The organism is Sphingomonas sp. IBVSS2 (assembly GCF_002127225.1).
Lineage (GTDB): Bacteria > Pseudomonadota > Alphaproteobacteria > Sphingomonadales > Sphingomonadaceae > Sphingomonas.
This window is the reverse complement of the sequence record NZ_NFUR01000003.1, coordinates 280,695-391,843: the sequence shown is the minus strand read 5'-3', so window position 1 is coordinate 391,843 and position 111,149 is coordinate 280,695. Positions and strand designations below refer to the sequence as shown.

Here is a 111,149-nt window from a genome sequence, read left to right as displayed (position 1 = left end):
TTGCGTGCCGCTGTACTCGGCGCCAACGACGGGATCGTGTCGACGGCCAGCCTGATCGTCGGCGTTGCCGCTTCAGGCGCCGAAAAGTCGGGGATATTGGTGGCTGGCGCAGCAGCGCTGGTCGCAGGCGCGATGTCCATGGCCGCCGGGGAATATGTGTCGGTGAGTTCGCAGGCCGATACGGAGAAAGCCGATCTCGCCCGAGAAGGCGGCGAGTTGGCCGGTCAACCAGACCTTGAGCGCAATGAACTGGCCGAGATTTACGTGGCGCGCGGGCTCGACAAGGACTTGGCGCTTCGCGTCGCTGATCAGCTTATGGCCAGCGACGCGCTGGGCGCCCATGCGCGCGATGAACTTGGCATTTCCGAAGTCGTGACCGCCCGTCCACTCCAGGCGGCGCTCACCTCCGCGGCGACCTTCAGTACAGGCGCGCTCATGCCGCTGGCACTGGTCGCTGTCGCGCCGCGCGCCAGTCTCGTGCCGATCGAGATCGCCGCGACATTGCTGTTCCTCATACTGCTCGGTACGCTCGGCGCATGGGCCGGTGGCGCGCAGCCGGTGCGCTCGGTCTTGCGGGTGACATTCTGGGGGGCGCTCGCCATGGCGGCAACAGCAGGGATCGGGCGGCTGTTCGGGACGGTCGTATAGCCCCTCGTTCTCGTCAGGATTCGGTCAGACAATCTGCCTAGCCCTTCCTTCGGGAAGGAAGAATTGTATGACAAATCTCGCTCAGGCGGACACGTTGAAGGTCTGGGACGCGCCGCTGCGATTGTTCCATTGGCTGCTCGTTCTGGCCATTCTGGTGGCTTTTCTATCGTCCGAAGACGACAGCCCGATCGCCAGTTGGCATATGGTGGCAGGATGGTGCGCCGCTGTGCTGCTGGCGTTTCGCTTGGTCTGGGGCCTGGTCGGCGGCGAACATGCCCGCTTTGCGCGTTTCATCAAACCGACGGCGATCGGCTCGCATGTGCGCGAGCTGTTCGCCGGCCGTCCGGAACGCTCCGTCGGACACAATCCGCTCGGAGCGATCGCCGTCCTCGCCCTGCTTGGCCTGACCGGAATCGTCCTTTGGAGCGGTGTTAGCGTCGCGGCGCACAAGCTCGACAAGGATTTCCACGAAACGCTTGCCTATGGCTTGCTGGCGCTCGTCGCCCTCCATGTCGGCGCCGTTGTCCTGATGTCGTTTCTCACTCGTGAAAATCTGGTTCGCGCGATGGTCACCGGCCGCAAGAGAGCCGGTCTTCATCCTGATACTCGTGACGCGCGGGCGCCCGGAGCACTTGCGCTGCTGGTCGGCAGCGCCACCATCATCCTGGCGGTGATCCTGATCCTTCGGAGCGAGCCGACCGCGTTCACACCGCATATGCGCGATGGCGCCCATGAACATCACGAGGACAAGGATTGAAGACTTCTGACGGCCCCCTGCTAGAACGGATCATGGCCAGCGATCATCATCTCCCTCGAAGGTTCCAGTGATTCATGCGTCTTCTCGTCATCGAAGATAATGCGCGAATGGCAGCGCTGGTCGCAGACGGCCTCCAGCGCCGGAACTTCGTGTGTGATGTCGCCCATAGCCTTGCAGCGGCCGAGGATGCGATGGGCGGCGCAACCTATGACGCGATCGTGCTCGACCTTGGGCTACCCGATGGCGACGGAACCGACTGGCTTACGAGCCGCCGAAAATATCACGAGATGCCGCCCGCGATCATGCTGACCGCGCGCGGGGCATTGGAGGATCGCATCACGGGCCTCGATGCCGGAGCGGATGACTATCTCGTGAAGCCGGTCGAGATCGATGAACTTGCAGCGCGCATCCGCGCGCTGCTACGTCGCCCCGGCGTGCGGATACAGCCGGTGATCGAGGTAGGACGACTATATTTCGACGTCGCCAACCGCACCGCCCGCGCTGGCGATCAGGAGATCGATCTGTCGCGCCGCGAAGCCGATCTGCTGGAATTGTTGATGCGGCACGCGGGAACGGTCGTGCATCGCGCCGTGATTGAGAATGCCCTTTATAGTTTCAGCGATCCTGTGACGCCCAATGCTATCGAGGCCACGATCTCGCGGGTGCGGCGCAAGCTGGAGGATGCTCACGTCACCGGCGCGCTCCATACCGTTCGAGGCGTTGGCTATATGCTGAAGGACAATGGCGCGTGACCGATCGCCGATCCGTATCGCGACGCCTCAAACGCGGCCTGGGCCTGATCGGTCTGGTCGGCACCTTCCTGCTGCTGGCTGCTGTCGTCTTCTTCTACAGTTTCACCTTCGCCCATCTCGATGCGCAAGCGGCGATGGCGCGCGCCAGCCGCGAAATGCTTGAGCATGTTGCGCTGCCGGTGGCGATTCTGATGATCCCCGTTACCGTGCTTGTGCTTCGCGTGATCCGCCAGGCATTCCGACCGCTCGAAGAGGTAGCGGCGGAGATCGAGGCGGTGCAAGGCCATGAGCGCGGCTTCCGTATCGACAATTCGCAGATGCCTACCGAAGCGCTGCCTTTCACTAGCGCCGTCAACGACCTGCTCGCGCGCCTCGACGAAGCGGCGAAGCGCCAGGAAGCCTTCGCCGCCGATGTCGCGCACGAACTGCGCACACCGCTCGCCTTGCTGTCCCTCGAACTCGATCGGTTGGAGCATGACGATGCGGAGCGGCTCAAAAAGGATGTCGCGGCAATGCGTCGGCTGATCGATCAGCTCATGCTGCTGGCGCAGATCGATGCCGATGCAGTCGCCCAGATCCCGCTGGCGCAGATATCGCTGAGCGATGTGGCAAGCGATGTCGTCGGGGCGGCCGCGCCGGCCATCATTGCCGGAGGCAAGACCATTGAACTCGTGACTGGCATTCACGCGCCCGTCACGCGGGGTCGGCGCGAGGCGATTTCGGCGGCGCTGCGCAACCTCATCGAGAACGCCGTGCGGGTGACTCCGGCCGGCGGCGCCATCCAGGTGCTTGTTGGTCCGGGTGCAAGCATCAGCGTGCGTGACGAAGGGCCTGGCCTGCCGCCAGACCGGCTACGCAATCTCGTGCAACGCCATCGCCGCGCCGATCATGCCAGCAAGGACGGCGCTGGGCTTGGCCTCGCCATCGTCGAGCGGATCATGGCCGCGCACGAAGGCACGCTCGAGACCGATCCCGATCGCCATGATTTGATACTGCGCTTCCCCGAACCCTGACTGCCGATTGACCTGTCGCCTGTCTCGTCAGGGTTCCGTCAGACTCGCCGCCTAGCCGGATGGCATGTCCAGACGATATTATCCGATTGCAGGCGTGGCCGTTCCGCTCGCTTTGGCGGCCTTTTGGTGGCTTGCGCCGCATTCCGAACCCACCGCCGCGAAAGCGCCTGCCGATAAAGCGCAGACTGCCGCGGGGGTGTTGGTCGTTGATGCAAAGCGCGCGGCGCAAATGGGCATTCGTCTAACCGCCGCGACCGTTGCCGAGGAAGCCCCGCTCGTCACTATTCCAGCGGTGATCCAGCCTCCAGCCAACGCCCGCGTGGCGGTGGCCGCGACCTTCCCCGGTGTCGTCACCCGGACGTATGTGGTGGAAGGCGACAGCGTGCGGCAGGGACAGGCGCTTGCAACCGTCGCCAGTCGCGAAGTGCTGACGCTCGGCTCGGACCTCACCCGCGCCCATGCGCGTGCGGGCGTTGCGCAGTCCAATGCGGCGCGCCTGTCGCAGCTCAGCCGGGAGGGCATCATCGCTCCAGCCCGCGCGGACGAGGCGCGCGCCATCGCCGCCGAGAGCAATGCGGACGTATCGGAAAAGGCGCGTATCCTGCGCATGGTGGGCGGCCATGGCGGCAGCGGCTCCTATACGCTGACCGCGCCGATCGCGGGCCGCGTGACCAGCGCGGCCATCCAGACAGGCAATCCGGTCGACGGCACCACCGCGCCTTATGTGATCGATGCCGCAAACCGCTATGAAGTCATCGGGCAACTGCCCGAACGGCTGGTCGGTCAGGTGCGGCTTGGTATGACCGTGCATCTGCCACCTGACATTTCCGGCCGGATTATCGCCGTCGGTTCGACGATCGATCCCGCAACGCGCTCGGCCAGCCTCAAGGCGGAAATCCCGGCAGGGCCAGGCGTCGTCGCGGGCCGGGCGACCAGCATCGTGATTTCCGGTCCCGCACCGGCGGGCGCGGTCAGCGTGCCGGAGACCGCCGTCACAATGATCGACGGCAGGTCGGCCGTGTTCGTGGCAGCGCAGGGCGGTTACGCGGTTCGCCCCGTGACGAGCGGAACGGCCAGCAACGGCCGGATCGTTCTGCTCTCAGGCGTAAAGCCCGGTGAACAGGTGGTGACCTCCGGCACGAGCGCGCTCAAGGCGCTCGCCGCGGCGCGCTAGGCCCGGCCGATGCTGCGTTCGCTCGTCGCCACAGCGCTCTCCTATCGCCTGCTCGTCCTGCTGCTCGCCGCTGTGACGGCAGGGCTAGGGATATGGGCCTTCGTCAACTTGCCGGTCGACGCCTATCCAAACATCGCCCAGACACAGGTGAAGCTAATCCTGAAAGCCCCCGGCATGACGCCGGAGGAGGTAGAAAGCCGCGTTATCACGCCGATCGAACAGGAGATGCTGGGCATCCCCAATCAGGCGATCCTGCGCTCAGCGGCCAAATACGCCATCGCCGACATCACCATCGATTTCACCGATGGCACCGACATCTATTGGGCGCGCCAACAGGTCGCCGAGCGGTTGTCGGGCGTAATGGGCGATCTACCCGCATCGGTGACGGGCGGTCTGGCGCCGATCTCCACGCCGCTTTCCGACGTTTACATGTTTACGATCGAAGGGCCGCTATCGCTCCAGCAGAAGCGTGAGCTACTCGACTGGACGATCCGCCCGGCGCTGCGCACCGTGCCCGGCGTCGCGGACGTCAACGCGCTCGGCGGCTATGTCCGCACCTTCGAAGTGAGGCCCGATCCGGTGGCGTTGGCCTCCGCGAAGCTTTCGATTGCCGATCTGCGTGCGGCAATCGAAAGCGGCAATCGCAACGATGGCGCGGGACGCCTCGCCAATGGCGAGGAAGCGCTGATCGTCCGCGCGGTTGGCGCGATCCGCAATGCCGAAGACCTGCAATCGCTCGTCATCGCCAGCCGTGATGGGCGCATCGTACGGCTGGGCGATGTCGCCTCGGTCGGCAGCGGCAGCCTCACTCGCTATGGCGCGGTGACGAAGAACGGCAACGCCGAAGCGGTCGAAGGGCTGGTGATCGCGCTGCGCGGGGCGGACGCCCGGCAGGTGGTGGACGGCGTTCGCACGCGCCTCGCCGAGGTCGAGCGCGGCTTGCCCGCTGGCACGCGTATCAATGTGTTCTACGATCGCTCCGACCTGATCGAACGGGCGGTGGGCACGGTCGAAGAAGCGCTGATCGAGGCGACCGTCCTCGTCGTCGTGCTGCTGATCCTGTTCCTGGGCGACTGGCGCGCTGCTGCGATCGTCGCCGCGACCTTGCCGATGGCGGCGCTCATCACCTTCCTCTTCATGCGCGGCATGGGCCTCTCCGCCAATCTGATGAGCCTTGGCGGGCTTGCGATCGCGATCGGGATGCTGGTCGATGGCGCGGTGGTGGTGGTCGAGAATGTGGTCGAACGGCTCGGCCGCGATCACGATGGAGATACGCCCCGGCTCAACCATGTGTTTCGTGCGACCAGCGAAGTGATCGTCCCGGTCTCGGCCGGCATCCTCATCATCGCGCTGGTGTTCCTGCCGTTGCTCTCATTGCAAGGGTTGGAGGGCAAATTGTTCGCCCCTGTCGCGCTCACCATCGTCTTCGCGCTCGCAGGCTCTCTCCTGCTGGCGCTGACGCTGGTGCCGGTACTGTCCTCCTTCGGCCTCAAAAGCGGCCACCATGGCGAGCCGTGGATCATGCGCCAGCTTGGCCCGCGCTACCGCGTGCTGCTGGACGGCGCGTTCGCGCGCAAAAGGCTGGTCTATGGCCTCTCTGCTCTGGGACTGGTGCTGGCTGGCATAGCCTATGGCGCGGTTGGCAAGACCTTCATGCCGACGATGGACGAGGGCTCGGTCATCGTCCAACTCACCAAGCTGCCTTCGATCAACCTCGACCAGTCGGTTGCCGGTGATCTGGCCGTGCAACGCGCGCTCCGGGCCGTGCCCGAGGTCGAGGACGTGATCGCCCGCGTCGGTTCGGACGAAATCGGCCTCGATCCGATGGGCCTCAACGAGACCGACAGCTTCGTCCGATTGAAGCCACGCTCCGAATGGCGCGGCAACAAGGATTTTGTGATCGAGGAAATCCGCAAGGCGCTGGAGGGGCTTCCCGGCATCACTCCCAGCTACACCCAGCCGATCGAGATGCGCGTCTCAGAGATGCTGACCGGTGCGCGCGGCGATCTCGCGGTCAAGATCTTCGGCCCCGACCTCAATACGCTTGCCGATCTCGCCGGCCAGATCCAGCACACGCTGTCGGGCGTTCGCGGTGCCTCGGAAGTGCTGACGGTCGCCAACGACAGCGTGGACTATCTTCAACTCGACATCGACCGCGCAGCGGCCGGGCGGTTCGGAATGCCGGTCGACCAAATGCAGGATGCCTTGCGCGCTCAGGTCGAGGGGATGCGCGCGGGTGTCGTGGCGGAAGGGCAGAAGCGGACGCCGATCGTCATCCGAGGCGATGAGAGCCTTCGGAAAGACGCCGCGCGCTTCGCCGATCTGCAATTGCGCACGCCTGATGGCACGCTCGCGCGCGTCAGCGACATGGCGCGGGTCGCGCGCACGCAGGGGCCGGTCAAGCTCGACCATGAGAATGGTTCACGCTTCGCCTTGGTGCAGGCATTCGTCTCCGGGCGCGATCTGGTCGGCTATGTCGATGAGGCGAAGGCTGCGGTGGCGACGAAGGTACGGCTTCCGGCAGGGTACAGCATCGTCTGGGGCGGCCAGTTCGAAAATCAGCAGCGCGCCTCGGCACGGCTGATGACGGTGATCCCGATCGCGCTGGGACTGATCTTCCTCGTGCTGTTGGCGACACTGCGCTCGCTCCGCGCGTCGCTGCTGATCCTCGCCAATATCCCCTTCGCCATGGTCGGTGGTCTGGTCTCGCTCTGGGTGTCGGGCGAATATCTCTCCGTGCCTGCTTCGGTCGGATTCATCGCCCTACTCGGCATCGCGGTGCTCAACGGGCTGGTGCTCGTCGCCTATTTCCGGCAGCTCCGCACGGAAGGGCTAGGCATGGCCGAGGCGGTACGGCTCGGCGCGCAGCGGCGACTGCGGCCCGTGCTGATGACCGCCAGCATCACCGCCTTCGGCCTGGTGCCGCTCTTGTTCGCCAGCGGGCCTGGATCGGAGATCCAGCGTCCGCTCGCCATCGTCGTCATCGGCGGCCTCATCACTTCCACCCTGCTGACGCTGATCCTGCTGCCGATCCTGTTCGAGCGCTTCGGCGAAAGCGCGGGAGAACCCGAAAATGCCTGATCTCCTGTTCACCCTGCATTGCGCTGTCCCGGACGCCGAAGGGCTAATCGACTCCATCCGCGCGATCTCCCGGGCGCCGATTCATATCCGGGCGGAGAATGTGCGTGGTCGTGACTTCGACGATGCCGGGACAGCAGAGCGGGTCTCCGGCGAACTCAAGCGCACGACTATCGAACTGATCGTCGGTGAGGACATGGTGCCGGATTTGCTTCGCGCAGTGAAAGAAGCACGGCACGATCTGCCAGTGCGTTGGCGAACCGTTCCGCTCGTCGATCAGGGAAGGATCGCCTGATGCGGGTCGTCGCCTTTGCCTGTTGCCTTGCATTTGGCGCAACGCCTGCGCTCGCCCAGCGCGCCGACCTGCCGCCGGCAGAGAAGGTCAACGAGGCGCTGGACAGTCATCCCAGCGTTGCCGCCGCGCTTGCCCGTATCGAGGCTGCGCGAGCGCGCGGCGACATGCTTCGCAAAGGCCCGCATGAAGTGACGGTGAGCGGTAGCTACATCCGCCGCACGGTGGATCGCGAGGGCGGTTTCGACGAGTTCGACACGACGATCAGCCGCCCTTTCCGCCTGCCGGGCAAGGCCGCGCTGGACCGCAAGGCTGGCGCCCTGGGGATCGAGGTGGCCGAGAACCAGATGGAGAATGTCCGTCACCAGACGGCGCTGATCCTGTCGAGCCTCTGGCACGACTGGCTGACTGCCGGGACTCATTATCGAAACGATATGGACACGGTCAGGGGGCTGGAAGAATCGATCGCGGCGGTGAAACGGCGAGTCGCGCTGCGTGACGCCGCCCAGCTCGATCTTGACCAGGCGCAAGCAGCGCTCGCTCAGGCCCGCGCACAGGCGGCATCGTCCCTCTCTATCCGCGAGCAGGCGCGTGTCACCCTCGCCGCGGCCTTCCCCGACATTCCCTTGCCATCCGAGCCCCCGGAACTTGCGTCCCCGACGCTTCCCGATGTGGGGCTGGAGACGATGCGCGATCTCGTGATCGAGCGCAGCCACGAGATTCGTGCAGCGGACAAGGAAGCGCAGCGCCTCGGCGTCACGGCTCAGCGGGTTCGGGCGGATCGTATCGCTGATCCATCGTTCGGAGTCCGTTTGTTCAGCGAGCGCGGCGGAATGGAAAAGGGCGCGGGTATCGTCGCCTCGATCCCCCTCGGCGGTGGCTATCGCCGGGCGGCGGCCGATCAAGCCTCAGCCGAGGCCAACGCCGCGCGCATGGAATTGGCGGCGATACAACGCAATATCCAGGCCATCGCCAATGCGGACCTTTCCAACGCCCGCACCCGCTACGATGCCTGGCGCAACGCCGATCTATCGATGCACAGCGCCGCCGACGCGGCCGCCAAGATGGCGCGAGGATATCAACTCGGCCAGATCGATCTGACCGATCTTCTTTATGTCCGGCGGCAGGCGCAGGAGGCGCACCGCCTGGAAATTGATGCCCGGTCGGAAGCCGACCGGGCGCTCCTGAAGCTTCAGATCGATTCACACAGCATCTGGGCGCCGGACGAGGAGAAAAGATAAGATGCTGTGCTTGCTCCTTGCCTCGGTCGCGAGCGAAGTTTCTTCACCGCCGCCATTTCTCGGACCAGATCAAGTCGCGTCGGTGCCGGCGCAGCCAAATTCGGCCGTAGCGCGCCCCGCATCAGACGCGACACGGCCCGCCATCACGCCACCGGCGTTCGAACTGGCGCCATCGGCCCCACAGTCTCCCGTTGAGCAAGAAGGCCCAGCAAGCCAGGACGCATCAAGCCAGAATGGTACAGCGGACGCAAAAGACACAATTGTCGTCACAGCCTCGTCGCGCTCAGCCCACGTCGACCCGCTGGAACCAGCCAACCTCAAGTCGTTTGAAATCACGCAGTCTGTCGATCATGCCGTGGTGGCGCCAGTGGCCATGGGCTATCGGCATATCGTCCCTGGACCAATACGTGATGGCCTGCACAACGCGTTCGCCAATCTCGACGAACCTGTCGTTTTTTTGAATTTCCTGATCCAGCACAAGGTCGGCAAGGCCGCCGAGACCGTCGGCCGCTTCGCGGTCAACACGACGCTTGGCGCGGCGGGCCTATTCGATATTGCCAAGCGAAAACCGTTCCGCCTCCCGCATCGTCCCAATGGGTTCGCCGATAGCTTCGGATTCTATGGCGTGAAGCCCGGAGCATTTCTGTTTTTGCCAGTGGTTGGGCCGACGACAGTCCGGGACCTGATTGGCGGCCTGATGGATCGCATGGTGCTGCCCACCGCCATCGGCGTTCCGTTTAACCGATTGGCCTACAGCGCAGGGACCGGTGTGCCGCGGGCGCTCGACCGGCGCATCCGGTTTGACGCAGATCTTCGCGAGCAACGAGCACAGGCACAACCCTATGTCACAGCGCGCGAATATTATCTGCGACGCCGGCAGGATGAAATCGATGTGCTGCGCGGGAAACGCAAAATGGCTGCCCCCACGCCGGACACTCATAAAAGCATTGATGAGCTACGAAAGCACTGAAATGCGCGCTGATCGTCTAAACCACATCGAAACATTGACCGACCGCCTATTGCCATCTCCTCGCCCCCAGAGGAAAGCTGGACGGTCAGGGCTCGCTAGCAATAAGAACAAACCGCTGGCGAGCGGGGCGGGGAGATATCTGGAGATATGTCCTCGCCCCAATATTATCGAATCTGGCAGCAAATGAATGCCCTTCGATATCCGCCTGCTCCGCCATGCCATCGCCGCCGCCGATCATGGTAGCTTCTACAAAGCAGCGCGGGCATTGGGCGTGGAACAATCCACGCTGAGTCGAAACGTCGCCAGGTTAGAGCGAGTAATCGGAGTCCAGATTTTTGAGCGGTCTCGCTCGGGAGTTAGCGCAACCATCGCAGGAAAAGACTTTATTCGGGGCGCCAGGCCGATGGTCGCTGGTGCAGATAAACTGATCGCCGTGACGCGCGCCGCTGGTCAGGGTCGCGCTGGCGGGTTGATGATCGGACATTATTGTTCATTGTCGGCCGGTAATCTGCGGGCCACTGTGATTGGCTGGCGCGGTGCTCATCCAGACGTCGACTTGGATGGAGTAGAAGCAGAACGAGCCGTCCTGCTTGCTGGCCTTGATATTGGGGAGATAGATATCGCCATTCTGGCGGGGGAAGCGGACCACGACGGCTATCGACGTGAGCCGTTCTGGAGCGAGCGCGTACTGGTCGCATTACCTGCCAGCCATCCCTTGGCCGAACGCGAGACAGTGCATTGGACCGATCTGCGCGGTGAGCGTTTTCTTCTCCCCGCAACGGACCCCGGCCCGGAAATCCGCCACATGCTACTCGGCCGCTTGTCCGTCTTAGGAATGCAAGCAAACGTCAGAATGCACCAATGCAGCCGCGAGACAATCTTGAACCTGCTAGGCGATGGACTTGGCCTCACCATTGTCTGCGAAGGTAGCACCGGGGCGCGCTATCCCGACGTGGTTTATCGGCCCGTTCATGCCGAGCAAGGGCCGATGCTGATCGGATATTCGGGATACTGGCACGACGACAATAGTAATCCCGCACTTCGGCGCTTCCTCCATTTCATAAAGACCCGCTACGCGCTATCCTTCAACATCTCGGAGAATCCGGCGGAATAATATTCGCTTGGGAGCTAAACATCATGATGCAAGGAAAGATATTCATCGTCGCTCTCGCCATGCTCGCCATCGGATTTGGCGCGGGATTCGTGCTGCGTCCGATCATCATGCCGCCTGCCACGTCGGCGATGGCCGTCAGTCCTGCCCCCGTGATCGCCGAACCAGGGGCGGCGCGTGGGATGCAGTATTTCACCGCCAACCTCGATGAAGCGCGGCGCGTGGTCGCCGGATGCCGAGACGGCTCGGTGCGCGGCGACGAATGCGCCAACGCCCAGCAGGCGGTGACGGAAGCCGAGGGTCGGGATCGCTTCAAGAAATTCATGGGCCACTGAGGCCCGCAAGCTTCAATCGCTTTTTGCGCGCCGCCGCCGAAAACCGCGATCTGTGTCCATGAACCGCGTGACCATCGGCCCGATCAGCTTTTCGGGTGCGGCAGGCGAGCCGCCTGTCTCGGCCGCCAGCGCCGCGGCATAGGCTTGCAAGTCACGATGCACGGCAGCCGGCAACTCTATCGTGAGCTTGATCGGCCTGTCGTCGGCCAGCGGCCCCAGCTTCAACTTGGTCATCGCGTTCCTCCGATGGGTTCGAGGACAAGATCGCGGGTGATGACAATGCGAAGGGGATAGCCCGGCCGGATGGTGAGCGTCGGCGGCACGCCGAGTTGGCGGCGCACGATCTGCTGCCCTGTCTGATTGACGGTATCCTGCGTCCCGTAGCGAAGCGCCTGCACCAGCGAGTTGTTGTTGTTCGTCGTCATCTCGGCCCCGATGCCGAGCAGGGTGGAGATCGCGGCGGCCTTGAGCATGTTGCCCCAATGCTGGTCGACGCGATCCTGCAAGCCTGCATATCCGGCGGCATCAGCGCTTGGCTGGCGTTCGAGAACGATCGAGCGGCCATCCGGCAGGATCAGCCGATCCCAGGCGAGCAGCACGCGGGTCTGCCCGGCGGTGATCTGACTATCATATTCGCCGATCAGCCGTGCGCCTTGCGGGATGAGCAGGATTCGGCCGGTGATGCTGTCATAGACGTTCTGCGTCACCTGAGCGGTGATCTGGCCGGGAAGGTCCGACCGGATGCCGGTGATGAGCGCGGCCGGGATGATACTGCCAGCCTGGACGATGTTGGGTGATGCCGGAGCGGTCAGCCGCTCGACGCTGACCGTGCGCTGGTTGGACGCCTGCGCCATGAAGGCCCGCTTTGCGGCCTGGTCGCCCTGGCTGGCGGCCTGCTGTGCGGGGGCCGGCGCGTCCGATGGCACGGCGGCGATGGGCTGCGCTGCCGCTCCGGCTACGGTGGCCGTGCGGCCGCCCAGGAAGACCGAACTGGTCCGCGCTGCGTCACGCTCTTGGCTGATGCGCTGGCGCGCTGCTTCCTCGGCTCGGGCGGCGGCATCGGGCTGACCGGCTTGCGCGCCGATCGGCGGCACGGGAACAGCCTCCCCGCGCTGCTGCGCGGACACAATCGGACGACCGAGATCACCCGGGAGCGGCGGCCCGAGCTTTGGAGCCTGGCCGTAATCCTTGGGACCGGATGTGATCGCCTCGCCCGCGCGACTGTCGGTGTTGTAGAGTTCCTTCGCTTCGTGCGGACCGACTGACCGCAAGGCATAGATCAGCGAGCCGCCGATGCCGAGACCGGCGGCGATGCCCACCATAGCCAGCGCCTTTCGCGAAAGCCGCATGACGCGCGGCGGATCGCCCCGGAGCTGGAAGGCCTGGCGGTCGGCCGGAGCCGCGACCGCTTCGGCGGCGGGAATGTCGGAAGGATCGCTCATCAGCGCCGCTCCCGGCCATCGTCGCGCACGATCCGCACGCGCTGCTCGCTGCGCTTGTCGCCCAGGCGCAGCTCGGCGGCGGCGAACAGGCGATCGACAACCATGTAACGGCCCTGCACGCGGTAATTGACCAGTTCGGCGTCGCCGGCCGCACCGGTCACGAACAGCGGCGGCATCTCGCCCTGCGAGATCCCCGCCGGAAATTCGATAAACACCTGCCGACCATCATCGAACGCACGGGCCGGCCGCCACGGCGCACGATCGCCATCGATCCGATAGTGGAAATTGAGCGCTGTCAGGTCCACGCCAGCCGCGACCGGCACGGTGGCTGCGGCAGCAGCGTTGCGGCCCTGCAAGGCGATCAGCGCATCTCGCGGATAGGTCCAGCTCACCGACGCCATGTAGGTTGCTGCACCCGCGCGCAGTTCCAAATGATAGGTGCGCCGGTCGGTGTTGATGACGAGGTTGGTCGAAAGGTCGGGCCGGGTTGGTTTAACGAGGATATGCACCCGAGCTGTCGCGCCCGCGCCGCTGGTCGTATCGCCGATGATCCAGCGCACGGTATCGCCCGCCGCAACCGGCCCGGCCCCGACGAGCTGCTCGCCTTCCTGAAGCGCGATGTCCGTCACCTGGCCGGGCGCGGCATAGACCTGATAGAGCGCACCGTCCGTCCACGGATATTGCTGGATCGCATTGAGGAAGCCGTCGCGCACCGGCTGCATGCGGGCAGCCGCGTTAGCCGCGCCGACACGGTTGCGCGGATCGGCGGATTCCGGCGGACGCGGGCTTTCGCCGACTGGCTTCAACTGGCCGGGAAGCGGCAGCGGCTCGGGGATCGCCACCACCTCGACCGGCTTGGGCGGCTCGGGCGCCGGAGTGGCCGCGATCTCGGCCGGCGGCGGATTGTCATAGGCTATGGCCGGCGGCTTGGCTGACGTGGTGGCGCAAGCGGCGAGCACGGAGGTTGTGGCGAGCAGGACCGCCGAGGCGGCGCGACGAAGCATTGGGCGTCTCATTGCGACAGCTCCTTTGACCAGTTGAGGGCGTTGACGAAGACCCCGAGCGGGTTCTTGCGCAGGGCGTCGGGCGTGCGCGGGGCCACGAAAACAACGGTGAGGATGGCCGACCAGCGCTCGGTGGCGGCAAGGCTGCCGTCCTGATAGCGCCGTTCGGTCCAGGCCACCCGGAAGCTGTCGGGCGAAGCACGGATCACGCTCGACACGTCCACCGCGACCTGGACCTTGCCGATCTGAGCGAAGGGGTCGTTCGCCCGTGCATAGTCGTTGAGGAACAGCGCGCCTTTGTCGGTGGTGAAGTCGTAGGCGCGAAGCCAATTCTGGCGGACGATGATCGGATCGGCAGGGATGCTGCGCACCTGCTCGATGAAGCGCGCGAGATGAAACGCGATCTGCGGATCGGTCGGACGATAGTCGGCCTCTGCAGGCGCGACGGCTTGTGCCTCGCCGAGCTTGTCGACCTGCACGACCCACGGCACGATATGGCCTCGCGCGGATTGCCAGACGAGGCCCCCTGCAAGTCCGCCCGAGAGCGCCAACGCGCCGAAGAAGGCGAGCCGCCAGTTCTTCGCCTGCACGCGGGCCGAGCCGATCCTGTCGTCCCAGGCTTGGGCGGCGCGCTGATAGGGTGTGATCGGCTCGGGGGTCTGGCCATAGCGGATGGTTGGGCGTCGGAACATGGGCGGTTAGTCCTTCTGGCTGAGGTCGACGGACGCACCGCTGCCGCCACCGTCGCCGGAGCGCAGCGTGTGGGCGGCGACGGTGGCGCCGTGGGTCATGGTCTGGCGGCGTTTCATGTTCGCTGCCCAGGTGGGCGGCCCATCAGCCGACGGCGCGGGCGACGACGTGCCCCCCGAGATCGTGCCGCCCGTTGCGGTCACGGCCGCGCGGCCGCCCGAGCGATAGCTATCTTTTAGGGATGCTGCGGCCTTGCGAAGCGGCGACATGGCCGCGCCTGCGGTCGCTCGGCCAACGCCCGCCGCACCGCCCGCAACCGCCGCTCCGCCGGTCTTGCCAGCTGAGCCGAGCGCATAGGCGCTGCTCGCCGCACCCGATGCGAACGCACCACCTCTGGCAGCGCCGCCGATCACGCCGGCAGCCGCCCCGACCCCAAGACGGGCGGCGGCTGCGCCACCGACGAGCGCCCCGCCGGCGGCAAGCGCGGTTCCGGCCGCGGCGCCCGCGCCAAGTGCGGGACCACCCGAGACGATGCCGTTGGCGATACCGGGGCCGAAGATGGCGAGGCCGAACAGCGACAGGGCAGCGAGCGCGATCGCCATGACCTGATTGATGTCGGGCGCCGTGCCGAGGTTTGCGCTAGTGAACTGGCTGAACAGCGTCGTGCCGATGCCGGTGATGACCGCGAGCACCAGCACCTTGATGCCCGTGGAGACGATATGGCCGAGCACACGTTCGGCCATGAAGGCGGTCTTGTTGAAGAAGGCGAAGGGCAGCAGCACGAAGCCGGCCAGCGTCACCAGCTTGAACTCGATCAGCGTGATGAAGACCTGCACCGCGATGATGAAGAAGGCGAGCACCACAATGACCCAGGCGAGCAACAGCACGAGGATCAAAGCGAGGTTCGAGAACACCGCCCACAGGTTCGAGAATTGCCCTGCCGCATCCATCAGCGGCTTGGCGGCTTGCAACCCTGTCGCCGCGATCGTGCCGGGTTTCATGAAATCGCCCAGCGACATCGCCCCGCCGCTCGCCTTGAGGCCGAGGCCGGCGAAGGACTGGAACACGATGTTGGCGAGGTTGGAGAAATTGCCGATGATGAACGCGAAGACGCCGATGTAGAGCGTCTTCTTGACGAGGCGCTGAAGCACGTCCTCGTCGGCGCCCCAGGCCCAGAACAGCCCGGCGAGCGTCACGTCGATGGCGATCAATGTGGTCGAGAGGAAGCTGACCTCGCCGCCGAGCAGGCCGAACCCGCTGTCGATGTAGCGGGTGAAGACATTGAGGAACGTGTCGATGACGCTGGTGTCGTTCATGGCGCGGGGGTCTCGGTTGCGGGAGCTGCGGGTTTGCTGGCATCCACCGCGGGCGTGGGAGCATCTTGACGGAAGAAGCGGCGGCGGTTCTCGGCCCAGGCCGCTTCGCAGCCCGAGTCTGGCATGGTGAGCGTCGCGCAGCGTTCGAGTTCGCGGGCGAGCCGGTCCTGGCGCGCCTCCCCGCGCACGGCGACGGGCGGGGCTTGTGCGGGTTCAGGCTTGTGGACGGCGGCGACGATCGCCACCGCCATCATCAAGCCCGCCAGCGCGGCGACGCCCGCGATCTTGGCCGTGCGCGAGGATGCGTGCAGCATCGGACGCGATCCTCAGTTGCCCATGAAGCGGCGGAACCGTTCGCGGCCCTCCGCCTCCTCGGCCGTATGCCGCGCGGATTCGAGCGCTTGCGCGCGGCCCTGCGCCGCGACGGCGGCGGTCAGGTCGGCGAGCTGCTGCGATTGCAGCGCGAGAAGCTGATTGCCAGCCTGCGCGGCCTGAAGCGCGCCGGTCGCCGACTGACTGGCCGAGACCAGGCCGGTCATCGTCGTGCGCGCGCCGTCGATGTTGCCGACGACACCCGCCTGTACCTTCAGCGAGTCCTCGAACGCGCCGACACTATCCTGCCAACGCGCATTCGCGTTGGCGACCATCTGCGCCTGCGTGCCGGTCAGCGCCGAGCCGGTGTAGCGGCTGGTGAACGCCTGCTGGATGTTCTGCACATCATAGGCGATGCGCTGCGCCTGGCCGAGAAACTGCTGGGTACGCTGAACCTGCTGCTGCAACTGCTGGAGCTGGCTGAACGGCAGCGAGGCAAGGTTCTTCGCCTCGTTGATGAGGCTCGTCGCCTGCTGCTGGATTTGCTGGATCTGGTTGTTGATCTGTTGGAGCGAGCGAGCCGCCGTCAGCACGTTCTGCGCATAATTGGTCGGGTCATAGACGATCCCACCAAAACCGAACTGCGCGTAAGCCGGCATCGGAGCGGCCACCGGCGCGATGGCCGTGGCAGCGAGCACGCCGGCCAGGACGGCGGGGCGAAGATTCATTCTGGTCATAGCGGTAACTCCTGCTGAGGTTGATGCCGAGGATCGGGGGGAAGAAGCTCGACGGCCCAGGCAGAGCCGCGATGGCGCAGCCATTCGGCCGCGAAAGCGGATTGCCCGTGGGTTTCGATCAATTCGGCGATGCGGAGCTGGTCGGTTTTCGAGGACGCGGCGGCGAAGGCCAGCGCGACCTCGCCCAAGCCCAGCTCGAACAGGCGATTTCCCCGCCGTGACTGGCAGTAATAGTCGCGCTTCGGCGTCGCCCGACTGAGGATTTCGATCTGGCGGACATTGAGGCCGAAGCGCTCATAGATGGCCGCGATCTGCGGCTCGGCCGCGCGTTCGTTGGGCAGGAAGATACGCGTCGGGCAGCTTTCGATGATGGCCGGGGCGATGCTCGACGTTTCGATGTCAGCGAGGCTCTGGGTGGCGAAGATGACGCTGGCGTTCTTCTTCCTGAGCGTCTTCAGCCATTCGCGGAGCTGGGCGGCGAAGTCCGGGCTGTCGAGTACCAGCCAGCCTTCGTCGATGATGATGAGCGTTGGCGAGCCGTCGAGCCGGCCTTCGATCCGGTGGAACAGGTAGGACAGGACGGCTGCGGCCGAGCCGGCGCCGACCAGGCCCTCGGTCTCGAACGCCTGCACCGAGGCTTCGCCGAGCCGTTCAGCTTCGGCGTCGAGCAGCCGGCCCCACGGCCCGCCGATGCAGTAGGAGGCGAGCGCTTGCTTGAGCTGCTGCGATTGTAGCAGGACAGCAAGACCCGTGAGCGTGCGTTCGCCGATCGGCGCCGACGCCAGCGAACCAAGCGCCGACCAGATATGCTCCTTGGCCTGCGGATCGACCGCGACGCCCTCGGACGCGAAGATCGCCGCCAGCCATTCGGCCGCCCATGCCCGCTCGGCAGGCGCGTCGATATGGGCGAGCGGCTGGAGCTGCACGCCGTCGCCGGCCTCGTCGGCGAGCGTCCCGCCCAAATCCTGCCAGTCGCCGCCCATGCCGAGCGCGGCGGCGCGGATCGAACCGCCGAAGTCGAAGGCGAAGACCTGCGCACGCCCATAGCGGCGGAACTGCATCGCCATCAGCGCAAGCAGCACGGATTTGCCCGCGCCGGTCGGACCGACGATCAGCATGTGGCCGACGTCGCCGACGTGAAGGGAAAACCGGAACGGGGTCGAGCCTTCGGTCTTGCCATAGAGCAAGGGGGGAGCACCAAAATGCTCGTCCCGTTCCGGCCCCGCCCATACTGCTGACAGGGGGATCAGGTGGGCGAGATTGATAGTGGAGATCGGGGGCTGGCGGACGTTGGCGTAAGTGTGACCGGGGAGGCTTCCCAGCCACGCCTCGATCGCGTTCATGCCCTCGGGGATGACCGTGAAGTCGCGGCCCTGGATGACCTTCTCGGCGAGCCGCAGCTTTTCGGCGGCAATGGCGGGATCGCGGTCCCACACCGTCACCGTCGCGGTGACATAAGCCATGCCGGCATAGTCGGCGCCCAGCTCCTGCAGAGCGATGTCGGCATCGGCCGCCTTGTTAGAGGCGTCGCTGTCGAGCAGCGTCGATGCCTCGTTGGTCATCACCTCTTTCAATATGGCGGCGACCGACTTGCGCTTGGCGAACCATTGCCGCCGGATCTTGGTCAGCAGCCTGGTCGCATCGGTCTTGTCGAGCATGACCGCGCGGGTGGACCAGCGATACTCGAAGGCGAGCCGGTTCAGTTCGTCGAGCAGACCGGGGAATGTGACGCTCGGGAATCCGACGATGGTGAGTGTGCGGAGGTGATGGTCGCCCAGGCGCGGCTCCAGCCCGCCCGTCAGCGGCTCGTCGGCGAGCAGCGCGTCGAGGTGCATGGGCGTTTCGGGAACACGCACACGCTGGCGTCGGGTAGAAATGGTGCTGTGCAGGTAGGTCAGCGTCTCGGCGTCATCGAGCCAGCGGACTTCGGGCACGAAGCCCTCGACCAGATTCAGCACACGGTCGCTGCGATCGGTGAAGCCCTTGAGCAGCTCCCACGGATCGACGCCGTTGGTGGACTTCCCTTCATAGAGCCAGCCTTCGGCGCGTGCCCTTTCCTCGGCCGGCGGCATCCACAGCAACGTCAGGAAATAGAGGCTCTCGAAGTGTGCGCCCTCCTCGCTGAACTGTTCGCGCCGCTCCAGATCGACCAGCGCTGAGACGGGATCGGGAAATTCCGACTCCGGGTAGTCGAGCGCGGGTGTGCGCTGGGCTTCGACGAAGATCGCCCAGCCTGATCCGAGCCGGCGCAGCGCGCTGTTCAGTCGTGCGGTCGTGGCGACCAGCTCGGCCGGCGTGGCGCTGTCGAGATCGGGGCCGCGGAAACGGGCTGTGCGCTGAAAGCTGCCGTCCTTGTTCAGAACAACGCCCGCGCCGACCAGTGCGGCCCAAGGCAGGAAGTCGGCGAGATGGGCCGCATGCCCACGGTATTCGCGAAGGCTCATCATGGCTGCATCCATGTCGGGTAACGGAGGTGGCGGCGGGCGACGTCCACGAACTGCGGGTCGCGGCGCGCAGCCCAGACCGAGAGCGCATGGCCGATCGCCCAGATGACGAGGCCCGCGATCCAGAGACGCAGGCCGAGACCGATCGCGCCCGCCAGCGTCCCGTTGACGATGGCGAGCGCCCGCGGTGCGCCGCCGAGCAATATCGGCTCGGTCAGCGCCCGGTGGACGGGAGCGGAGAAGCCCGCGATCGGCTCGCTCGCTTCCATCAGACGAGCGCCCCGCCGCCGAAGCTGAAGAACGACAGGAAGAAGCTCGACGCGGCGAAGGCGATCGACAGGCCGAACACGATCTGGATCAGCCGCCGGAAGCCGCCCGATGTGTCGCCGAACGCGAGGGTCAGGCCGGTCACGATGATGATGATGACCGCGATAATCTTTGCGACCGGCCCCTCGATCGATTGGAGGATGGATTGAAGGGGCGCTTCCCACGGCATCGATGATCCCGACGCATAAGCGGGAACAGCAGCAGTCAGCGCGATCACGCTGGCGGTGGCGGCGAGCATGGCGCGGTGTGCGCCATGCCGAAGGGCATGGATCATTTGACGTCTCCTGGCTGGGGTTGGGAAAGCGAAGCGATGCGGTAGTCGCCGGTGATGGGGTCCAGCCCCTCGACACGCGCCAGCTCGGCGAGACGGCGGCCATGCCCATCGCGGACCAGGACGGCGATCAGGTCGATGGTCTCGGCGAGCAGCGCGCGGGGGACCGTGACGACGGCTTCCTGAATGAGCTGTTCCATACGGCGCAGCGCGCCGAGCGCGGTTCCAGCGTGGATGGTGCCAATGCCGCCGGGGTGCCCGGTCCCCCAGGCTTTAAGCAGGTCGAGCGCTTCAGCGCCGCGCACCTCGCCGATCGGGATGCGATCGGGCCGCAGGCGGAGCGAGGACCGGACGAGATCGGAAAGCGAAACGACGCCATCCTTGGTCCGCATGGCGACGAGGTTGGGCGCGGCGCATTGCAGCTCGCGCGTATCTTCGATCAAGACGATACGGTCGGCGGTCTTGGCGACCTCGGCCAAGAGCGCGTTGACCAGGGTGGTCTTGCCGCTGCCGGTGCCGCCCGCGACCAGGATGTTGGCGCGGGCCGCAACACCATCGCGCAGCGCCGCCGCCTCGGCCGCCGACATGATCCCGGCCGCCCCATAATCGTCGAGCGTGAACACCGCGACGGCGGGCTTACGGATCGCGAAAGCCGGGGCTGCGACGACAGGCGGAAGCAGTCCCTCGAACCGTTCACCACCTTCGGGCAATTCGGCCGAAACGCGCGGGGACTTGGCGTGAACTTCGACGCCGACATGATGCGCAACTAGGCGGACGATGCGTTCGCCATCGGCGGCGCACAGCAGCTCGCCGGTGTCGCTGATCCCGTCGCCGAGGCGATCGACCCACAGCCGCCCGTCTGGGTTCAACATGACCTCGATCACAGCCGGATCGTCGAGCCAGGCTGCAATCGACGATCCGAGAGCCGTCCGCAGCATTCTCGCGCCGCGTGACTTCGCCTCGGATCGGATCGGGTGAACGGTCAAGGAACTGGCCCCTCATAAGGGCCGGGCGAACCGCCGCCCGGCTGTCGGGGCACATCAAGAGAGGCAGAAACGGGGCCTAAGCAACAGATAGCTGAAGGCGTAGTAGAGGCGGCGGCAGAAACTTACCGATGGCGGATCGGCCCGCTGGCCGTTCCTGCAATCGGCCCGCGTTTACTCCGAATCGGTCGCGGATTTGGGCCGCACATCTTCGGGGATCTCGTCGAGCAGGCTCTTGCCGCTCGCATAGCGCCGGCCGAGCGTTTCGACGAAGCCCTCATAGCGCTTGCGACCCTTCACTTGGGCGGCGGCTTGATCCTCGTCCGGCAGCGGCGGCGTCACCGACAGCCAGAAGCGAACAAACAGTGCCAACGCCTCTGTCGAAAGGCCCGTATTGCGTTCAAGCCGCTGGACCTGGCGCGATAGGCGGTCGAGCCGCCGGGCAAATGCCGCCTCCATCCGATCTGCGCCGTCCGGCGACAGATAGGACGTGACCGCCGCCTCCACGATCGCCGATCGCGAGATGCGTCGCCGGATCGCCAACTCGTCGATCTGCTTGGCGAGCATGGGCGGAAAATAGACGTTGAGCCGAACGCGCATGACCGCTGCCTACAACTCGATGCCGTCGCCGGGGGCGAGCGACGCTTGACGTGCGAGCCCCTGCATCCGGCGACGGACGGCCGCCTGCCGCGCCACATCGTCCTGCTCGTCATCGACGATTGCAAACTCCTGCGCGGGCGGTGGTGATGCCTCCGGCGCGATGGCGACATGCTCGGGCAGCTCGGGTTCACGGCGGAGCCCGCCATTGGCGGCGTCCTCCTGCGCCCGCACGATCCGCGCCACGTCGGCCGGATCGGCGGCGGCGGCACGGCCGGTCCAGTCGTCGGCCCGCGCCGCGCCCGCACTCGGTTTGGGCGCGTCCATGATCCGCTCGGACAGGCGGCGATCCTGAAAGTAGCGCGCCTTCTTCGCGCGGATCGGATGGACACCCGCTACCATCACGATCTCGTCGCCGGGCGGAAGTTGCATCACCTCGCCGGGCGTGAGGAGCTGGCGAGCGGTCTCGGAGCGCGACACCATCAAATGCCCCAGCCACGGCGACAGGCGATGCCCGGCGTAGTTCTTCATCGCCCGCATCTCGGTCGCGGTGCCGAGCGCGTCCGACACGCGCTTGGCGGTGCGCTCGTCGTTGGTGGCGAAGCTCACCCGGACATGACAGTTGTCGAGGATCGCGTTGTTCGGCCCGTATGCCTTCTCGATCTGGTTGAGCGACTGTGCGATCAGGAACGCTTTCAAGCCATAGCCCGCCATGAACGCCAGCGCGGACTCGAAGAAGTCGAGCCGGCCGAGAGCCGGGAACTCGTCAAGCATCAGGAGCACGCGCTGGCGGTTGCCCTTTGGTGTCAGCTCCTCGGTCAGCCGGCGTCCGATCTGGTTGAGGATCAGGCGGATTAGCGGCTTGGTCCGCGAGATGTCGCTGGGCGGCACGACCAGATAGAGCGTCGCCGGCGTCTCGCCTTCGACCAGATCCGATATGCGCCAATGGCACGCCCGCGTGACCTGCGCCACGACAGGATCGCGATAGAGCCCGAGGAACGACATGGCGGTCGAGAGCACGCCTGACCGCTCGTTGTCGGATTTGTTCAGCAGTTCGCGCGCGGCCGAGGCGACGACAGGATGCACGCCCGCTTCACCCAGGTGCGGCGTCGCCATCATCGCGGCTAGCGTCTGCTCGATTGTGCGTGACGGATCGGAGAGAATCGACGCCACGCCGGCCAGCGTCTTGTCGGCTTCGGCATAGAGGACGTGGAGGATCGCGCCGACTAGCAGCGAGTGCGAAGTTTTTTCCCAGTGGTTTCGACGCTCGAGACTGCCTTCTGGATCGACCAGCACGTCGGCGACATTCTGCACGTCGCGCACCTCCCACTGGCCGCGCCGCACTTCGAGCAACGGATTGTAGGCGGCTGATGCAGCGTTGGTCGGATCGAACAGCAGCACGCGCCCATGCCGCGACCGGAAGCCGGCGGTGAGCTGCCAGTTCTCACCCTTGATGTCATGGACGATCGCAGATCCCGGCCAGGTCAGCAGCGACGGCACGACCAGACCGACGCCTTTGCCGCTCCGCGTCGGCGCGAAGCACAGCACATGCTCGGGGCCATCGTGACGCAGATAATCGCGCGCGAGCTTGCCGAGCACGACGCCGTTCGGCCCCAGCAACCCTGCGCCGCGAATTTCCTTCTCGCTGGCCCAGCGCGCCGAGCCGTATGTCTCCGCGTTCTTCAGCTCGCGCGCGCGCCACACGGACATGCCGATTGCGACAGCGATCGACACGAACCCGCCCGACGCGGCGATGAATGCCCCGGTCTGGAATATGGCTGGCGCATAGGCATCGAACGAGAACCACCACCAGAAGAAGGCCGGCGGCGGATAGACCCGCCAGCCGAAAGCCATGAACCAGGGCGGCCCAAGCTCGGGCTGATAGGCGAGCGCGGCCGCAGTCCACTGCGTCGCGCCCCACACACCGGCGAGCACGATCAGGAACACGGTGATGACCTGGCCCCACAATATCTTGGTCGCGGACATGCTTGTCTCCTTGCGCTGGCTAGAGGCCGAGGCCGCGCTTGCGGCCCATCATCAGGTCGAGCCCGCCGCCGTCGCGGATCACGCCGGACACCTGACGGCCGAGCTGCTGTTCGAGGGCGCTTGCCCAGGGTACGAGGCGGAAGCCGAGGCCATCGTCGATCAGGGCGAAGCGGCCGGACGCGAGCGCGAGCCGCTGGCGAACGACGCCGGCGATCTTCTCGCCCGCTTGCGTCGGCCGATAGGCAAGGCCCGTCTCGCCCGCGATCTTCGCGCCAACCGAGTCCAGCTCGTGCCGCCGCAGCGTGTCGATCAGACCGCGCTCGAACACCGTTCGCTCGCCGAACCGGCGCGCCAGCCCTTCCTTGACCAGATGGTCGGTGCGCGCGTCCATCGCGCGGCGCACCTCGGCGCCGAACCCGCCGTCCGCGACGCCCACGCCGCGCTCGATCAGGCGATGGTCCAGCCAGGTCGCACCGGGCGCCTTGACCTGCGCCGACAGGTCGAGGTCCGATCGCGTTGCGAGGATCAGGCTCGGCTTCGGCTCGCCGGGCTTGCCGACCGCGCGCAGCTCGACGATGCCGCCGAGCTTGGGGCTGTGCTCCAGCCCCTCGATGCCGGGCAAGCGGACATGATGCGCGCGGCCGTCCGTGCCGTCGATCACGGCATAGGCGGCGCCGGTCAGTTCATCGTGCAGCCCCTTGCCGATCAACCGACCCACGATCGGCTTCTCGGGCGTGTCGCTCAGAACCGCATAGCTGTCGAGCGATCGGTCTTGTCCGTGATCCTTGAGCGCGTGGCCGATGGTGCGGATGATGTCGCCGCGCGCGGCTAGCTCGCGCAACTTCGCCTGCGCGCCTTCGGCGACCGCCCATTGGCCCGGCTCGCCCTCGGCGGCGAGCCCCATCGTCTCAAGGTGCTGCAAGCGCCCGACCATCAGGCGGCGGAGCCACGGATCGTCCGGGCCTGGTCGCTCCGGGCGCAGGTCGATGACGCCCAGCTCGTCGGCAACGCGGCCGATCTCGGTGTCGAGCCGGGTCCAGCGCTCCGCCGTTACCTCGCGGTCGAGCGCTTGGCTGATTTCATGCTCGGGCTTCGGCCCCAACTCGGCGAAGGCCAGCTCCTCGGCGCGCGAGCGCAGGCCGTGGCTGATATAGTCGCGGGCCATGACGAGATCGGCACCCTGGTCGGTCTGCCCGCGCACCAGCAGATGGACGTGCGGGTTGTCGGTGTTCCAGTGATCGACCGCGACCCAATCGAGCCGCGTTCCCAGGTCCGCCTCCATCTGGCGCACAAGGTCGCGGGTGTATTCGCGAAGGTCGGTCAGCTCGCTCGCATCTTCGGGCGATACGATGATGCGGAAATGATGTCGGTCGTCCCTGCACCGATCCGCAAACGCGCGATCATCGGCGCGGTCGGACTCGGCGTCGAACATGCGCGTCGGCGAGCCATCGCGGGTCACGCCTTCGCGCTTGAGATAGGCGATGTGCGCGGACAGCGGCGCCATGCGCCGGCCGCCGATGCGGTGGCGCACCGGCAGCGCCTTCACCAGCACGCGGCGGCCGGAGCCGAACAGGCGACTGCGCGCAAACGCCGTGCGTCCCTTCCCGAAGCTCGATTGGCCGCGCCGGCTGGGTCCGCCCCAGCCCCCGCGCTGGCTGCCGCCGCTCGTTGCCGCGACGCGCAGCACCTCGGCGACCAGCCCGCGGGCATTGCGGCCCTGCGCCTTGCTGCGCTTGGCCTTGCCCGGCCGAACGCGAAACTCGCGCTCGTCGCTCATGGTCGGGCCGCTTTCCGCCGAAAACCGGCCGTGGTGCCGTTCGGCGCGTTGAAATGCCTAGCTTTTTCCTTCCGAGCGGCACGCTCGCCGACCGACGCCCCCACGTTAGCCACATGAAAAGCCTCGGCTTTTCGGCGAAACGGGGTGCGGCTTGTATCTTGCCCTCGTCCCCTCCGACTTCTTCCTGCCCCTTCGCCCTTCAAACCGAGGGGGGCAAACGATCGAAGGAGGCCGCCGGTCATTGCGGTCGGCCCGCGCGGGCGCGGGGAACGAACAGCGTGTCGGCCGGAGCAGCTTCACGCTGCGGAACGGCCTGCGAGCTGTCGGTCGCGGGGCTGACAGACGGCGGCTCAGGCGCCGATGCGGACGCCGTGAACCCGCCACCGGACTGGACGCCGGACATCGCATCCTGCGCACTCGCCACGCGCACGAACAGCGCGGCGCGACGCCAGGCCAACGGATCGGGAAGCGACGCGGCGGCAAGCCGAGTATCGCCGCCCCCGCCCGTGATCGACGCCAGCCTTCCGAGATAGGCGCGGGTTTCAGCGGGCAGTGGACGGCCGCGCGACAGGTAATCGTCGGTGCGTCCGGTCCCGGCGTTATAGGCTGCGAGCATCGCGGTGGCATCGCCGTAGCGGTCGTGCATCTCGCGCAGATAAGCCGTCCCCGCCATGATGTTGTCGCGCACGTCGAAGGGGTCGGCGCCGAACCCGTAGCGTGCGCGCAGACGGCCCCAAGTCGCGGGCATGATCTGCATCAGCCCCATCGCGCCGGCCGTCGAAACCGCGCGCGCGTCGCCGTTGCTCTCGACGCGCATCACGGCCCAAATCCACGCCTCGGGAATGCCGAACCGCCGCGCGGCGTCGGCGACATATCCGGCATAGGGATGATGGGCCGGCGCGCGATCGGCGGAGACATCCTGCGCCGATGCCGCGACCGGCCCGACGCCGGGCAAAAACAGCAGGATCGTCAGCGCCAGAGCCGATCCGACTCCGCTTCTACGCCAACCTGCCAGCGTGCTCGCTGCGGTAAAGGGTGCGCGCAGAGCGCCGGCCGTTGACCGCCCTTGACCTTCGCTGCGCGCGCCGGCCGACCCGCGACCGAGCGGGACGAAGGGATGAGACGGTTTTCCCGCGAACCAGGGGATGATCGAGACGCGCACCGCTTCAATCCTCCTCGCGGCGCTTTTGCGGCCGGTTCCAGCGCAGCGCCCAGGCGCTATCCTCATCGCCGATGCGAAACAGCGCGGCGCGGATCGGCTGCGAGAAGCCGGGATCGTCGAGGCGCAGCGAGACGTAGTCGCCAGCGCGCTCGCCGGTCTCGTTCCAGCCTGCGCCCACCTCCGGGCCATTGTCGGTCTTGCCAAGATGGACACGCCAGTCGGGCGCGTTCTCGCCGTCCTGCGGCTCTGCCGGAACGATGCGGAGCGCCACGTCGAGCGTCATCGTCTCGATCCGGCCCTGAAAACCTTTGGGGGTGCGGGTGAACATGCCGATTTGCATGGGATGGTCCTTTCAGTTGGCGGCTAGGTGCGGGGTTCACGGCTCCAGCCGCGCCACGTCAGCGGCGCGCCGGGGGCATCGCGGGTGAGGATCGGGATTGCGCGGCCGATCACGGTTGAGGCCGGCAGCGAGCCGAAATACCGGCCGTCCAGGCTGTCGGGGACGGCAGGATTGAGCAGCAGCAGTTCGCCGGTCGCCAGTGTGCGACAGCCCTGCCAGACGGGCAGTGGACGGCCGAGCCGGTCGCGCTTGCGCGCAACAGCGACGGGCCGCCGATCGACGCTCACGCTGTCGCCCAGCCGGCAGATGCGCTGTCCTGCCTTGCCGGCGACATGCTTCAGCAGCGGCACGCCTTCGCCCAGGTAATGGCGCTCGGCCATCCAGCGCGCGAGACGCTGGGGCGGCGTGACGGCGACCAGCGCGCCGGGCGGCGGGTCGCGCTCGGGCTCGATCCGGTAGAGCCCGAGCGGCGCGCTGGCGCTGGCGTTCCACAGCACGCGCGGCACGGGATGAATGGCGGCGATCGCAGCGAAAGCAGCCGTGAACCCGGTTGCGGCAGCGACAGTGGCGCGGACATAGAAGCGGCGCGTCATCCCTCGATCTCCCGGCGCTTCAGCCAGGCGTGATGGCGCTCAAGCGTGTAGAGACGCGGCGCTTGTCCGGCGGCGATGCGGTTGGCGACGTGCCGCCAATGGTCGGGCGCGGCGTCGCAGGGATCGACGCCCGCGGCCTCGGTCGCGTCGATCGCCGCGAGCACTTGGCTGACCTTCGGCCAACCCTCGATCTTGAGCAGGATGTCGCCGCCCGGCCGCACGAAGGGCAGCGTCGTGAACGCCTCGCCCGCGCCGACCGCGCGCACGATATCGATGCGCGAGCTGACCGTGCCGTAGTCGTTCGCCGCCCAGCGGACGAAAGCGAAGATCGCGCCGGGGCGAAAGCGGACGATGCGGCGTCGGCGGTCGACAATCTCGTCCGCCGCGACGCGGCCGAACCTGATCCAGTGCTCGATCCGCTTTTCGATCCACGTCAGCTCGACGCAGGTCATGTCGTCATCGGACGGCTGGCGGTGGCGCATGGGTGACGGAGGGACGTTCATCGCCGGCTCCGGGCGATGGCGGAGTCCGCGCGCGGCATGAGATCGTCCTGCCCCGGATCGGAGGTCGAATGCTTGATGCCGATGTCGGCCCAGGCGCGCAGGTCATCGACCGAATAGACGACGCGGCCGCCGATCCGGCGGTAGGCCGGGCCGGTGCCGAAATAGCGGTGCTTCTCAAGGGTCCGGCCCGAGAGGCCGAGAAAGCGCGCGGCTTCGGGCGTTCGCAGGAAGCGGGGCGGCAAATTGGTGGGCGTATCGGACAAATGATGGCTCCTGCGGGCGGTGGCGGCAGGAGGCGTAATTGTCAGAAGGGAGGCGGCCAGGTGGGGTATGAAGATGTGCGGCTGCACGGATGCGACCACCCCCGCCAGGGCAGGCCCGCAAAGATCTGTCAGCGGATACGGAGCAGCTTGCGATAGTCGCCGTTCATCATTGCGATGCCGTCGCGGACCAGGCGCACGACGAACGAACGTGAGGCCGACATCTTCCAGTCGCTCGCCGATAGCCGGATCGCATCGTCGCGGCCCAGTTCGGCAGCGATCTCGCGGTAGGTCGCGCCGGAGTCGCGTAGGTCGAGCGCGCAGAGCATCAGGTCGAGCCGGACAAGCCGATAGGCGGTGAGCGGCCAACCGCGCGGCAGTGGCCCTGGCGCTCGCCCGAGCAGCCGGCGGTGGAAACGCAGCAGGCTCGCGATGCGGGTGATGAAATCCTTGTCGAGCGGGATGACGGCGGCGAGCGGCTGACCGGGCGTCGGCGCGCGGAACCAAAGCCGATGCTCGCCCGCAGCGTCGGCGACGATGACATGGCGTCCGTCGATCCCGGCGAGGTCGGCAAGCAGCGCACCCAGCGCGCGCGGATCGACCGGGGCTGCTGCCTCAAATCCCTCCGGTGCGGCGTCCAGAATGACCGTGACGGCGGTCAGTTCGGGGCGCCAGGCGACCGGCTCCGACAGGTCATCCGGCGCCGTCGCGAAAGGACAACCCCCAGCGCCGCGCGAATGCCGCCTCGGCGGTGTTCCTCGCGACGGCGCCGCTCGCGATGCTTTGCTGCATCTGCGCATGTTCGGCGCGGTAGGTGTGGTTCCTTCGCAGGAATTCGGCAGCTAGATCGGCGCGCCCGAGCGCGCCGGATAGACCATCGGCGCGCCGCTGGCGACGCCGTGGCGGCGTCGGCATGGCATCCTCCCATGTGCGTATCGCACATACTTCAGGGGTGTCATGATGGCGTCGTGATCGCCCCCAGATAGCGCAAAGGTTGCGCTCAGCCATGCCTGTCGCGCGGCGGGACTGACGACTTAATCGCACCAAATCGGACGAAATATTAACGATTTAACGGCGGTTCCGCACCTAGCAGATGTGCATATCCGACCTCTGTCATCCACCTTGCGCGCGCGAGGTGGCTCGCGTGCACCGCCTTCGCCCGTTCGGGTTCGATTGCGGCATCGATACCGAAAATCTCGGCAGCGACGGTGCGCCAGTCTGCGCCCCCATCCTCGGCATCGAGCAGGCGCAGATAGTCCTGCGCATGGCTTTCGTCATACGCCGTCACCTTTGCAGCCTCCGGCGCCTGATCCTTGAACTGGCATCTGCTCATGGCGTTGGTCCCGCCCCGTTAGCCAATCTAGCCGAAATACACCGCCGGGCTATGCGCAAGTCCTGCATCGTTGAATGCACTAATGGCAGAGATAGCGCGCACCAATCAGTGAATACACCTTATATGGGATAAACCGAATAAGTTGTATCGTCCAGTTTGCCGCGCATGGACATGCGGCGCCTCGTGGGATTGAACTTTGCCAGATTGAGGAAGGAGAAGGGCTTTACCCAGGAGCGCTTTGCCGAGACGTCCGGCTTTACCCAACAATATGTCAGCGATCTGGAACGCGGTCGACGTAATCCGACGGTCGTTACGTTGTTTCACCTGGCCTCGGCACTCGGCGTAACGCCGGCCGAACTTGTCGCTGCGACCGATCTCTCCGAGACCGACTAACCTTCATCTGAATTTGCGAGCCGGGCGTCTGCCCGGCGAGCGCGATTGCGACCGCGCGGATCTTGGGACGCGCGGTCGCCGCCGGTCCGCCATGGCGGATCGGCGCGAATTGGCGGAACCGCAGGGCCGACATTTCGGCCCTGCGGTAATGGGGGTCAGGCCGCTTTGAGGCGCTGCATTCCCTCGGCCAAGGTCCAGAGAGCGCGATTGAGCGTCACATTCTGGTCGATACCGTTGATCGCACGGGTCTGGGCGCGGCGGATGCGGCCTTCTGCGTTGCGCCTGCGGCCCTGCAACCCGCCCCGAATGACATTCTCCTGTATCACGTTGAACGTGGTCCACAGGCTGCGGTCGGTGTCCTCGCGGCGGCGCGGCTCGATGATCTGCTCAGGCCGCAACGGGCTTTCGTCCTCGCCATAGCGCGCGACAAGGCTAACCTCGCCGAGCAAGCGCCTTTCGTCCTCGGAAAGCTGAATCCCCTTCATGGTTTCGCTGGCGTCGATCAGCCGGGGGAAATCCTCGGCCACGGTATAAACGCCCTCGATAATGTCATGCTCTATATTGCCCTTGTGCGGAACGCGGACCTCCTCAAACCGCTCGCCCGCAATCATGCTGTTCGTGCAGACGAACCGCAGCATCCCGGCAAACATCTGATAGGCGCTGGTCCCGTCATGGCTGTTGACGATGATGACCTCGGCGGCCTCGGGCTTGCCGATGCCGTCAGCACGGCGCAGGCGCAGCATATGTTTGGCGTGGCCGTGGCGGCTGCCGTCGCGGGGAACGGACTGCACGGCGAAGAACGGGAACCATCCTTCCCGGCGCACCCCCTCCACGATGTCGATGGTCGGAACATAGACGTAGCGATCCGACCGGCTGTCGTGTGCCTCGCGGGCGAAGATGGACGGGACGTGCCGATACAGTGCCTCATTGTCGAGCGGCTCCCTGCCGCTGATCTGGTGGGCATTGCGGCCGAACCGGGTGGCAAGCTGATGATACATGGCTGGACTCCTTGGGCTTGGGTTTCCGCGCAGCGGAGCGCCGCGCTGAAACCCTGCCCGTCGGCGAGACCGGGGGTGCAACCGGAGTGGGCTGCTTCGCGGGGAACCGGCTGCACGGAACGCGAAGCGTGGAGGAAGCTGGGCGGAAGCCGCTCCGAAGGGCGCCAGGGGCAGCGCCCCAAGCCCCTTGTTGTTGTCAAAGCAAGCGCTTCCCGGCGCTAGCGCTTCGACATCACATATCCCGAAAATGTCAGTCGGCTCGAACCGCATCCTTCTCTGTTCCCCAACGATCTCGGCCCGATCGCTTAGCCGTGGGGAATCATAGACGCGGTCGGCAGGTCATCTGTCGCGGGCGTGCCCCTCGTAGCGGCCGTCCAGATTCCGCTCGAAGAGTACACCCCTTTGTAGTCGAAGCTCTGCCGCCAGCTCATCATTGAGCGTGATGGAAATGCTGGAAAGTTTGAGGGGCTTCCGTCGCCCGACGACGCGGGCATAGACAGTGATCGCATAATCGCCGGGCTCGAACCGATATTCGTCCTCATGGACGGAAAGAACGAAATGATGATTGGCGGCCAGCCCCGCACGGCTGATATATAGACCGCTGCCGGCGGACAGCTTCTCGGTTTCGCCATAACCCCAGAAGCTGAACGTCCGTTCGGTGCCGTTCCTGAGCGCCTTAACATACATGCCTTCGACAACCTGTCCCTGAGCAGCGGTGCTGTAGAGCAGCGTCCGAAGGAAGATCTTAGGTGTGGGTTTTGGCACGATGTCATGGCCGAAAAACACGATCGTCGGCATCGTCATTGCCAAGCGCCCTCGGCGAAGAAGGACCAACCAGAAGGTACCGACCGAAACGGCGAGCGACGCTATGGAAATCGGGACGCTGATCATCTCCATTGTTACATCATGCTCCTGCGGTCTGAGTGGCTTCCGCAATTGCCTTTTGTAATCCGGCCGCGGCTTCAAGGGTCGTCGCGTCGACTAGAGATGCATCCTTGGTTCCGGCGATGCCGATGAGGATGGAAGCGACGGCAGCCGACAAATCCCGCAGTTGCTGCGACCGAAAATCACTGGGGTCGATTTCGTCAAAGTCTATGTCGTCGATGCTTCTGGAGAGCACCGCGAACCAAGGAGCATCGGTTTCCAGGAGCCGCGTGAATTTCTCATATCCGATGATACGGAACCGCCGGACAGAATCCGGGTCTCGTTCAATCATCGCGTCGCCCAGCGCGTCCTGCCAATCGCGATAGAGCAGCGCTTCACGGTAGGACAATCCGCCGACGGCGCGCTCTACGGTTTCTCTTACAACATCGTCATCCGGCGCCTTGCCCCCCGTTTCCTTGGCGAGATACGCGGCAAGACGTCGGCAAATTTCCAACTTTTTATCGACGGGAAGACTCCGAAGGTGATCGGGGTCTGATTTCAGTTTACCCTCAGTGGCTGTGTGAGCCTCCACTTCGAAGCGCATGGCTAGGGCTGCTTGGCAGGTCTGATCGAGCCTTGTGAGATCGATACCCCAAAGGGCGCTAAGTCGCGTCAGGCGATGGAGTTCAACGTGTGGTCCGTCCGCGAGCGCCTTTTGAAAAGCTGCGATCTGCTTTGAAATCGGCGTGGCGACGTTTGTTTTTCCACGCGGCAGGGCACGCAACTCAAGGTTCATCCCCCGAATCCACCCGATCAGCGTCGCGATCCTGTAGAGTGTGCTGATCCGCTTGTAGGCGTTGAAATCTAACGGAAGCGTGGAAGTCTTCAAAAACGCATGCCGCTTGTCGATAAATATTTCTTTCGATCGCCAGACGATCTTCTCGCAGGACTCGCTTAGCGGCGCCAGATACTGACGATATACAGTAGCCTCCGATTGCTCCCTGACGCGCCGTTCTTTCAAACGCTCGAAGAGATAGTCCTTTAATATCGAGACGAGTAGCGCGCTGGTTGCGCCGATGATCGCCGCCCACACGACCATACTGGAAGCAGGCGGCGCTGCGACAGGTAACGGCGTCGACGATGCCTGGACCGCAGCATGTGTGAGTGCAGCCATCGTCTCGGACGCTAACGCGGTTACTGATAGATGAGCCACGATCCCCCCTCGACCCGCAGTAACAGAAGCTCGGCAGAACGTAATCGTCGATTGGGACGGCTTTGCATTTGTCGTCAAGACGGCGTGCTGTTTCGACGAGAATGACGCCCCGCTCCGAGGAGCGGGGCGTCATTGGCTGGTCAGCGCGACCAGATGAGGACGTATTCGCCGGCGGTGTCGCTCTCGGAGAGCGTGGCGTAGACCGGAGCCGGGAAGCTCGGGTCGTCCAGCTTGGCTGAGATGTAGTCGCGGCCTTCGCGGCTGGTCTTCTTCCAGGCCGCGCCGATGTCCATGTCAGCGGTGCTGATGCGGAAGTCGGGGGATTTCTCGCCGTCCTTGTCGACCGGGCGGAGGGTCGCCTTGGTGTTGAGGGTAAGCGTCTTGATGACGCCGGCGAACTCGCCCTTGCTGTTGGCGGTGAAGGTACCGATCGTAGCCATGTCGTATTCTCCTGCTTGCTCGGACCGCGCCCATCGCGGCCTCGATGGCGTTTCGTCGGCTGGGGACGATCGACCGCGCACCCGAAGGGCCGCAGCGCAGCGGAGGATGGCGGAGCGCCGCTTTTTTGCCTCGCGATGCAAAGCCGCAGGCGGCGGAAAAAAGTGGCGATCCGCCATTGCGGGAAGGCGAACGGCCTCGGGCAGACCAGCCATTGGGGAGGCTGTTTGGGCAGCGCCGGGCTAGGAATAGCAGAGGGACAAAGCGATCGTGGCGCACACGCGCGAAACGAGGAGGTCAGTAGCGCCCATCATTCCCGCGAAGATGCTACGCCGGTGCGATGACGAATCACGACTACCAGCGGGAAGACCAAGACCCTCGCGAGGGACTGGCGGAGGAAGGATTGCTCTCGCCCCTGATCGAGGACTGGCGGGCGATCTACATCGAGAATTATGCGCCATGATTCGACCTGGCGCGCGACGTTAATCGTTACGCCACCTGGCTCTTCCAGGAACATCAGGACGCCGGCAATGGTGGGCCGGCTGATGCGCAAGCCCCGACAGCGGTGCGCATGTATGGGCGCGCGATGAACGCGTTCGCGGCATCTGTCATGCTGGCCGAACGCGCCATGGCCATCGAAGCGGCGGGCGCCGTGCGCGCGATCTACGAAGTGGGATTCTGGCTGAGCCTGCTCGCCACCGATCCACTCAAGGCGCTCGAAGCGCTGGAGATCGACGAGCACGACAATGCGATCCAACGGGAGATATTACTTCGCGAAGAGCATCCCTCGGATGCCGCCGTTGTCGCGGCGTCGCTGAAGCGCGAGGCGCATCACGTTGCGAAGCTAGCCAAACGAAAGAGCCTCAGTGTTAAAAAGATCGCCCAGACCATGCCGAAACGGTCGGGTTATCTCGAATATCGTTTGGTCAGCGCTTTTTACGGCCATCTGTCCAGCAGCAGTCTCGATGGCTTGAAGAAGAGAAATGGCAAAGGCGGCGTGACCAATATTCTGGGTCCGTTCGAAACGGAGATCCCGAAAGCGCTGTCCTTCGCGCTCGACGCGATGCTTCGCTGTACCCGCTATTTCGAAGTCATGATGAAGGAAGGCCGGCAACCCGACCGCCTGGAGAAGGCTCACCGCACCTTGCTGGGCCTTCAGGACGCACCTTGATCGAACAGCGGCGGCGCGCGACAAGCGCGCCGCCGCGATTTTTCCGGTCGAAGGATAAGGCCGGAGCCGCTCGCGCGGCCCCGGCCCAATGCCGCTATTCGGCGGCGACGGCAAAGGACGCTTCGCCGTCCTCCCCGACGGTCCCGGCGTCCTCGGCCTCGACGGTCGCGGGCTGCTCCGCCTCCGGCTCGGGCGTCCGCAGGATCGCGGGCAGCCAGCCGGTCCCGGCCAGAAGCTGCTCGGCGGCTTGCGCCATGTCCAGCTTCTTCATGTCCGCGATACGGCGGGCGGCATCCTCCGACACGCCTTCGGCGACGGCCTCCACGATATGCGCCTTGGTGACACGGCCAAGGTAGCTGTCCACGGTAGGTGTCCAGTCCCTCGCCACGTCCAGTGCCAGCTCGGTCGCCAGCCTGTTCGCCGTTTGCAGCGAGCGGGGTTTGCGGTCCCACGGCAGACGCAGTGCGTTGACGGTGCGCGCCGCGCAATGCGCCAGCAACGCAATGCGCTTTTCGTCCGCCAGTCCGACGATGAAGTCCCACAGGTCAGCCACGTCACGCGGCATGCGCTCGGCCCATGCCTCATGCTGCGCGCTCGCCCGCGCCGCCAAGGGCGTGTCTTCGATCCCGTCCGCATGGCTTCCCAGGGGGGTCACGGTCGGACGAACCTCAAGGCAACCGGCCTCGGCATAGCTGTAGAACAGTTGCGCGGTCAGGGTATGGGTCAGCGCGATCAACGCCGTATCGGGCTGATCGGCCAGCGCCACGCGAAGCGCCAGCGTCCGATGCGCGGACAGGTCGCGGGTGAGGCTGTCGGAAATCGGCTTGCCCGGCTCCTCTTCCTCCTCAACGTCCTGCACGTCCTCATCGCCATCCTCCGGCCGCTCGTCCTTCCCGGTCTCCGGGACGGTCGCATCGCCTTCTTCCGGCTCGGGCTGTGGGTCGGCCAGCGCCTCATCCTCGAGCCGCACGAAACCACGTTCGACTCGAACGCTGCCATCATGGTGCAACACGACGAACGCCCCACCATGCGCGATCACATTGGCGTCGTAGGCCGAACGCTTGGCCGAAATCGTGTCGATCTCGTCGGACACCGCCTCCAGCTTCGCCGCAACGTCCTCGGGCATTTCGTCATAGGACGAATAGCCATCGGCAAGCGTATCATACTCGGCGGACAGCGCGTCCAGCCGCGCCTCGTCCTCGTCGGACAGGGCGATGGGCTGCGGATAGAAACGCCGCATCCCGTGGGCATGAGGATAGTCGATATGCGCCTCGGCCCATTTCCAGCCCTCGGCCTGCACCTCGCTCGCAATGTCGCGCAGCTTTTCGGCGGCGAGCATATCGAGCAAGCCCACATCCTCGAAGAACCCGCCACGGTCCTCGCTGAACAGGTCGCGGATGATATTGCCGCCGGCCTCAACATAGGCGTCGGCCCCGATGAATACCGCACGGCGATCATCGGCGGGCACGTTGGCGGCGGTCATGTCGCGCCGGATGATCCAAGGTTCGCGATTGTGATGCAGGCCCTCAAACACTTGCTCCTGCCGGGCATGGTCCTCGGTGATGGCGAAGGCCATAAGCTGATCCAAGGTCAGCCCATCCTCACGATAGACCTGCAACAGCTTGGGGCTGACAGCGCCAAGGCGAAGCCGCTGCTTCACCACGCCCGCCGACACGCCGAACCGCGCGCCGATCTCCTGCGCGCCCCAGCCTTTATCATTGGAAAGCTCCGCAAACCGCTCGAACTGGTCGGCGGGGTGCATCGGGGTCCGGGTCACGTTCTCGTCCAGACTGATCTCGGACGGATCGTTGGCGGTATCCAGCCAGCAGCGCACCGGCTCGGATTTCCTGATCTGCTTGCGCTTGGCGCGCAGCAGCATCGCCAGCCTGCGGCCCTCGCCAGCGGTAACGAGATAATAGCCGGTCGGCGTCCCGTCCTCCTTGGTTTCCGGCTCCACGACAAGGTTCTGGATCAGCCCCTTATGCTGGATCGACGCGGCCAGCGCCTCGATAGCGGCCTCCCCATGCGGCACCTTACGGGCGTTGCGCGGGGACTTCTTGAGCTTGGCGAGCGGCACGAAAATCTCGACGCCCGATACAGGCTCGGCAGCAACGGTTTCGGTAACAGCGTTCATCACACTTCTCCTAAAAACCGCACTCACCCCGGAATGGGGTGGGCGGCGAAGAAGCGACCGGCAGGCCCGCCGACGGAGCCGGGACGCACCCGAAGGGCTGGAACGAAGAGGAAGTAAGCGCGGCCACGCGCGTTGCGGCCCGGCGCGGCGGGCCTAAAGGGAAGCGACGCCCACCCCATCGCGGGAGTGAAACGACACAGCAGCGCGATCGGGCCGGCGCAGCCCTGGCCCGATCTCCGCAGCATTGAATAGCGACAATCCGCGATGCGGATTGCCAACCAGCGCGTCAGCGCCAACCCGCCATGCTGATCGTCACCCGGCAGGGACGAGACCCGTCAGGGGCTCGGTCGGAGTGCAGCGGAGATAGAGCGGCGGTCCCGCAGGGAGGCGCCCCCCCCGCCCAACTTGCCTTTCTCGTCATTTCGATTATATTTTAATCAGATTGATGGCAGGTGATAAACATGGCGACTGAGACGAAGGTATTGACCGCGCACGTCCCCTTGGGGCTCGCGGAAAAGGTTGAAGCGATGGCCTCGCGGCTCGAACGCTCGCGCGGCTGGGTGATGAAACAAGCGCTCGCCGCATGGGTCGATCAGGAGGAGGAACGTCACCGGATGACGCTCGAAGCCCTTGATGACGTCGATGCCGGACGGGTGATCGACCACCAGGCGATCACGGCATGGGCCGACAGCCTTGGGACGGACAAACCGCTGCCCTCACCGATCAAATGAAGATCCAGTGGACCAGCAAGGCGTCGTCGGACCTTGTGCGTCTGCACGAGCATCTGAGCCCGGTCGCGCCCGAAGCGGCAGCGCGCGTGGTCCAGCAGCTCGCCCACGCACCGGATCGGCTGCTCGATTATCCGAGGATCGGCGAGAAGCTGGAAGCCTATGAGCCGCGCGAGGTCCGCCGGATCATCGTGGGCAATTACGAGATGCGCTACGAGCTCGTAGCGGCGACCATCTTCATTCTGCGCCTCTGGCATTGCCGCGAAAACCGCAGCTTCGAGTCGGAGGAGTAACGGCGATGGCGCTGGCGACCACGGGCCGCGACGCGGCGTTCGGCGGCAAAGCCGCCCTGAACACTTATCTGCGCTACGCCGGGCCGGACCGTTTGCACCCAGCCCAGCCGGGCATCAGCATCGGCGCATGGCCCTGTCTCGCAAACGTCGTCGTCGCGCGCCGCGCGGCTGGTCGGACGGTCTCGACGACCTGCACGACTATATGCAGGCGCCAGCGAAGCGCGCGCCGTCCCGCGCTCGCGCCATCAAAGATTGCGGGCCATTCGCGGTCACGGACGATTGGCCCGAGCGGGTGCCGATCGGCGACGCCGAGTTGCGCGTCATCGAAGGCCATTTGCGCAAGGAGCTGGACGACCTGTTCGGCCCCCTGCCGTGAACTAAGGAGGATAAGGCCATGACCGACGCCGCCCTTCGCGTCGAGGACACCCCGCCGGTCATGGCAATAGCTCGCGCCGCGCTCTATCTGCGCGTTTCCACCGGCCGCCAGGCCGAGAGCGACCTGTCGATCCCCGACCAGCGCCGCCAGATCGAAGGCTATTGCCTGTCGCGCGGCTGGGAGGTCGCGGCCGAGTTCGTCGAACCGGGCAACACCGCGACCGATGATCGTCGGCCGGCATTTCAGGCGATGATCGACGCAGCGATGCAGAAGCCGTCGCCGTTCAACGTGATCCTGGTCCACAGCTTCTCGCGCTTCTTCCGCGACCAGTTTCAGTTCGAGTTCTACGTCCGCAAGCTGGCGAAGAATGGCGTGCGGCTGATCTCGATTACGCAAGATTTGGGCGACGATCCGATGAGCGTGATGATGCGCCAGATCATGACGCTGTTCGACGAATATCAGTCGAAAGAGAACGGCAAGCACACGCTGCGATCGATGAAGGAGAATGCGCGGCAAGGCTTCTGGAACGGCGCGCGGCCACCCATCGGCTATCGGATCGTCGAGGCTGGCCACCGCGGCGCGAAGATCAAGAAGAAGCTGGAGATCGACCCGATCCAGGCCGAGACGGTGCGGCGCATCTACCGGATGGCGCTGAACGGCGTTGATGACAACGGGCCGATGGGCCTCAAGGCAATCGCGACCTGGCTCAACGACAACAATATCCGCACCCGCGACGGCGGGCGCTGGGGGCTTGGAGCCGTGCATCAGGTGCTCACCCGCACGACCTATATCGGCCAGCACAAGTTCAACTATCGGGATTATCGCACCAAAGCCCCCAAGCCCGAGAGCGAGCACGCGATCATGGAAGTGCCCGCCATCGTCTCGGAGGCGGAGTTCGAGGCCGTGCAGCGGTCGCTCAAGGCACGCAGCCCGAAGATGATGCCGCCGATGGCCGTGGGCGGCCCAACGCTGCTCACGGGTATCTGCTTCTGCGCGTGCTGCGGCGGCGCAATGACGCTGCGCACCGGCACCAGCAGCGTCGGCCGCGAGTATCGCTATTACACTTGCTCCACGAAGGCGCGGCAGGGCGCGAAGGGCTGCCCTGGCATCACGGTCCCGATGGATCGGCTGAACGAAGCCGTAGTCGGGCATCTAGAGTGGCGACTGCTCGATCCGAAGCGGCTTGAAGAGATGATGGATCAGATTCTCGAACGCCGCGACGAATGGGTGGATCAGCGGCGGCTCCATGTCGCCGATCTGGAGCGCCGCGCGACCGAGGCCGAAGCGAAGCTCAAGCGACTCTATGACGCGATCGAGAATGGTGTGATCGACGTGAGCGATTCGTCGCTCAAGGATCGGATCGCCGAACTGACGGCAACCCGCGATCAAGCCAGGGGCGATGCCGAGCGGGCGGTGGCGCATATCGAGAAGATCGGTCCTGCGATCACGCCAGAGAGCCTGCGTGCCTTTGCGATGGCGGCGCGCAAGAAGCTGCGTCAGGGCGATGGCTCATTTGCCCGCGATCATATCCGGGCGGTCGCGCAGCGCGTCGAGGTGGTCAGCAAGACGGAGGTTCGGATTCGCGGCCTGCGCAGTGAGTTGCTCCGAACCCTAACCGCCGCCTCTGGCGTAGAGGCGGCGGTGCTAGGCGTTCGCGCCTTTGAACCGAAATGGCGCGCCCGGAACGATTCGAACGTCCGACCCTCAGATTCGTAGTCTGATGCTCTATCCAGCTGAGCTACGGGCGCGCTGTGGAGGGGTGCCTTTAGAAGCGGTTTTCGGATCGCGCAAGCCGTTGCGTGCAGTTTTCCACAAGCATAAGGCGCTGACATGCGATTTATTCTGCTGCTCAGCTTCGCCGGGCTCGCCGGCTGCACCCAGGCGACGGGCCGATATCCCTCGCTGCTGCCCCGCCCGATCGAATCGACGAGCCTCGCCGAGCCTGAGCGGCCGGTGCCGGTCGCGACGCCCGATGCCGCGCTCGACAAGCGAATCGCCGAGATCCGTGCGGCGCTGGATGCAGGCACCAAGGCCTTCACTGCCGGCGCCCAGGATGCCGAGGCCAGGATCGCCGTCTCGCGGGGCCTGCCCCAGGGCTCCGAGGCTTGGCTGCAGGCGCAGGTTGCGATGGGCCAGCTCGCCGAGCTGCGCCGCCCGGCCGTGACTGCCCTGTCCGAGCTGGACGAGCTGGCCGCCCAGCGCGGCGTCGACGGCCTGCCGCCCTATCCCACGCTCGATGCCGCCCTGGCCGATGCCGATCGGGCCGCCTCCTCGCAACAGGCAAGGATCGATTCGCTCGAAGCCGCGCTGGGCGGCACGGGCCGCTAGTCAGTTCCCCGCCAGTTCCGGGTGCAGCACCCGGAGCACCGGCATCACCGAAGCATAATCATCGGTCCAGGGCTCGAAACCGGGCCAGGACTGAAGCCGTCGCCAGCCGCCGCCGCGCGCCACCAGCCGGTCGAGCATCGTCTGGTCATGGCTGAGCGCGATCCATTCCGAAGCCGATTCGGCCTCGGGCTCGACCTGCTCCACCTTCGTGCCGCCGCCCGGCTGCGGCATGGCGACGAAATGCGGTTCCGGCTCATAGGACAGCCGCACCGCCTTCCAGCCACCGTCGCGCGCCGCGGCGGACACCACCGGCGCCAGCGCCATGAACCGGTTGGAGATGTGGACGAGCAGCAGCCCGTTGGGCGCGAGCACCCGGCCATAGGTGACGAAGGCCTGGCGCGTGAGCAGGTGCATCGGCACCGTGTCCGACGAGAAGGCGTCGAGCGCGAGCAGGTCCAGGCTGGCGCTCTGCGTCTCGGTGAGCCGGACGCGCGCGTCACCGATCGAGATGCGCGTCTGGGGCGCGCATTGCCGCAGGAAGGTGAACTTGCCCGAATCGCGGGCGAGATGGACGATCGCCGGATCGATCTCGAAGAAGCGCCAACTCTGGCCGGGCTTGGCATAGCAAGCGAGCGTGCCGGTGCCGAGGCCGACCACGCCGACGCGCGCGGCCGGGCCATAGAGATCGGGCAGCGCCTGCATCGCCTGCCCCACGCCCGATCCCGGCACGTAATAGGTGGTCGGCCGGGTCGAGAGCGCGCCCTTCAGCTGGATACCGTGCAGCGTGGTGCCGTGCGCGAGCTGGCGCTCATTGTCATAGTCGGTGACGGTGTAGACGCCGAAATAGCTGCGGGTGCGGGCGTCGGTGAGCGAGAGCTGGATCGAGCGATAGCCGCCGAACAGGATGAGCCCGCCGGCCAGCGCCGCGAGATAGGCCGGCCGGCGTCCCACCGCGAACAGCCCGAGCAGCGCGACGAGCACGAAGGCGATCTGCTCGTGCATGATGCCGAGCAGATTGCCGGGATTGGCCGCGCCGAGCCAGACCAGCAGCGCGACCAGCGCGACCAGCGTGATCGTCTTGCCGCGGGCGCCGTGCCGCCAGAAATCCCCGATCGCCGACAGAAGGAACATCTGCGGGCAGAGAGCTCCCGCCGCCAGGACGAGGAGGGGATATTCATAGGTCCAGTCGAACAGGATCGGCGCGATCAGGCCGGCGAACACGCCGCCGAGCACCCCGCCCACCGACATGGCGAGATAGAAGCCGGTGAGCCGGTCCGGCGCCGGCCGCAGGGCATACATGCGGGCATGCAGCGTCACCGAGACGGTGAAGAGCAGCAGCAGCCCGATGACGGCGTTGAGATAGGCGAGCTGCTGATGGCCGGCGATCAGTGTCGCGCCGAACATCAGGATGATCACCGGCGCGAACTTGGTGAGAATCTCGGGCAGCACCGCATTGTCGCGGAAAGCGACCGAGAAGCTCAGCAGATAGAGGCCGAGCGGCAGCACCCACAGCATCGGCACCGCGACGATGTCCGTGGTGAGGAAGGTGGTGGTCGCCAGCATCAGTCCCGAGGGGACCAGTGCTAGCGCGATCCAGTGGAACACCCGGCGCCAGGGCGGCGCGGGCGTATGGTGCGCGACATGCGGCTCGTCTTCCGCCCGGCGCGGCAGGCGCGCGGCACAGCCGGCGACGAGGAGCAGCACCAGCACGTAACCGCCGGTCCACAGCCAGCTCTGCCCCTTGAGCGCCAGATTGGGCTCGACGATCAATGGATAGGCGATCAGCCCGCCGAAGCTGCCGATATTGGAGGCGGCGTAAAGCGCATAGGGATCCCGCCCATGGCTGGCGATGCTGTACCAGCGCTGGAGAAGCGGCGCCTGGGCCGAGATCGCGAAGAACAGCGGGCCGATCGAGGCGACGAGCAGCCAGGGCACCCAGAGCGCCGGCTCCGCCTCGCCGGGCAATTCCATCGCGATCACGCCGATCGGCAACCAGAGCGCCGCTGCCAGGAGCACTGCGAGATGGATCGTCGCCTGGGCCCGGGGCGGCACCCGGCCGAGCCAATGCGCATAGGAATAGCCGCCGAGCAGCAGCGCCTGATAGACCAGCATCGCGCTGTTCCACACCGCGGGCGCGCCGCCCAATTGGGGCAGCGCCATGCGCGCGACCATGGGCTGGACGAGGAAGAGCAGAAAGGAGCCGGCGAGGATCGCGGCGACGAACAGCCAGCGCGTGGTGCGCGTGCCGGCCCGCGGCGTCACGTCGTCGATTGCATTCTCCATCGTTTCAGGCCCCCGCGCCGCTGTGCAGCGATTCGCCTTGCAGATGGATGAACCGCGCGCGGAACTTCACGAAGTTCGGGCTGTGGGGGCCCCGATTTCCCTCCCCGGAATCTCGGCCCTGCCCCGATATGGCGGGCTGCGGGATGTGCGACACGATCATGCCATGGACGCAAGCAGAGGAAATCCCGCTAGTAAAGGGTCTGGATGTGCCGGCGGTCCCCCTCTCCCTCCGGGAGAGGAATGCAGGCGGTTCCCGATACGGCCTCGCCGGGGGATCTCCGGATCGTAAAGAGGAAAGCGCCGACAGGCCCCGGTGCCTCACCCGAGGGGGCGTGCGATCCGATAGGTGATATGCGGGTTCAGCCAGTCGGGAGCCTGTGGATGGATGAAGTCGTCGGCGGGCGCGCGCGCCATTCCCAGGCGCTCCATCAGCCCCCAGCTTCGGCTGTTGCCGAGCACCGTCATCGCGGCGACCGTCGGCACGTCGAGATGGGCCCAGGCCCAGTCGAGGCTGGCCTGCGCGGCCTCGCGGGCATAGCCCTTGCCCCAATAGGCCGGAGCGAAGCGCCAGCCGATCTCGACTTCGCCGAAAAGCGGCGTGCCTTCCGGGCCGGGCTTGAGGCCGCAAAAGCCAAGGAACGCGCCGTCTTCCTTACGCTCGACTGCCCAGAAGCAATGGCCGTGCGCGTCGAGCAGGGCGTTCTGCCGCGCCATCGCGGCGTCGGCGGCCTCCGGGCCCATCGGCGGGCCGAGGAACTCCATCACTGCGGGATCCCGGCCCATGGCATGCCAGGCCGGGCGATCGCCGTCCCGCCAACGGCGCAGGATCAGGCGCTGGGTCTCGATCATCGGGCGCGCTCCAACAGGTAGACGATCATCGCGCCGACGGGGTCGTCAGGCCGATGCCCGCGCAGGCGGAAGTCGAGATCGGGGCGACGACGCATGCCGAGCCGCTCCATCAGCCCCCAGCTGCGGTCGTTCCCGATCGTCGTCCAGGCGCCGATCGCCGTCGCATCGAGATTGGCCCAGCCCCAGGCGATGCTCGCCTCGGCGGCCTCGCGGGCATAGCCCTTGCCCCAATGCGCCTCGGCAACGCGCCAGCCGATCTCCGGCATCCCGGCAACGGGCGCTTCGGCACCATAGTTGCTGGCGATACGGATGCCGCAACTGCCGACCAGTTCGCCGGTCTCGCGCAGCATCGTGGCCCAATAGCAGAAGCCATAACGGGCCTGATCCTCGAGCCGCCGCGCGAACATCGCATCGATGTCCACGGGCGCCTTCAGCCCGCCGAGCCTGGCCATCATCGCCGGTGTGTTGACCAGCGCCTCGAACGCCGGACGATCCTCAGGCGCCCAGGGCCGCAGGCGAAGGCGGGCGGTCTCGATCATGCCGGACGGTCGATCGTATAGACGATCATCGCGCCGAAGGGATCGCCGGGCGCATAATCGGGGTGCCGGAAATCGAGATCGGCGCGACGGTGCATGCCGAGCCGCTCCATCAGGCCCCAGCTGCGCGTGTTGCCGATCACCGTCCAGGCGGCGATGCGCGGGCGGGCGGTGTTGGCCCAGCTCCAGGCGATGCTTGCCTCGGCCGCTTCGCGGGCAATGCCCTGCCCCCAGAATCTCTCGCCGATGCGCCAGCCGATCTCCAGTTCCTCGGGCACCGGCGTGTCGGGATGGCCACCGATGCGCACGCCGCAGACGCCGGCCATCTCGCCGGTCTCGCGGAGCTCGACCACCCACATGCAATGGCCATGGCATTCCTGCTGCGCCATCATCTTGTCGATGATCGCATCATGCTTCGCCCGGGGCACGGGGCCGCCGAAATGCGCCATCATCGCCGGCGTATTGGCGAGGGCATGGAAGACGGGCTTGTCCGCCTCGCGCCAGGGGCGGAGGAGAAGGCGTTCGGTGGCGATCACCCGGCGAGCAGCCTTGCCGCCAGCGGCGCGTGATAGGTGAGCACGCCCGAGCAGCCGGCGCGGCGAAAGGCCATCAACGTCTCGAGCACCAGCGCCTCGCGCTCCCCTGCCCCGGCCGCCGCGGCGGCCTCGATCATCGCATACTCGCCGGAGACCTGATAGGCGAACACGGGCACCTGGAACGCGTCCTTCACGCGCAGGATGATGTCGAGATAGGGCAGCCCGGGCTTCACCATCACGCTGTCCGCGCCCTCGGCCAGGTCGAGCGCGACTTCCCGCAGCGCTTCCTCGGCATTGGCCGGATCCATCTGATAGGTCTTCTTGTCGCCCTTGAGCAGCCCGCGGCTGCCGACCGCGTCGCGGAACGGGCCGTAAAAGGCCGAGGCATATTTGGCGGCATAGGCCATGATCTGGACGTTGACATGGCCATTGGCCTCCAGCGCGCCGCGGATGGCGCCCACCCGGCCGTCCATCATGTCCGACGGGGCGACGATGTCCGCCCCCGCCTCGGCCTGGAGCAGTGCCTGGTCGACCAGCACGGCGCTGGTCTCGTCGTTCAGGACATAGCCCTGGGCGTCGACGATGCCGTCATGGCCGTGCGCGGTATAGGGATCGAGCGCTACGTCGGTGAGCACGCCGATATCGGGCACCGCGTCCTTGATCGCGCGGATCGCCCGGCACATCAGATTGTCCGGGTTGAGCGCCTCGCGCCCGTCATCGGTGCGCAGTTCCCGGGGCGTGTTGGGGAAGAGCGCCAGGCAGGGAATGCCGAGGTCGCGGGCCTCGCGCGCACGCGCTACGATGTCCTTCAGCCCCCAGCGCGAGACGCCGGGGAGCGAGGCGATCGGCTCTTCCGCCGTGCCTTCGGTTACGAAGAGCGGCCAGATCAGATTCGCCGGAGTGAGCACGGTTTCCGCATGCAGCCGGCGGCTCCATTCGGAGGCGCGGGTGCGGCGGAGGCGGAGCGCGGGATACTGACTCATGGCCGCGCTGATGCGCCCTCAGCAATTGGGTTGCAAGCGTCCCGCGGGCTCGGTGGCGGCAAGCGTCTCCTCCTCGACCGTGGCCGGCTCGGGCGGCACTTCGAGCACTTCGCTGCGCCAGCGGCCATAGCGATAATAAAGCGCCGCGAGCGCCAGCGAACAGGCGGACCCGATCGGGAAGGCCAGCCACAGCGCATCGCTGCCGAACCAGCGCTGGCCGAGGACGGCGAAGCCGAAGCGGATCGGGAAGAGCGTGATCGCCAGGATGACCAGGGGCGGCACGGTGGCGCCATTGGCCCGGACGGTGGAGAACAGCACCATGGTGGCGCCGAACATCACGAAGGTCCAGCTGGCGAGCAGCTGGATGTGGCGGGCGATCGGGATCGCCGGGCTGTCGCCGCCGACGAACAGCGCCATCACCGGGCGATCGAACAAAAGGATCGCGACGATCACCACCAGGGTGATCACCGTGTTGTAGACCAGTCCCGCGCGGGTGATCGCGTTCACCCGGCTCCATTTGCCCGCGCCGATATTCTGCGCGGCCATGCTCGACACGGCGACGCCGATCGCCATCGCCGGCATCTGGATATAGGTCCAGAGCTGCTGCGAGACGGCATAGGCCGCGGCGGTGTCGACGCCCAGCCGGTTCACCAGCCCGATCATGGTGAGGCCGGCGGTGGACATGACGAGCATCTGCGCGCCCATCGGCAGCCCCTTGGCGACGATGGTGCGGACCAGCGCCCTTTCCGGGATCAGGTAATGCAGCTCATGGCCCCGCAGCCGCACCGGCAGGTCGCGCCAATAGACATAGAGGAGCAGGCCGAAGGACGAGACCAGTCCGGCGAGCAGCGTCGCGGTGGCCGAGCCGGCGATGCCCATGCGGGGGAACGGGCCGATGCCCTGGATCAGCAGCGGGTTGAGCCCGGCGTCGATCGTGACGCTCAGCACCATGAACCAGAGCGGGGTGATCGAATCGCCGGTGCCGCGCAGGCTCATCTGGATGAGCACGCCGAGCATGCTGAACGGCAGGCCGAGGAAGATGACGCGCAGATAGTCGCGCGCCATGTCCTGCGCCTCGCCGGGGGTGGCGAGCAGGCGGAGGATCTGCGGCGCGAACAGCCAGCCGAGCACCGCGATCACCACCGCGCCGCCCATCACCAGCCCGATCGCCGAGCCGAAGGCGCGCCGCGCCGCCTCGACGTCGCGCCGGCCCATCGACTGGCCGATCAGGATCGTCGCCGCCATGCCGAAGCCGAACACCGCCGAGAACATCAGGAACATGATGATGTTGGCATTGGCGGTCGCCGCCAGCGCCTGCTCGCCCAGGAAGCGGCCGACCCAGATCGAGTTGATCGAGCCGTTCAGCGACTGGAGGATGTTCGAGCCGAGCGTGGGCAGCGCGAACAGCAGCAGCGTCCGGCTGATCGGGCCCTGCGTCAGGTCGTGGCGTTGGAGAGGACCGGCCATGGCGCTCGCTCTGGTTGGAGTCGGCGGAAAGGGACCTCCCGCCTCCCCCCTCACCAGCACCGGGCGACGATCAGGTCAAGCCGTGCGGACGCTCCGGCGGCGCATGACCCAGAGCGCGATGGTGCCCAGCGCGAACAGGCCCAGGGCTTCCTCCGGGATCGGGCTGGGATCGCCGCCGCCCGGATTGGTGGTGCCCGGCGGCGTATAGGTGCCGATATAGGTGCCGAGGTGGAACTCGCCGTTCTGGACGAGGCTGCCGAACACCGCCGAACCCTGGATATAGTTGCCGGTGGTCGCCGCCGCGTTCGGTGCGAGCACCGATCCGCCCCAGGCGGTGGTGGCGTTCAGCGTCTTCGCGTCGGGGAAGTTCCAGATCACATGCTGGCCCAGCCCCTGGGTGCCGCCCAGGAAATTGTCGTTGAGCGTCACGTTCGCGCCGCTGACGTTGACGATCGCGGTGTCGGCGCCGTTCAGGTTGAACTGGATCTCGCCGATCCTGTCGAGATCGGCGGCACTGATGTTGAACACCGCCACGCCGTCCGCATTGGGCACGGCGTTGAAGGTGCCGCGATTGCCGGCGATCGCCAGGTTGCTGTTCGCATCGAGCCCGCCCAGCGTGCGCGACAGGTCGGTCAGGCTGCTGGTGAGCAGGCTGCCCTGCTGCTTCAGATTGACCGAGAAGGCCGGGTCGCTCGCCGACAGGCCCGACCGCACCGTGTTCTGGTTGACGTTGGTGTTGGCGATCGTACCGCCCACCTTCACCGTCTGGGCGGGGCCATTGAGGTTGAAGCCGCTGTTGACGTTGCCGCCGATCACCGCGCCCGAGCCGTTGTTGAGGTTCTTGGTCGAGCCGTTGACGTCGCCCACCACGGTGAGGCCGGGGACGCCGAGCGGGCTCGGGGCGGGATTGGCGATCTGATAGTTGGACGAATTGCCGTTGAGGTTGCCGCCCACGAAGGTGCGCCCCTCCACTTCCGACGACGAGGTCAGGTCGCCGAGCACGACCAGGTTCCAGGTGCGCAGCGCATCGAGCCCGGCGATGGACTGGGCGGACGCAGGCACGGCGGCAAACAACGCCGCCGCGGCAATGCCGGCGGGAAGCAGGAAGCGGTTCATGGCGACTCCGAGGGGTTAACGACTCGGAGGCGGTTAAAGGGGCTGGAGGCGCCCGGGGATATTGAGAACTATGGTTAACGGCGTCCCGTATCGGGAGGTTCGCCGAAATGGGTATTGCCGCCCCATTCCGTCACCCCGGCTTTCGCCGGGATGACGGTCCATGGATCAGCCCAGCCGCGCCAGCGCCGCCGACAGCCGTTCGGCCTCGGCCGCCTTTTCGGCATGGTCGGCCCGGGCCTTCTCGACGGCCTCGGGCTTCGCCTTCTCGACGAAGCTGGCATTGCTCAGCCGGCCTGCCAGGCCATCGCGCTCCTTCTCGGCCGCGGCGATCGCCTTGGCGAGGCGCGCCTTCTCGGCTTCGATGTCGACCACATCGCCGAGCGGCACCACGAAGGTCGCCTCGTCGATGATGATCTGCAGCGAGCCGCCGGCAGGCACTTCGCCCGCAGCCTGGTCGACACGGGCGAGGCGCGCCAGCGCGGCTGCCTGGCGGCCCAGGCGCGCGCCGGTCTCGGCCGAGGCGTCATGCACGAACACCGGCAGGCGGGCACCCGGCGGCACGTTCAGCTCGGTGCGGGCGGCCCGGATCTCGCTCACCAGCCGGATCAGCCAGTCGATCTCCTTTGCCGCCGCCGGATCGAGCGCACGGGCATCGGCCATCGGCCATTTCGCCACGATCAGCTCGTGATCGCGCGGCCCCATCTTCGACCACAGCTCCTCGGTGATGAAGGGCATGAACGGGTGGAGCATCACCAGGATCTGGTCGAGCACCCAGCCCGCCACCGCGCGGGTCTCCTCGGCGCCCTCCGCGCCTTCGCCCTGGAGCACCGGCTTGATCAGCTCGAGATACCAGTCGCAGAAGCGGCTCCAGACGAACTGGTAGATCGCGTTCGCCGCCTCGTCGAAGCGCAGGTCCGCCAGCGCGAGGTCGATCGCCTGCACGGTGGCGACCGTCTCGGCGATGATCCAGCGATTGACCGCGAGCGCCGCCTCGGGCGCCTCGAGCGTGGTCGAGGCCGAGATGCCGTTCGACTGGGCGAAGCGCGCCGCGTTCCACAGCTTGGTCGCGAAGTTGCGATAGCCCTCGATCCGGCGCTCATCCATCTTGATGTCGCGGCCCTGGCTTTCCATCGCCGCCATGAAGAAGCGCAGCGCATCGGCGCCATAGCTGTCGATCAGCCCGAGCGGATTGACGACATTGCCCTTGGACTTGGACATTTTCTGCCCGTCCGCCGCACGAACAAGACCGTGGAGATACAGGGTCTTGAAGGGCACTGCTTTCATGAAGTGCAAGCCCTGCATCATCATGCGGGCATCCCAGAAGAACAGGATGTCGAAGCCCGAGATCAACACGTCGTTGGGATAGCGCCCGCCGAGCGTCGGGTCGGGATTCTCCGGCCAGCCCATCGTGGCGAAGGGCCACAACGCGGAGGAGAACCAGGTGTCGAGCACGTCATTGTCCTGGACGAGCTTCACGCCCTCCCCGGCCTGTGCCTGGGCTTCCGCCTCGGTCTCGGCGACGAAGATGCTGCCATCCTCCGCGAACCAGGCCGGAATGCGGTGCCCCCACCAGAGCTGGCGGCTCACGCACCAGGGCTGGATGTTCTCCATCCAGTTGAAATAGGTCTTCTCCCAGCTCTTCGGCACGATCTTGGTCGCGCCCGAGCGCACGGCCTCGATCGCCGGCCTGGCGAGCGTCGCGGCATCGACATACCATTGGTCGGTCAGCCAGGGCTCGATCACGTCGCCCGAGCGATCGCCGAACGGCGTCGCGATCGTGCGCGGCTCGGCGTCGTGCTCCACGCCGTCCTTGTCGACATGCGGGATCAGGAAGCCTTCTTCCTTCAGCCGCGCGACCACCAGCTTGCGCGCCTCGAACCGGTCGATGCCGAGCAGTTCGGCGGGGATCAGCCCGTCCGATGTCTGGGTGATGCGGGCCTTGGCATCGAGCATGTTGAGCATGTCGCGCGCCTCGATCCCGGCCCGCCTGCCGACCTCGAAGTCGTTGAAGTCATGCCCCGGCGTGATCTTCACCGCGCCCGAGCCCAGCTCGGGATCGGCATGCTCGTCGGTAACGATCGGGACCAGGCGGCCGGTGATCGGCAGCCTGACCATCTTGCCGACCATATCGGTGTAGCGCGTGTCCTCGGCGTTCACCGCCACGGCCATGTCGGCCAGCATCGTCTCGGGGCGCGTGGTCGCCACCTCGATGAAGCCCGATCCGTCGGCGAGCGGGTATTTAAGGTGCCAGAAGCTGCCCTTGACGTCCTTGGTCTCGACTTCGAGGTCGCTGATCGCGGTGCCCAGGCCCGGGTCCCAGTTCACCAGGCGCTTGTCGCGATAGAGCAGGCCCTGCCTGTGCAGTTCGACGAACACCTTGAGGACGGCCTTGGAAAAGCCCTCGTCCATGGTGAAGCGTTCGTTCGCCCAGTCCATCGAGCAGCCGAGGCGGCGGAGCTGCTGGGTGATCTCGCCGCCGCTCTCCTCCTTCCACTCCCAGACCTTGGCGACGAACTCCTCGCGCGTGAAGTCGGTGCGCTTCTGCTGCCTGAGGTTCATCTGGCGCTCGACGACCATCTGGGTCGCGATGCCGGCATGGTCGGTGCCCACCACCCAGCGCGCATCCTTGCCCTTCAGCCGGGCGTGGCGGACGAGGATGTCCTGCAGCGTGTTGTCGAGCGCGTGGCCGATATGCAGGCTGCCGGTCACGTTGGGCGGCGGGTTCACCAGCGTCCAGGGATCGGCGCCGTCACGCTCGGGGCGGAACAGGCCGTTGGCTTCCCAATGCCGGTACCAGCGGGATTCGAGCTCGGCGGGGTCGAAGGTCTTGGGCAGTTCGGTGGTCATGCCCCTGCCCTTAGCGAGGTGTTTGCGTGGTGCAAACTCCCCTTCCGCTTGCGGGAGGGGCGGGGGGAGGGCTTGTCAAAAATGCGAAGGGCGTGCCGTTGCCGGTCACGCCCTCCCCTAGCCCCTCCCGCAAGCGGAAGGGGAAGGTCTACAGCCTCATTTCGCCGCCGCGGTGCCGGCGTCCTGCGGCTTGCCGGTATACCGGCCCAGCCAGCCGAGCACGGTGCCATACCATTGCATCGAGTTCTTCGGCTTGAGCACCCAATGGTTCTCGTCCGGGAACACCAGCAGCTTGGACGGGATCTCGCGACGCTGGAGCGCGGTGAAAGCGGCCAGGCCCTGGGTATAGGGAATGCGGAAGTCCTTCTCGCTGGTGATCACCAGCTGCGGGGTCTCCCATTTGTCGACATGATTGACCGGGTTCCACTTCTCGAACGCCGCGGGATCCTCGAAATAGGCCTTGCCGCCATGTTCCCATTCGTCGAACCACAGCTCCTCGGTCTCATAGGCCATGGCGCGAGCGTCGAACACGCCGTCATGCTGGACGATGCACTTGAATCGATCGGGCCACTGCCCCTCGATCCAGTTCATCATATAGCCGCCATAGGAAGCACCGAGCGCGCAGGCATTGTCGGCGTCGAGGTACGAGAACTTGTCGGTCGCGGCCTTCAGGCCCTTTTGCAGGTCCTCGAGCGGCCAGCCGCCCCAATTGTTGCGGATCGCGTCGGTAAAGGCCTGGCCATAGCCGGTGGAGCCGTGGAAATCGACCGCGACCACCGCATAGCCGGCGCCGGCGAACACCGCCGGGTTCCAGCGATAGGACCAGCTGTTGTTGCTGCTCCCCTGCGGGCCGCCATGGACGATGAAGGCGATCGGCGCCTTCCTGCCCTCGGCCAGGCTGGCCGGGCGCACCGAATAGCCCCAGACGGTGTCGTTGTTGGCACCGGCGAAGCTGAAGCGCTCGACCTTCGGCAGGTCGATGCCGGCGAGCTTCTCGGCGTTGACCGAGGTCAGCCGGGTGCTCGCCTTGCCCTTGAGCTGGTAGAAATCGTCCGGCGCGGTGAGGCTGTTCATCGAATAGACGATGCCCCCCTTGGTAGGCACCACCGCGGTAACATTGCCAAGCTGGGTGAGCCGCGCGACCTTGCCGGTCAGCGGGTCGACCGACCAGATCGGGTTCTCCTGCGTATCCTCGGCCGTGACGTAGATGGTCCTGGAATCCGGCGCCCAGGCGATCGAGCCGACCGACCGATCCCAGGCCTGGGTCAGCGCCCTGGTCTCGCCGGTGGCGAGGTTGCGCAGCTGGAGCACCTGGCGATCGGCCTCATAGGTGGCGCGGGCCATCGAGAAATAGGCGAGCCATTTGCCGTCGGGCGAGACGGTGGGGAGATTGTCCATCCCCTCATTCGCCTTGGTGAGGTTCACCGGCGCCGAGCTGCCGTCCGCCGGGGCGGCGAAAATGTCGAGATTGGTCGACTTGGCCTCGATCCGGCCCGCCTCGCGCAGGGCGAAATAGACGGTCTTGCCATCGGCGCTCCAGGCGACTTCCTCGCCGCCGCCAAAGGGCTTGGAGGGGCTGTCGCCGATCAGGCCGCCTTCGATGGCGACCCCGTTGCCCGTCGCGCCGTTCGGGCCGAAGGGCAGCACGAACAGCTGCGAGCGCTCGCCGTTCGACCATGTATCCCAGTGACGGACGAACAGCTGGCCATAAGTGCGCCCGGAACCGGCATTCGGATCCTTCTTGACCATCGCCGGCTCCAGGCTGGGCGCGCCGGGCTTGCGATCGGCCCAGACGAGCAGCTTGCTGCCGTCGGGCGAGACCTTGAAGCCGTTGAACCCGCCCGGGATGTGCGTGAGCTGAACCGGGGTGCCGCCGGTGACCGCGATGCCCCACACGGCATCCTCGCCGCCCTTGTCCGACTGGAACCACACCGTCTTGCCGTCGGCGGAGAATTGCGGACTGGTCTCGTTGACATCGGCCTCGGCGACGAGCTTCTCGGGCCTGGCACCTTTCACGGTGAGGTCGAGGCGCCACAGATCGTAGCGGCCCCGGTTGGCGGCAAGATCGGTCTCGCGCTGCTGCCAGACCAGCCATTTGCCGTCGGGCGAAACCGCGGGAGCGCCGACCCGCGACAAGGTGGCGACGTCCTGGATGGTGAGATCACGCGCCAGCGCGGGCGTAGCGGCGGAAGCGAGCGCGACGCCCGCGAGCAGGATATATTTCATGCCGCGAGGATAGCCGGAAGGTTGCGGCTGTTACAATCGGTCAGCGCCGCCAAACCGGCCATAATTCGCCACCCCGACGAAAGCCGGGGTCTCGTGCGGCCCCCTTCCCGCCTTCGCCTGAGATCCCGGCTTTCGCCGGGATGACCAGAAGGGAATATGAGGCGGCCTATTGCCGCCCGGTGATCCGCGAAATCTCGCGGGCGACCATCTCTTCCACCAGCCGGGGCAGATTGGCGTCGAGCCAGTCGCGCAGCATCGGCTTCAGCATCTCGCGCACCATGCCCTCGAGCGTGTCGGTGCCGGTCACCTCCGGCTTCACCACCATCCGCGACAGCGCCTCGAGCGGGCCGCGAGTCGCTTCGGCGGCACGATCGGACAGGATCGGGTCGGCGGGCGGCTCGGCAACAGCCTTCGGGGCGGCTTCGGGCGGCGTTGGGGAACCCATCGACATCGGGGTCGGCGTCTCCACTCTGTCCTCGTCGACCGGCTGACTCAGCTCGAGCACTTCGTCGATGGCGGCGGATTTCTCCGCCACCGTCGCCGCACGTCCGCCGCGGCGCGCACGCGTCGCGATCGCAGCATCGCCTTCCTCGGCGATGATGCGCTTGATGGAGGAAAGAATCTCCTCCATCGACGGCTCGCTACTGATGTCCCCCATCAACCGGCTACTCCTGAAAGCCCCGGAGGCGCGTCATCAGGGATTTTTACGGTTAATGTCAACAGGCCGTGTCGCATCGCCGCGCTGAAGCACGGGATCGAGCGAGGTGGTGGTGACGGCCGGCGTCTGCGCGGGCGTCTGGTTGGTGCGGGTGCCCACCGGCTGCGGTTCGGGATCGTCGTTGCGATCCGACCAGCGATTCTTCACGCGCTTGTAGTTGACGTCGGGATCGTAGAGCGGCCCGCCGTCAAGGTTAAGATCGCGCGCCTCGGCCCGGCCCATCGCCGCCAGCAGCGTGAAGCCGGCGACATAGGCATCGCGCTCGGCGGTGACGTAATTGACCTGGCTGGTGAGCAGTTCCTGCTCGGCATTCAGAATGTCGAGGATCGTGCGGGTGCCGACGCTGTTCTCGGCGCGGACGCCCTCCAGGCTCAGCTTGTTGGCATCCACGGCGACCCGCGACGATTCGATCACGCGCAGCGCCGATTGGTAGTTGGCATAGGCGGAGCGCACCTGGGCGATCACGCCGCGCTCGGTGAGCGTCACCGTTTCCAGCGCCGAGGCCCGGCGCGCCTGGGCCTGGCGCACCTGCGCCGCCGGAAGGCCGCCCTGGAAGACCGGCAGGGTGAGCTGCGCGCCGATGGTGTTGGAGATGCCGTCGGGGTTCTGGCCGCCGAGCGTATGCGCCTGGGCGCTGAGCGAACCCAGATAGTTGTAATAGCTGCTGCCGGCGGTCAGCGAGAGCCTTGGCGAGCGGCCGGCCTTGGCCGCCTTCACGTCGAACGCGCTCGCGTCGCGCTGCTTCTGCGCGGCCTCGAGATCGGGATTGTTGCCGATCGCAGCCTGCTCCGCATCCTGCACATCGTTGGGCAGGTTCGGCAGCGCCGGCGGCTGGGCGAGGACGCCCGGCGGCGCACCGATCACGCGGATATAGTTTTCCCGCGAGCCGATCAGCCCGGCTTCCGCGGTCCGCAACTGGCTCTGGGCAAGCGCCAGACGCGCTTCGGACTGGGCGACGTCGGTACGCGTGAGGTCGCCCACCTCGAACCGGTCGCGGGTCGCCTGGAGGTTGACCTCGAGGACATGGACGTTCTGCTGGTTGAGGCGCACGATCGCCTCGAAGCGCAGCACGTCGACATAGGCGGTCACCGAATCGGTGAAGAGCTGGGCCTCGGCACCGCGCAGGCTGGCCTGGCCGGCATCGACGCGAGTCTCGGCCGCACGGACCGAATTGCGCACCGCGCCGCCCGAATAGATCGGCATCGACAGATTGACGCCCAGGCGCGCCGTGCGGGTCGGGCCCGCGAGCGGACCGGACAAGGCGTCGCTGTCGTAGACGCTGTCGCTGAGCGAGCCCGTGCCGTTCACGCCGGGGCGGCCGGCGGACCTGGCGATCGGCACATTCTCGTCATTGGCGCGCTGGTTGGCGCGCTGCGACTGGAGGCCCGGATTGGTGTTGTAGGCGAGCACCAGCGCGTCGCGCAGCGTGGTGGTCGGCTGCGCGGCCTGGGCCGGTGCGCCGGTGCCCACCACCTGCACGGGAGTGTCGGTGCCGGCGCGCGTCGTCGTGGTCTGCGCGGCGGCAGGCACGGCGATCGCGACAAGACTGGCGCCCAGAAACAGAGAGGAAATTCGCATGAGCCTCTTTCAGATCAGAATTGAAAGGTTCGTAGGCGCTCGAAACCAGGAAGAACTGCACATTCGATATCGGCGAAATCGACGAGGCCGAAGCCCCCTTCGGTGCGACGGCCCGCCGCAAGGCGCGTCACGCCGCGATCCAGGAGACCGGTCACCACCCGCCCGTCGGGCGCGAGCTGGTCGAGCAACGCCGCGGGAAGCGCCTCGACCGCGCCGTCGACGACGAGCAGGTCATAAGGGCCTTGCGCGGCATGGCCGGCGGCGAGCGGCCCCTCGACCAGCTCGACATTGGCATAGGCGGCGAGCGCGTTGCGGGCGAGCGCCGAAAGGCCGGGCTCCTCCTCCACCGCGACCACCGAATTGGCGAGACCGGCGAGCAAGGCCGCCGCATAGCCGCCCGCGGCGCCGATCAGCAGCACCTTGTCGGCCGGGCGGATCTCGGCGGCGGTGAGCAGCCGCCCCGTGGCGAGCGGCAGGTTGTGGCTGCGCCCCCCGGCGAGCGGCAGCAGCGTGTCGCGATAGGCGATCGCGCGATGCGCCTCGGGAAGGAAGTCCTCGCGCGGCAGGCGCGCCATCGCCTCGACCACGCGCGCGTCGTTCACCGCGTTGGTGCGCAGCTGGCTGGCGACCATCGCATGGCGCATCACATCGAAGCGGTTCGCCTCGGCAGGCGCGGAATCTACCGTAAGAGCCATCATTACCCCGGCTATCTGGCACAACCGTGTTAGCTGTGCAATACACTGATTATGTAGGGCGGCTTGTATCCCCTTCGCAACGCTTCGCCAAGCAATGCACGCAGCTATTTTTGCACTGCAATGTTGACAGCAGGCAAAGCACCTGCGCATTGCCGCCGCTCGCTCCGAGGCCCGATGGCGGAGTGGTGACGCAGAGGACTGCAAATCCTTGCACGCCGGTTCGATTCCGGCTCGGGCCTCCACTTCTTCTTACAGCATCACCACTTCATTGTCCGCGTCCCGGCGCCGGCATTGTCGCCGCATGTGTGTCTTTCCCGCAACTCATCGATCGAATCGCACGGGCCATCGACGCTGCACCGGCCCGGATGCGGAACAAATCGCGATTCACTGCCGTTGGTCCCCCGATTATCGGGAGACGAGGCATGTATGATTTCGGCATCCGACACGCCCTTACCGGCTATCGCGTCGCGTACCGTCCGGAGCAGGAGAATTATTGTCCGGGCTGCGGCAGATCGCATTGGGTGATCGGCCGGCTCACGGCGGAATGCGCCTTCTGCGCCACTGCCCTGCCGCTGATGGTGGGCGGGAGCACCGGCACCGGGCTGATCCGCCAGCGGGGCGTGACCGCGCTCGCCGCCTGAACCCGGCTACCGGCGCGCGCTCTCGCGAGCCGGGGCTTCGCGACTTTCCCCGTCGGGCGGATCGGGGGGCTATTGCCGCCGCAGTCGCGGGCGACGCGCCTTGGGCTTGCAGCACGGCGACGAGCCGCTATGCCGCCGCTATGACCGGCGCTCAACTCACGCTCTACAATTCGCTGACCCGCGGGCTGGAAGCCTTCCAGCCGCTCGATCCCGAACGCGGCGTGCGCGTCTATTCCTGCGGGCCGACGGTCTACAACTACGCCCATCTCGGCAACCTGCGCGCCTATGTGTTCACCGATACGCTGAGCCGCGTGCTGACCTGGAAGGGATATGCCCTCACCCATGTGATCAACATCACCGATGTCGGGCATCTGACGTCGGACGCCGATGCCGGCGACGACAAGATGGAGGCGGCGGCCCGCGCCCAGGCGAAGAGCATCTGGGACATCGCGGCGCACTATACGGCTGCCTTCAAGCAGAACATCGCCGACCTCAACATCCGCCAGCCCTCGCGCTGGTCGGTCGCGACCGATCACATCGCCGAGATGATCGACTTTGCCGAGAAGATCGCGCCCGAACATTGCTACGCGCTCGATTCCGGCCTGTATTTCGACGTGACCACCGTGCCCGACTATGGCCGCCTCGCTGGCAATCAGGACGATGCGGCGGAAGGGCGGATCGATCCGGTGGCCGGCAAGCGTCACCCGCAGGACTTCGCCATCTGGCGCAAGTCGCCGCCGGGCGAGCAGCGCCAGATGGAATGGGACAGCCCCTGGGGCAAGGGTGCGCCGGGCTGGCACCTCGAATGCTCGGTGATGAGCATCAAGTATCTGGGGGCGCCGTTCGACATCCATACCGGCGGCATCGATCACCGCGAAATCCATCATCCCAACGAGATCGCGCAGAACCAGGCCTTTTGCGGGTGCGGCGATTCGGGTGCGCATTTCTGGATGCACAACAACTTCCTGGTGGATCGCCAGGGGAAGATGAGCAAGTCCAAGGGCGGCTTCACCACGCTCCAGTCGTTGATCGACGCCGGCGTGCATCCCCTCGCCTATCGCCTCATGTGCCTTTCCGCCCAATATCGCAGCGAGCTGGAATTCTCGGCCGAGAACCTGGCAGCGGCACTCACTCGGCTGAAGCGGCTCGTGATGACCGTGACTGCCCTCAAGGCCCGGGCCGAAGGCGAAGGCATTGCGCCGGAGGCCTGGCTCGCTCGGCTCGACGAGGCGGTATCGGACGATCTCAACACGCCCAGGGCGCTGCCCGCGCTCGACGACCTGCTCGCCGAGAAGAAGCTGTCGCCCGCCGATCGCCTGGCCGGCCTCGCGGCATTCGACGCGGTGCTGGGCCTGCGACTGCTCGAACTGACTCGCGAGGAGCTCCGTATGCGCCCCGTGAGCGCCACGATCACCGTGCAGGAAATCGAGGACCGGCTGGTCGAGCGCAAGGAAGCGCGGCTGGTGAAGGACTTCCAGCGTTCCGACACGATCCGCGACGAACTCGCCGCCACGGGCGTGGAAGTGATGGACGGCGACACGCTGGGCTGGGACTGGAAACCGATGTTCGGCGAAGAGGCGTGAGCATGCGTCGGGGTCCGGACGGCGGGCGCAACTAAGGCCTTTGAACCCGGGCCGGCCACGCGCTAGCCTCCGATGCATGAAGGCCGTACTCCCCGCCCTCGCCCGCCCGCTGGTGGAGCCGCAGCTCCCCGCCGGGCTCGACGTCCACTGGTTCACGAGTACCGACGAAGCGGTCGCGCTCGTCGCGGATGCGGACATCGGCTGGCTCGACAACAACAATCCGCGCGAATGGGCGCGCGCCGTGGCGGCGGCGGACAGGCTGCAATGGCTGTCGACCATCTATGCCGGGCTCGATGCGCTCGATACGAACCTGTTGCGGACGCGCGGCACGCGGGTGACCAACGGCAGCGGCGTCAATGCGCATACCGTGGCCGAATATGCGGTGATGGGCGCGCTGGTTGCGGCCAAGCGCTTCGACCAGGTGGTGCGCGCCGCGGATCGCCACGAATGGCCGACCGATGCGCCCGGCAAGCTCGAACTGTTCGAAAGCAAGGCACTCGTGATCGGCTATGGCACGATCGGGCGACTGATCGGCGAACGCCTCGCCGCCTTTGGCGTCGAGGTGACCGGCGTCACCCGGTCCGGCGCCGCGGGCACGGTAGGCCCGGATGCCTGGCGCGCGCTGCTGCCCGAGACCGACTGGGTGTTCCTTGCCGCGCCCGCCACCACCGAGAGCCGCGCGATGATCGGCGCCGGGGAGCTGGCCGCGATGAAACCCTCCGCCTGGATCGTGAATGTCGGTCGCGGGGAGCTGATCGACCAGGATGCGCTGATCGAGGCCTGCGCCAGGCGACGGATCGGCGGCGCCTTTCTCGACACGGTGACGCCCGAGCCGCTGCCGCCCGAGCATCCCTTGTGGAACACGGCGAACGTTATCCACTCGATGCACCTATCCGGCCGCAGCCAGACGCGGATGTTCCTGCGCGCCGCCGCGCTGTTCGTCGAGAACGCCCGGGCGTTCGTGGAAGGGCGCCCGCTCCGGAACGAAGTCGATCTCGCCGCAGGATATTGAAACTCCCCCGCCCGCCCGAGTTTCGCTTGCATCGGACGCCGTGCGGCGATTAGTTAGTTTCATGCCTAACCAAATCGATGCCGCGTTCGCTGCCCTGGCCGATCCCACCCGCCGCGCGGTGATCGAGCGGCTGGGCGACGGTCCGGCCAGCGTGAGCGCGCTCGCCGCCGGCTTCACCATGGCGATGCCGAGCTTCCTGCAGCATATCCGCCTGCTCGAGGGTGCCGGCCTGGTGCGCACCGCGAAGCAGGGCCGGGTGCGCACCTGCACGCTCGAGCCGCTTGCCCTCGCCGCGGTGGAGCAATGGATCATCGAGCGCCGCCGCGCGACCGAAGCGCGTTACGACCGCCTCGCCCGCTTCCTCGACGCGCAGGACAAGGAGAACGACCATGGCTGAAGCCGTCCACGACAAGTTCGTCATCGAGCGCCGTTTCAAGCAGGCCCCGGCAAGGGTGTTCGCGGCATTCGCCACCGAGGAGGGCAAGGCGCGCTGGTTCTCGGGGCCGAACGAGAGTTGGGAGATGGTCGATCGCCACTTCGATTTCCGGGTGGGCGGCACCGAGCATCTGGAAGGCCGCTGGAAGAGCGGCACGATCACGCGCTTCGACTGTTCCTATCATGACATCGTGCCGGACGGCCGCATCGTCTATGCCTATCGCATGAAGCTGAACGGCAAGCCGATCTCGGTGAACCTCTGCTCGATCGAGCTGCTTCCCGACGGCGACGGCACCCGCCTGCTCCACACCGAGCACGGCATCTATCTGGACGGCTATGAAGACAATGGGTCCCGCTTCCACGGGATCGGCCTTCAGTACGACAAGCTGGCCGAGACACTGCCGGACTGACGGCTTGGTTGCATCAGGGCAGGCATTCGTCGCGCAACGCTATGTCCGCCGCTCTTCGCGGTCCAGCACCGCCTCCGTCCCTTCCCCGGGTTCAGGAGGACCGCCATGCCCGTTGCCGCTCGCCCCATCGTCTTCGCGCCCGCCTTGCTGCTCGCCGCGACCGCCTGTTTCGCCGGCGCCTCCGACAAGGCCACCGCCAATGCCGCCGAGGCAGCCACCGAGCTGGGACAGCAAGGCGCTGCCATCAGCGGTGAGGTCCAGGTGCCGGCAGGTGCGCGGATGGACGGCGGCAAGGTCGTCGCCTGCGCCTCGCCCTATCAGAGCTGCAAGACCAAGATCGAGGCGCCGCTGCGCCAGATCGGCGGTTCGAGCTGGGCTTACGAACTCAAGCTGCCCGATCGCGGGCCATGGCAGCTCATCGCGTGGAAGGATGTGGACGGCGACGACGAAGCTTCGCCGGGCGATTATCTGGGCATTGCCCGCGACGGCGCCGAGATCGCGGCCCCGGCCAGTGCGGTGCGCATCGCGGTGAAGCTGGTCGCGGGCGATCAGAGCGCGGCCAAGGCTTCGAACGGCGACATTCCCGGACTGGCGGGAAACTGGTCGCAATCCTCGACGGCCACGGAGCTGGTGATCGGCTCCAAGATCAAGTTCCAGCCGAGCATGGCGACCGGCTATGGCACCAATCTGGGCGGCACCTTCGGCCCCGGATCGGCGACCAACACCACGATCGTGACCGAGTCCATGCCGGTGACCGTGCGGCGCCAGATGAACCTCGCCATCCGCCGGGACGGCACCTTCACCTGGCGGATCACCAAGATCCAGCCGGAAGGCAAGAGCTGCACCAAGACGATCAATCAGGAGAAGCTGGGCCGCATCCAGACGTCGGGCGGCAAGATGACCTTCGCGATCCAGGGCGGCAACGAGAGCTGGAGCGGCTGCGGCAAGGGCGGCTCGGGCACGATCTCGCCACGCAGCGAGACATACAGCTACAGCAATACGGGCGGCGGGCTGCGGCTGACCGGCCCGGGCGGCGTGAACTGGGCGTTCCGCCGCAGCTGAAAGATTTACCCCGCTGGGGAAATTTTCTGCTTGCGCAATTTTACCCCGGCAGGGTAAGTCGCTCGGGCTATGACGACACTTGCAGGCACCAAGATTCGCCGCTTCCGCGAGGAACGCTCCCTCACCCGCGCCGCGTTCGGCGCGTGGTTCGACATTCCGGGCTCCACGGTCCAGGGCTGGGAGAAGGACGGCAAGCGCGCGAACGCCAAGGTGATGAACCTGATCGCCGCGCACGGCATCGCCGGCGCCGCCGACTGGAACGTCACCGTGCGCGATGCGGAGAACGACATGCATGCAAGCTGGAGCCCGTCGAGCTGGAAGGCGGCGGAGGCGCGCCAGCTGCCCAATTACCCCGATCAGGGCGCGCTCGATGCGGCAACGACGCAGCTCACTTCCTTCCCGCCGCTGGTCTTCGCCGGCGAGGCGCGCGAGCTGACCAGCGAGCTGGCCAAGGTCTCGCGCGGCGAGGCGTTCCTTCTCCAGGGCGGCGACTGCGCCGAGAGCTTCGCCGAGTTCCACCCGAACAACATCCGCGACACCTTCCGCGTCATCCTCCAGATGGCGGTGGTGCTCACCTTCGCCTCGAAGCTGCCGACGGTGAAGCTCGGGCGCATGGCCGGCCAGTTCGCCAAGCCGCGCTCCGCCGATACCGAGACGATCGGCGGGGTGGAGCTGCCCAGCTATCGCGGCGACAACGTCAACGACATCGCCTTCACGCCCGAGGGCCGCACACCCGATCCGCAGCGGATGCTGCAGGGCTATTCGCAGTCGGCGGCGACGCTCAACCTGCTGCGCGCCTTCGCGCAGGGCGGCTATGCCAATCTGCACCAGGTCCACAAATGGACCCACGACTTCATGGGCCGCAGCCCCTGGGCGAAGAAATATGCCGACCTGGCCGACCGGATCGGGGAAGCGCTCGACTTCATGGCCGCCTGCGGCATCGATGCGGACAGCGTGCCGCAGCTCAAGGCGACCAATTTCTACACCAGCCACGAAGCGCTGCTCCTGCCCTATGAGGAAGCGCTCACCCGCCAGGACAGCCTGACCGGCGACTGGTACGACACCAGCGCGCACTTCCTCTGGATCGGCGACCGCACCCGCTTCGAGGGCTCGGCACATGTCGAGTTCCTGCGCGGCATCGGCAATCCGATCGGCATGAAGTGCGGCCCCAGCCTCGAGCCCGACGCGCTGCTGCGCCTGCTCGACGCGCTCAACCCCGGCCGCACGCCGGGACGGATGACGCTGATCACGCGCTATGGCCATGACAAGGTCGAGGCCGGCCTGCCCAAGCTGGTTCGCGCGGTGAAGCGCGAGGGGCATCCGGTGGTGTGGAGCTGCGATCCGATGCACGGCAACGTGATCAAGGCGGCCAATGGCTACAAGACCCGCCCGTTCGAGCGGATCCTGGCCGAAGTGCGCGGTTTCTTCGCGGTGCATCGCGCCGAAGGCACGTTCGCGGGCGGCATCCATGCGGAGATGACGGGGCAGAACGTCACCGAATGCACCGGCGGCGCGATCGACATCACCGAACAGGGCCTCGCCGATCGCTACCACACCCATTGCGACCCACGTCTCAATGCGGGACAGAGCCTGGAACTTGCCTTCCTGCTGGCCGAAATGCTCAACGAGGAAATGGCGGAACGCCGTAAGGCCGCCGCTTGATCAATTGTTGCGGAGCACATCCGTAATTTAGCGGATTTACATCGCTGTCAGCATCTTGGATGGACTGCGCTTTACGCGGAGTTTTAGTTGGCAACGGTGAGGGAGCGTCTGCCAGAGAACTGGGCTGCGTCGGTGCGTCCGGCGCTAATGCTGTTTGCGGGCGCATTGATCGGCTGCATTAGCTGGGCCCTGTGGCATCGCTTCACCGGCAGGAATCCTCCGATCGGCATCGCCATCGGAGTTTCGGTCAGCGGGCTGATCCTGAGCAGCACCCGGCTCTGGCCGCTGCTCGCGATCGCCGTGCTCGCCACCTATGAGATATTCGAACCCCAATATCCGCTGGTGGCCAAGCTCGCCGCGGCGATGGGCCTGGCATTCGGCGCACTGCTGACGGCGTCGATCATCCGGCGGCGCGGCGTCCGGCCCACCGAGTTGCTCGATCCGCGCTCGATCCTGTGGGTATTCGTCGCGGCGCTGGCCGGATCGCTGCTGGCGGCGGGAATCGTCGCGCTCGGCACCATTGCGGCGGGGCGGCCGACCATTTTCGTCGAGAAGTTCGCGCAACAAGGGCTCGGCATGATCCTGGCGGCGCCGCTCGTGCTCGTCTGGGCGACGCCGTTGCGCGAGCGCTGGTCGGCCCTTCGATGGGCCGGCTTCGTCGCCGCCATGCTCCTCTGCGCGATCGTGACGACGGTCGTCTTCCTGCTTCCGCGCGAGGATCCCGTCGCCTGGGCGATCTTCCCGCCGCTCGTGCTCGCGGCGCTGGGCTGGCACCTGCGGGGCGCGACTACCGCCATGGCCATCTGCGCGGTGATCGTGCTGTGGAGCACCGAGATCGCCACCGGGCCGTTCGCGCTCGCCGCGCCCGAGGATCGCGTGCTGCTGGCCCAGATGTTCGTGGCGGTCACCTGCGCGACCATCGTCCTGCTCGCTGCCCATGCGGACGAGCGCCACGCCGAGGAAAAGCTCCGCATCGCCGCCAAGCGGATCGAGGTGTCGCGGCGCAACCTCACCAACATGGCGCGCGACGCCGCCACCGCGGTGGCGATTCTCGACCGGGACATGCGCTATGTCGCCACCTCGCAGCGTTATGTCGCCGATCATCGCCTGCCCGAGGGCGTGGCGCTCGAGGGGCGCAGCCACTTCGAGGTCTTCCCCGATAGCTCGCCCGAGCGCCGCGCCATGTTCGCGCGGGTGCTCGACGGCGAGCAGCTTTCGGGCGACGGCGATCCGCTGCGGCATCCCGATGGCAGCGTCGACTATGTGCGCTGGAGCCACCGCCCCTGGTATGACGAGGATGATCGCATCGCGGGCATCGTGCTGGCGAGCGAGATCGTTACCGCCGAGATGGAGGCGCGCCGCAAGCTGGAAGAGGCCGAGCGCCGCTATCGCGCCGTGTTCGAGCAGGCCGGGGTCGGCGTGGGCCGGCTCTCGCTTCAGGGCGTGTTCCTCGAAGTCAATGATCGGATCTGCGAGCTCACCGGCCATCCTCGCGAAGCGCTGATCGGCGAGAGCTGCCGCAAGACCAGCACCGCCGAGGAGTGGCCGGCGACAATGGACGGGATCCGGGCGCTCGCGCGCGGCGAGGTTGCCTATTATTCGGACGATCGCATGGTGGTGACGCATGAAGGCGCGCTGTGCCCCGTGCACTGCACCGCCAACCTCGTCCGCTCGGGCGACGGCACCGAAGACTATATCGCCATCGTGCTCCAGGACATCTCGCCGCGCATCGCCACGCAGCGCGCGCTGGAGGAAAGCGAGAGGCTGCTCCGGCTTGCCCAGGAAGCTGCCGGCGTGGGTGTGTGGGAGATCGACCTGGTGCGCGGCGGCTCGCGCCACTCCCCGCAGAGCGCGCGCCTGTTCGGTCTCGAATGGCACGAGGGCGAGTATCGCATGGCCGATGTCGCCGATCGGCTCGGCCCGGAACAGGTCGCCGAGCTGCGCCGGGCGATCGGCAGCGCCAGGCGGATCAAGGGCCCGCTCGACATGACCTTGCGGCTGGCAATGCCTGATGGGGAAGCGCGCTGGGTGACGCTGCAGGGCCGTTACGACCCGCATGACGGCCAACCGCGACTGCTCGGCCTGGTGATCGACATCACGCACGACATGGAAGCCGATGCCCAATTGCGCGAAGTGCACGAGAAGCTGCTCCGTCTTGCCCGGCTGAACGCCATGGGGGCAATGGCCTCGACGCTGGCGCACGAACTCAACCAGCCGCTCGCCGCGATCACCAACTATATCGAGGCTTGCCGCTATCTCACGCGCTCGCGCGGCGAGCCGGACCACGACATCCTCGACGCGCTCGACCATGCGCGGGTACAGGCGCTGCGCGCCGGCGACATCATCCGCAAGATCCGCTCCTTCACGGTGAGCGGCGAGATCGTCCAGGCAAGCTTCGACCTGAACGCGGTGATCTATTCGGCCAGCGCGGCGGTGCGGCAGCTCAAGATATCGCAGGGAGCGCGGATCGATTGCGATTTCGATCCCGCGCCCGCCAATCTGATCGGCGACGCCCTCCAGATCGAACAAGTGCTGAGCAATCTGATCCGCAACGGCGTGGAGGCGACGACGGATCGCGCCCGGCGCGAAGTGAGCGTGACGACCCGGGTCGGACCGGAGGAAGTCGTGGTGCAGATCGCCGATAGCGGCGCCGGCCTCAGCGAAGCGATGCTCGACAATCTCTTCGAGCCCTTCCGCACCACGAAGGAGAGCGGCACCGGGCTCGGCCTGCCGATCTGCCGCACGATCGTCGAGGCGCATGGCGGCCGGCTCTGGGCGGAGAACGGCCCGGGCGGCGGGGCGATCTTCAGCTTCGCGCTGCCGATCGCGGAGACGCGCGAAACCGCCCGGCTCCATGACGAAACATACTGAAACACCCCTGCAAGACCGGCCTTCCAGGAGCGAACCCAGCCGGCGCCTTGCCCCTCTGTGCCGCCGGCTCCCCAAACTACGGGGCGGCCGGACTGCAACCTCCGGCCGCCCTGGCCTTTCTCGGGGCCCGGTCTTTCTCGGGGCCCGGCCCTTCTCAGGGCCCGGCCTGCCTCAGGGATAGAGATCGACGATCTCCGCGCCCTCGCCTTCCGCGGCGAGCAGCAGCGTACGGTGGCAATGTTCGGGATTGCGCTCGAAGCAGAGCAGCGCGCTCGGCTTCTCCGCGGCCAGCGCCCGCATCATCGCCGCCTCTGCCTGCGCCTCGGGCAGATGGAGCTGCCCGGCATAGACTTGGCGCAGCGTCTGCACATCGCCCTTCTTGGCGGCATCGCGGCCGGGCTTGGGGGTGCCCAGATTCTTGAGCAGCACATAGTCGATTCCCGCTGCCTTCAGGCTCGCGGCAAGGATGTTCTTGGAAAAACCCGGCCGCCGCGAGAGCGGCACGGCGCGCACGTCGATCACCCGCTCCACCCCGGCCTTGCGCAGCGCGGCGATGAATTCGTCCATCGTCGTCGCCTCATAGCCGATGGTGAAGATCCTCATGCGGCCGCCTTCTCTCCCCGGAGCGCATGGACCGCGCCCCAGGCGATCAACGCCTGGCCGACGAAATAGGTCGGCCAGACCAGCAGCTGCGGGATCGGCGAGCCCGCCAGCGGGCCCATGCGCAGGAAGATCAGCCAGTCGGAGACGAAGAACAGCAGCGCGCCCGCCGCGACCAGCGTGCCGAGCCGGCTGAGCATCGCCGAAGCGGTCATCAGCGCGAGGCCGAACACATAGACCGCGAGCAGTTCCGGATTGGGCAGCGTTCCGAACACGTACCAGGCGAACACCGCCACCGCGGCGGCAACGGGCGGGGCGATCCAGTTGGCCGCGGGAATGCGGGGGTGACGCAGGTACAGATAGCTCGCCAGCAAGTGGCCGGCCATGAAGGCCACCGCGCCGGTGGTGAGCCCGTGCAGCTCCAGCAGCACGTCGCCCAGCGCGCCGAGCGCCAGCACCGCGCCGATCATCCGCCCGTCCTGGTTGACCGCCTTGCCGCGCGCCCAGAAGGCGAGCAGGCCGACACCGGCCCCCTTCCAGACGATGGCGGCGACTCCGCCGGCTTCCAGCCAGTAATTGGCATAATAGCTGGCGCCGGCGATCAGGGCGGCGGCGAAGAGCGGTTCGATGCGGGAACGGTCCATCCGCCCTTGATGCCGTGTCACTGGCGCTCTGCCAAGCATGGCTCTATCGGAAACCGATGCACGACATTCATATCATCGGCGGCGGCCTGGCCGGCTCGGAAGCCGCCTGGCAGCTCGCGAACAAGGGTTTCAGGGTCCGCCTCTCCGAAATGCGCGGCAGCGGCACCATGACCCCGGCGCACCAGACCGAAGGGCTCGCGGAGCTGGTCTGCTCCAACAGCTTCCGTTCGGACGATGCGCAGAACAACGCCGTCGGCCTGCTCCACCAGGAGATGCGCGACCTGGGCTCGCTGATCATGGCCGAAGGCGACCGGCACAAGGTGCCCGCCGGCTCGGCCCTGGCGGTGGACCGCGACGGCTTCTCCGACGGCGTGACCGCGGCGCTGACGGCCCATCCGAACATCGAGATCGTCCGCGAGCGCGTGGACAGGCTGCCCGAGGCGGGGCTGACGATCATCGCCACCGGCCCGCTCACCGCGCCGGGCCTCGCCGAGAGCATCGGCATCGCGACCGGCAAGGACCAGCTCGCCTTCTTCGATGCGATCGCCCCGATCGTCCACCGCGAGAGCATCGACATGGAAACCGCCTGGTTCCAGTCGCGCTGGAACAAGGTGGGGCCTGGCGGCACCGGCAAGGACTATATCAACTGCCCGATGACCAAGGAGCAGTATCTCGCTTTCCACGCGGCCCTGCTCGCGGGGGAGAAGACCGAGTTCCGCGAATGGGAGAATGTCCCCTATTTCGAAGGCTGCATGCCGGTCGAGGTAATGGCCGAGCGGGGAGTCGATACCCTGCGCTTCGGGCCGATGAAGGGCGTGGGGCTCGACGATCCCCGAACCGGGCGCTGGCCCTATGCGGTGGTCCAGCTGCGACAGGACAATGCCTCCGGCACGCTATGGAACATGGTCGGATTCCAGACGAAACTTAAATATGCTGATCAAGTTGCTCTTTTCAGGACCATTCCTGGTCTCGAGAAGGCCGAGTTCGCGCGCCTGGGCGGGCTGCACCGCAACACGTTCATCAAGTCGCCCGAACTGCTCGACGGCGAGCTGCGCCTGAGAAGCGCCCCGCATATCCGCTTCGCCGGGCAGATCACCGGCTGCGAAGGCTATGTCGAGAGTTCGGCGATCGGGCTGCTGGCGGGGCGCTTCGCGGCCGCGGAGCTGGCGGGCGAGACTCTGGCGCCGCCGCCGCGCGAAATGGCGCTGGGCGCCCTGCTCTCGCACATCACCGGAGAGGCGGAAGCCGAAACCTACCAGCCGATGAACGTCAATTTCGGGCTGTTCCCGCCGATCCCGGGCAAGACCAAGAAGGCGGACCGCAAACAGATGTACACCGGCCGTGCCCGCGAGGCGATGCAGGGCTGGATGGCTCAGTCCTCGTTGTCGCCCGCTTCCTGACGCGGCGCTTCCGGCGCCTGCGCCTTGGCCGGGGCGCAGGCGCAGCGCGGCCTGGCGTTGCGCTTCACCGCGGTAGTGGCGAACTCGGCGCGGGTGAGCGTGCCGGACTTGTCCTTGTCGGCGCCCTGGAAGCGCTCGACTGCCTTCACCGACCATTCCTCGAAGCTCAGCTTGCCGTCGCGATCGGTGTCGAGCTTGGCGAATAGCTTGCGGCGCAGGGCGAAATATTCGTCCTTGGCGATCGTGTCGTTCTTGTCCTTGTCGATCCGGTCGAAGCGCTTCTGCTCGCGCGTCCTGGCAGTGGCGCTGGGCGGCTCGGCGGGGAGATTCTGCTCCGTTTCGGAGGTGATTGCCGCCACGAGGGGCGGCGGGACCCTGGTTTCGGTGCTCGCGGAGCCCCGGAACAGGAACAGCCCGGCCACGACCAGCAGCAATGCGCCGCCCGCGCCCACCAGATAGCGCCACATCACTTCGCTCTCCCCCTCTGAGGCGGGGGAGAGGCTAGCCGGGAGCCCGGTCAGCGTCCAGTGAGGCGGTGCCAGAGCAGCCGGCCCACCCGGGCCGGCGCGCCCGCCGGTTTCGGCGCATCGGCGAGATCCAGCCGCGCCCGGTGCGCAAGCGCGCCGAGCGCGCGTGCCGGGCGGCTCCAATGTGCCCGGCCGGCGGCATCGAGCAGCGGGCGGGCGAGGTTGCGCGCGATGGCGCGCTCCTCCCCGGCCTGGAGGTTGTGCGCGAGATCGGCCAGCGCCCAGCCCTGCCCCGCCGCCGCCAAGGGGTCGCCCTTGCTGCCGAGCACCATGCCCGCGGCGACGAACAACTGCCCTCGCCCCTCGCCGAAGCGGCGCATCGCATCGGCGTCGAGAGTCTCCTCCTCGATCAGCACTTCCCAGCCATGGACGATCGGCACCAGCGACGCGCCGGGGATGCCATGGCGCAGCACCTCGGCCTGAAGCGCCTTGAGCACCGGCTCCGCGGGCGCGGGCGCGTGGTCGAGCTTCTCCAGCGCCTCGCGCCACCAGGCGAGCCGCATCTGCCCGAGCGCAGGCTCACGCGTGGTGCGCAACAGCCGGGCGAGCGCGTCGTCGAGCGCGAGCAGTGCCAGCAACCCTGCCCGGCGCGCGACCGGGGCATAGGTGAGGATCAGATCGCGTTCCGGATCCTCCACGATCCCCGTCATGCCGGCCCTCCGTTGCATAAGGGTACCGTTAACCATCCGGATTTATACGTAATTAGCGACAATTGATCCAAGGTGCCTCGTTGATCGGGGACGGGGGGCCCTTCCATGCACGAAGGACGGCTGAATTTGGCGACCGCGCGCGCCTTCATGGGCAGGTTTGCGCGCGACGTGCGCGCCAACACGCTGGCCATCATGACCATGGCACTGATCCCGCTGGCGGGCATGGTGGGCGGCGGCGTGGACATCAGCCGCATGTACATCGTCAAGACGCGCCTGCAACATGCTTGCGACGCGGGCGCGCTCGCCGGCCGCAAGGCGATGGGCGGCGGCGTGTGGAACTTCAACAATTACTACGCCCGCACCCAGGCCGAGAAGTTCTTCGACGCGAACTACAACGCGTCCGCCTATGGTGTGACCGCGCGCGCGCGTGCCTTTTCCGAAAATGCCGGCAAGGTGAGCGGCACGGCATCCGCGGACCTGCCGATGACGCTGATGCGCATCTTCGGCAAGACCAGCGAGACGCTGTCGGTGAACTGCGACGCCGAAATGCGCCTGCCCAACACCGATGTGATGTTCGTGCTGGATACCACGGGCTCCATGAACGACGATGACGGGCGGGGCACGAGGAAGATCACTGGCCTGAAGGTCGCGGTCAAATGCTTCTACGAGATCGTGGCCCGACTGGATACCGACGCGGACTGCACCACCGGCACGCCCAGCGGCGGCACGGGCAGCCAGGTTCAGCTCCGCTTCGGCTTTGTCCCCTATGCCACCAACGTCAATGTGGGCAGGTTGCTCAAGCCCGAATGGATGCCGGACAACTGGACATACCAGACGCGCAAGCTCGCCAACACGCCATCCGGGAACTGGGGAGCGTGGTCGAAGGAATATTCCGGGTATTGCAGCGACATCCCTGACGACACCGAGGCACGTCAGTATACGATAACCTCGAGCCGTCGCGGCAATTGCACCTACATGCTCCGCGATTGGGTCGGCACGGCGACCAAGTGGAACTACGGGCCGTTGAGCCAGCCGATATCGACTCTGAAGAACGGGACCGGCTGGAACAACAGCTTCACGTTGCCGATCGGCCCGGGCGGCGCCCAGAAGACGATCAATTGGGACGGTTGCATCGAAGAGCGCAAGACGGTCTGGCAGAACAGCTATTCGCCGATCCCGGCGGGGGCGAAGGATCTCGACATCGACCTGGTGCCGAATTCGGACGAGACGCGCTGGGGCCCGGTGCTGAACGACGTGATCTACACGCGAAAGACGGGCGTCCGCCAGGCCGGCAGCTTCAGCCTGCCTGCCGATAACGGCACCAACGCGATATACACGAACGGTGACTATTACGCTTGCCCCGTCCCGGCGAAAAAGATGCAAGTCTGGGCGTCGGCGACGGATTTCGACAACTATGTCGACAGCCTGACGCCGAACGGAAACACCTATCACGATATCGGCCTGCTATGGGGTGCGCGCCTGCTATCGCCCTCGGGCATCTTCAAATCGGAGAACGAATATACGCCGCAAGGCGGCGAGATCGAGCGGCACCTGATCTTCATGACCGACGGCGACACCTGCACCGGAACCAACAACTACACCGCATATGGCGTCCTCTGGTTCGACCGACGCACGACCGATCCCTCGGCCGCGCCGACAGACGGTTGCACCGATACCGGCACCCTGACCACGCAGGTCAACGCGCGCTATTCGGCGTTGTGCGAGGCAGTGAAGAACAAGAACATCACGCTTTGGGTGATCGCCTTCGGCAATCTCGCGACCACGACCGAGACCCGCCTGAAGAACTGCGCTTCCAGCGGCCGCTACTTCAAGGCGACCGACGCCAGCACCCTGCAGCAGACCTTCAAGTCGATCGCCGACCAGATCTCGCAGCTCAGGCTTACCAAATGACGCGTTTCCGCTCCTTCCTCCGGCGCGCCCGGCCCCTGGCGCGGGACGCGCGCGGCGTGACGGTGGTGGAGTTCGCGATCGTGGCGCCGGTGATGGGCCTGTTCCTCCTCGGCGGGTTCGACATCGCGCACACGCTCTACATGCGCGCCGTGCTGCAGGGCATCGTGCAGAAGACGGCGCGCGATTCCACGCTGGAGGACGCGGGAGACCCCGAGGTCCAGTCCCGGCTCGACGGCGCCGTGATCGCCCAGGCCAAGGCACTGGCGAACAATGCCGTGGTGGCGATCACGCGCCGCAACTACCGGACCTTCTCCGATGCATCGGCGGCCCGCGCGGAAGCATGGACCGATACCGACCGCAACGGCACCTGCAACAATGGCGAGCCCTATGAGGACGCCAACCAGAACGGCACCTGGGACAAGGACGGCGGCAATGCCGGCCAGGGCGGCGCCAAGGACGCCGTGCTCTACACGGTGAAGGTGTCCTATCCGCGCTTCTTCCCGATCTACAATTTCATCGGCGGATCGAGGACGACGACCGTGACGGCATCGACGGTGCTCAAGAACCAGCCCTTTGGCGACCAGGGCAGCTATGGCACGCCGACGGTGCGGTACTGCTCATGACCCGCGCCCTTCCCCGCCTCGCGCGCCTGCGCCGCCTGGGTGGCGATACCAGCGGGCTGGCGCTGCTCGAGTTCGCCTTCATCCTGCCGATCGTGCTGACCCTGAGCCTGGCCGGCGCGGAGATGACCAACTACATCATCACCAAGATGCGCATCAGCCAGATCGCCCTGCATCTGGCCGACAACGCGTCGCGCATCGGCACCGGCAGCCAGCTTCAGGCCAAGACGATCAGCGAGATCGACATCAACGACCTGCTGACCGGTGCCCAGCTGCAATCCGGGGAACTCGACCTGTTCACCAACGGCCGGGTGATCATCTCGGACCTGGAGCCGATGGCCAATCCCAATACCAGCGGGAAGTACAAGATCGTCTGGCAGCGCTGCAAGGGCGCGGTCACCGGCTTCTCGCCGCAATATGGCAATCTGAGGGATCCGAGCACCACGACGTCCAACATGGACGGCATGGGCCCGCAGAATCGGCAGGTGATGGCACCCGATGGCGGCGCGACGATGTATGTCGAGGTCTATTACAACTACAAGCCGCTGATCAGGACCTCGCTCACCCCCGGCGGCGCCATTTCCGAGATCGCATCGATGATGGTTCGCGACCGGCGCGACCTCAGCCAGATCTACAATGCCGAGAACGTCGCCAAGGCAACGTGCTGATCGCATGAAAAAGGCCGGGGTCTCCCCCGGCCCTTCCCATATCCGATGCGGCCTCGCGGGGCTCGGCCCCGGCATCAGCCCTTGTAGGTGACCTTCTTCACTGCCGCGACCACCTTGTCCGCGGTGATCAGCGCCAGCTTCTCGAGGTTCGCGGCATAGGGCAGCGGCACGTCCTCGTTGGTCACGCGCAGCACCGGCGCGTCGAGGTCGTCAAAGCCCTGCTCCATCGCCACGGCGACGATCTCCGACGAGATCGAGCAGACCGGCCAGCCTTCTTCCACCACCACCATGCGGTTGGTCTTCTTCAGGCTTTCGAGCACGGTCGCCGTGTCCAGCGGACGCAGGGTGCGCAGGTCGATGACTTCCGCGTCGACGCCCTCGGCCGCGAGCTTCTCGGCGGCTTCGAGCGCGACGCCGACGCCGATCGAATAGCTGACGATCGTCACGTCCTTGCCGGCACGGACGATGCGCGCCTTGCCGATCGGCAGCACGTAATCGTCGAGCTTCGGCACTTCGAAGGTGCGGCCGTACATCAGCTCGTTCTCGAGGAAGACGACCGGGTCTTCCGAGCGGATCGCCGCCTTGAGCAGGCCCTTGGCGTCCTGCGCGTCATAGGGCGCGATCACGATCAGGCCGGGCACGCTGGCATACCAGGGCCCATAGTTCTGCGAGTGCTGCGCGGCGACGCGCGAAGCGGCGCCGTTGGGGCCGCGGAACACGATCGGGCAGCGCATCTGGCCGCCGGACATATAGTTGGTCTTGGCCGCCGAGTTCACGATGTGGTCGATCGCCTGCATCGCGAAGTTGAAGGTCATGAACTCGACGATCGGCTTGAGGCCGCCCATCGCCGCGCCCGAGCCGAGACCGGCAAAGCCATATTCGGTGATCGGCGTGTCGATCACGCGCTTGGCACCGAACTCCTCGAGCAGGCCCTGGGTCACCTTGTAGGCGCCCTGATATTCGGCGACTTCCTCGCCCATCACGAAGACGCGCGGATCCTTGCGCATCTCCTCGGCCATCGCGTCGCGCAGCGCCTCGCGGACAGTCGTCTTGACCATCTCGGTGCCCTCCGGGATCGCGGGATCCTTGACGGTGGCGGCCTTTTCGCTGGCGAGCTGCTTGGTGCCGCTATCGGCCTTTTTGGGGCCGCCATCCTCGCCGGCGGCGGGCTCCGCCGGCGCGGGCGCCGGGGCCGGGGCAGCGGCGGGCGTCGGCGCGGAGGCATCCTCGCCCTCGCCCGCGATCGTGGCGATCACGGTGCCGACCTTCACATTGTCGGTGCCCTCGGCGACCAGGATCCTGGCGATCGTGCCCTCGTCGACGGCCTCGAACTCCATCGTCGCCTTGTCGGTCTCGATCTCGGCGAGGATGTCGCCCGACTTCACCGTGTCGCCTTCCTTGACGAGCCACTTGGCGAGCGTGCCCTCTTCCATCGTGGGCGACAGCGCCGGCATCTTCAGTTCGATCGCCATCTCAGTAGGACTCCACCAGCACGTCGGTATACAGTTCGGAAGGATCGGGTTCGGGGGTCTGCTCGGAGAAGTCCGCCGCCTCGTTCACGATCTTGCGGATCTCCGCCTCGATCGCCTTCAGCTCCGCCTCGGTGACCTTCATGTCCTCCAGCTCGTGCTTCACCTGCTCGATCGGGTCCGACTTGTCGCGGACCGACTGGACTTCCTCGCGGCTGCGATACTTGGCCGGATCGGACATGGAGTGGCCGCGGTAGCGATAGGTCTTCATCTCGAGGATGATCGGGCCCTTGCCCGAACGGACCCATTCCAGCGCCTCCTCGGCGGCACCGCGGCAGGCGAGCACGTCCATGCCGTCCACCTGGATGCCGGGGATGCGGAAGCTCTCGCCGCGCTTGTAGAGCTGGTCTTCCGCCGAGGAGCGGTTGACCGAAGTGCCCATGGCGTACTGGTTGTTCTCGATCACATAGATGATCGGGAGCTTCCACAGCTCGGCCATGTTGAACGATTCATAGACCTGGCCCTGGTTCGCGGCGCCGTCGCCGAAATAGGCCATGGCGACGCCGCCATCCTCGTTATACTTGTGCGCGAACGCCAGGCCGGTGCCGAGCGCGACCTGCGCGCCGACGATGCCGTGCCCGCCGTAGAATTTCTTCTCGGTCGAGAACATGTGCATCGAGCCGCCCTTGCCCTTCGAGATGCCGGCGGCGCGGCCCGTGAGCTCGGCCATGATCACCTTGGGGTCGATGCCATAGGCAAGCATATGGCCGTGATCGCGATAGCCCGTGATCACCGAATCCTTGTCGCCGTCGAGTGCCGACTGCAGGCCGACCGCAACCGCTTCCTGGCCGATATAGAGGTGGCAGAAACCGCCGATGAAGCCGAGGCCGTAGAGCTGGCCCGCCTTCTCCTCGAAGCGGCGGATCAGGAGCATCTGCTTGTAGAACTCGAGCAGTTCCTCCTTCGAAGCCTGGTAGCGCTGCGGCTCGTCGGGCCGCTCGCGATTGGTCTTTGCGGGTTCAGTCGATTTGCGAGCCGGTGCTTTGGCCACGATCAGGAAATCCTCGTCCGGGGAGGGGGAAGGCGGGTGCCTATAAGCGCGTTTTCGCCCGCCGCGCAACTAACGCGGGAATGCGCGTGCCGTTCAGTTGACGCCACGGCAATTGCAGTCTGCGCAACCAGGGGTGCAGATTGCGTACGCTGCAATGCAGCGTCCAGAGATCAGCGCCCGGCGGGTGCCGGCGCATGCTTCTGGAGGGGGATCACGACCTCGTCCGGGCGGACGACGTTCAGCTGCTTGCGCGCCAGTTCGTCGGCCAGGTCGGGATCGACCCCGCGCTTCTTGTCGAGCAGATCGACTCGATTCTTGAGCGCGGCGCGCTGCTTGTCGAGCGCGCCATATTCCGCCTTCTTCTGCTCATACTCCGCCTTGGTCTGCTTGGTCTGCATGATGCCGGTCGGCCCGAGCACGGCGTTGTAGCCGAAGAAGCCGATGGCGATCAGCGTCAGCGCGGGCAGCCCGGCCCGGCGAAGCAAGGTCTGGAACGGAGAAGCGGTACGCGAGCGCATCTGGTGTTTTTCGCTTAACCACGCGCCGCGCGCAAGGCCCGTATTGGTGCGGAGACGTGAGTCGCCGCCCTGCCCCCTTGCGGACGCGTTGCCGCGGGCGGGCGCGTCAGAATGCCAGGCGAACGCGCCCGACCACGCGATCTCCGCTATGGCCCAGGTCGGCGAATGGCGAGGCGTTCGTCCGGCGGGCGAAGTCGGTGCCGACATAATCGAGCCCGATCGTGAAGGGAAACTGGCTATACTCCAGCCCCAGCCGCCAGTCGGTATAATCGCCCAGGGGCCTGAGCCGGGCGGCGCGCACCGGATCGTCCGTGCTTCCCGTGCTGCGCCCCAGCGTCGCGGATACGGACAGCGGCGTCGCCGGGATGCCGGCATCGGCGGACGCGAACAGATAGAGATTGTCCCCGCCAATGGCGCGCTGGCCCGGCGCATAGACCGCGCCGACGCCCAGCCGCAACGGCCCCAGCGTATAGCTGCCCCGGGCACCCAGTTCGACATAGTCCATGCGCTCGCGCGCGCCGGTGAACAGATGGGCGGTCACATGCCCGCGTAGCCGGAACGGCCCGGCATCGGTCGCCGCTCCCAGTTCCAGGTCCGCCACGGCATCGGCATCGGCGTGCCTCGGCGCATTGCGCATGCTCACGATCCGGACGGACGCGTCCGCCGCGCCGATCGCCACCAGCGCATCGGCAGAGGCCACTGCCCGCCCGCCGCTCCAGCTCAGGCCGCGCCGGCTCTCGTCGGTTGCCAGCTCCACGCCACCGGAGATGTCCTGCGCCTGGGCCGCCGCGCTCGAGAATATTGCCAGCGCCGCCGCCGGCAGCAGAATTGCACGCGCCACGTTCATATCCCGCGATTCACTCCCTTCGGCTCGATCTCTGCCTTCAGCACCGCCTGGTCCTCACCCGCCACGGTCAGCAGGTGCGCGCGGATGTCCTCGGCGCGCCGGGCGATTTCCCCCGTTACCGCATTATCGCTTGCGCCACACCAGCCGGGGCGGCTTCCCTCCAGGATCGCCCTGCGATCGATCCTGCGGCTCGACCGCAGCTTCTGGCCCGACCGTGCCTCGCGCTCGATGCGCAGGTGCGCGCGCCAGGTGCAGCGCAGCGTGGACGGCATGCCCGCCTTGGTGACCGAGCCGATCTGTCGCCGAAGCAGGACGACGCGCGCACGGTAATGCGCGTCGATCCTTTCGCCGGCATGGTCGAAGCTCGTGCGATGCTCCAGCGTGGAATGGACCGGTTCCGGTACTGCAAACGCCAGCCCGAGCGCGAGAACAATGCTCATGGATCATCTCCTTGCGGCACACCGGTTCCTGCCGACCGGTCTCTCCCGGCGGATGGACAAGCGCGCACCGCCGCGCAACCACAGGGTCCCGAAGGAAACATTTCCTCACAATATGGGGGATCGGGGAGACGGTCTTCAGATCGCCCCGGCCGACACAGGCACATAATCCATCGGTTATCTCCGATGTATCTTGACTAAGCTCAACACATCGGCAATTCCCGTTGCATGGAAATGGACTCGGCCCTGGCCGCGCTCGCGGCGCTTGCCCACCCCACCCGTCTCGATGCCTTCCGGCTCCTGGTCCGGCACGAGCCGGCGGGGCTGTCCACCGGCGATCTGGTCGAGGCGAGCGGACTTACGCAGAGCACCTTCTCCACCCATCTCGCCGTCCTGGCCAAGGCCGGCCTCGTGACCGCCGAGAAGCGCGGCCGCCAGCAGATCCAGCGCGCAAGCATCGACACCCTGCGCGCATTGATGACCTTCCTTGCGAAGGACTGCTGCGAGGGGCGCCCGGAACTGTGCGAGCCGCTGCTCGCGGACCTTGCCTGCTGCTGAGGGAAGCATCGCCCGTGACCGACATAGTCATCTATCACAATCCGGAATGCGGCACCTCGCGCAACGTGCTGGCGCTGATCCGGAACTCCGGCGTCGAACCGCATGTCGTGGAGTATCTGAAGTCGCCGCCGGCCAGGGCGCTGTTGGTCGAGCTGATCGGCCGCGCCGGCATGACTCCGCGGGAACTCCTGCGCGAGAAGGGCACGCCCTATGCCGATCTCGGGCTGGGTGATGCCGCGCTCTCCGACGATGCGCTGATCGACGCGATGATGGCGCATCCGATCCTCATCAATCGGCCGCTGGTGGTGACGCCGATGGGGGTGCGGCTGTGCCGACCGTCGGAAACCGTGCTCGACCTGCTGCCCGATCCCCAGCGGGGCGCCTTTGCCAAGGAAGATGGCGAGCGGGTCGTCGATGCGGCGGGGCGCCGCATTCCTTCGGCGTGACCGGGCGCGCGATCCTTGCGGAGGCGTTGGGCAGCGCGATGCTGTTCGCCACCGTGATCGGCTCCGGCATGATGGCGGAGCGGCTGTCCGGCGGGAACATCGCCGTCGCGCTGCTCGGCAACACGCTGGCCACCGGCGCGATCCTGTTCGTGCTCATCACGATGCTGGCTCCGGTCTCGGGCGCACACCTGAACCCCGCCGTCACGCTGGTGATGCACCTGCGCGGGCAAACCCGCACCGGCACGGCAATCGCCTATGTCACGGCGCAGTTGGTCGGCGGGATTCTCGGCGTCTGGCTCGCGCATCTGATGTTCGACGTGCCGGTCTTCCAGCTGTCGACCAGGATCCGCAGTGGCGGCGGCCAATGGACCAGCGAGGCGGTCGCCACTTTCGGGCTTTTGTTCACGATCCTCGGAACGGCGAAGATGCGGCCCGCCAGCATTCCGGCCAGCGTGGCGCTCTATATCACCGCTGCCTATTGGTTCACGGCATCGACCAGCTTCGCCAACCCGGCGATCACGATCGCCCGCTCCCTGAGCGACAGCTTTGCCGGCATCGCCACGGCCTGCGTGCCCGGCTTCATCGCCGCCCAGCTGGCGGGCGCGGGCGCGGCGCATTTCGCGGCCAACCTGCTTTTCACCGAAACCCCCAAGGCATCCACATGAGCCGTATCCGCATCCTCCCCGATCCCGACCATCTTCCGGCGCTCGACCCCGCGTTCGCCATCGATCGCCCGGCGCTCGGCCTTGGCGACGATCAGCCGCCGCCGCGCATCCTGCTCCTCTACGGCTCGTTGCGGCAGCGCTCCTTCTCGCGCCTGTGCATCGAGGAGGCGGCGCGCCTCCTCCGGCGGTTCGGCGCGGAGACGCGCATCTTCGATCCCTCCGACCTGCCCCTGCCCGATCAGGTCGGCGGCGACGATCATCCGGCCGTCCACGAGCTTCGCGCGCTGTCGATATGGTCGGAAGGACAGGTCTGGTGCAGCCCCGAACGGCATGGCCAGATCACCGGCGTGATGAAGGCGCAGATCGATCACCTGCCATTATCCATGGGCGGAATGCGCCCGACCCAGGGCCGAACCCTGGCCGTCATGCAGGTCTCCGCCGGTTCGCAGTCGTTCAACAGCGTCAACACGCTGCGTATCCTGGGCCGGTGGATGCGGATGTTCACCATCCCCAACCAGTCGTCGGTCGCGATGGCCTATAAGGAGTTCGGCGACGACGACCGGATGCGGCCCTCGAGCTATTATGACCGCATCGTCGATGTGATGGAGGAGCTCGTCCGCATGACGGTGCTGATGCGCCCGCACGCCGTTCAGCTGGTCGACCGATATTCCGAGCGCCGGGCAGCGGGCATCCTGGCACGCACCGAAGATCATTCGGCGATCGCGATCGGCCAATCGCGATAGCGATGGAGACGCCCCACCCCTCCCGCGCCGGCGGGAGGGGCAAGACCCAATCTTACTTCTTCAGCACCGAACGCCCGGCATAGACCGCGGCGTCGCCCAGTTCTTCCTCGATGCGGATCAGCTGGTTGTACTTCGCAAGCCGGTCCGAACGGGCCAGCGAGCCGGTCTTGATCTGGCCGCAGTTGGTGGCGACCGCCAGGTCGGCGATCGTCGCGTCCTCGGTCTCGCCCGAGCGGTGCGACATCACGGCGGTGTAGGAGGAGCGCTGGGCCAGGCTCACCGCCTCCAGCGTCTCGGTCAGCGTGCCGATCTGGTTGACCTTCACCAGCAGCGAATTGGCATAGCCGCCCTCGATGCCGCGCAGCAGGCGCTTCGGGTTGGTCACGAACAGGTCGTCGCCGACCAGCTGGACCTTGCCGCCGAGCAGGTCGGTCAGCGCCTTCCAGCCTTCCCAATCGTCCTCGGCCATGCCGTCCTCGATCGAGAAGATCGGATATTTGGCCGCCAGCTCGGCCAGGAACGCTGCGTTTTCGGTCGACGACAGGGTCTTGCCCTCGCCCACCATCCGATAGGCGCCGTCCTTGTAATATTCGGTGGCGGCGCAATCGAGCGCGAGCATCACGTCGTCGCCGGGCGTGTAGCCGGCGGCCTCGATCGACGACATGATGAAGTCCAGCGCCTCGGTGGTGCTGGCGATGTTCGGGGCGAAGCCGCCCTCGTCGCCCACGCCGGTGGCCAGGCCCTTCTCGTGCAGCTTCTTCTTCAGCGTGTGGAAGATCTCCGAGCCGCAGCGCACCGCCTCGACGATGTTCTCGGCGCCGACGGGCACGATCATGAATTCCTGGAAGTCGATCGGATTGTCGGCATGCTCGCCGCCGTTGATGATGTTCATCATCGGCACCGGCAGGACATGGGCGTTGACGCCGCCGACATAGCGATAGAGCGGCAGCCCGCGCGCGTCGGCCGCGGCCTTTGCGGCGGCCAGGCTCACGCCCAGGATGGCGTTGGCGCCCAGGCGGCCCTTGTTCTCGGTGCCGTCGAGCTCGATCATCGCGGCGTCGAGATCGGCCTGGTCCTCGGCTTCCATGCCGACGACTTCCTCGAAGATCTCGCTGTTCACCGCCTCGACCGCGGCGTCGACGCCCTTGCCGAGCCAGCGCGACTTGTCGCCGTCGCGCTTTTCCACCGCCTCGTGCGCGCCGGTCGAGGCGCCAGAGGGCACTGCGGCGCGGCCGAAGCTGCCGTCCTCGAGCATCACGTCGACCTCCACCGTCGGGTTGCCCCGGCTGTCGAGAATCTGGCGGGCGTGGATGTCGATGATTGCGGTCACGGAACGGTCTCCCTAGGTATGGCAGTGAGGGCGCGACGCGGCCTCTAACGGCAACCGATGGAACTCGCAAACGTGGCCGTGGTTGTTTCGCAATGGGCATGGAGGTTTTTTGGCATGGCTGACGAAACGACGGGTGATACGCTGAATGCTCCGGCTGCGGCCGAGGGTGGCTCCGCGACCAACAAGCTGCGCGAAGAGGCGAGCAAGCTCGGCAGCCAGGCCGCCGAGCGCGCCCGCGCGCTGGCCGGCGAAGGCAAGGAAAAAGCGACGGGCGCGCTCGACGAGGTCGCGAGCATGATGAAGTCGGCCGCCAACGACGTCGATGCGCGGCTCGGCGAGAATTACGGCAAATATGCCCGCTCCGCCGCGGACGGCATCGCGAACTTCGCGGAAAGCCTGCGCGGCAAGGAAGTCGACGACCTCGTCGCCGACGTCACGGCCTTTGTCCGCAAGAGCCCGGCGGTGGCGGTGGGCGTCGCGGCGGGCCTGGGCTTCGTGCTCGCGCGCCTGATCAAGTCGGGCGTGGATGCCGCGTCCGACGCTGGCGACGCCGACAAGTCGTAAGCGGCGAAACGGGGGGTGGACGCGCCACAGCCTGACGAGAAGGGCATCGGCGAGCTGCTGCAGCAGCTGGTCGAGGACGGCAGGGCCTATGCCGATGCGGAGCTCGGCTATTATCGCACGCTGCTGCGCGCGAAGCTGCGTGACGCGCGCGAGATGCTGTGGATGGGCGCGGTGGCGCTCGTCCTCGCCCAGGCCGCGGCGGTGGCGCTGGTGGTCGGGCTGGTCCTCACCCTCGCCCCGCTGGTCGGCCCGGGCCTGGCGACGCTGATCGTCGTCCTGGCGTTCCTTGCGATCGCCGGGCTGATGGGCTGGCTCGCCTGGACGCATGTGAAGCGCATCTTCAAGGAAAAGCCGTGAGCGAGAATCCGCACGACGTCGACGCCGCAAGGGCGCGCATCGCGGCGGCCAGAGCGCGGCTGTTCGGCACGCTCGGCCAGGTGCAGGCGCGGCTGAGCCCCGCCAATCTGGCGCAGGACGCAGTGGAGACCGCCGCGCAGGGCGTCGCCACCGTGGCCCGCAAGGGTGCGGAGGCGGTGCGCAGCCGCCCCCTCGCCGCCGCCGGCATCGCCGCCACCGTCGGGCTGGTCATGGCACGGGGCTGGATCGGCGACATCCTCTCCAAACGGCATGAAACTCGCGACCCGGCCACGGGTTTGAAGCACAAAGGCAAGAAAGGATCCTCGTGATGAGCACCAATCCCGCGAACGAACCGGGCGATAGCCTGGCCGAGAACCCCTATGTGCTGGTCGCCGGCGGTGTCGCGCTGGGCGTGCTGATCGGCATGCTGGTTCCGCGCAGCCGGAAGGAGCGCGAACTGCTCGAAGGCACGGGCCGCCAGATCGCCGGCAAGGTCACCGGCACCGTCCAGGCGGTGAAGGAAGCCGGCAAGGCGGAGTTCGACGCGCTGCTGCCGAGCCGCGACGATGCGAAGGAACGCGTCACTTCCCTGTTCGGCAATCTCGTCGATGCGGCGAAGGGTGCAGCGCAAAAGGCTTGAGGCCGGCGCCCCCCCTTCCTAGAGGCCTCTATAAACCAGAAAATGCTTTCGGAGGCCCAATGAGCAAGCTGCATCTCGTCTTCGGCGGTCGCGTGACCGATCCGCAGACGCTCGATTTCGTCGATCCGTCCAAGCTGGACGTCGTCGGCATCTATCCCGACTATGCCAGCGCGGAAAATGCCTGGCGCAGCGCCGCCCAGCGCACGGTGGACGATGCCGAGATGCGCTATGTGGTGGTGCACCTGCACCGCCTGCTCGAGCCCGATCTCAAGGCCTGAACCACAGGCCTGGTGGAATTCAGGCCTTGCGCCAGTTCCACTGGAAAAGCGGCCGGGCCAATATGAGTCCGGCCGCGAATCCGCCGATATGCGCGGCGGCGGCAATCCCCACATTCGCGGCCTGGAATGCCAGCCCGGTCATCAGGTTGATCGCCACCCAGGCGGCGGCAAGCCATGCGACGTGCACGGCGCGTGCCGGAATGGGCCCGATCGCCTTGGCGCGCGAGCGGCCATAGAGCAGCGAATAGGCGCCGACGATCGCGGAAGCCGCGCCGCTCGCGCCGATCATCGGGCGTACCGACTGCGGATCGGCCAGCCACTGCGCGCCTGCCGCAGCATAGGCGCCGACCAGATAGAGGATCAGCACCCCCCAGGGCCCGATCGCCTTCTCCGTCTCCCGGCCCGTATAGGCGAGCATCAGGATATTCATGCCGAGATGGAACAGGCCGGCATGGAGCAGCGTCGCGCTGAGCGGAGTCAGCAGCGCCGGGACCATGGCGAGTCCTTGCGTATCGACCGTCCCGGTCAGGCGCGCGGGAATGAAGCCGCCGAGCACGGCGGCTTCGATTTCGCGATGTGTGAACAGCACGAACAGACTGACCAGGACCGTGACCAGCACGATCCAGGACGTCGCCGTAATCCGGCGCAAATCCATCGTCAGATGAATTCGATCTGCGACACCAGATAATAGCGGTCGCCGGCGGGAACGGAGACTTCGACCTCCTCGTCCACCTTGCGCCCGATCAGCGCGCGGCCGATCGGCGAGTTGTACGAGATGCGGCCCTTGCTGACATCGGCCTCGGTCTCGCCGACGATCTGATACTTGATCGGCTTGTCGTCCTCGTCGAGCAGCGTCACCGTCGCGCCGAACACGACCTTGTCGCCCGAAAGCTCGCGCGGGTCGATGATCTGGGCGCGGCTGAGCTTGCCCTCGATATCCGCGATCGTGGCTTCGTTCTGGCCCTGCTGCTCCTTGGCGGCGTGATATTCGGCATTTTCCGACAGATCGCCATGCGCGCGCGCCTCCTCGATCGCATCCACGATCAGGGGGCGTTCGATTTTCAGGCGCTTCAGCTCCGCGGTAAGCTTGTCATAGCCTTCCTGAAGCATCGGCATCTTGTCGACCGTCGCCATCCACCAAGTCCTTCAAAACGCCCCGTCCCACAAGCGCCCCCGGGGGAACGCCCGCACATGGATACTGATGGGGGAAGATCAATTGTGCGAACGCGAATAATAAGCCTGCCAATGCCGCACTGCAAGGCTAGGAAAGTTATCTTCGAGCCGAAGCTGGAATAATCGGTCCGGCTCCCCGCCGAAGCGCGGGGAAGCCGGAGGGGTCGGATCAACCGCGCGAGGCGTAGAAATCCTGGAGCGGCCGCACGTCCAGGCTGTGCCGGGACAGCGCCTCGATCGCCCGTGCCGCCGCGACGCTTGCCTGCGCCGTGGTGAAGTACGGGATCTTGAGATTGAGCGCCGAACGCCGGATGTCCGACGAATCCTTCAGCGACTGCCAGCCTTCCGTCGTGTTGAAGATCAGGGCGATATCGCCGTCCAGGATACGGTCGACGATGTGCGGACGGCCCTGCGCCACCTTGTTGACGCGCTCCACCCTGATGCCTTCGTTGGCCAGATAGTCCGCGGTGCCGCCGGTGGCGACGATGGAGAAGCCCAGTTCGGCGAGCAGGCGCACGCCCGGCAGCACCACCGGCTTGTCGGTGTCCTTGACGCTGACGAACAGCCGGCCCGTGCCCGGCAGCACCGTCCCCGCGCCCAGCTGCGCCTTGGCGAAGCTGGTCGCGAAATCCATGTCGATGCCCATGACTTCGCCGGTCGACTTCATCTCGGGCGAAAGCACCGGATCGACGCCGGGGAACTTGTTGAACGGGAAGACGGCCTCCTTCACCGCGATATAATCGATGTCCCGGTCGATCTTCGGCAGGTCGGCCAGCATCTCGCCCGCCATCACCCGGCTGGCGATCTTGGCGACGGGGATGCCGATCGCCTTTGCGACGAAGGGCACCGTGCGGCTGGCGCGCGGGTTCACCTCGATCAGATAGACTTCGCCGTCCTTCACCGCGAACTGGATGTTCATCAGGCCCTTGACCTTGAGCGCGCGGGCCAGCGCGTCGGTCTGGCGCTCGATCTCGGCGACGATCTCCGCCGGCAGGCTGTAGGGCGGGATCGAGCAGGCGCTGTCGCCCGAATGGACGCCGGCCTCCTCGATATGCTGGAGCACGCCCGCGACGACGACATCGGTGCCGTCGGCGATCGCGTCCACGTCCACTTCCACGGCATCGCGCAGATACTGGTCGATCAGCACCGGCGAGTCGCCCGAAACCTGCACCGCGGTCTGGATGTAATCGTCGAGCTGCTGGGTGGAATCGACGATCTCCATCGCGCGGCCGCCCAGCACATAGCTGGGGCGCATCAGCACCGGATAGCCGATCCGCTCGGCGATCTTCACCGCCTCGTCGCGGGTGCGGGCCAGGCCGTTCGCCGGCTGCTTCAGGCCCAGCTTCTCGACGAGATCCGCAAAACGCTCGCGGTCTTCGGCCAGGTCGATCGCGTCGGGCGAAGTGCCGAGGATCGGGATCCCCGCCTCCTCCAGCGCCTTGGCGAGGTTGAGCGGGGTCTGGCCGCCGAACTGGACGATCACGCCCACCAGCTCGCCCTTCGACTGCTCGACGTGCAGGATCTCCAGCACGTCCTCGGCGGTCAGCGGCTCGAAATATAGGCGGTCCGACGTGTCATAGTCGGTGCTCACCGTCTCCGGGTTGCAGTTGACCATGATCGTCTCATAGCCGGCGTCGGCCAGCGCGAAGCAGGCGTGGCAGCAGCAATAGTCGAACTCGATGCCCTGGCCGATGCGGTTCGGGCCGCCGCCCAGGATTACGATTTTCCTGCGATCGCTCGGCGCGGCCTCGTTCTCGGGCTCGCCGAAGCTCGGCGCCTCATAGGACGAGTACATGTACGGCGTCTTCGCCTCGAACTCGGCGGCGCAAGTGTCGATCCGCTTGAACACCGGGCGCACGCCCAGCTTGTGGCGGTGCGCGCGCACGTCATTCTCGGTCACGCCGCCGGTCATCGCCTTGACGACTTCGCCGATCAGGCCGGACGACTTGGCCATCGCGTCGGCGCCTTCGCGCAGGTTCGCCGATTTGAGCGCGAGGAACGCCAGGCGCTTGTCGCTGAAGCCCATCGCCTTGAGGCGGCGCATGCCGGCGGCATCCTGGGGAAGCCCCTTGTCCATCACTTCGGCCTCGGCCGCGATGATCTCCGCAAGGCGCTCCATGAACCAGGGGTCGTACTGCGCGACCGCACAGACTTCGGCAACGGTGAAGCCCTCGCGCAGCGCCTGGGCGGCGATCAGCAGCCGGTCGGGCGAACGCACGGCCAGCGCCGCCTCGATCTCGTCGCGGCGGGCGCCGGCGAGCTTCTCGACATTGTTGAAGCCGCTCAGGCCGGTCTCCAGGCCACGCAGCGCCTTCTGCATCGATTCATGGATGTTGCGGCCGATCGCCATCACCTCGCCGACCGACTTCATCGCGGTGCCCAGCGTGGCCTCGGCGCCCTTGAACTTCTCGAAGGCGAAGCGCGGGATCTTGGTGACGACATAATCGATCGTCGGTTCGAAGCTGGCCGGGGTCGCGCCGGTGATGTCGTTGTCGATCTCGTCGAGCGTGTAGCCCACCGCCAGTTTGGCGGCGACCTTGGCGATCGGGAAGCCGGTCGCCTTCGAAGCGAGCGCCGACGAACGCGACACGCGCGGGTTCATCTCGATGACGATCAGGCGGCCGTCCTTCGGATTCACTGCGAACTGCACGTTCGAACCGCCGGTTTCCACGCCGATTTCCCGGAGCACCGCGATCGATGCATTGCGCATGATCTGGTATTCCTTGTCGGTGAGCGTCAGCGCCGGGGCGACGGTGATCGAATCGCCGGTGTGCGTGCCCATCGCATCGACATTCTCGATCGAGCACACGATGATGGCGTTGTCCTTGCGATCGCGGACAACCTCCATCTCATATTCCTTCCAGCCGAGGAGCGACTCCTCGATCAGGACCTCGGTCGTCGGCGACAGGTCGAGGCCCGTCCGCACGATCGCGATGAATTCCTCGCGATTATAGGCGATGCCGCCACCCGAGCCGCCCATGGTGAAGCTGGGGCGGATGATCGCCGGCAGGCCGACATGCTCGAGCGCGGCCAGCGCCTCGGCCTCGCTATGCGCGATCGCCGAGCGGGCGCTTTCGAGCCCGATCCTGGTCATCGCGTCCTTGAACTTCAGCCGGTCCTCGGCCTTGTCGATCGCCTCGGCATCGGCGCCGATCATGATGCAGCCGAACTTCTCCAGCGTGCCGTCATTGGCCAATGCGAGCGCGGTATTCAGTGCCGTTTGGCCACCCATCGTGGGGAGCACCGCATCGGGGCGCTCCTTCTCGATGATCCTGGCGACGATCGCCGGGGTGATCGGCTCGACATAGGTGGCGTCGGCCAGCTCGGGATCGGTCATGATCGTCGCCGGGTTCGAATTGACCAGGACGATGCGATAGCCCTCTTCCTTGAGCGCCTTGATCGCCTGCGTGCCCGAATAGTCGAACTCGCACGCCTGGCCGATCACGATCGGGCCCGCGCCGATGACGAGGATGGAGGAGATGTCGGTGCGTTTGGGCAACTGCTTATTCCCCGAGAAGGAGATGATAGATCAGAGCGATCATGAAGAAAATGGCGGCGACCCAGCCCGATGTGGCGCTGAAGCCAGTCCAGCGGCGGCGAGGTTCGGGTGCGGCGCGCTGAGCCGCCGCGATTGCAGCCGCTGCACGGCGTTTCCGCTTGCTGGACGTCACGGCTTATCCGTGTCCGCGCATCCGGATGCGGCGGTACCGGATGAACCGCTCACCGCATCATCCCCACGAACCGCTCGAACAGATACAGGCTGTCCTGCGGCCCCGGGCTCGCCTCGGGGTGATATTGCACGCTGAAAGCCGGCCGATCCGTCAGCTCGATGCCCGCGTTCGAGCCGTCGAACAGCGACACATGCGTCTCGCGGGCATTCTCCGGCAGCGTCTCGCGCTCCACCGCGAAGCCGTGGTTCATGCTGGTGATCTCCACCGCGCCGTCTTCCAGCCGCTTGACCGGGTGATTGGCGCCGCGGTGGCCCTGGAACATCTTGGTGGTCTCGGCGCCCACCGCGAGGCCCAGCAGCTGGTGGCCCAGGCAGATGCCGAACAGCGGCTTGCCGGTCTCGAGCAGCTGACGGATCACCGGCACGGCATATTCGCCGGTCGCGGCGGGATCGCCCGGGCCGTTCGACAGGAAGAAGCCGTCCGGGTTGAACGACATGATCTGCTCATAGGTCGCCGCCGCCGGCAGCACGGTCACCTTGGCGCCGGCCTGCACCAGGTTGCGGAAGATGTTGCGCTTCGAGCCATAGTCGAGCGCGACGACATGCGGGCGGCCGTCCTCGGCGCCTTCCGGGCCATAGCCGAAGCCCAGGCGCCACACGCCGCCTTCCCAGCCATAATGGGTCTCGGCGGTCACCGTGATCGCCAGGTCCATGCCCTCCAGGCCTGGCCAGGCCCGCGCCATCTCGAGCAGCAGGGGCAAGTCGAACTTGCCCTCGGCCGAATGCGCGATCACGCCGTTGGGCGCGCCTGCGAGGCGGATGCGGCGCGTGAGCGCGCGGGTGTCGATGCCCGACAGGCCGATCCGCGCATGCTTCTTCATCCAGGCATCGAGATGCTCGGTCGCGCGGAAGTTGCTCGGCTCGGTCACGTCCTCGCGCACGATCATGCCCAGCGCATGGGGATCGTCCGCCTCGACATCGTCGGGATTGGCGCCGACATTGCCGATATGCGGGAAGGTGAAGTTGATGATCTGGCCCGCGAACGACGGGTCGGTCATGATTTCCTGATAGCCGGTCATCGCAGTGTGGAAGCACACTTCGCCGACCGCCTGCCCCTCGGCACCGAAGCCACGGCCCCAGATCACGTCCCCCGACGCCAAAACCAGAACACCGGTAGCTCCGGCAGGCATGGGCGTAGGCGTGGCGTCGGCCATTTAGGGGTGGCTCTCCATTTGAGGTGCAGCAATGTCGCTAAGTGCCGCCCGCTAGACCCCTACCCCCCTCGCGTCAACCGGTTCGCGGGTCTATTGCGGGCAATTCCCGATTCACGAGAGACGAAATGATCCGAGACGACATCAAGGCAGCCCAGATCACCGCCATGAAGGCCGGCGACAAGGGGACCCGCCAGGCGATCAACCTGATCCTGAGCGCGATCAAGAACCGCGACATCGAGGAGCGCACCAGGTCCGTCCAGATGGACGATGACGCGATGGTGATCGAAGTGCTCCAGAAGATGGTGAAGCAGCGCCGCGAATCGATCGAGATGTTCGAACGGGGCGGCCGCCAGGACCTTGCCGACACGGAGAAGGCCGAAGTCGCGGTGATCGAGCGCTTCCTGCCGGCGCAGATGAGCGATGCGGAGACGAGCGCCGCGATCGAGGCGATCAAGGCCGAGCTGGGCGCATCGGGCATGAAGGACATGGGCCGCGTGATGGCGGAGCTGAAGGCGCGCCATGCGACGACGCTGGACATGAGCAAGGCCAGCGGCCTGGTGAAGGCGGCACTTTCGTAGGCGTTGGGTTAGCCCCTCCCCTAACCCCTCCCGCAAGCGGAAGGGGAAGATGGGTCCAAGACGGAGTAGCTAACGCTCCCCTTCCGTTTACGGGAGGGGTCGGGGGAGGGCTTGAGCCAGAGTGCGGTTCGCGGGGCTTGCTCCCCTCCGAAACGGGGCGCATGGAAACCAGGTGTCCCTCACCCCCGCCTTTCTGGACGAGCTCCGCGCCCGGACCCTGCTCTCCGGCCTCATCGCCAAGACGGTGAAGCTCCAGAAGGCGGGGCGGGAATTCCGCGCCTGCTGCCCGTTCCACAACGAGAAGACGCCGTCTTTCTACGTCAACGACGACAAGGGCTTCTACCATTGCTTCGGCTGCGGCGCGCACGGCGATGCGATCCGCTGGATGACCGATCAGCGCGGCCTGCCCTTCATCGATGCGGTGAAGGAGCTGGTCCAGGCGGCCGGCATGGAAATGCCCGAGCAGGATCGTCGCAGCGCCGAGAAGGCCGAGCGCGCCAAGGGGCTGCACGAGGCGATGGAGGACGCAGCCAGGTTCTTCGTCGAGCGCCTCCACGGCATCGAGGGCGCCGAGGCGCGGGCGGTGCTCAGGAAGCGCGGGATCAGCGACGAAACCGCCAGGGCCTTCGGCATCGGCTTCGCCCCTGATTCGCGCGGCAAGCTGAAGGAAGCGCTCAAGGGCTATGGCGACCCAATGCTGGTCGAGGCCGGCCTGCTGATCTCGGTGGAGAAGAAGGAGCCGTATGATCGGTTCCGCGGCCGGCTGATGATCCCGATCCGCGACGTGCGCGGCCGGGCGATCGCGTTCGGGGGGCGCATCATCGGCGATGGCGAGCCCAAATATCTCAATTCCCCCGAGACGCCGCTCTTCGACAAGGGGCGCACGCTCTACAATCTCGATCGTGCCCAGGCCGCGGCACGCAAGTCCGGGCGGATCATCGCGGTCGAGGGCTATATGGACGTGATCGCCCTTGCCCAGGCCGGCTTCGGCGAGGCGGTGGCGCCGCTCGGCACCGCGATGACCGAGCATCAGCTCGAGCGGCTGTGGCGGATCGCCGACGTCCCCCTCCTCTGCTTCGATGGCGATTCCGCCGGGCAGAAGGCGGCCCTCCGCGCCGCGCATCGCGCCATGCCGATGCTCGAGCCGGGGCGCAGCCTCGCCTTCGTCGCCCTGCCCGACGGGCTCGATCCCGACGATCTCGTCCGTGCCCAGGGGGCCGTCGCCTTCGAGGCGCTGCTCGGCAAGGCGCGGCCGTTGGTCGATCTTCTCTGGGACAGCGAAGTCGCCGCCGAACCGCTCGACACGCCCGAGCAGCGTGCGGGCCTGAAGCGCCGGCTTGGCGAACTTGCCGGCGGGATCGGCGATCCGAATGTGAAGCACGAATATCTCGCCGAGTTCCGCGCACGCACCGATGCGCATTTCGGCCGGGGCCCCCGTGCCTTCGAGAGCGGCCCCCGGCGCGGGCCGAGCGCGCCGCCGGCTCGCGGAAAGCGCGACAAGCGCGGCAACTGGCTCCCTCCGGAGCCGCCGCTCACCCAGCGGACCCGCTCGGTGCAGGCCGGCGGGCTCGATCCCATCCTCGCCAAGGCGGTGCTCGCCGGGCTGATCCGCCACCCCGCCGAAATCGCACGCCACATGGAGGTGCTCGGCTCCCTGCGCGGCGCATCCGGCGCGCTCGGCAAGCTGTTCGAGGCGGTGGTCGACGTCGCACTCGAGGACCGGCAGCTTGATCGCGCCAAGGTGCTCACCATATTGGCGAAGTCCGGTTTCGATCAGATGGCGAGCGAGCTGCTCCGGGCCGATACCCTGCCTTTCTCCTTCACCCGGCCCGAGGCCGAGGAAAGGAAAGCGCGCGAAGACCTGAACGAGGCGATCGCGGTGATGGTGGCGCGCCCCGCGGTGGACGCGGCGCTGGCAGAGGCAACGGCCGCGATGCTCGAGCGTTTCGACGATGCGGCGTTCGCCCGGCAAACGGCTCTGCTCCGGCAGAGACAGGAGCTGGAAACACGTCTCGCGAATCTGATGCTTGCGGACGACGAGAATTTCGAGGATTAGGGCGGCGTATAATTGCCGCCATCCAAGTTTCGAGGATTTGAATGGCCAAGGCGAACATGGCGGACGTCACCGACACCGGCGAGGCGGGTGACGCGCCGCTGATCGATCTCAACGAAGGCTCGATCAAGAAGCTAGTCGCGCGGGCGAAGAAGCGCGGCTACATCACCGTCGATCAGCTCAACGAGATGCTGCCGCAGGACCAGATGTCCTCGGAGCAGATCGAGGACGTGATGGCGGCGCTCAACGACATGGGCGTCAACGTGGTCGAGAACGAGGAAGCCGGCGAGGACGCCGAGCCCGAGGACGACAGCGCCGACGACGCCGATTCGAACGACGGCAACGACGATTCGGCCCCTGCCTTCGAGACCAAGAAGAAGGAAACCGTCGATCGCACCGACGATCCGGTGCGCATGTACCTGCGCGAGATGGGCGCCGTGGAGCTGCTCAGCCGCGAGGGCGAGATCGCGATCGCGAAGCGCATCGAGGCCGGTCGCGACACGATGATCCTGGGGCTGTGCGAGTCGCCGATCACCTTCAACGCGATCATCGGCTGGTCCAACGCGCTCAACGAAGGCACGATGCAGCTGCGCGAGATCCTCGATCTCGACGCGATGCTCTCCAAGGGTCCCTCGGCCGAGCAGGTCGAGGGTGCCGAGGACGACAATGGCGAGATCAGCGAAGCCGCCGCCGGCCCCTCCTACAAGGAAGAGGAAGAGGTCGAGGAAGTCGCCGAGGAGGAGGACGAGGATTCGATGACCGAGCGCCGCACGCCGCGGCCTTCGGACGACGAAGAGGAGGACAACACCCTCAGCCTCGCCCAGATGGAGGAGACGCTCAAGCCGCAGGCGCTGGAGAAGTTCGCCAACATCACGTCGATCTACAAGAAATTCTCGAAGATGCAGCTCCAGCGCCTCGACGCGATGGCTGCGGGCGGCGAACTCATCGCCTCGGACGAGAAGAAGTATCAGAAGCTGCGCGAGGAGCTGACGGCCGAGGTCGAATCGGTCCAGTTCCACCAGCAGAAGATCGAGTATCTCGTCGACCAGCTCTACAGCTTCAACCGGCGCCTCACCGCGCTCGGCGGCCAGATGCTGCGCCTTGCCGAGCGCCACAAGGTCAGCCGCAAGGACTTCCTCGATCGCTATGTCGACCATGAGCTGGACGAGCAGTGGCTGCAGTCGGTCCAGGGCCTCGACAAGAAGTGGGCGGCCTTTGCCGCGAACGAGGGCGGCGCGGTCGACCGCATCCGCATCGAGATCGCCGAGATCGCCCAGTCGACGGGCATGGCGCTCGGCGAGTTCCGCCGCATCGTCAACATGGTGCAGAAGGGCGAGCGCGAGGCGCGCATCGCGAAGAAGGAGATGGTCGAGGCCAATCTCCGCCTCGTGATCTCGATCGCCAAGAAGTACACGAACCGCGGCCTGCAGTTCCTCGACCTGATCCAGGAAGGCAATATCGGCCTGATGAAGGCGGTCGACAAGTTCGAGTATCGCCGCGGCTACAAGTTCAGCACCTATGCGACCTGGTGGATCCGCCAGGCGATCACCCGCTCGATCGCGGACCAGGCGCGCACGATCCGCATCCCGGTCCACATGATCGAGACGATCAACAAGCTGGTCCGCACCAGCCGCCAGTTCCTCCACGAGCAGGGCCGCGAACCCACGCCCGAGGAAATGGCCGAGCGCCTGAGCATGCCGCTCGAGAAGGTGCGCAAGGTGATGAAGATCGCCAAGGAGCCGATCTCCCTCGAAACGCCGATCGGCGACGAGGAAGACAGCCATCTGGGCGATTTCATCGAGGACAAGAACGCCGTCATCCCGGTGGATGCCGCGATCCAGGCGAACCTCAAGGAAACGGTAACCCGCGTCCTGGCCTCGCTCACCCCGCGCGAGGAGCGCGTGCTGCGCATGCGCTTCGGCATCGGCATGAACACCGATCACACGCTCGAGGAAGTCGGCCAGCAGTTCTCGGTCACCCGCGAGCGAATCCGCCAGATCGAAGCCAAGGCGCTGCGCAAGCTCAAGCACCCCAGCCGCTCGCGGAAGATGCGCTCGTTCCTGGACCAGTAACTGGCCGCATCTTTGCGGATACTGTGCATGCGCCTCGGAACTAGCTTCCGGGGCGCATTCGCATTTTGGCCGGAACGGCGCCGGGACGCGTGGTTTATCCACAGTAAATTCCGGATTCACCGCGTCTTTACGTGCTTCGGTATACCCCGGAGTTGCAAGACCTAACCCGTCGGCATGGAGCCGTCAGGAGATGCGGGGGCTTATGCCGTTTGATTCCGTACAAGTTGCGCGATTGGGCGGGGCCTGGGGCTCGATGGGGGCGCTTATCGCCTCCGACGGCAGCGCCCATCACCCTTACCTGCAGCGCCTCGCCCGCAACGAGGAGCCGCTGCGCGACCTGTCGGACGCGGTGCATCATATCTGCCTGCTCCATGGCCGCCACCCCGGCGTGATCGATCATGCGCTGGGCCATGCCCGCCTCGGCATCGAACGCGACTGGCTGGAGGCAGCCGCCGATGCCTTCGTGATCGAGCGCGCCTTTCTCGTCCGCATCGTCGCGGCGGCGGGCCCGATGCCCAGCACGCCGGGCCATGCCGAGACCGAAGCCGCCACCGCCGCACAGCGCCATGCGATCGACATGCTCGCCCAGTCGGATCGCGCAGGTTGCGCAACCGGCGCGGCGATCGCGCTGGCGATGGACTGGGCGGTGATCCGCGAGACGCTGGATGCCGCCGGCGAGCGCCTGGGCCTCACCCCTCCCCCCTCGCAGCTGCCGCTTGCCGAGGAGACGGTGACCGTGGTCGACACATTGGTGCGCGAAGGTATGCTCGAGCGGGCCATGCTGTTCGGCGCGCAGCAGCTCTTCGCCCAGCATCGCGGCCTGTGGGATCTGCTCGAGGCCCGCGCCTCGGCCCGCAACAAGCAGTAACTTCCCGACACCGATCTTGCGCGAGACGGCTTCGGCCCTCTAAGCCATGGCCATGCGCTTCGAAGGTACCCAAAGCTATGTCGCGACCGAGGACCTGAAGGTCGCGGTCAATGCCGCCGTCACGCTGCGGCGTCCCCTGCTCGTCAAGGGCGAACCCGGCACCGGCAAGACCGTGCTCGCCTATGAGATCGCCAAGGCGGTGAACGCTCCGCTGATCGAGTGGAACGTCAAGTCGACCACCAAGGCGCAGCAGGGCCTGTACGAATATGACGCGGTCGCCCGCCTGCGCGACGGCCAGCTCGGCGATCCGCGTGTCCACGAGATCGCCAACTATATCCGCAAGGGCAAGCTGTGGGAGGCGTTCACCGCGCCCAGGCTGCCGGTGCTGCTGATCGACGAGATCGACAAGGCGGATATCGAGTTCCCGAACGACCTGCTCCAGGAGCTCGACCGGATGGAGTTCCACGTCTACGAGACGCAGGAAACCGTCCGCGCCGCGGAGCGCCCGATCGTGGTGATCACTTCGAACAACGAGAAGGACCTGCCCGACGCGTTCCTGCGCCGCTGCTTCTTCCACTATATCAAGTTCCCGGACCGCGAGACGATGCAGGCCATCGTCGACGTCCATTTCCCGGGAATCCAGAAGATCCTGGTCTCGAAGGCGATGGATATCTTCTACGAGATCCGCGAGGTCCCGGGCCTGAAGAAGAAACCGAGCACCAGCGAGCTGCTCGACTGGCTCAAGCTGCTCCTCCACGAGGAAATGCCGCTCGACGTGCTGCAGAACAAGGACCCGACCAAGGCGATCCCGCCCCTCCACGGCGCGCTGCTCAAGAACGAGCAGGACGTGATGCTGTTCGAGCGGCTCGCCTTCATGGCCCGGCGCCAGCAGGGCAAGGCCTGATGCCCTATACCGGAAGCTGCGCCTGTGGCGCCGTGACCGCCACGATCGGCGGCGAGCCGGTGGCGGTGCGCCAATGCTGGTGCCGCCAGTGCCAGCGCCTCGCCGCCGGCTCGGCCACCACCAATGCGATGTTCGCGACCGACGACCTGGACATCCGCGGCGCGCTCTCCAGCACCAGCTACATCGCCGAGAGCGGCAACACGCTGACCCAGAGCTTCTGCGGCGCGTGCGGCACGCCGGTGATGGGCCAGTCCTCGGCCCGCCCGCAGTTCCGCACCCTGCGCCTGGGCTTTCTCGACGATGCGCAGGGGCTTGCGCCGAGCGTCGCGATCTGGACCGACGAGGCGCCCGGCTGGGCGAGGATCGATCCGGCGCTGGAAACCTTCCCGCGCCAGCCCCCGGCGCCCGTGCCGGTCGCCTAGTCCTCGCCTGGTTCCTCGCCCATCGCGAGGTCACCGGGATCATGGGAATAATCCAGCAAATCCCCAGGCACGCATCTCAGCGCCGCGCAGATTCTCGCCAGTGTAGCGAAGCGAATTCCACGCACCTTGCCCGAGCGGAACAAGGAAAGCTGGGTCTCGCTCACGCCCACCCGGCGGGCCAGCTCCTTGCCGGTGATGCCGCGCCTGGCGAGCACCGCATCGAGCGTAACGCGAACCGGCATCAGAACATCGCGTCCAGCTCTTCGCGCATCTCCGCTGCCTGGGCGAGCAGTCGCGCGACGAGCACCAGCGCGAAACCGACCACGCCCAGCGTGATCGCCGCCACATCGTAATAGGCATAGGATCCACGCCCGAGCACGGCGAACCAGATCCACGGCACGACGAATACATTGACCAACGCCCCCGCCGCGAGCGCGATCCCGACCAACAAGATCAGCCGAGGCATCACCCGATCGAACAGCACGCCGCGCGCCAGCGCGGCAAGGGCCTGACGCACCATCCAGATCGCCGCGAGGTAGAACAGCATCGGCAGTCGCGCGATCAGCATGTGGAGCGAGTAACGGCCCGATGCCCCCGCGATGACCTCGATCACGAGGACGAACACCAGTGCGGCGAACACCAATGTCACCAAATTGCGAAGCAGCCGGGCGCGGCTGCGGAGGCGACCCTGCATCATCACACTCCATAATTTAACCTTGACTTAAATTATCGCGCGTCGAATTTAAGTGCAAGTTAAATCGAGTCGAGGAGCCCATGGAAACGGCACTGGAGACGAACGGGCTGGTCAAGAAGCTCGGCGGGCGGCATGTGATCAACGGGCTGACCATGTCCGTGCCGCGTCGCGCCATTTATGGCTTTCTCGGAGCCAACGGCGCGGGAAAGACGACGACGATCCGGATGATCCTGGGCGTGCTGCGCGCCGACGCGGGAGCGATCGCCCTGTTCGGCGCGCCGCTTCGCCGCGGCCATGCGCGAGAAATCGGCGCGCTGGTCGAATCGCCAGCGCTCTACGATCACCTGACGGGGGCAGAGAATCTGGACTTGACCCGCCGCATCCTCGGCCTGCCCGGGCGCGAGATCGGCCGGGTGCTCGCGCTGGTCGACCTCGAACATGCCGCCAACCGACGTGCCGGCACGTTCTCGCTCGGTATGCGCCAGCGGCTTGGTATCGCCCGCGCCCTGCTCGGCAGTCCGCGCCTGCTCATCCTCGACGAGCCAACCAACGGCCTCGATCCCAATGGCATCCACGATATGCGGGTACTGCTGCGCCGGCTTCCCGAGGCGGGCGACGTTACATTGGTGATATCGAGCCATCTGCTCAACGAAATCGAGGCGATCGCCAGCCATGTCGGACTGCTCCATGGCGGACGCCTGCTCGCCGAAGGGCCCCTCGCCACCTTTACCGGTGGCGACCACGGCGTCGAAATAGCCACCGCGGACCGCGCCCGCGCGGCGATCCTGCTCAGCGAGGCGGGACTCGCGGTCCGTGCGCTTCCCGGATCGGAAGACCGGCTGATCGTCTCGGGCTCGGATCCCGCCACGATCGCCCATTTGCTCCACGAACGCGGCGAGCGCCTCTCGCATCTTGTCCGCCATCGTCGTCCACTCGAGCAGGTCTATCAGGACCTGCTCGAGCAAGCTGCCTAGAGGAATCTCCATGCTGCTCCGTTACATCCAGGTCGAGATCCTCAAGCTGCGCCGTTCGCTGGCATTGCTCCTTTGCGTCGCCGCGCCCGCCTGCATCGCCATCCTGGGGGGGCTGATCGTTCTCGATCGCGGGAGCGACTGGCGCACCTTCATGCTCGCCAATTGCGCCTTGTGGGCGTTCGCGATGCTGCCGCTTGCGCTCACCGCGCTCAGCGTGCTCCTCGCCCAGATGGAACATGGCGCGCGCGCCTGGGATCATGTCCTCGCCCTGCCCGGCGCGCGCGGCCGCATCTATTTCGCCAAGGCATTCGTGATGGCCGGGCTGCTCGTCGGCATGAGCGTGCTTCTCTTCCTGTTCCTGCATCTCGCCGGTTATGCCGTGGCTGCGGTCGCGCCGGGCAAGCTGCCCGGCACGCTGGATTCGGGCTATGTCGCGTGGATCCTTGCCCAGATGGCCGTCGCTTCGCTGCTCGTGGCGATGCTCCAGCTCTGGGTAGCACTGCGCTTCCGCAGCTTCGTGCCGCCCTTGGTCTTCGGCATCGCCGGCACCTTTGCGGCGATCGTCGCGACCAGCGCCCGCCAGGGCGTGGTGTTTCCCTGGCTGATGGCGGTAAACGTGCTCACACCCTATCCCGCGCGGCAGGCGGCGGCGCTGCTGCTCGGCGGCGTCGGCGGTCTCGCCATGCTCGTCGCCATGATGCTCCATTTGGCGCGACGCGACATGGTATCCGGTACGTGACTCTTCGCACTAACCGGAAAGACGCGGTTAACCGCTTCTAAACCAGCCTGGGTTACGGACCGCTTGGGGGGGACCTTGTATGGGTCCCGAGTATGTGTCCGCGTATCGCGTTTCCCGTGTTGCTCGCCGCCGCGCTGTCCGCCGCGGCGCCGGCCGGCGCGCAATCCCTTCTCGACTATGTCGGCGAATGCGTGCCGTTCGCGCGTGCCGCTTCCGGTATCCAGATCTATGGCGACGCCTGGACCTGGTGGGACCAGGCCGAGGGCCGCTACCAGCGCGGCCGCGTGCCCAGGGTCGGCGCCGTCCTTGCCTTTTCGAAGAGCGCGCGCCTGCCGCTCGGCCATGTCGCGGTGGTGAGCAGGATCGTCGAGAAGCGCGTGCTGATGATCACCCATGCGAACTGGTCCCGCTTCGAGGGCGAGCGCGGCCATGCCGAGCAGGACGTGACGCTGTTCGACGTATCGGAGCGCGGCGACTGGAGCCTGGTCAAGGTCTGGTATCGGGATCGCGACGGGCTGGGCAGCTCGATCTATCCGGCGCACGGCTTCATCTACGGCACGCCCGACCGCAACGCGCCCGCCACGGTGCGCAAGGCCCGCCCCTCGGCCGAGCTGACCGCCAGGCAGCCGGACTATGTCGGCTCGCTGATCGACGCCTATGCGTCGCGTTGAGCTTGCCGCGAGCTGAGCGGCAAGGCATCTAGCGGGGCATGACCGGGGGGGATCTGCGCGCGAATCGGCGCTGGTGGTGGGCGATCTACGCGATCGCGCTTGCGGGCCTGGCGCTGCGCTTCGTCTGCTCGCTGGGCGACCTGTGGTTCGACGAGGCCTGGTCGGCGTCGCAGGCGCGCGATGCGCTTACGCCGATCGGCGTGTTCATCGGCATCAATCACGACAATAACCACCATATCAACTCGCTCTGGATGCAGATGGTGGGCTTCGGCGCCTGGCCGCCGCTCGTCCGCCTGCTCTCGATCCTGAGCAGCAGCGCGGCGATCCTGGTCGCGGCCAAGATCGCCGAGCCGCGCGGCCGCGCCACCATGGTGGTGACTGCGCTGCTCTTCGCCTTCTCGCCGATGCTGGTGACGATGGGATCGGAAGCGCGCGGCTATGCCGGCATGTCGCTGGCGATGCTGATCGCGATCCTGTTCATCGATCGCTGGCTGGCGGGCGACCTCGGCTATCGCCGCCCGACCACCTTCGCGCTCTGCTTCTTCCTCGGCGCCTTCTCGCAGCTCACCATGATCTTCGCGGCCGTCGCCCTGGTCGGCTGGCCGTCCTTCGTACTGTGGAAGCGCAACGGCTTCCGGGCGGCGGCGATCGAGATCTTCCGGACCTTCTGGCTGCCGGTGCTGGTGCTGGCGGGCGTGCTCGGCTTCGTGCTCGCCGCCGGCCATTTCGCCGGCACCGGCTTCCGTTTCGGGCGCTACGATCCGTTCGACTTCATGATGTACCTCAACGGCACCACCACCGCGATCGGCTATACGATCGGCCTGCCCTGGAAGGACATCTGGCCGATCGTGCTGGTGCTGGTGCTGCTCGTCCTGGCGCCGCGCTGGGGGGCGTCGCGCATGGCGCTGTACCGGCTGGCGATCTTCGCCTTCCCCTTCCTGCTCGCGGTGCTGCACGCCGGCAATGTCGGCCATGCCCGCTACTATATGCCCGCCCTGCTGCCGCTGCTGCTGATGCTGGGCGAGATGATCGGCTTCGGGCTGGAGAAGGGCGACTGGCGGCGGATCGCGGCGGGGATCGGCCTGGCCGGGATGCTGGGCGGCAGCCTGTGGTGCGACTATGTGCTGGCGGTGGACCAGCGCGGCGATCCGGGCGGTCCCGTGCGCGAGATGATGGCCCGCGCGCCCGAAGGCACGACGATGCTGCTCGACCGCGACACCGGCCAGGCGGCCACCGATGTCGCCGCCGCGCGCCGGAAGTACAAGCTCAAGGTGATCTTGGGCCGCTGCGATCCGCAGGCACGCTTCCTGCTGGTCGACCGTTTCCTGGGCGAGGCGTTCCCGGCGGATGCCGACCGCTGCGGCGGCCATTTCGCGCTGATCGCCCAGCATCGCATGCGCAGCCTTTCGGGCACCAACTGGAACCTGTACGAACGGCGGCGCCAACCCTAGGGAAAGCGGATGTTCTTCTCCTTCCTCGACGAGCTGCGCGCCGCGGGCATACCGGCCAGCCTGAAGGAGCATCTGGTGCTCCTGGAGGCGCTCGACCGCGATGTGATCGAGCGCACGCCCGAGGCCTTCTACTATCTCGCCCGCGCCACCTTCGTGAAGGACGAGGGGCTGCTCGACCGGTTCGACCAGGTCTTCGCCAAGGTCTTCAGGGGCATCGCCACCAGCTATGGCGTTGCCCCCGCCGCGATCCCCGAGGAATGGCTGCGCGCGATCGCCGAGAAGTTCCTGTCGCCGGAAGAAATGGCGAAGATCCAGTCGCTCGGCTCCTGGGAAGAGATCATGGAGACGCTGAAGCAGCGGCTCGAGGAGCAGCAGGGCCGGCACGAGGGCGGCAACAAGTGGATCGGCACGGGGGGCACCTCCCCCTACGGCAATGGCGGCTACAATCCCGAAGGCGTGCGCATCGGCGGCGAGAGCAAGCACAAGCGCGCGCTCAAGGTGTGGGAGGGCCGCGAGTTCCGCAACCTCGACAGCACCCGCGAACTCGGCACTCGCAACATCAAGGTGGCGCTGCGCCGCCTGCGCCGCTTCGCGCGCGAGGGCGCGGCCGACGAGCTCGACATCGACGCGACGATCGAGGGCACCGCGAAACAGGGCTGGCTCGACGTGCACATGCGGCCCGAGCGGCACAATGCCGTGAAGCTGCTGCTCTTCCTCGACGTCGGCGGATCGATGGATCCGTTCATCAAGCTGTGCGAGGAGCTGTTCTCGGCGGCGACCAGCGAGTTCAAGAACCTGGAGTTCTTCTATTTCCACAACTGCCTGTACGAAGGCGTGTGGAAGGACAATCGCCGCCGCTTCCAGGAGCGCACGCCCACCTGGGACATCCTCCACAAATATGGGCACGACTATAAGCTGGTCTTTGTCGGCGATGCCTCGATGAGCGCATACGAGATCACGCATCCGGGCGGCTCGGTCGAGCATTTCAACGAGGAGGCCGGCGCCGTCTGGATGCAGCGCGCGCTGAACACCTATCCCGCCGCGATATGGCTCAACCCGATCCCGCGCGAGCAATGGGGCTATACCCAGTCGGTGAAGATCCTGCGCGAGTTGCTGGGCGACCGCATGTACCCCCTCACCCTGGCCGGCCTTGACGAGGCGATGCGCGAGCTCAGCCGCAAGCGCTGAGCACCGGGTTCATTCCCTTTCCGTGCGCGGCTTCGAATCTTTCACGATCTGGCGCGAAATGGTGCTCATCTGCGTGACCGAGGTGCCGTTCGGGCGCACCTTGTAGAGCCCGGTGAGGAAACCGCGGTCGATTCCCGTCATCGCGGGCGGCGGCGCGCCCTGGGGATCGAACAGCGTGAGGATCGTGTTCGCCTCCACCCCTTCGCGCGGCGGGCGAGCCCCGGCCAGGGTGCGCATCGCGACATAGTCCGAAATCTGGGTCAGCGTCTTGCCGAGCAGGGCATCCGCGTCGAGGACCATGATCGACTGGAGCACGGCCTGCTGGGTCTGGAGATCGACGAGCGACGCGCCATAGACCCGCAGCGTCGGCGGGCCGTCCGACTCGGTCTGGCGGGGCGCCTGGCCGTTCTCGTTGCGCACCTGCACCGCGCTCCACACATGCACCGGCCCCTCGCGCATCGCCCGGCTCATTTCCTTGGCGCTCACGCCCAGGAACAGGCCGCTGAACTTCTGGCGGAGCTTCCTGACCACCGCATCGGCATTGTCGGCGACCATTATCACCAGATTGGGTTGGCACTTGCCCTCCGCTCCGGTCCTGATCCCGGCCTGCCGGGCATCGTCGCGAATGCGATCCTCGACCACCATCGCATATTGCCGCGGCAGGCCGAGCACGAACGGGCAGACCGGGTCGACGAAGCGCGCGAGCTGCCCCTCGGTGCTGGTCACCACCTGGCGGACGAACTTGCGGGCTTCGCGCGGCGGAACGCCCTTCTGCCCGCGAACCACGATGCTGGGATCGTCGGCGGGCTTGTCCTGCGCCTGCGCCGTGCCGGTGGCGACGATCGCCAGAGCGAAACCGATCAGGACCATGCGCACGCCATTCACTCCCATCGCATTCCCGTGAAATCGGGCCTGCCATCGATATAGCATCCCCCTGCTCTGCCGGTGAAGCCCGCTAGCGCGGCCTGCCCGTCCCCATCGCGCGCGAGATCCGATAGGCTTGGTCCCCGCCCTGCGCATAGGGATCCCGCAACCGATAGAGCCCGGTGAGCAGGCCCAGGTCCATATCGGTGATCTCCACCGGCGGCGGCACCACCGCGGGGTCGAAGAGCGACAGGATCGAAGCGGCGGCGATCGATCCCTTGTCGGGCGGCCGCGCGCCCGCCAGCGTACGCATCACGGCGTAGTCGGCGATCTGGCGTACCGATTTGCCCTGGGCGGCCCGCTTGTCCATCACGATCACCGAGTTGATCGCGACCGTCTGGGTCTCGCTCTCGAAGACGACCGGGGAATCGGGATCCTCGTCCCCGGCGGACATATTGCCCATGTCGTCCCGCGTCACGACCAGGCGCCAGGCATGGATCGGCCCTGCCTTGAACGCGTCGCGCAGCGCGCCCTCGTCCAGATTGGCGAAGGCGGCATTGCGGCGCTTGCGCATCGTCTCGATCAACGCGTCGGCATTGTCGGCGAACACGATCATCAGGTTCGGCCGGCATTTCCCCTTGGCGAAGCGAACTGAACTCGCCGCGGCGACGATGCGGAAACGCTCGTCGATCGGTGCCCGGAAGCGCTCGGGCAGGCCGAGGACGAGCGGACAGACCGGATCGATGAAACGCGCAAGCTGGCCGCTGTCGCTCTCCAGGACCTGACGGAGATAGCGCCGGGCCTTTCCGATCGGCTCGGGGCCCTTGCCGGTTACGACGATGCCGCCGTCCTGCGCCGGCTTGGCATCCTGGGCATGGACTGGGGGCACGCCGGCCACGCAGAGCAGCAAAAGCGAGGTCACGCAAAACGGCATGCGCATAGAGTCGATCCTTCCCAGGCCTCTCCGCGTCGAATGCGCCGGCTGAACCGATCTCTCGCCCGATGGGAGTATCGCGCGCAGCCGGGCCTGTCCATCCGGCAGCGCCGGACCCCGATGCTAACGGGGCTTCTTCGCCGTTCCGGCTTCCCGGGTGTCCCGCACGATCCGATCGGCGATCGTGCCGGCCTGGCTGCCGAGCCGGGCATTGGCCTGCATCTGATAGATGCCCGTGAGGAAGCTGCGGTCGACCTGGGTCAGCCCCTCCGGGGCGACGGCATCCTCGTCGAACAGGGTCAGGATCGTATCGAGCCGTCCGCCTTCCTTGGGCGGACGCGCCCCGGCGAGCACGCGCATGGCGACATAGTCGGCGATCTGCCCCACCGACTTCTCGTCGATCGCCTTGACGTCGATTACCAACACCGCGGCATAGGTTGCCTGCTGCGTCGAGAGCGAGATACGCGAGCCGGGATCGATACCGCGGAAACTGCGCACGCCATCCGCATCTTGCGCCCCAGGCCTGCCGGTCTGGTCGAGTTCCTCGGACACCCGCCAGGCACGCACCGGCCCCTCGTCAAGAGCGGTGCGCTTGTCGTCATAGGCAAGGTCGCGGAAGAAGCCGTGATATTTCTCGCGCAGCTGATTGATGATCGCGCCGGCATCCGCTGCGACGATCACGAAGACGTTCGGATAGCATTTCTCGTCCCGATCGACCTCGGCGCCGACCTCCACCGAGACCTCGCGGAACCGCTTGACGATCGCCTTGGCATAGGGCGGCGTCAGCCCCAGCACCACCGGGCACACCGGATCGTTGAAGCGCGAAATCTGATCCTTGGTGGTCGTGACGATCCGCTCGACGAAGCGCCGCGCCTCTTTCCGGGGCCCCTGCTTGCGGCCCTCGACAAGGATGCCGCTATCCTGGCCGGCGCCCGGCGCCTGCTGTCCCTGCGCGACGCCGCCGGAAATCGTGGCGAGAACAAAGGCGAGACCGATGGCCAGCTTGCGCATGCGTTTCCCCAGCATCAGACCAAAGTTTTACGGGGCCGCATGACGCAAATTCACGGCGCACCGCGCCTTGGAATTCAGAGTCGGTCGACCGCCCGATGGAGACGCCGGAGTATCGCGCCGTCATGCGCCTGTCCATTGGCCGCTTCGGTGGCGAGCGCCATCAGCCGGATCGCGCCGAAGCTGGCCGAAAGGCCCTTGAGGCGCAGCGCCGCCGCCGCCCAGCCATCGGGACTCTCGGCGGTCTTCATGGTCTCGAGGCACCTTTGCACCCCGTCGTGAAAGGCCTCGCGCAGCTCGGCGATCAGCGCGGGCTCGTCGCCCACCGCCGCCGCCAGCGTCGCATCGATTGCACCCGGATCGTACGCCATGATCCGTCCCTAGCCGGATACCGTTAATAGCGCGTTTCCATGCCGCTGTTGGTACGACGCCGAAATGTGGTAAATGCGCGTCATGATTGGGGGAAAACCTGCCGAGCCGCTGCCCGCGAACGAAGACGCGGAAGAGCTGGTGCTGTCCGAAACCGTGGCGTCCACGCGGATCGCGCCGGCGCTGGCTGCCGAAGACGCGATCGAGGAAGAGGACGAGGAGGCACCGCGCCGCGCCGGCTGGATCCTGCCTGCTCTCGCGATTGTCGCGGTGTCGGGCTGGTTCGGCACGATGGGCTGGCTGCTGCGCGGCACCCTCGCCGCGCCGATGGCGCCTGCCGGGCTCGTCCAGCTGATCGGCGCGCTGTGCGTTCCGCCCGCCCTGATCGGCATCCTCTATCTCCTTGCCCTGCGCACGAGCCGCGCCGAGGCCCAGCGCTTCGGCGCCAGCGCCCGCGCCATGCGCGCGGAGGCCGCCAGCCTCGAACGCGTCGTCGCCACGCTCTCGCGCAAGATCGAGGAGAATCGCGCGGCGCTTGCCGAGCAGACCAACATCCTGATCGCCATGGGCGAACGCGCCTCCGAGAAGCTCGAGAGCGCCGCCGGCAGCGCCGCGCAGCACGCCCGCTCGATCGACGCCAGCACCCGCCATCTCGGCGAATCGGCCGCCGATGCCGAGCATCGCGTTGCAGTCGTGCTCGCGTCGCTGCCCAAGGCGCATGAGGAGATGCGCGGCCTGTCCGACCGAGTCGACGCCGCCGGCCTGCTCGCCGGCGAGCGGGCGGCCGCCCTCGACACCCAGCTCTCCGCGCTTGCCGAGCGCGGGCGGGAAGCCGACCAGATCGCCGGCGGCGCGGCCGACCGGCTCGCCGCCCACATCGCCCGGATGGAAGCGACCAGCCAGACCGCCAGCGCGCGGCTCGAAAGGGTCACCGGCGAGATGTCGACCCAGGTCGATGCCGTGCTCGACCGCGCCGCCAATGCCGTGGACGAGGCACGCAAGGGCATTGCCACCCAGGGCGAGGCGATCCTCGCCATGCTCTCCGCCAACCAGGCGGCGCTCGACCGCGCGGGCCGTGACAGCGCCGAGGCGATGGGCGCGCGCATGGCCGCGATCGAGGAAGCGATCGGCCGCATCGGCAACCGCCTCGCCGAGGAGCAGGGGCGCGGTGACATGCTGTTCGAGGGGCTGGCCTCCGGCGTCGATCGGCTCGACCGCGCAATGGAGGACCTGCATGCCGCGGGCACCGAGCGCACCGGGAACCTGGCCGCATCGATGAGCGCGCTGCACGGCTCGGTTTCGGCGATGACGGTGGCGCTCGACACCGGCGACCAGACCGCGCGCCGCGTGATCGGCACGTCCGAGGACCTGCTCACCGCGCTCGACGCCTCGGCCCGGGAGATCGACGAGACCCTGCCCGAGGCGCTCGCCCGGCTCGACGCCCGGATCAATGCGAGCCGCCAGGTGGTCGCCGCCTCCAAGCCCGAGCTGCTCGCCCTGGTCACCGCCGCCGAGAGCACGCACGATGCGATCGAAGCCATTGCCGACGTCGTCGGCCAGCAGCGCGACACGCTCGCCAAGACCCAGGCATCCCTGCTCGAGACGCTGGCCACCGGGGGCGAGCAGGCCGAACAGTTGGGCGCCATGGTCGACGAGACCATCGCCACTACGCGCCGCTTCGCCGAGAGCGCCGCGCCGCAGCTGGTCGAGGCGCTGGTGAGCGTCCGCGAGACCTCCAGCGCCGCCGCCAGCCATGCCCGCGAGACGCTGTCGGGCATCGTGCCCCATGCCGAGCGCGCGATCGAGGAAGCCGCGGGCGATGCGTTGCGCCGCGCGATCGACGCCTCGATCCGCCGCCAGCTCGCCGATCTCGCCGAGACCACCGAGGCGGCCGTGCTCGCGGCCACCCGCGCCTCCGAGCGGCTCACGCACCAGATGGTGGCGCTGGCCGATACCACTGCCCAGGTCGAGGCACGGATCGCCGAGGGCCGCAAGGAGCGCGAGGATTCGGACAGCGACAATTTCGCGCGCCGCGTCTCGCTGCTGATCGAAGCACTCAACTCGGCCTCGATCGACATCACCAAGGCCTTCTCGGCCGATGTGACCGACAGCGCCTGGTCGGCCTATCTGAAAGGCGATCGCGGCGTCTTCACCCGCCGCGCCGTGCGCCTGCTCGACCCTTCCGAAACGCGCGACATCCACCGGCTCTACGAGGAAGACGAGGATTTCCGCGACAACGTCAATCGCTACATCCATGATTTCGAGGCGATGCTCCGCCAGATCCTGGCGCTGCGCGACGGATCGCCAATGGGCGTGACCCTGCTCTCGTCGGACATGGGCAAGCTCTATGTCGCGCTGGCCCAGGCGATCGAGCGGCTGCGGACCTGATTCGCGGGACGACACCGGCGGCGTGGTGACTGGCTGGCCAGGAGGCGGCGCAGCGAGCGAGCCGCGGTCAGATCCCGATCGGCGCTATGCGCGCCACAGGCAGATGCGGACGCTCCTTCCGACGAAGCATGCGCCCTTGCGCTGCAGCACGCCCCAATCGCCTTCGCCATGGACGCTGGCGACAAGGTCGTTGCCATAACCCGCCCAATGGCCGTCCTCGAGGAAGACATCGGCCCAATAGTCCTTGGAAATCATCGCGGCCATGTTGCCTGCCTTGGGATAGTCGATCCCGTCGAACACCTGGCGCGGGCCATCAATGTGAAATTCGCCGCTCTTGTAGATGGTATAGCTGCATTTTCCCGAGATGCGGGTCTGGCCGTCCACCACCAGCAGGCATCGCCCCCATTTTGCGCCCGGCGGCAGCCGGCGCTGCGGGCCGGCGGACGCACTGCAGGGCATTGCCAGCCCGAGGGTCGCCAGCGCCAAGCCGAAGGCGGCCAGCCGGTTCAGCCCGCATTCCCCGGCTGCATATGCGCCCACCAGTCGAGCATGTCGGTGGTGACCCAGCCATTGATGTAGTTGAGGTAGAAGATCGCGAAGAGGATCGTCGCCACGATCGTCGTGCGAAGCGCGATCCGCCTGGCGTTGAACTCATGCGGCGCGCTCGGCGCCTGGCCGGGGACCAGGGCCACGCCCGCCTCCTCGCTCGTCTTCACGCCGAACGGCAGGACGAGGAACACCGAGAAGGCCCAGAACAGGAAATAGATGGCGAGCGCGGATTTCCAGGGCATAGGGCGGTAATAGGGCTCCACGGGGGCAAACGAAAGCCATCATCGTCAGCCCGGCCTTTGCCGGGCGACGATCACGCCTCGACGATCAGCACGTCCACGATCGGCTTCTTGCCCGTGTAGCGGAAGGCAGCGCGGCGCACGGCAAGGCGCACTGCCTCGCGCAGCTTCTCGATGTCGCCCCGCCCGTCCTTCTTCACCGCTTCCGCGGCGGCCTCGCAAGCTTCCGCGATGAAGTCCTCGCGGTCTTCCTCCACCGGCACGCCCTGGAGGCGGATCTGGGGTTCGCCGAGCAGCCGGCCCTGGCGGATCGCCACCGCGGCGCTGATCTGGCCGTGGAAGGAAATGCGGCGGCGCTCGTTGATCGTGGTGCCGTCCGCCGGCAGGATGATGTCGCCGTCGAGCACGAGCCGGCCCGCGGGCGCCTGGCCGACCCGCTCGGGGCCGTCCGGGGCGAGGCGCCAGATCTCGCCGTTCACCTGGTTGATCGCCCTGGGCACACCGAGCGACAGCGCGAAGCGCGACTGCTCGTGCATGTGACGCACCTCGCCATGCACGGGCAGGATGATCTCGGGGCGGATCCACTTGTACATCTCGGCCAGTTCGGGGCGCCCGGGATGGCCGGAGACGTGGATGAACGCCTGGCGATCGGTGATGATGTCGACGCCGGCAGCGGCCAGCGTGTTCATGATGCGGCCGATCGCGATCTCGTTGCCGGGAATCTGGCGCGAGGAGAAGACGACCAGGTCGCCCTCGGTGAGCTTGAGCGGATGCGTGCCCTCGGCGATGCGGTTGAGCGCGGCGCGCGGCTCGCCCTGCCCGCCCGTGGCGACGATCAGCACCTTGTCGCGCGGCATCGTCATCGCCGTGTCGAAATCGACGGTTTCGGGGAAATCCCGCAGGTAACCGGTCTGCCTGGCGACGCGCAGGATGCGATCGAGCGACCGCCCGGCGACGCAGAGCGCGCGGCCGGTGTCCTGCGCCACTTCGCCCAGCGTCTGCAGGCGTGCGGCGTTGGAGGCGAAGGTGGTGACCAGCACGCGGCCCTTCGCGGCGCCGATCACTTCGTCCAGCCCGGTGCGGACGTCCGCTTCCGAACCCGAGGCCTCGGGATTGAACACGTTGGTGCTGTCGCAGACCAGCGCGAGCACGCCCTTGTCGCCGATCGCGGTCAGCTCCGCCGCGGTCGAGGCGCCGCCCAGCGCAGGGGCCTCGTCCAGCTTCCAGTCGCCGGTATGGAAGACGCGGCCATGCGGCGTCTCGATGAGGACGGCATTGCCCTCGGGGATCGAATGGGCGAGCGGCGTGTAGGTGATGCGGAACGGCCCGAGGTTGAACGGCCCCTCCTCGTCGACGACGTTGAGCTCGACCTTCTCCTCGATGCCCTCTTCCTCGAGCTTGCCGCGGATCAGGCCGGCAGTGAACGGCGTGGCATAGAGCGGCACGCCCAGATCGGCTGCGAGATACGGCAGCGCGCCGATATGATCTTCATGCCCATGGGTGAGGACGATGCCGAGCAGATCGTCTATCCGCTCCTCGATGAACTGCAGGTCCGGCAGGATCACGTCGATGCCCGGATAATCGGGGCTGCCGAAGGTGATGCCGCAATCGACCATCAGCCATTTGCCCTGGCAACCATAGAGATTGACGTTCATGCCGATCTCGCCGGAACCGCCCAGCGCGAGGAAGAGGAGTTCGTTTTCTGGAGTCACGCTAGTCCTATGCTCTGTTCGTCGCCCCGGCGGAAGCCGGTATCTCGGGCGGCGCAGGCGCTGCCGACGGTGCGATACTCCGGGCCCGTGCCGGAGCGACGGCTACTTGCTGGCGCGTTCCCACAGCATCGCCAGCCCCTGGATGGTGAGATCCGCCTCGAGCGCATCGAATACATCCGTATGCTTCTCGAACAGCACCGCGAGGCCGCCGGTGGCGATCACCTTCACGGGACGGCCGATCTCGGCCTTCATCCGCGCGACCAGCCCTTCGATCATCGCGACATAGCCCCAATAGATGCCGATATGCATCTGGTCCACCGTGTTGCGGCCGATCACGCTGGCGCTCTGCGGCGCGGTGATCGCGATGCGCGGCAGCTTGGCCGCGGCGGTGACCAGCGCATCCAGCGACAGGTTGATGCCCGGCGCGATGATCCCGCCCTTATAGGCCCCGCGATAATCGACCAGCTCGAACGTGGTCGCGGTGCCGAAATCGATGATGATCAGGTCGCCGGGATGGCGGGCATGGCCAGCGATCATGTTCAGCGCGCGGTCCGCGCCCAGGCCCTGCGGCTCCTCCACGTCGAGCGGGAAGCCCCATTCGGCCTTGCCCTGCCCGGCGATCACCGCCTCGGTCTTGAAATATTTGCTGCTGAGCACCTGCAGATTGTGCAGCGCGCGGGGCACCACCGTGCCGATGATCACGCCGGTGACGTCCGCGCGGTCATAGCCTTCGAGGCTGAGCAGCTGGCTGAGCCACACCGCATATTCGTCCGCCGTGCGCCGCGGATCGGTGGCGATCCGCCAGCGGGCGCGGACCTCGCCGCCTTCGAGCAGGGCGAAGACGACATTGGTGTTGCCGGCATCGATCGCGAGCAGCATGGCGGGGCCTCTCAGAGCAGGAACACGTCTGCGGCGTGAATGACATGGCTGGTCCCGTCGGCCAAGCGCAGGATGAGCGCGCCCTCGCCGTCGAGCCCGCCGAACAGCCCGTCAAGGCTGGTGCCGTCGGCAAGGCGGGCGGTCAGCGCGGTGCCGGGCGGATGGGCGCGGGCGAGCCAGCGCTCACGCACCGGCGCGATCCCCTCCCGCCAGCGCGACACCCAGCGGGCGAAGCTCTCCGCCAGCGTCTCCGCAAAGAGTTGCGGATCGGGCGCCGGGCCGTGCGCGGCGAAACTGGTGGTCGCGCGGTCGAGATCCCCCGGATGATGCGCCAGGTTCACCCCGAAGCCGAGGATCACGGCGTCCCCCACCCGCTCGAGCAGGATGCCGGAGAGCTTCGCGCCGTCGACCAGCAGGTCGTTGGGCCATTTGAGCATCGGCGCGAGCCCGAATACCCGTGCCGTCTCGTCCAGGGCAACGGCCGCGACCAGCGCCAGCGTGGCGGGCGAAGGCTCGCCCGCCCGCGTGCGCACCAGCGTGGACACATAGAGGTTGCCGGGCGGCGACTGCCAGGCACGGCCCTGGCGGCCCTTGCCCGCGCTCTGCCGCTCGGCCCGCAGCCACAGGCCCTCGCTCGCCCCGTTCCGGGCGAGCTCGGCCATGTCCGCATTGGTCGACCCCGTCTCGGCGACGGTCCGAACGGTCGCGGTCAGAACAGC

116 protein-coding genes, 2 tRNA genes and 1 pseudogene (2 of these 119 cut by a window edge) are annotated in these 111,149 nt (G+C 66.6%); 52 read left to right on the top strand and 67 right to left on the bottom strand.

What is annotated here, in order from left to right:
• The 11 genes from CAP40_RS12090 to CAP40_RS12040 all read left to right on the top strand — a co-directional run.
• Positions 1-648, top strand: the 3' portion of a protein-coding gene (locus CAP40_RS12090; RefSeq protein ID WP_086130084.1) for a VIT family protein. 54 nt of this gene lie to the left of the window's left edge; 648 of the gene's 702 nt are visible here — the last part of the coding sequence; its start codon lies off the left edge, out of view; it ends in the stop codon at positions 646-648.
• 67 nt (positions 649-715) lie between these two features.
• On the top strand, positions 716-1,405 hold the full coding sequence (locus CAP40_RS12085) for a cytochrome b/b6 domain-containing protein (protein ID WP_086129761.1): 690 nt from the start codon (positions 716-718) through the stop codon (positions 1,403-1,405).
• Between the two features lie 74 nt (positions 1,406-1,479).
• The gene (locus tag CAP40_RS12080) at positions 1,480-2,157 is read left to right on the top strand and encodes a response regulator transcription factor (protein WP_086129760.1); all 678 of its coding nucleotides are present in this window, start codon (positions 1,480-1,482) and stop codon (positions 2,155-2,157) included.
• Entirely contained in the window at positions 2,154-3,170 is a 1,017-nt protein-coding gene (locus tag CAP40_RS12075; RefSeq protein WP_086129759.1) for a HAMP domain-containing sensor histidine kinase, read from the top strand. Before CAP40_RS12080 ends, CAP40_RS12075 begins: the two co-directional genes overlap by 4 nt.
• A gap of 64 nt (positions 3,171-3,234) precedes the next feature.
• Entirely contained in the window at positions 3,235-4,344 is a 1,110-nt protein-coding gene (locus CAP40_RS12070) for an efflux RND transporter periplasmic adaptor subunit (protein WP_086129758.1), read from the top strand.
• Between the two features lie 9 nt (positions 4,345-4,353).
• Positions 4,354-7,425, top strand: a complete 3,072-nt coding sequence (locus tag CAP40_RS12065) for an efflux RND transporter permease subunit (RefSeq protein ID WP_086129757.1) — start codon at positions 4,354-4,356, stop codon at positions 7,423-7,425.
• On the top strand, positions 7,418-7,717 hold the full coding sequence (locus tag CAP40_RS12060; protein ID WP_086129756.1) for a DUF3240 family protein: 300 nt from the start codon (positions 7,418-7,420) through the stop codon (positions 7,715-7,717). Before CAP40_RS12065 ends, CAP40_RS12060 begins: the two co-directional genes overlap by 8 nt.
• The gene (locus tag CAP40_RS12055) at positions 7,717-8,955 is read left to right on the top strand and encodes a TolC family protein (RefSeq protein ID WP_086129755.1); all 1,239 of its coding nucleotides are present in this window, start codon (positions 7,717-7,719) and stop codon (positions 8,953-8,955) included. Before CAP40_RS12060 ends, CAP40_RS12055 begins: the two co-directional genes overlap by 1 nt.
• Position 8,956: 1 nt before the next feature.
• Positions 8,957-9,925: a VacJ family lipoprotein gene (locus tag CAP40_RS12050; protein ID WP_086129754.1), complete on the top strand. Its 969-nt coding sequence runs from the start codon at positions 8,957-8,959 to the stop codon at positions 9,923-9,925.
• 187 nt (positions 9,926-10,112) lie between these two features.
• Complete coding sequence (locus CAP40_RS12045; protein ID WP_086129753.1) at positions 10,113-11,039, top strand: LysR family transcriptional regulator; 927 nt, start codon at positions 10,113-10,115, stop codon at positions 11,037-11,039.
• Positions 11,040-11,062: 23 nt separating this feature from the next.
• On the top strand, positions 11,063-11,371 hold the full coding sequence (locus CAP40_RS12040) for a hypothetical protein (RefSeq protein ID WP_086129752.1): 309 nt from the start codon (positions 11,063-11,065) through the stop codon (positions 11,369-11,371).
• 12 nt (positions 11,372-11,383) lie between these two features.
• Here the strand turns inward: CAP40_RS12040 and CAP40_RS12035 are convergent, their stop codons facing one another.
• From CAP40_RS12035 to CAP40_RS11930, 22 genes are all read right to left on the bottom strand, one after another.
• Positions 11,384-11,605: a DUF2274 domain-containing protein gene (locus CAP40_RS12035; protein ID WP_086129751.1), complete on the bottom strand. Its 222-nt coding sequence runs from the start codon at positions 11,603-11,605 to the stop codon at positions 11,384-11,386.
• Positions 11,602-12,813, bottom strand: a complete 1,212-nt coding sequence (locus CAP40_RS12030) for a TrbI/VirB10 family protein (protein WP_086129750.1) — start codon at positions 12,811-12,813, stop codon at positions 11,602-11,604. Before CAP40_RS12030 ends, CAP40_RS12035 begins: the two co-directional genes overlap by 4 nt.
• Complete coding sequence (gene trbG / locus CAP40_RS12025; protein WP_249340943.1) at positions 12,813-13,817, bottom strand: P-type conjugative transfer protein TrbG; 1,005 nt, start codon at positions 13,815-13,817, stop codon at positions 12,813-12,815. The genes CAP40_RS12030 and trbG overlap by 1 nt, the downstream gene beginning before the upstream one ends.
• 8 nt (positions 13,818-13,825) lie before the next feature.
• Complete coding sequence (gene trbF / locus CAP40_RS12020) at positions 13,826-14,509, bottom strand: conjugal transfer protein TrbF (protein WP_086129748.1); 684 nt, start codon at positions 14,507-14,509, stop codon at positions 13,826-13,828.
• 6 nt (positions 14,510-14,515) lie between these two features.
• The gene (trbL, locus tag CAP40_RS12015; RefSeq protein WP_086129747.1) at positions 14,516-15,823 is read right to left on the bottom strand and encodes a P-type conjugative transfer protein TrbL; all 1,308 of its coding nucleotides are present in this window, start codon (positions 15,821-15,823) and stop codon (positions 14,516-14,518) included.
• Positions 15,820-16,137: a putative entry exclusion protein TrbK-alt gene (gene trbK-alt / locus CAP40_RS12010; RefSeq protein ID WP_086129746.1), complete on the bottom strand. Its 318-nt coding sequence runs from the start codon at positions 16,135-16,137 to the stop codon at positions 15,820-15,822. The genes trbL and trbK-alt overlap by 4 nt, the downstream gene beginning before the upstream one ends.
• Before the next feature lie 12 nt (positions 16,138-16,149).
• Positions 16,150-16,872 (bottom strand): P-type conjugative transfer protein TrbJ, encoded by a 723-nt coding sequence (trbJ, locus tag CAP40_RS12005; protein ID WP_086129745.1) that lies wholly within the window; start codon positions 16,870-16,872, stop codon positions 16,150-16,152.
• A complete protein-coding gene (gene trbE, locus CAP40_RS12000) occupies positions 16,869-19,319 on the bottom strand; it encodes a conjugal transfer protein TrbE (protein ID WP_086130083.1) in 2,451 nt (816 codons plus the stop codon). The genes trbJ and trbE overlap by 4 nt, the downstream gene beginning before the upstream one ends.
• A complete protein-coding gene (locus CAP40_RS11995; RefSeq protein WP_086129744.1) occupies positions 19,316-19,585 on the bottom strand; it encodes a VirB3 family type IV secretion system protein in 270 nt (89 codons plus the stop codon). Before CAP40_RS11995 ends, trbE begins: the two co-directional genes overlap by 4 nt.
• On the bottom strand, positions 19,585-19,917 hold the full coding sequence (locus CAP40_RS11990) for a TrbC/VirB2 family protein (protein WP_086129743.1): 333 nt from the start codon (positions 19,915-19,917) through the stop codon (positions 19,585-19,587). The genes CAP40_RS11995 and CAP40_RS11990 overlap by 1 nt, the downstream gene beginning before the upstream one ends.
• Positions 19,914-20,900 (bottom strand): P-type conjugative transfer ATPase TrbB, encoded by a 987-nt coding sequence (trbB, locus tag CAP40_RS11985; protein WP_086129742.1) that lies wholly within the window; start codon positions 20,898-20,900, stop codon positions 19,914-19,916. Before trbB ends, CAP40_RS11990 begins: the two co-directional genes overlap by 4 nt.
• Positions 20,901-21,071: 171 nt before the next feature.
• Entirely contained in the window at positions 21,072-21,497 is a 426-nt protein-coding gene (locus CAP40_RS11980; protein ID WP_086129741.1) for a CopG family transcriptional regulator, read from the bottom strand.
• Between the two features lie 9 nt (positions 21,498-21,506).
• Complete coding sequence (locus CAP40_RS11975) at positions 21,507-23,480, bottom strand: conjugal transfer protein TraG (RefSeq protein ID WP_086129740.1); 1,974 nt, start codon at positions 23,478-23,480, stop codon at positions 21,507-21,509.
• A 19-nt stretch (positions 23,481-23,499) separates the two neighbouring features.
• Complete coding sequence (locus tag CAP40_RS11970) at positions 23,500-25,257, bottom strand: DUF3363 domain-containing protein (protein ID WP_086129739.1); 1,758 nt, start codon at positions 25,255-25,257, stop codon at positions 23,500-23,502.
• 238 nt (positions 25,258-25,495) lie between these two features.
• Positions 25,496-26,419 (bottom strand): lytic transglycosylase domain-containing protein, encoded by a 924-nt coding sequence (locus CAP40_RS11965; protein WP_086129738.1) that lies wholly within the window; start codon positions 26,417-26,419, stop codon positions 25,496-25,498.
• Between the two features lie 4 nt (positions 26,420-26,423).
• Positions 26,424-26,747, bottom strand: coding sequence for a DUF736 domain-containing protein (locus CAP40_RS11960; RefSeq protein ID WP_249340942.1), 324 nt, complete (start codon positions 26,745-26,747; stop codon positions 26,424-26,426).
• A gap of 35 nt (positions 26,748-26,782) precedes the next feature.
• Positions 26,783-27,352 (bottom strand): S26 family signal peptidase, encoded by a 570-nt coding sequence (locus CAP40_RS11955; RefSeq protein WP_086129736.1) that lies wholly within the window; start codon positions 27,350-27,352, stop codon positions 26,783-26,785.
• Complete coding sequence (locus CAP40_RS11950; RefSeq protein WP_086129735.1) at positions 27,349-27,855, bottom strand: DUF2840 domain-containing protein; 507 nt, start codon at positions 27,853-27,855, stop codon at positions 27,349-27,351. Before CAP40_RS11950 ends, CAP40_RS11955 begins: the two co-directional genes overlap by 4 nt.
• Positions 27,852-28,118: an AlpA family transcriptional regulator gene (locus tag CAP40_RS11945; RefSeq protein WP_015459426.1), complete on the bottom strand. Its 267-nt coding sequence runs from the start codon at positions 28,116-28,118 to the stop codon at positions 27,852-27,854. Before CAP40_RS11945 ends, CAP40_RS11950 begins: the two co-directional genes overlap by 4 nt.
• 128 nt (positions 28,119-28,246) lie before the next feature.
• The gene (locus CAP40_RS20825) at positions 28,247-28,915 is read right to left on the bottom strand and encodes a DUF2285 domain-containing protein (RefSeq protein ID WP_200888830.1); all 669 of its coding nucleotides are present in this window, start codon (positions 28,913-28,915) and stop codon (positions 28,247-28,249) included.
• Positions 28,809-29,030, bottom strand: a complete 222-nt coding sequence (locus CAP40_RS20820) for a transcriptional regulator domain-containing protein (RefSeq protein WP_086129734.1) — start codon at positions 29,028-29,030, stop codon at positions 28,809-28,811. The genes CAP40_RS20825 and CAP40_RS20820 overlap by 107 nt, the downstream gene beginning before the upstream one ends.
• A gap of 145 nt (positions 29,031-29,175) precedes the next feature.
• Positions 29,176-29,448: a DNA -binding domain-containing protein gene (locus tag CAP40_RS11930; RefSeq protein ID WP_086129733.1), complete on the bottom strand. Its 273-nt coding sequence runs from the start codon at positions 29,446-29,448 to the stop codon at positions 29,176-29,178.
• 165 nt (positions 29,449-29,613) lie between these two features.
• On the opposite strand from CAP40_RS11930, the gene CAP40_RS11925 reads away from it, so the two are divergent.
• Positions 29,614-29,841: a helix-turn-helix domain-containing protein gene (locus CAP40_RS11925; protein ID WP_086129732.1), complete on the top strand. Its 228-nt coding sequence runs from the start codon at positions 29,614-29,616 to the stop codon at positions 29,839-29,841.
• A 155-nt stretch (positions 29,842-29,996) separates the two neighbouring features.
• Here CAP40_RS11925 and CAP40_RS11920 read toward each other — a convergent pair whose 3' ends face one another.
• From CAP40_RS11920 to CAP40_RS11905, 4 genes are all read right to left on the bottom strand, one after another.
• On the bottom strand, positions 29,997-30,839 hold the full coding sequence (locus CAP40_RS11920) for a DUF932 domain-containing protein (protein WP_086129731.1): 843 nt from the start codon (positions 30,837-30,839) through the stop codon (positions 29,997-29,999).
• 339 nt (positions 30,840-31,178) lie between these two features.
• A complete protein-coding gene (locus CAP40_RS11915; protein WP_086129730.1) occupies positions 31,179-31,736 on the bottom strand; it encodes a hypothetical protein in 558 nt (185 codons plus the stop codon).
• A gap of 7 nt (positions 31,737-31,743) precedes the next feature.
• Positions 31,744-32,877, bottom strand: coding sequence for a hypothetical protein (locus CAP40_RS11910; RefSeq protein WP_137861103.1), 1,134 nt, complete (start codon positions 32,875-32,877; stop codon positions 31,744-31,746).
• A 179-nt stretch (positions 32,878-33,056) separates the two neighbouring features.
• A complete protein-coding gene (locus tag CAP40_RS11905; protein WP_086129728.1) occupies positions 33,057-33,356 on the bottom strand; it encodes a DUF736 domain-containing protein in 300 nt (99 codons plus the stop codon).
• 338 nt (positions 33,357-33,694) lie between these two features.
• On the opposite strand from CAP40_RS11905, the gene CAP40_RS20815 reads away from it, so the two are divergent.
• Both CAP40_RS20815 and CAP40_RS11900 read left to right on the top strand, forming a co-directional pair.
• Positions 33,695-33,817: a hypothetical protein gene (locus tag CAP40_RS20815; RefSeq protein ID WP_256924155.1), complete on the top strand. Its 123-nt coding sequence runs from the start codon at positions 33,695-33,697 to the stop codon at positions 33,815-33,817.
• A 108-nt stretch (positions 33,818-33,925) separates the two neighbouring features.
• Positions 33,926-34,525 (top strand): hypothetical protein, encoded by a 600-nt coding sequence (locus CAP40_RS11900; protein ID WP_086129727.1) that lies wholly within the window; start codon positions 33,926-33,928, stop codon positions 34,523-34,525.
• Positions 34,526-34,619: 94 nt separating this feature from the next.
• On the opposite strand, the gene CAP40_RS11895 is transcribed toward CAP40_RS11900, so the two are convergent.
• A complete protein-coding gene (locus tag CAP40_RS11895) occupies positions 34,620-36,659 on the bottom strand; it encodes a ParB/RepB/Spo0J family partition protein (protein WP_086129726.1) in 2,040 nt (679 codons plus the stop codon).
• 461 nt (positions 36,660-37,120) lie between these two features.
• Between CAP40_RS11895 and CAP40_RS11890 the strand changes: the two genes are divergently transcribed.
• The 3 genes and pseudogenes from CAP40_RS11890 to CAP40_RS20810 all read left to right on the top strand — a co-directional run.
• Positions 37,121-37,390, top strand: a complete 270-nt coding sequence (locus tag CAP40_RS11890; RefSeq protein ID WP_086129725.1) for a CopG family ribbon-helix-helix protein — start codon at positions 37,121-37,123, stop codon at positions 37,388-37,390.
• Positions 37,387-37,680 carry a type II toxin-antitoxin system RelE/ParE family toxin gene (locus tag CAP40_RS11885; RefSeq protein WP_086129724.1) on the top strand — a complete coding sequence of 98 codons (294 nt, stop codon included), beginning with the start codon at positions 37,387-37,389 and terminating at the stop codon, positions 37,678-37,680. The genes CAP40_RS11890 and CAP40_RS11885 overlap by 4 nt, the downstream gene beginning before the upstream one ends.
• A 394-nt stretch (positions 37,681-38,074) precedes the next feature.
• Positions 38,075-39,199: pseudogene (locus tag CAP40_RS20810) on the top strand (recombinase family protein); the annotation flags it as partial.
• 9 nt (positions 39,200-39,208) lie between these two features.
• Here CAP40_RS20810 and CAP40_RS20805 read toward each other — a convergent pair.
• Both CAP40_RS20805 and CAP40_RS11870 read right to left on the bottom strand, forming a co-directional pair.
• Positions 39,209-39,478 (bottom strand): hypothetical protein, encoded by a 270-nt coding sequence (locus CAP40_RS20805; RefSeq protein ID WP_241213342.1) that lies wholly within the window; start codon positions 39,476-39,478, stop codon positions 39,209-39,211.
• Positions 39,479-39,727: 249 nt separating this feature from the next.
• Positions 39,728-39,804: transfer RNA gene (locus tag CAP40_RS11870), tRNA-Arg, on the bottom strand.
• Positions 39,805-39,886: 82 nt separating this feature from the next.
• Between CAP40_RS11870 and CAP40_RS11865 the strand changes: the two genes are divergently transcribed.
• Positions 39,887-40,384 (top strand): hypothetical protein, encoded by a 498-nt coding sequence (locus CAP40_RS11865; protein WP_086129722.1) that lies wholly within the window; start codon positions 39,887-39,889, stop codon positions 40,382-40,384.
• Here CAP40_RS11865 and CAP40_RS11860 read toward each other — a convergent pair whose 3' ends face one another.
• From CAP40_RS11860 to CAP40_RS11805, 12 genes are all read right to left on the bottom strand, one after another.
• Complete coding sequence (locus CAP40_RS11860) at positions 40,385-42,667, bottom strand: fused MFS/spermidine synthase (protein WP_086129721.1); 2,283 nt, start codon at positions 42,665-42,667, stop codon at positions 40,385-40,387.
• 318 nt (positions 42,668-42,985) lie between these two features.
• Positions 42,986-43,516, bottom strand: a complete 531-nt coding sequence (locus CAP40_RS11855) for a GNAT family N-acetyltransferase (protein ID WP_086129720.1) — start codon at positions 43,514-43,516, stop codon at positions 42,986-42,988.
• A complete protein-coding gene (locus CAP40_RS11850; protein WP_086129719.1) occupies positions 43,513-44,055 on the bottom strand; it encodes a GNAT family N-acetyltransferase in 543 nt (180 codons plus the stop codon). Before CAP40_RS11850 ends, CAP40_RS11855 begins: the two co-directional genes overlap by 4 nt.
• Positions 44,052-44,588, bottom strand: a complete 537-nt coding sequence (locus CAP40_RS11845; protein WP_086129718.1) for a GNAT family N-acetyltransferase — start codon at positions 44,586-44,588, stop codon at positions 44,052-44,054. Before CAP40_RS11845 ends, CAP40_RS11850 begins: the two co-directional genes overlap by 4 nt.
• A complete protein-coding gene (gene hemB, locus CAP40_RS11840) occupies positions 44,585-45,571 on the bottom strand; it encodes a porphobilinogen synthase (protein WP_086129717.1) in 987 nt (328 codons plus the stop codon). The genes CAP40_RS11845 and hemB overlap by 4 nt, the downstream gene beginning before the upstream one ends.
• An 18-nt stretch (positions 45,572-45,589) precedes the next feature.
• The gene (locus CAP40_RS11835) at positions 45,590-47,038 is read right to left on the bottom strand and encodes an MATE family efflux transporter (protein WP_086129716.1); all 1,449 of its coding nucleotides are present in this window, start codon (positions 47,036-47,038) and stop codon (positions 45,590-45,592) included.
• A gap of 75 nt (positions 47,039-47,113) precedes the next feature.
• Positions 47,114-48,154 (bottom strand): choice-of-anchor A family protein, encoded by a 1,041-nt coding sequence (locus CAP40_RS11830; protein ID WP_086129715.1) that lies wholly within the window; start codon positions 48,152-48,154, stop codon positions 47,114-47,116.
• Between the two features lie 165 nt (positions 48,155-48,319).
• Positions 48,320-51,001, bottom strand: a complete 2,682-nt coding sequence (locus CAP40_RS11825; protein ID WP_086129714.1) for a valine--tRNA ligase — start codon at positions 50,999-51,001, stop codon at positions 48,320-48,322.
• A 156-nt stretch (positions 51,002-51,157) separates the two neighbouring features.
• The gene (locus CAP40_RS11820) at positions 51,158-53,227 is read right to left on the bottom strand and encodes a S9 family peptidase (RefSeq protein ID WP_086129713.1); all 2,070 of its coding nucleotides are present in this window, start codon (positions 53,225-53,227) and stop codon (positions 51,158-51,160) included.
• A 166-nt stretch (positions 53,228-53,393) separates the two neighbouring features.
• Entirely contained in the window at positions 53,394-53,885 is a 492-nt protein-coding gene (locus tag CAP40_RS11815) for a DUF2497 domain-containing protein (RefSeq protein WP_086129712.1), read from the bottom strand.
• A gap of 36 nt (positions 53,886-53,921) precedes the next feature.
• Positions 53,922-55,523, bottom strand: a complete 1,602-nt coding sequence (locus CAP40_RS11810; RefSeq protein ID WP_086129711.1) for a TolC family outer membrane protein — start codon at positions 55,521-55,523, stop codon at positions 53,922-53,924.
• A gap of 14 nt (positions 55,524-55,537) precedes the next feature.
• On the bottom strand, positions 55,538-56,218 hold the full coding sequence (locus CAP40_RS11805; protein WP_086130081.1) for a protein-L-isoaspartate O-methyltransferase: 681 nt from the start codon (positions 56,216-56,218) through the stop codon (positions 55,538-55,540).
• Positions 56,219-56,386: 168 nt separating this feature from the next.
• Here CAP40_RS11805 and CAP40_RS11800 point away from each other — a divergent pair.
• The 9 genes from CAP40_RS11800 to CAP40_RS11760 all read left to right on the top strand — a co-directional run bounded on the left by CAP40_RS11800 (position 56,387) and on the right by CAP40_RS11760 (position 65,894).
• A tRNA-Cys gene (locus tag CAP40_RS11800) sits at positions 56,387-56,460 on the top strand.
• A 180-nt stretch (positions 56,461-56,640) separates the two neighbouring features.
• Positions 56,641-56,859 (top strand): hypothetical protein, encoded by a 219-nt coding sequence (locus CAP40_RS11795; RefSeq protein WP_086129710.1) that lies wholly within the window; start codon positions 56,641-56,643, stop codon positions 56,857-56,859.
• Positions 56,860-56,999: 140 nt separating this feature from the next.
• Entirely contained in the window at positions 57,000-58,442 is a 1,443-nt protein-coding gene (gene cysS / locus CAP40_RS11790) for a cysteine--tRNA ligase (protein WP_086129709.1), read from the top strand.
• A gap of 76 nt (positions 58,443-58,518) precedes the next feature.
• Entirely contained in the window at positions 58,519-59,454 is a 936-nt protein-coding gene (locus tag CAP40_RS11785; RefSeq protein ID WP_086129708.1) for an NAD(P)-dependent oxidoreductase, read from the top strand.
• A 61-nt stretch (positions 59,455-59,515) separates the two neighbouring features.
• On the top strand, positions 59,516-59,851 hold the full coding sequence (locus tag CAP40_RS11780; protein WP_086129707.1) for a helix-turn-helix transcriptional regulator: 336 nt from the start codon (positions 59,516-59,518) through the stop codon (positions 59,849-59,851).
• Positions 59,844-60,299 carry an SRPBCC family protein gene (locus CAP40_RS11775; protein WP_086129706.1) on the top strand — a complete coding sequence of 152 codons (456 nt, stop codon included), beginning with the start codon at positions 59,844-59,846 and terminating at the stop codon, positions 60,297-60,299. The genes CAP40_RS11780 and CAP40_RS11775 overlap by 8 nt, the downstream gene beginning before the upstream one ends.
• Before the next feature lie 105 nt (positions 60,300-60,404).
• Entirely contained in the window at positions 60,405-61,361 is a 957-nt protein-coding gene (locus tag CAP40_RS11770; protein WP_086129705.1) for a hypothetical protein, read from the top strand.
• Between the two features lie 288 nt (positions 61,362-61,649).
• Entirely contained in the window at positions 61,650-63,023 is a 1,374-nt protein-coding gene (locus CAP40_RS11765) for a class II 3-deoxy-7-phosphoheptulonate synthase (protein ID WP_086130080.1), read from the top strand.
• A gap of 147 nt (positions 63,024-63,170) precedes the next feature.
• A complete protein-coding gene (locus CAP40_RS11760; protein ID WP_086129704.1) occupies positions 63,171-65,894 on the top strand; it encodes a PAS domain S-box protein in 2,724 nt (907 codons plus the stop codon).
• 171 nt (positions 65,895-66,065) lie between these two features.
• Here CAP40_RS11760 and CAP40_RS11755 read toward each other — a convergent pair whose 3' ends face one another.
• Positions 66,066-66,497, bottom strand: coding sequence for a DUF488 family protein (locus tag CAP40_RS11755; protein WP_086129703.1), 432 nt, complete (start codon positions 66,495-66,497; stop codon positions 66,066-66,068).
• On the bottom strand, positions 66,494-67,138 hold the full coding sequence (locus CAP40_RS11750; RefSeq protein WP_086129702.1) for a lysoplasmalogenase family protein: 645 nt from the start codon (positions 67,136-67,138) through the stop codon (positions 66,494-66,496). The genes CAP40_RS11755 and CAP40_RS11750 overlap by 4 nt, the downstream gene beginning before the upstream one ends.
• Positions 67,139-67,194: 56 nt before the next feature.
• On the opposite strand from CAP40_RS11750, the gene trmFO reads away from it, so the two are divergent.
• Positions 67,195-68,538, top strand: a complete 1,344-nt coding sequence (trmFO, locus tag CAP40_RS11745; RefSeq protein ID WP_086129701.1) for a methylenetetrahydrofolate--tRNA-(uracil(54)-C(5))-methyltransferase (FADH(2)-oxidizing) TrmFO — start codon at positions 67,195-67,197, stop codon at positions 68,536-68,538.
• On the opposite strand, the gene CAP40_RS11740 is transcribed toward trmFO, so the two are convergent.
• Together CAP40_RS11740 and CAP40_RS11735 are read right to left on the bottom strand one after the other, a co-directional pair.
• Positions 68,511-69,005: an EF-hand domain-containing protein gene (locus tag CAP40_RS11740; protein ID WP_086129700.1), complete on the bottom strand. Its 495-nt coding sequence runs from the start codon at positions 69,003-69,005 to the stop codon at positions 68,511-68,513. The genes trmFO and CAP40_RS11740 overlap by 28 nt on opposite strands.
• A 50-nt stretch (positions 69,006-69,055) precedes the next feature.
• Positions 69,056-69,715 (bottom strand): squalene/phytoene synthase family protein, encoded by a 660-nt coding sequence (locus CAP40_RS11735; RefSeq protein ID WP_086129699.1) that lies wholly within the window; start codon positions 69,713-69,715, stop codon positions 69,056-69,058.
• Between the two features lie 126 nt (positions 69,716-69,841).
• On the opposite strand from CAP40_RS11735, the gene CAP40_RS11730 reads away from it, so the two are divergent.
• Genes CAP40_RS11730 through CAP40_RS11720 form a run of 3 tightly spaced genes read left to right on the top strand, consistent with a single transcriptional unit; the run spans position 69,842 to position 72,914 of the window.
• Positions 69,842-71,626, top strand: a complete 1,785-nt coding sequence (locus CAP40_RS11730; RefSeq protein ID WP_179188122.1) for a TadE/TadG family type IV pilus assembly protein — start codon at positions 69,842-69,844, stop codon at positions 71,624-71,626.
• The gene (locus CAP40_RS11725) at positions 71,623-72,249 is read left to right on the top strand and encodes a TadE/TadG family type IV pilus assembly protein (RefSeq protein ID WP_086129697.1); all 627 of its coding nucleotides are present in this window, start codon (positions 71,623-71,625) and stop codon (positions 72,247-72,249) included. The genes CAP40_RS11730 and CAP40_RS11725 overlap by 4 nt, the downstream gene beginning before the upstream one ends.
• Positions 72,246-72,914, top strand: a complete 669-nt coding sequence (locus tag CAP40_RS11720) for a TadE/TadG family type IV pilus assembly protein (RefSeq protein WP_086129696.1) — start codon at positions 72,246-72,248, stop codon at positions 72,912-72,914. The genes CAP40_RS11725 and CAP40_RS11720 overlap by 4 nt, the downstream gene beginning before the upstream one ends.
• Positions 72,915-72,988: 74 nt before the next feature.
• On the opposite strand, the gene CAP40_RS11715 is transcribed toward CAP40_RS11720, so the two are convergent.
• The 5 genes from CAP40_RS11715 to CAP40_RS11695 form a co-directional block, all read right to left on the bottom strand.
• On the bottom strand, positions 72,989-74,386 hold the full coding sequence (locus CAP40_RS11715) for a pyruvate dehydrogenase complex E1 component subunit beta (protein ID WP_086129695.1): 1,398 nt from the start codon (positions 74,384-74,386) through the stop codon (positions 72,989-72,991).
• A 1-nt stretch (position 74,387) separates the two neighbouring features.
• Positions 74,388-75,434: a pyruvate dehydrogenase (acetyl-transferring) E1 component subunit alpha gene (gene pdhA, locus CAP40_RS11710; protein WP_086129694.1), complete on the bottom strand. Its 1,047-nt coding sequence runs from the start codon at positions 75,432-75,434 to the stop codon at positions 74,388-74,390.
• A 170-nt stretch (positions 75,435-75,604) separates the two neighbouring features.
• A complete protein-coding gene (locus CAP40_RS11705) occupies positions 75,605-75,952 on the bottom strand; it encodes a septum formation initiator family protein (protein WP_086129693.1) in 348 nt (115 codons plus the stop codon).
• A gap of 106 nt (positions 75,953-76,058) precedes the next feature.
• Entirely contained in the window at positions 76,059-76,799 is a 741-nt protein-coding gene (locus tag CAP40_RS11700; RefSeq protein WP_086129692.1) for a TorF family putative porin, read from the bottom strand.
• A complete protein-coding gene (locus CAP40_RS11695) occupies positions 76,796-77,239 on the bottom strand; it encodes a hypothetical protein (RefSeq protein ID WP_086129691.1) in 444 nt (147 codons plus the stop codon). Before CAP40_RS11695 ends, CAP40_RS11700 begins: the two co-directional genes overlap by 4 nt.
• 225 nt (positions 77,240-77,464) lie before the next feature.
• Here CAP40_RS11695 and CAP40_RS11690 point away from each other — a divergent pair, with 225 nt between their 5' ends.
• The 4 genes from CAP40_RS11690 to arsH are packed head-to-tail and all read left to right on the top strand — an operon-like array spanning position 77,465 to position 79,648.
• Positions 77,465-77,794: a helix-turn-helix transcriptional regulator gene (locus CAP40_RS11690; RefSeq protein WP_086129690.1), complete on the top strand. Its 330-nt coding sequence runs from the start codon at positions 77,465-77,467 to the stop codon at positions 77,792-77,794.
• A 14-nt stretch (positions 77,795-77,808) separates the two neighbouring features.
• The gene (gene arsC / locus CAP40_RS11685) at positions 77,809-78,240 is read left to right on the top strand and encodes an arsenate reductase (glutaredoxin) (protein ID WP_086129689.1); all 432 of its coding nucleotides are present in this window, start codon (positions 77,809-77,811) and stop codon (positions 78,238-78,240) included.
• On the top strand, positions 78,237-78,905 hold the full coding sequence (locus tag CAP40_RS11680) for an MIP/aquaporin family protein (protein WP_086129688.1): 669 nt from the start codon (positions 78,237-78,239) through the stop codon (positions 78,903-78,905). The genes arsC and CAP40_RS11680 overlap by 4 nt, the downstream gene beginning before the upstream one ends.
• On the top strand, positions 78,902-79,648 hold the full coding sequence (gene arsH / locus CAP40_RS11675) for an arsenical resistance protein ArsH (RefSeq protein ID WP_086129687.1): 747 nt from the start codon (positions 78,902-78,904) through the stop codon (positions 79,646-79,648). The genes CAP40_RS11680 and arsH overlap by 4 nt, the downstream gene beginning before the upstream one ends.
• 52 nt (positions 79,649-79,700) lie before the next feature.
• Here the strand turns inward: arsH and eno are convergent, their stop codons facing one another.
• Positions 79,701-80,978, bottom strand: a complete 1,278-nt coding sequence (gene eno, locus CAP40_RS11670; protein WP_086129686.1) for a phosphopyruvate hydratase — start codon at positions 80,976-80,978, stop codon at positions 79,701-79,703.
• Between the two features lie 114 nt (positions 80,979-81,092).
• Between eno and CAP40_RS11665 the strand changes: the two genes are divergently transcribed.
• The 5 genes from CAP40_RS11665 to CAP40_RS11645 are packed head-to-tail and all read left to right on the top strand — an operon-like array spanning position 81,093 to position 82,817.
• Complete coding sequence (locus tag CAP40_RS11665; RefSeq protein WP_086129685.1) at positions 81,093-81,542, top strand: hypothetical protein; 450 nt, start codon at positions 81,093-81,095, stop codon at positions 81,540-81,542.
• Positions 81,543-81,557: 15 nt separating this feature from the next.
• Positions 81,558-81,899, top strand: a complete 342-nt coding sequence (locus tag CAP40_RS11660; RefSeq protein WP_086129684.1) for a phage holin family protein — start codon at positions 81,558-81,560, stop codon at positions 81,897-81,899.
• Entirely contained in the window at positions 81,896-82,228 is a 333-nt protein-coding gene (locus CAP40_RS11655) for a DUF3618 domain-containing protein (RefSeq protein ID WP_086129683.1), read from the top strand. Before CAP40_RS11660 ends, CAP40_RS11655 begins: the two co-directional genes overlap by 4 nt.
• On the top strand, positions 82,228-82,539 hold the full coding sequence (locus CAP40_RS11650; protein ID WP_086129682.1) for a hypothetical protein: 312 nt from the start codon (positions 82,228-82,230) through the stop codon (positions 82,537-82,539). Before CAP40_RS11655 ends, CAP40_RS11650 begins: the two co-directional genes overlap by 1 nt.
• 59 nt (positions 82,540-82,598) lie before the next feature.
• Positions 82,599-82,817 (top strand): DUF4170 domain-containing protein, encoded by a 219-nt coding sequence (locus CAP40_RS11645; RefSeq protein ID WP_086129681.1) that lies wholly within the window; start codon positions 82,599-82,601, stop codon positions 82,815-82,817.
• A gap of 19 nt (positions 82,818-82,836) precedes the next feature.
• On the opposite strand, the gene CAP40_RS11640 is transcribed toward CAP40_RS11645, so the two are convergent.
• The 4 genes from CAP40_RS11640 to carA form a co-directional block, all read right to left on the bottom strand.
• Positions 82,837-83,472: a rhomboid family intramembrane serine protease gene (locus CAP40_RS11640; RefSeq protein ID WP_086129680.1), complete on the bottom strand. Its 636-nt coding sequence runs from the start codon at positions 83,470-83,472 to the stop codon at positions 82,837-82,839.
• A gap of 2 nt (positions 83,473-83,474) precedes the next feature.
• A complete protein-coding gene (greA, locus tag CAP40_RS11635; protein ID WP_086129679.1) occupies positions 83,475-83,951 on the bottom strand; it encodes a transcription elongation factor GreA in 477 nt (158 codons plus the stop codon).
• 208 nt (positions 83,952-84,159) lie between these two features.
• Entirely contained in the window at positions 84,160-87,489 is a 3,330-nt protein-coding gene (gene carB, locus CAP40_RS11630; RefSeq protein ID WP_086129678.1) for a carbamoyl-phosphate synthase large subunit, read from the bottom strand.
• 221 nt (positions 87,490-87,710) lie between these two features.
• Positions 87,711-88,874, bottom strand: coding sequence for a glutamine-hydrolyzing carbamoyl-phosphate synthase small subunit (gene carA, locus CAP40_RS11625; protein WP_086129677.1), 1,164 nt, complete (start codon positions 88,872-88,874; stop codon positions 87,711-87,713).
• Positions 88,875-88,999: 125 nt separating this feature from the next.
• Between carA and CAP40_RS11620 the strand changes: the two genes are divergently transcribed.
• The 6 genes from CAP40_RS11620 (at position 89,000) to CAP40_RS11595 (ending at position 95,771) form a co-directional block, all read left to right on the top strand.
• Positions 89,000-89,452 (top strand): GatB/YqeY domain-containing protein, encoded by a 453-nt coding sequence (locus CAP40_RS11620; protein ID WP_086129676.1) that lies wholly within the window; start codon positions 89,000-89,002, stop codon positions 89,450-89,452.
• A gap of 172 nt (positions 89,453-89,624) precedes the next feature.
• Positions 89,625-91,508, top strand: coding sequence for a DNA primase (dnaG, locus tag CAP40_RS11615; protein WP_086129675.1), 1,884 nt, complete (start codon positions 89,625-89,627; stop codon positions 91,506-91,508).
• Between the two features lie 41 nt (positions 91,509-91,549).
• Complete coding sequence (gene rpoD, locus CAP40_RS11610; RefSeq protein WP_086129674.1) at positions 91,550-93,577, top strand: RNA polymerase sigma factor RpoD; 2,028 nt, start codon at positions 91,550-91,552, stop codon at positions 93,575-93,577.
• A gap of 253 nt (positions 93,578-93,830) precedes the next feature.
• Positions 93,831-94,445 (top strand): hypothetical protein, encoded by a 615-nt coding sequence (locus CAP40_RS11605; RefSeq protein ID WP_256924152.1) that lies wholly within the window; start codon positions 93,831-93,833, stop codon positions 94,443-94,445.
• Positions 94,446-94,497: 52 nt separating this feature from the next.
• Positions 94,498-95,349 carry a MoxR family ATPase gene (locus CAP40_RS11600; protein ID WP_086130079.1) on the top strand — a complete coding sequence of 284 codons (852 nt, stop codon included), beginning with the start codon at positions 94,498-94,500 and terminating at the stop codon, positions 95,347-95,349.
• Positions 95,349-95,771 carry a GFA family protein gene (locus CAP40_RS11595; protein WP_086129672.1) on the top strand — a complete coding sequence of 141 codons (423 nt, stop codon included), beginning with the start codon at positions 95,349-95,351 and terminating at the stop codon, positions 95,769-95,771. Before CAP40_RS11600 ends, CAP40_RS11595 begins: the two co-directional genes overlap by 1 nt.
• On the opposite strand, the gene CAP40_RS11590 is transcribed toward CAP40_RS11595, so the two are convergent.
• Entirely contained in the window at positions 95,768-96,013 is a 246-nt protein-coding gene (locus CAP40_RS11590; protein WP_086129671.1) for a helix-turn-helix transcriptional regulator, read from the bottom strand. The two genes, CAP40_RS11595 and CAP40_RS11590, sit on opposite strands and share 4 nt — an antisense overlap.
• Positions 96,013-96,465: a DUF2975 domain-containing protein gene (locus tag CAP40_RS11585; RefSeq protein WP_179188120.1), complete on the bottom strand. Its 453-nt coding sequence runs from the start codon at positions 96,463-96,465 to the stop codon at positions 96,013-96,015. The genes CAP40_RS11590 and CAP40_RS11585 overlap by 1 nt, the downstream gene beginning before the upstream one ends.
• An 80-nt stretch (positions 96,466-96,545) precedes the next feature.
• Between CAP40_RS11585 and CAP40_RS11580 the strand changes: the two genes are divergently transcribed.
• The 5 genes from CAP40_RS11580 (at position 96,546) to CAP40_RS11560 (ending at position 101,488) form a co-directional block, all read left to right on the top strand.
• Positions 96,546-97,439 (top strand): ATP-binding cassette domain-containing protein, encoded by an 894-nt coding sequence (locus CAP40_RS11580; protein WP_086129669.1) that lies wholly within the window; start codon positions 96,546-96,548, stop codon positions 97,437-97,439.
• 10 nt (positions 97,440-97,449) lie between these two features.
• Entirely contained in the window at positions 97,450-98,178 is a 729-nt protein-coding gene (locus CAP40_RS11575) for an ABC transporter permease (RefSeq protein ID WP_218822144.1), read from the top strand.
• A 92-nt stretch (positions 98,179-98,270) separates the two neighbouring features.
• The gene (locus CAP40_RS11570; RefSeq protein ID WP_086129668.1) at positions 98,271-98,849 is read left to right on the top strand and encodes a CHAP domain-containing protein; all 579 of its coding nucleotides are present in this window, start codon (positions 98,271-98,273) and stop codon (positions 98,847-98,849) included.
• Between the two features lie 38 nt (positions 98,850-98,887).
• Positions 98,888-100,300, top strand: coding sequence for a hypothetical protein (locus CAP40_RS11565; RefSeq protein ID WP_086129667.1), 1,413 nt, complete (start codon positions 98,888-98,890; stop codon positions 100,298-100,300).
• 9 nt (positions 100,301-100,309) lie between these two features.
• Positions 100,310-101,488 (top strand): VWA domain-containing protein, encoded by a 1,179-nt coding sequence (locus CAP40_RS11560; RefSeq protein WP_086129666.1) that lies wholly within the window; start codon positions 100,310-100,312, stop codon positions 101,486-101,488.
• A 9-nt stretch (positions 101,489-101,497) separates the two neighbouring features.
• Here CAP40_RS11560 and CAP40_RS11555 read toward each other — a convergent pair whose 3' ends face one another.
• The 4 genes from CAP40_RS11555 to CAP40_RS11540 all read right to left on the bottom strand — a co-directional run bounded on the left by CAP40_RS11555 (position 101,498) and on the right by CAP40_RS11540 (position 104,665).
• Entirely contained in the window at positions 101,498-102,358 is an 861-nt protein-coding gene (locus tag CAP40_RS11555) for a hypothetical protein (protein ID WP_179188118.1), read from the bottom strand.
• An 85-nt stretch (positions 102,359-102,443) separates the two neighbouring features.
• The gene (locus tag CAP40_RS11550; RefSeq protein WP_144034332.1) at positions 102,444-103,274 is read right to left on the bottom strand and encodes a hypothetical protein; all 831 of its coding nucleotides are present in this window, start codon (positions 103,272-103,274) and stop codon (positions 102,444-102,446) included.
• 135 nt (positions 103,275-103,409) lie between these two features.
• Positions 103,410-104,297: a hypothetical protein gene (locus tag CAP40_RS11545; RefSeq protein ID WP_144034331.1), complete on the bottom strand. Its 888-nt coding sequence runs from the start codon at positions 104,295-104,297 to the stop codon at positions 103,410-103,412.
• Positions 104,298-104,371: 74 nt separating this feature from the next.
• Complete coding sequence (locus CAP40_RS11540; protein ID WP_086129662.1) at positions 104,372-104,665, bottom strand: Hpt domain-containing protein; 294 nt, start codon at positions 104,663-104,665, stop codon at positions 104,372-104,374.
• Between the two features lie 73 nt (positions 104,666-104,738).
• Between CAP40_RS11540 and CAP40_RS11535 the strand changes: the two genes are divergently transcribed.
• Positions 104,739-107,051 (top strand): hypothetical protein, encoded by a 2,313-nt coding sequence (locus CAP40_RS11535; protein WP_086129661.1) that lies wholly within the window; start codon positions 104,739-104,741, stop codon positions 107,049-107,051.
• Between the two features lie 84 nt (positions 107,052-107,135).
• Here the strand turns inward: CAP40_RS11535 and CAP40_RS11530 are convergent, their stop codons facing one another.
• From CAP40_RS11530 to nuoN, 6 genes are all read right to left on the bottom strand, one after another.
• The gene (locus tag CAP40_RS11530; protein ID WP_086129660.1) at positions 107,136-107,591 is read right to left on the bottom strand and encodes a hypothetical protein; all 456 of its coding nucleotides are present in this window, start codon (positions 107,589-107,591) and stop codon (positions 107,136-107,138) included.
• The gene (locus tag CAP40_RS11525; protein ID WP_086129659.1) at positions 107,558-107,842 is read right to left on the bottom strand and encodes a DUF1467 family protein; all 285 of its coding nucleotides are present in this window, start codon (positions 107,840-107,842) and stop codon (positions 107,558-107,560) included. Before CAP40_RS11525 ends, CAP40_RS11530 begins: the two co-directional genes overlap by 34 nt.
• 71 nt (positions 107,843-107,913) lie before the next feature.
• Complete coding sequence (locus CAP40_RS11520; protein WP_086129658.1) at positions 107,914-109,551, bottom strand: ribonuclease J; 1,638 nt, start codon at positions 109,549-109,551, stop codon at positions 107,914-107,916.
• 102 nt (positions 109,552-109,653) lie between these two features.
• A complete protein-coding gene (locus CAP40_RS11515) occupies positions 109,654-110,430 on the bottom strand; it encodes a type III pantothenate kinase (protein WP_086129657.1) in 777 nt (258 codons plus the stop codon).
• Positions 110,431-110,441: 11 nt separating this feature from the next.
• Entirely contained in the window at positions 110,442-111,143 is a 702-nt protein-coding gene (locus CAP40_RS11510; protein ID WP_256924201.1) for a biotin--[acetyl-CoA-carboxylase] ligase, read from the bottom strand.
• Positions 111,140-111,149 carry the 3' portion of an NADH-quinone oxidoreductase subunit NuoN gene (nuoN, locus tag CAP40_RS11505; RefSeq protein ID WP_086129655.1) on the bottom strand. It continues 1,439 nt past the right edge of the window, so only the last 10 of its 1,449 coding nucleotides appear in the window; its start codon lies off the right edge, out of view; it ends in the stop codon at positions 111,140-111,142. Before nuoN ends, CAP40_RS11510 begins: the two co-directional genes overlap by 4 nt.

What these genes read in the sequence shown, in the direction of transcription:
- CAP40_RS11590 (WP_086129671.1), bottom strand. Translation starts at nt 96,013, where the DNA reads ATGCCGGTTCGCGTTACGCTCGATGCGGTGCTCGCCAGGCGCGGCATC.
- CAP40_RS11795 (WP_086129710.1), top strand. Translation starts at nt 56,641, where the DNA reads ATGTATGATTTCGGCATCCGACACGCCCTTACCGGCTATCGCGTCGCG.
- CAP40_RS11705 (WP_086129693.1), bottom strand. Translation starts at nt 75,952, where the DNA reads ATGCGCTCGCGTACCGCTTCTCCGTTCCAGACCTTGCTTCGCCGGGCC.
- trbE (WP_086130083.1), bottom strand. Translation starts at nt 19,319, where the DNA reads ATGATGAGCCTTCGCGAATACCGTGGGCATGCGGCCCATCTCGCCGAC.
- hemB (WP_086129717.1), bottom strand. Translation starts at nt 45,571, where the DNA reads ATGAGTCAGTATCCCGCGCTCCGCCTCCGCCGCACCCGCGCCTCCGAA.
- CAP40_RS11950 (WP_086129735.1), bottom strand. Translation starts at nt 27,855, where the DNA reads ATGAACGTCCCTCCGTCACCCATGCGCCACCGCCAGCCGTCCGATGAC.
- CAP40_RS11565 (WP_086129667.1), top strand. Translation starts at nt 98,888, where the DNA reads ATGACCGGGGGGGATCTGCGCGCGAATCGGCGCTGGTGGTGGGCGATC.
- CAP40_RS11640 (WP_086129680.1), bottom strand. Translation starts at nt 83,472, where the DNA reads ATGGATTTGCGCCGGATTACGGCGACGTCCTGGATCGTGCTGGTCACG.
- CAP40_RS11545 (WP_144034331.1), bottom strand. Translation starts at nt 104,297, where the DNA reads ATGCGCAAGCTGGCCATCGGTCTCGCCTTTGTTCTCGCCACGATTTCC.
- CAP40_RS11665 (WP_086129685.1), top strand. Translation starts at nt 81,093, where the DNA reads ATGGCTGACGAAACGACGGGTGATACGCTGAATGCTCCGGCTGCGGCC.
- CAP40_RS11925 (WP_086129732.1), top strand. Translation starts at nt 29,614, where the DNA reads ATGGACATGCGGCGCCTCGTGGGATTGAACTTTGCCAGATTGAGGAAG.
- CAP40_RS12070 (WP_086129758.1), top strand. Translation starts at nt 3,235, where the DNA reads ATGTCCAGACGATATTATCCGATTGCAGGCGTGGCCGTTCCGCTCGCT.
- CAP40_RS11980 (WP_086129741.1), bottom strand. Translation starts at nt 21,497, where the DNA reads ATGCGCGTTCGGCTCAACGTCTATTTTCCGCCCATGCTCGCCAAGCAG.
- CAP40_RS11750 (WP_086129702.1), bottom strand. Translation starts at nt 67,138, where the DNA reads ATGGACCGTTCCCGCATCGAACCGCTCTTCGCCGCCGCCCTGATCGCC.
- CAP40_RS20815 (WP_256924155.1), top strand. Translation starts at nt 33,695, where the DNA reads ATGACGAATCACGACTACCAGCGGGAAGACCAAGACCCTCGCGAGGGA.
- CAP40_RS11580 (WP_086129669.1), top strand. Translation starts at nt 96,546, where the DNA reads ATGGAAACGGCACTGGAGACGAACGGGCTGGTCAAGAAGCTCGGCGGG.
- trbK-alt (WP_086129746.1), bottom strand. Translation starts at nt 16,137, where the DNA reads ATGCTGCACGCATCCTCGCGCACGGCCAAGATCGCGGGCGTCGCCGCG.
- CAP40_RS11860 (WP_086129721.1), bottom strand. Translation starts at nt 42,667, where the DNA reads ATGGAGAATGCAATCGACGACGTGACGCCGCGGGCCGGCACGCGCACC.
- CAP40_RS11910 (WP_137861103.1), bottom strand. Translation starts at nt 32,877, where the DNA reads ATGGCTGCACTCACACATGCTGCGGTCCAGGCATCGTCGACGCCGTTA.
- trmFO (WP_086129701.1), top strand. Translation starts at nt 67,195, where the DNA reads ATGCACGACATTCATATCATCGGCGGCGGCCTGGCCGGCTCGGAAGCC.
- CAP40_RS11920 (WP_086129731.1), bottom strand. Translation starts at nt 30,839, where the DNA reads ATGTATCATCAGCTTGCCACCCGGTTCGGCCGCAATGCCCACCAGATC.
- CAP40_RS11605 (WP_256924152.1), top strand. Translation starts at nt 93,831, where the DNA reads ATGGGGGCGCTTATCGCCTCCGACGGCAGCGCCCATCACCCTTACCTG.
- CAP40_RS12035 (WP_086129751.1), bottom strand. Translation starts at nt 11,605, where the DNA reads ATGACCAAGTTGAAGCTGGGGCCGCTGGCCGACGACAGGCCGATCAAG.
- CAP40_RS11570 (WP_086129668.1), top strand. Translation starts at nt 98,271, where the DNA reads ATGTGTCCGCGTATCGCGTTTCCCGTGTTGCTCGCCGCCGCGCTGTCC.
- CAP40_RS20820 (WP_086129734.1), bottom strand. Translation starts at nt 29,030, where the DNA reads ATGCCGACGCCGCCACGGCGTCGCCAGCGGCGCGCCGATGGTCTATCC.
- CAP40_RS11620 (WP_086129676.1), top strand. Translation starts at nt 89,000, where the DNA reads ATGATCCGAGACGACATCAAGGCAGCCCAGATCACCGCCATGAAGGCC.
- CAP40_RS11715 (WP_086129695.1), bottom strand. Translation starts at nt 74,386, where the DNA reads ATGGCGATCGAACTGAAGATGCCGGCGCTGTCGCCCACGATGGAAGAG.
- CAP40_RS11725 (WP_086129697.1), top strand. Translation starts at nt 71,623, where the DNA reads ATGACGCGTTTCCGCTCCTTCCTCCGGCGCGCCCGGCCCCTGGCGCGG.
- trbL (WP_086129747.1), bottom strand. Translation starts at nt 15,823, where the DNA reads ATGAACGACACCAGCGTCATCGACACGTTCCTCAATGTCTTCACCCGC.
- CAP40_RS20825 (WP_200888830.1), bottom strand. Translation starts at nt 28,915, where the DNA reads ATGCGCAGATGCAGCAAAGCATCGCGAGCGGCGCCGTCGCGAGGAACA.
- CAP40_RS11995 (WP_086129744.1), bottom strand. Translation starts at nt 19,585, where the DNA reads ATGGAAGCGAGCGAGCCGATCGCGGGCTTCTCCGCTCCCGTCCACCGG.
- CAP40_RS11600 (WP_086130079.1), top strand. Translation starts at nt 94,498, where the DNA reads ATGCGCTTCGAAGGTACCCAAAGCTATGTCGCGACCGAGGACCTGAAG.
- CAP40_RS11560 (WP_086129666.1), top strand. Translation starts at nt 100,310, where the DNA reads ATGTTCTTCTCCTTCCTCGACGAGCTGCGCGCCGCGGGCATACCGGCC.
- CAP40_RS11815 (WP_086129712.1), bottom strand. Translation starts at nt 53,885, where the DNA reads ATGGGGGACATCAGTAGCGAGCCGTCGATGGAGGAGATTCTTTCCTCC.
- arsH (WP_086129687.1), top strand. Translation starts at nt 78,902, where the DNA reads ATGAGCCGTATCCGCATCCTCCCCGATCCCGACCATCTTCCGGCGCTC.
- CAP40_RS11970 (WP_086129739.1), bottom strand. Translation starts at nt 25,257, where the DNA reads ATGAGCGACGAGCGCGAGTTTCGCGTTCGGCCGGGCAAGGCCAAGCGC.
- CAP40_RS11785 (WP_086129708.1), top strand. Translation starts at nt 58,519, where the DNA reads ATGAAGGCCGTACTCCCCGCCCTCGCCCGCCCGCTGGTGGAGCCGCAG.
- CAP40_RS12080 (WP_086129760.1), top strand. Translation starts at nt 1,480, where the DNA reads ATGCGTCTTCTCGTCATCGAAGATAATGCGCGAATGGCAGCGCTGGTC.
- CAP40_RS11960 (WP_249340942.1), bottom strand. Translation starts at nt 26,747, where the DNA reads ATGTTCACCCGCACCCCCAAAGGTTTTCAGGGCCGGATCGAGACGATG.
- cysS (WP_086129709.1), top strand. Translation starts at nt 57,000, where the DNA reads ATGACCGGCGCTCAACTCACGCTCTACAATTCGCTGACCCGCGGGCTG.
- CAP40_RS11720 (WP_086129696.1), top strand. Translation starts at nt 72,246, where the DNA reads ATGACCCGCGCCCTTCCCCGCCTCGCGCGCCTGCGCCGCCTGGGTGGC.
- CAP40_RS11695 (WP_086129691.1), bottom strand. Translation starts at nt 77,239, where the DNA reads ATGAGCATTGTTCTCGCGCTCGGGCTGGCGTTTGCAGTACCGGAACCG.
- trbJ (WP_086129745.1), bottom strand. Translation starts at nt 16,872, where the DNA reads ATGACCAGAATGAATCTTCGCCCCGCCGTCCTGGCCGGCGTGCTCGCT.
- CAP40_RS11650 (WP_086129682.1), top strand. Translation starts at nt 82,228, where the DNA reads ATGAGCACCAATCCCGCGAACGAACCGGGCGATAGCCTGGCCGAGAAC.
- trbF (WP_086129748.1), bottom strand. Translation starts at nt 14,509, where the DNA reads ATGTTCCGACGCCCAACCATCCGCTATGGCCAGACCCCCGAGCCGATC.
- CAP40_RS11585 (WP_179188120.1), bottom strand. Translation starts at nt 96,465, where the DNA reads ATGCAGGGTCGCCTCCGCAGCCGCGCCCGGCTGCTTCGCAATTTGGTG.
- CAP40_RS11825 (WP_086129714.1), bottom strand. Translation starts at nt 51,001, where the DNA reads ATGACCACCGAACTGCCCAAGACCTTCGACCCCGCCGAGCTCGAATCC.
- CAP40_RS11890 (WP_086129725.1), top strand. Translation starts at nt 37,121, where the DNA reads ATGGCGACTGAGACGAAGGTATTGACCGCGCACGTCCCCTTGGGGCTC.
- CAP40_RS11930 (WP_086129733.1), bottom strand. Translation starts at nt 29,448, where the DNA reads ATGAGCAGATGCCAGTTCAAGGATCAGGCGCCGGAGGCTGCAAAGGTG.
- CAP40_RS11975 (WP_086129740.1), bottom strand. Translation starts at nt 23,480, where the DNA reads ATGTCCGCGACCAAGATATTGTGGGGCCAGGTCATCACCGTGTTCCTG.
- CAP40_RS11540 (WP_086129662.1), bottom strand. Translation starts at nt 104,665, where the DNA reads ATGGCGTACGATCCGGGTGCAATCGATGCGACGCTGGCGGCGGCGGTG.
- CAP40_RS11955 (WP_086129736.1), bottom strand. Translation starts at nt 27,352, where the DNA reads ATGACGCGCCGCTTCTATGTCCGCGCCACTGTCGCTGCCGCAACCGGG.
- CAP40_RS11775 (WP_086129706.1), top strand. Translation starts at nt 59,844, where the DNA reads ATGGCTGAAGCCGTCCACGACAAGTTCGTCATCGAGCGCCGTTTCAAG.
- trbG (WP_249340943.1), bottom strand. Translation starts at nt 13,817, where the DNA reads ATGCTTCGTCGCGCCGCCTCGGCGGTCCTGCTCGCCACAACCTCCGTG.
- CAP40_RS12060 (WP_086129756.1), top strand. Translation starts at nt 7,418, where the DNA reads ATGCCTGATCTCCTGTTCACCCTGCATTGCGCTGTCCCGGACGCCGAA.
- CAP40_RS11855 (WP_086129720.1), bottom strand. Translation starts at nt 43,516, where the DNA reads ATGATCGAGACCCAGCGCCTGATCCTGCGCCGTTGGCGGGACGGCGAT.
- CAP40_RS12065 (WP_086129757.1), top strand. Translation starts at nt 4,354, where the DNA reads ATGCTGCGTTCGCTCGTCGCCACAGCGCTCTCCTATCGCCTGCTCGTC.
- CAP40_RS11865 (WP_086129722.1), top strand. Translation starts at nt 39,887, where the DNA reads ATGCGATTTATTCTGCTGCTCAGCTTCGCCGGGCTCGCCGGCTGCACC.
- CAP40_RS11820 (WP_086129713.1), bottom strand. Translation starts at nt 53,227, where the DNA reads ATGAAATATATCCTGCTCGCGGGCGTCGCGCTCGCTTCCGCCGCTACG.
- CAP40_RS11645 (WP_086129681.1), top strand. Translation starts at nt 82,599, where the DNA reads ATGAGCAAGCTGCATCTCGTCTTCGGCGGTCGCGTGACCGATCCGCAG.
- CAP40_RS11760 (WP_086129704.1), top strand. Translation starts at nt 63,171, where the DNA reads ATGCTGTTTGCGGGCGCATTGATCGGCTGCATTAGCTGGGCCCTGTGG.
- CAP40_RS12050 (WP_086129754.1), top strand. Translation starts at nt 8,957, where the DNA reads ATGCTGTGCTTGCTCCTTGCCTCGGTCGCGAGCGAAGTTTCTTCACCG.
- CAP40_RS11575 (WP_218822144.1), top strand. Translation starts at nt 97,450, where the DNA reads ATGCTGCTCCGTTACATCCAGGTCGAGATCCTCAAGCTGCGCCGTTCG.
- CAP40_RS11755 (WP_086129703.1), bottom strand. Translation starts at nt 66,497, where the DNA reads ATGAGGATCTTCACCATCGGCTATGAGGCGACGACGATGGACGAATTC.
- CAP40_RS11830 (WP_086129715.1), bottom strand. Translation starts at nt 48,154, where the DNA reads ATGAACCGCTTCCTGCTTCCCGCCGGCATTGCCGCGGCGGCGTTGTTT.
- CAP40_RS11915 (WP_086129730.1), bottom strand. Translation starts at nt 31,736, where the DNA reads ATGGAGATGATCAGCGTCCCGATTTCCATAGCGTCGCTCGCCGTTTCG.
- CAP40_RS11900 (WP_086129727.1), top strand. Translation starts at nt 33,926, where the DNA reads ATGTATGGGCGCGCGATGAACGCGTTCGCGGCATCTGTCATGCTGGCC.
- CAP40_RS11595 (WP_086129672.1), top strand. Translation starts at nt 95,349, where the DNA reads ATGCCCTATACCGGAAGCTGCGCCTGTGGCGCCGTGACCGCCACGATC.
- CAP40_RS11535 (WP_086129661.1), top strand. Translation starts at nt 104,739, where the DNA reads ATGCGCGTCATGATTGGGGGAAAACCTGCCGAGCCGCTGCCCGCGAAC.
- CAP40_RS11895 (WP_086129726.1), bottom strand. Translation starts at nt 36,659, where the DNA reads ATGAACGCTGTTACCGAAACCGTTGCTGCCGAGCCTGTATCGGGCGTC.
- CAP40_RS11835 (WP_086129716.1), bottom strand. Translation starts at nt 47,038, where the DNA reads ATGGCCGGTCCTCTCCAACGCCACGACCTGACGCAGGGCCCGATCAGC.
- CAP40_RS12040 (WP_086129752.1), top strand. Translation starts at nt 11,063, where the DNA reads ATGATGCAAGGAAAGATATTCATCGTCGCTCTCGCCATGCTCGCCATC.
- rpoD (WP_086129674.1), top strand. Translation starts at nt 91,550, where the DNA reads ATGGCCAAGGCGAACATGGCGGACGTCACCGACACCGGCGAGGCGGGT.
- CAP40_RS11555 (WP_179188118.1), bottom strand. Translation starts at nt 102,358, where the DNA reads ATGGTCCTGATCGGTTTCGCTCTGGCGATCGTCGCCACCGGCACGGCG.
- CAP40_RS11735 (WP_086129699.1), bottom strand. Translation starts at nt 69,715, where the DNA reads ATGACGGGGATCGTGGAGGATCCGGAACGCGATCTGATCCTCACCTAT.
- CAP40_RS11690 (WP_086129690.1), top strand. Translation starts at nt 77,465, where the DNA reads ATGGAAATGGACTCGGCCCTGGCCGCGCTCGCGGCGCTTGCCCACCCC.
- CAP40_RS12030 (WP_086129750.1), bottom strand. Translation starts at nt 12,813, where the DNA reads ATGAGCGATCCTTCCGACATTCCCGCCGCCGAAGCGGTCGCGGCTCCG.
- CAP40_RS11805 (WP_086130081.1), bottom strand. Translation starts at nt 56,218, where the DNA reads ATGGCTCTTACGGTAGATTCCGCGCCTGCCGAGGCGAACCGCTTCGAT.
- CAP40_RS11885 (WP_086129724.1), top strand. Translation starts at nt 37,387, where the DNA reads ATGAAGATCCAGTGGACCAGCAAGGCGTCGTCGGACCTTGTGCGTCTG.
- carA (WP_086129677.1), bottom strand. Translation starts at nt 88,874, where the DNA reads ATGGCCGACGCCACGCCTACGCCCATGCCTGCCGGAGCTACCGGTGTT.
- CAP40_RS11850 (WP_086129719.1), bottom strand. Translation starts at nt 44,055, where the DNA reads ATGATCGAGACCGCCCGCCTTCGCCTGCGGCCCTGGGCGCCTGAGGAT.
- CAP40_RS11700 (WP_086129692.1), bottom strand. Translation starts at nt 76,799, where the DNA reads ATGAACGTGGCGCGTGCAATTCTGCTGCCGGCGGCGGCGCTGGCAATA.
- CAP40_RS11765 (WP_086130080.1), top strand. Translation starts at nt 61,650, where the DNA reads ATGCATGCAAGCTGGAGCCCGTCGAGCTGGAAGGCGGCGGAGGCGCGC.
- CAP40_RS11740 (WP_086129700.1), bottom strand. Translation starts at nt 69,005, where the DNA reads ATGTGGCGCTATCTGGTGGGCGCGGGCGGCGCATTGCTGCTGGTCGTG.
- CAP40_RS11515 (WP_086129657.1), bottom strand. Translation starts at nt 110,430, where the DNA reads ATGCTGCTCGCGATCGATGCCGGCAACACCAATGTCGTCTTCGCCCTG.
- CAP40_RS12085 (WP_086129761.1), top strand. Translation starts at nt 716, where the DNA reads ATGACAAATCTCGCTCAGGCGGACACGTTGAAGGTCTGGGACGCGCCG.
- CAP40_RS11525 (WP_086129659.1), bottom strand. Translation starts at nt 107,842, where the DNA reads ATGCCCTGGAAATCCGCGCTCGCCATCTATTTCCTGTTCTGGGCCTTC.
- CAP40_RS11770 (WP_086129705.1), top strand. Translation starts at nt 60,405, where the DNA reads ATGCCCGTTGCCGCTCGCCCCATCGTCTTCGCGCCCGCCTTGCTGCTC.
- CAP40_RS12045 (WP_086129753.1), top strand. Translation starts at nt 10,113, where the DNA reads ATGCCCTTCGATATCCGCCTGCTCCGCCATGCCATCGCCGCCGCCGAT.
- CAP40_RS11780 (WP_086129707.1), top strand. Translation starts at nt 59,516, where the DNA reads ATGCCTAACCAAATCGATGCCGCGTTCGCTGCCCTGGCCGATCCCACC.
- CAP40_RS11990 (WP_086129743.1), bottom strand. Translation starts at nt 19,917, where the DNA reads ATGATCCATGCCCTTCGGCATGGCGCACACCGCGCCATGCTCGCCGCC.
- greA (WP_086129679.1), bottom strand. Translation starts at nt 83,951, where the DNA reads ATGGCGACGGTCGACAAGATGCCGATGCTTCAGGAAGGCTATGACAAG.
- CAP40_RS11905 (WP_086129728.1), bottom strand. Translation starts at nt 33,356, where the DNA reads ATGGCTACGATCGGTACCTTCACCGCCAACAGCAAGGGCGAGTTCGCC.
- CAP40_RS12055 (WP_086129755.1), top strand. Translation starts at nt 7,717, where the DNA reads ATGCGGGTCGTCGCCTTTGCCTGTTGCCTTGCATTTGGCGCAACGCCT.
- CAP40_RS20805 (WP_241213342.1), bottom strand. Translation starts at nt 39,478, where the DNA reads ATGCGCCACCGCCCGCTCGGCATCGCCCCTGGCTTGATCGCGGGTTGC.
- CAP40_RS11810 (WP_086129711.1), bottom strand. Translation starts at nt 55,523, where the DNA reads ATGCGAATTTCCTCTCTGTTTCTGGGCGCCAGTCTTGTCGCGATCGCC.